This is a genomic window from Pseudidiomarina atlantica, assembly GCF_000753735.1.
Lineage (GTDB): Bacteria > Pseudomonadota > Gammaproteobacteria > Enterobacterales > Alteromonadaceae > Pseudidiomarina > Pseudidiomarina atlantica.
Window position 1 is genome coordinate 401517 of the sequence record NZ_JPIN01000001.1, and the last position, 112804, is coordinate 514320.

Annotated in this window: 122 protein-coding genes (2 of these 122 only partly in view); 59 read left to right on the top strand and 63 right to left on the bottom strand. The window is 49.8% G+C overall.

Translation table 11 applies throughout. The features are described 5' to 3' along the window. On the top strand, positions 1-261 hold the end of the coding sequence (locus IDAT_RS01955) for a TonB-dependent receptor (RefSeq protein WP_034729779.1). 2703 nt of this gene lie to the left of the window's left edge; only the last 261 of its 2964 coding nucleotides appear in the window; its start codon lies off the left edge, out of view; it ends in the stop codon at positions 259-261. A gap of 121 nt (positions 262-382) precedes the next feature. On the opposite strand, the gene IDAT_RS01960 is transcribed toward IDAT_RS01955, so the two are convergent. Then, the gene (locus tag IDAT_RS01960; RefSeq protein ID WP_034729782.1) at positions 383-2917 is read right to left on the bottom strand and encodes a glycoside hydrolase family 3 protein; all 2535 of its coding nucleotides are present in this window, start codon (positions 2915-2917) and stop codon (positions 383-385) included. Positions 2918-2919: 2 nt separating this feature from the next. Further along, a complete protein-coding gene (locus IDAT_RS01965) occupies positions 2920-4152 on the bottom strand; it encodes a sugar MFS transporter (protein ID WP_051986503.1) in 1233 nt (410 codons plus the stop codon). A gap of 95 nt (positions 4153-4247) precedes the next feature. On the opposite strand from IDAT_RS01965, the gene IDAT_RS01970 reads away from it, so the two are divergent. The 4 genes from IDAT_RS01970 to IDAT_RS01985 are packed head-to-tail and all read left to right on the top strand — an operon-like array spanning position 4248 to position 8508. Then, the gene (locus IDAT_RS01970; protein WP_034729785.1) at positions 4248-5633 is read left to right on the top strand and encodes a GH1 family beta-glucosidase; all 1386 of its coding nucleotides are present in this window, start codon (positions 4248-4250) and stop codon (positions 5631-5633) included. After that, positions 5630-6970: a glycoside-pentoside-hexuronide (GPH):cation symporter gene (locus tag IDAT_RS01975; RefSeq protein ID WP_034729787.1), complete on the top strand. Its 1341-nt coding sequence runs from the start codon at positions 5630-5632 to the stop codon at positions 6968-6970. Before IDAT_RS01970 ends, IDAT_RS01975 begins: the two co-directional genes overlap by 4 nt. Positions 6971-6977: 7 nt before the next feature. Beyond that, entirely contained in the window at positions 6978-7979 is a 1002-nt protein-coding gene (locus IDAT_RS01980) for a LacI family DNA-binding transcriptional regulator (RefSeq protein WP_034729790.1), read from the top strand. A gap of 25 nt (positions 7980-8004) precedes the next feature. Continuing rightward, on the top strand, positions 8005-8508 hold the full coding sequence (locus tag IDAT_RS01985) for a DUF2569 domain-containing protein (protein ID WP_051986504.1): 504 nt from the start codon (positions 8005-8007) through the stop codon (positions 8506-8508). Here IDAT_RS01985 and vapC read toward each other — a convergent pair. Both vapC and vapB read right to left on the bottom strand, forming a co-directional pair. Next, complete coding sequence (gene vapC, locus IDAT_RS01990; RefSeq protein WP_034729793.1) at positions 8505-8954, bottom strand: type II toxin-antitoxin system tRNA(fMet)-specific endonuclease VapC; 450 nt, start codon at positions 8952-8954, stop codon at positions 8505-8507. The two genes, IDAT_RS01985 and vapC, sit on opposite strands and share 4 nt — an antisense overlap. Next, a complete protein-coding gene (gene vapB, locus IDAT_RS01995) occupies positions 8951-9181 on the bottom strand; it encodes a type II toxin-antitoxin system VapB family antitoxin (protein ID WP_034729796.1) in 231 nt (76 codons plus the stop codon). The genes vapC and vapB overlap by 4 nt, the downstream gene beginning before the upstream one ends. Before the next feature lie 133 nt (positions 9182-9314). On the opposite strand from vapB, the gene IDAT_RS02000 reads away from it, so the two are divergent. Beyond that, a complete protein-coding gene (locus tag IDAT_RS02000) occupies positions 9315-9563 on the top strand; it encodes a hypothetical protein (protein ID WP_034729800.1) in 249 nt (82 codons plus the stop codon). On the opposite strand, the gene IDAT_RS02005 is transcribed toward IDAT_RS02000, so the two are convergent. From IDAT_RS02005 to IDAT_RS02015, 3 genes are all read right to left on the bottom strand, one after another. Beyond that, positions 9552-9815, bottom strand: coding sequence for a hypothetical protein (locus IDAT_RS02005; RefSeq protein ID WP_034729803.1), 264 nt, complete (start codon positions 9813-9815; stop codon positions 9552-9554). The genes IDAT_RS02000 and IDAT_RS02005 overlap by 12 nt on opposite strands. Before the next feature lie 34 nt (positions 9816-9849). Continuing rightward, positions 9850-10527, bottom strand: coding sequence for a DUF3293 domain-containing protein (locus IDAT_RS02010; RefSeq protein ID WP_034729805.1), 678 nt, complete (start codon positions 10525-10527; stop codon positions 9850-9852). 77 nt (positions 10528-10604) lie between these two features. Next, positions 10605-11597: an AraC family transcriptional regulator gene (locus IDAT_RS02015; protein ID WP_034729808.1), complete on the bottom strand. Its 993-nt coding sequence runs from the start codon at positions 11595-11597 to the stop codon at positions 10605-10607. A 121-nt stretch (positions 11598-11718) separates the two neighbouring features. Between IDAT_RS02015 and IDAT_RS02020 the strand changes: the two genes are divergently transcribed. Genes IDAT_RS02020 through IDAT_RS02035 form a run of 4 tightly spaced genes read left to right on the top strand, consistent with a single transcriptional unit; the run spans position 11719 to position 15640 of the window. Then, on the top strand, positions 11719-13014 hold the full coding sequence (locus IDAT_RS02020; RefSeq protein WP_034729811.1) for a flavin-containing monooxygenase: 1296 nt from the start codon (positions 11719-11721) through the stop codon (positions 13012-13014). Beyond that, on the top strand, positions 13015-13908 hold the full coding sequence (locus tag IDAT_RS02025; protein ID WP_034729813.1) for a bile acid:sodium symporter family protein: 894 nt from the start codon (positions 13015-13017) through the stop codon (positions 13906-13908). It begins immediately after the preceding gene. Further along, entirely contained in the window at positions 13905-14849 is a 945-nt protein-coding gene (locus IDAT_RS02030) for an SDR family oxidoreductase (protein WP_034729820.1), read from the top strand. Before IDAT_RS02025 ends, IDAT_RS02030 begins: the two co-directional genes overlap by 4 nt. Further along, complete coding sequence (locus IDAT_RS02035) at positions 14849-15640, top strand: SDR family NAD(P)-dependent oxidoreductase (RefSeq protein WP_034729822.1); 792 nt, start codon at positions 14849-14851, stop codon at positions 15638-15640. Before IDAT_RS02030 ends, IDAT_RS02035 begins: the two co-directional genes overlap by 1 nt. Here IDAT_RS02035 and IDAT_RS02040 read toward each other — a convergent pair. The 3 genes from IDAT_RS02040 to IDAT_RS02050 form a co-directional block, all read right to left on the bottom strand. Further along, positions 15631-15894 carry a Txe/YoeB family addiction module toxin gene (locus IDAT_RS02040; RefSeq protein ID WP_034729824.1) on the bottom strand — a complete coding sequence of 88 codons (264 nt, stop codon included), beginning with the start codon at positions 15892-15894 and terminating at the stop codon, positions 15631-15633. The two genes, IDAT_RS02035 and IDAT_RS02040, sit on opposite strands and share 10 nt — an antisense overlap. Continuing rightward, the gene (locus tag IDAT_RS02045) at positions 15891-16133 is read right to left on the bottom strand and encodes a type II toxin-antitoxin system Phd/YefM family antitoxin (RefSeq protein WP_034729826.1); all 243 of its coding nucleotides are present in this window, start codon (positions 16131-16133) and stop codon (positions 15891-15893) included. The genes IDAT_RS02040 and IDAT_RS02045 overlap by 4 nt, the downstream gene beginning before the upstream one ends. A gap of 79 nt (positions 16134-16212) precedes the next feature. Then, positions 16213-16638 (bottom strand): gamma-glutamylcyclotransferase family protein, encoded by a 426-nt coding sequence (locus tag IDAT_RS02050; protein WP_051986505.1) that lies wholly within the window; start codon positions 16636-16638, stop codon positions 16213-16215. A 196-nt stretch (positions 16639-16834) separates the two neighbouring features. Between IDAT_RS02050 and IDAT_RS02055 the strand changes: the two genes are divergently transcribed. Then, positions 16835-18031, top strand: coding sequence for an alginate export family protein (locus IDAT_RS02055; protein ID WP_051986506.1), 1197 nt, complete (start codon positions 16835-16837; stop codon positions 18029-18031). Here IDAT_RS02055 and IDAT_RS02060 read toward each other — a convergent pair. Together IDAT_RS02060 and IDAT_RS02065 are read right to left on the bottom strand one after the other, a co-directional pair. Next, on the bottom strand, positions 18028-18255 hold the full coding sequence (locus IDAT_RS02060; protein WP_034729828.1) for a hypothetical protein: 228 nt from the start codon (positions 18253-18255) through the stop codon (positions 18028-18030). The two genes, IDAT_RS02055 and IDAT_RS02060, sit on opposite strands and share 4 nt — an antisense overlap. A 65-nt stretch (positions 18256-18320) precedes the next feature. Beyond that, positions 18321-18620 (bottom strand): addiction module antidote protein, encoded by a 300-nt coding sequence (locus IDAT_RS02065; protein WP_034729830.1) that lies wholly within the window; start codon positions 18618-18620, stop codon positions 18321-18323. 191 nt (positions 18621-18811) lie between these two features. On the opposite strand from IDAT_RS02065, the gene IDAT_RS13270 reads away from it, so the two are divergent. The 17 genes from IDAT_RS13270 (at position 18812) to IDAT_RS02150 (ending at position 37875) form a co-directional block, all read left to right on the top strand. Further along, a complete protein-coding gene (locus IDAT_RS13270) occupies positions 18812-18973 on the top strand; it encodes a transcriptional regulator (RefSeq protein WP_156099464.1) in 162 nt (53 codons plus the stop codon). 327 nt (positions 18974-19300) lie between these two features. Then, positions 19301-19873 (top strand): hypothetical protein, encoded by a 573-nt coding sequence (locus IDAT_RS02070; RefSeq protein WP_034729831.1) that lies wholly within the window; start codon positions 19301-19303, stop codon positions 19871-19873. Next, on the top strand, positions 19863-20621 hold the full coding sequence (locus IDAT_RS02075) for a hypothetical protein (RefSeq protein ID WP_034729832.1): 759 nt from the start codon (positions 19863-19865) through the stop codon (positions 20619-20621). The genes IDAT_RS02070 and IDAT_RS02075 overlap by 11 nt, the downstream gene beginning before the upstream one ends. 83 nt (positions 20622-20704) lie before the next feature. After that, a complete protein-coding gene (locus IDAT_RS02080) occupies positions 20705-21271 on the top strand; it encodes a hypothetical protein (RefSeq protein ID WP_034729834.1) in 567 nt (188 codons plus the stop codon). A gap of 88 nt (positions 21272-21359) precedes the next feature. Further along, positions 21360-22256 (top strand): DUF5677 domain-containing protein, encoded by an 897-nt coding sequence (locus IDAT_RS02085; protein ID WP_034729835.1) that lies wholly within the window; start codon positions 21360-21362, stop codon positions 22254-22256. A 917-nt stretch (positions 22257-23173) separates the two neighbouring features. After that, positions 23174-24235, top strand: a complete 1062-nt coding sequence (locus tag IDAT_RS02095; RefSeq protein WP_034729840.1) for an AbiJ-NTD4 domain-containing protein — start codon at positions 23174-23176, stop codon at positions 24233-24235. A gap of 100 nt (positions 24236-24335) precedes the next feature. Further along, complete coding sequence (locus tag IDAT_RS02100; protein WP_051986507.1) at positions 24336-25487, top strand: HEPN-associated N-terminal domain-containing protein; 1152 nt, start codon at positions 24336-24338, stop codon at positions 25485-25487. 545 nt (positions 25488-26032) lie between these two features. Next, positions 26033-27748 carry a class I SAM-dependent DNA methyltransferase gene (locus tag IDAT_RS02110; RefSeq protein ID WP_034729846.1) on the top strand — a complete coding sequence of 572 codons (1716 nt, stop codon included), beginning with the start codon at positions 26033-26035 and terminating at the stop codon, positions 27746-27748. Continuing rightward, a complete protein-coding gene (locus IDAT_RS02115; RefSeq protein WP_051986508.1) occupies positions 27738-29075 on the top strand; it encodes a restriction endonuclease subunit S in 1338 nt (445 codons plus the stop codon). Before IDAT_RS02110 ends, IDAT_RS02115 begins: the two co-directional genes overlap by 11 nt. Next, on the top strand, positions 29075-30130 hold the full coding sequence (locus tag IDAT_RS02120) for a restriction endonuclease (protein ID WP_034729848.1): 1056 nt from the start codon (positions 29075-29077) through the stop codon (positions 30128-30130). Before IDAT_RS02115 ends, IDAT_RS02120 begins: the two co-directional genes overlap by 1 nt. Beyond that, positions 30123-31181: a DUF4917 family protein gene (locus IDAT_RS02125; protein WP_034729850.1), complete on the top strand. Its 1059-nt coding sequence runs from the start codon at positions 30123-30125 to the stop codon at positions 31179-31181. The genes IDAT_RS02120 and IDAT_RS02125 overlap by 8 nt, the downstream gene beginning before the upstream one ends. Then, a complete protein-coding gene (locus IDAT_RS02130; RefSeq protein ID WP_034729853.1) occupies positions 31181-31771 on the top strand; it encodes a DUF6933 domain-containing protein in 591 nt (196 codons plus the stop codon). Before IDAT_RS02125 ends, IDAT_RS02130 begins: the two co-directional genes overlap by 1 nt. A gap of 12 nt (positions 31772-31783) precedes the next feature. Beyond that, a complete protein-coding gene (locus IDAT_RS02135) occupies positions 31784-32749 on the top strand; it encodes an Abi family protein (RefSeq protein WP_034729859.1) in 966 nt (321 codons plus the stop codon). A 128-nt stretch (positions 32750-32877) separates the two neighbouring features. Further along, on the top strand, positions 32878-36033 hold the full coding sequence (locus IDAT_RS02140) for a type I restriction endonuclease subunit R (protein WP_034729862.1): 3156 nt from the start codon (positions 32878-32880) through the stop codon (positions 36031-36033). A gap of 11 nt (positions 36034-36044) precedes the next feature. After that, complete coding sequence (locus IDAT_RS02145) at positions 36045-36770, top strand: DUF3800 domain-containing protein (RefSeq protein ID WP_034729865.1); 726 nt, start codon at positions 36045-36047, stop codon at positions 36768-36770. A gap of 5 nt (positions 36771-36775) precedes the next feature. Continuing rightward, positions 36776-37153 carry an RES family NAD+ phosphorylase gene (locus IDAT_RS13585; RefSeq protein WP_156099465.1) on the top strand — a complete coding sequence of 126 codons (378 nt, stop codon included), beginning with the start codon at positions 36776-36778 and terminating at the stop codon, positions 37151-37153. A 347-nt stretch (positions 37154-37500) separates the two neighbouring features. Beyond that, positions 37501-37875, top strand: coding sequence for an alpha/beta hydrolase-fold protein (locus tag IDAT_RS02150; protein WP_034729867.1), 375 nt, complete (start codon positions 37501-37503; stop codon positions 37873-37875). A 2-nt stretch (positions 37876-37877) separates the two neighbouring features. Here the strand turns inward: IDAT_RS02150 and IDAT_RS13435 are convergent, their stop codons facing one another. After that, entirely contained in the window at positions 37878-38399 is a 522-nt protein-coding gene (locus IDAT_RS13435; RefSeq protein ID WP_081909727.1) for a type II toxin-antitoxin system RelE/ParE family toxin, read from the bottom strand. A 250-nt stretch (positions 38400-38649) separates the two neighbouring features. Here IDAT_RS13435 and IDAT_RS02165 point away from each other — a divergent pair, with 250 nt between their 5' ends. Then, complete coding sequence (locus tag IDAT_RS02165; RefSeq protein WP_034729869.1) at positions 38650-39963, top strand: DEAD/DEAH box helicase; 1314 nt, start codon at positions 38650-38652, stop codon at positions 39961-39963. A 37-nt stretch (positions 39964-40000) separates the two neighbouring features. Here IDAT_RS02165 and IDAT_RS02170 read toward each other — a convergent pair whose 3' ends face one another. From IDAT_RS02170 to IDAT_RS02190, 5 genes are all read right to left on the bottom strand, one after another. Continuing rightward, the gene (locus IDAT_RS02170) at positions 40001-40366 is read right to left on the bottom strand and encodes a hypothetical protein (protein ID WP_034729873.1); all 366 of its coding nucleotides are present in this window, start codon (positions 40364-40366) and stop codon (positions 40001-40003) included. After that, positions 40366-41070 (bottom strand): GOLPH3/VPS74 family protein, encoded by a 705-nt coding sequence (locus IDAT_RS02175; protein WP_034729875.1) that lies wholly within the window; start codon positions 41068-41070, stop codon positions 40366-40368. The genes IDAT_RS02170 and IDAT_RS02175 overlap by 1 nt, the downstream gene beginning before the upstream one ends. A 2-nt stretch (positions 41071-41072) precedes the next feature. Further along, positions 41073-41441 carry a helix-turn-helix domain-containing protein gene (locus tag IDAT_RS02180; protein WP_034729878.1) on the bottom strand — a complete coding sequence of 123 codons (369 nt, stop codon included), beginning with the start codon at positions 41439-41441 and terminating at the stop codon, positions 41073-41075. Between the two features lie 314 nt (positions 41442-41755). Further along, positions 41756-42319: a DUF924 family protein gene (locus IDAT_RS02185; protein ID WP_034729880.1), complete on the bottom strand. Its 564-nt coding sequence runs from the start codon at positions 42317-42319 to the stop codon at positions 41756-41758. Between the two features lie 69 nt (positions 42320-42388). Continuing rightward, positions 42389-42733: a BON domain-containing protein gene (locus IDAT_RS02190; RefSeq protein WP_034730274.1), complete on the bottom strand. Its 345-nt coding sequence runs from the start codon at positions 42731-42733 to the stop codon at positions 42389-42391. A 148-nt stretch (positions 42734-42881) separates the two neighbouring features. Between IDAT_RS02190 and IDAT_RS02195 the strand changes: the two genes are divergently transcribed. From IDAT_RS02195 to IDAT_RS02205, 3 genes are read left to right on the top strand one after another with little or no spacing between them, the layout of a single operon-like run. Next, positions 42882-43331 carry a hypothetical protein gene (locus IDAT_RS02195; protein ID WP_034729884.1) on the top strand — a complete coding sequence of 150 codons (450 nt, stop codon included), beginning with the start codon at positions 42882-42884 and terminating at the stop codon, positions 43329-43331. 58 nt (positions 43332-43389) lie between these two features. Next, positions 43390-43680: a type II toxin-antitoxin system RelB/DinJ family antitoxin gene (locus IDAT_RS02200; protein WP_034729887.1), complete on the top strand. Its 291-nt coding sequence runs from the start codon at positions 43390-43392 to the stop codon at positions 43678-43680. A gap of 1 nt (position 43681) precedes the next feature. Further along, positions 43682-43996: a type II toxin-antitoxin system RelE/ParE family toxin gene (locus IDAT_RS02205; RefSeq protein WP_034729890.1), complete on the top strand. Its 315-nt coding sequence runs from the start codon at positions 43682-43684 to the stop codon at positions 43994-43996. Positions 43997-44012: 16 nt separating this feature from the next. On the opposite strand, the gene IDAT_RS02210 is transcribed toward IDAT_RS02205, so the two are convergent. Further along, complete coding sequence (locus IDAT_RS02210) at positions 44013-45416, bottom strand: M14 family metallopeptidase (protein WP_034729893.1); 1404 nt, start codon at positions 45414-45416, stop codon at positions 44013-44015. Between the two features lie 131 nt (positions 45417-45547). Between IDAT_RS02210 and IDAT_RS02215 the strand changes: the two genes are divergently transcribed. Beyond that, positions 45548-46627, top strand: a complete 1080-nt coding sequence (locus IDAT_RS02215; RefSeq protein WP_034729896.1) for a S66 peptidase family protein — start codon at positions 45548-45550, stop codon at positions 46625-46627. Here the strand turns inward: IDAT_RS02215 and IDAT_RS02220 are convergent. The 3 genes from IDAT_RS02220 to IDAT_RS02230 are packed head-to-tail and all read right to left on the bottom strand — an operon-like array spanning position 46595 to position 51401. Beyond that, positions 46595-47566 (bottom strand): L-threonylcarbamoyladenylate synthase, encoded by a 972-nt coding sequence (locus tag IDAT_RS02220; protein ID WP_034729899.1) that lies wholly within the window; start codon positions 47564-47566, stop codon positions 46595-46597. The genes IDAT_RS02215 and IDAT_RS02220 overlap by 33 nt on opposite strands. Next, a complete protein-coding gene (locus tag IDAT_RS02225; RefSeq protein WP_051986510.1) occupies positions 47563-49986 on the bottom strand; it encodes a DUF2309 domain-containing protein in 2424 nt (807 codons plus the stop codon). The genes IDAT_RS02220 and IDAT_RS02225 overlap by 4 nt, the downstream gene beginning before the upstream one ends. Beyond that, positions 49983-51401, bottom strand: a complete 1419-nt coding sequence (locus tag IDAT_RS02230) for an NADH-quinone oxidoreductase subunit L (RefSeq protein ID WP_081909714.1) — start codon at positions 51399-51401, stop codon at positions 49983-49985. The genes IDAT_RS02225 and IDAT_RS02230 overlap by 4 nt, the downstream gene beginning before the upstream one ends. 118 nt (positions 51402-51519) lie before the next feature. Between IDAT_RS02230 and IDAT_RS02235 the strand changes: the two genes are divergently transcribed. Continuing rightward, complete coding sequence (locus IDAT_RS02235; RefSeq protein ID WP_034729902.1) at positions 51520-52404, top strand: LysR family transcriptional regulator; 885 nt, start codon at positions 51520-51522, stop codon at positions 52402-52404. A gap of 106 nt (positions 52405-52510) precedes the next feature. Continuing rightward, entirely contained in the window at positions 52511-53950 is a 1440-nt protein-coding gene (locus IDAT_RS02240; protein WP_051986525.1) for a protein adenylyltransferase SelO, read from the top strand. An 87-nt stretch (positions 53951-54037) separates the two neighbouring features. Here the strand turns inward: IDAT_RS02240 and IDAT_RS02245 are convergent, their stop codons facing one another. The 3 genes from IDAT_RS02245 to IDAT_RS02255 form a co-directional block, all read right to left on the bottom strand. After that, on the bottom strand, positions 54038-54400 hold the full coding sequence (locus IDAT_RS02245) for a BON domain-containing protein (RefSeq protein WP_034729905.1): 363 nt from the start codon (positions 54398-54400) through the stop codon (positions 54038-54040). 95 nt (positions 54401-54495) lie between these two features. After that, the gene (locus tag IDAT_RS02250; RefSeq protein WP_034729908.1) at positions 54496-54984 is read right to left on the bottom strand and encodes a TspO/MBR family protein; all 489 of its coding nucleotides are present in this window, start codon (positions 54982-54984) and stop codon (positions 54496-54498) included. A 16-nt stretch (positions 54985-55000) separates the two neighbouring features. Continuing rightward, positions 55001-55264 carry a TIGR03643 family protein gene (locus IDAT_RS02255; RefSeq protein ID WP_034729911.1) on the bottom strand — a complete coding sequence of 88 codons (264 nt, stop codon included), beginning with the start codon at positions 55262-55264 and terminating at the stop codon, positions 55001-55003. Positions 55265-55331: 67 nt separating this feature from the next. Between IDAT_RS02255 and IDAT_RS02260 the strand changes: the two genes are divergently transcribed. Next, on the top strand, positions 55332-57155 hold the full coding sequence (locus tag IDAT_RS02260) for a long-chain-acyl-CoA synthetase (protein WP_034729914.1): 1824 nt from the start codon (positions 55332-55334) through the stop codon (positions 57153-57155). Positions 57156-57183: 28 nt separating this feature from the next. On the opposite strand, the gene IDAT_RS02265 is transcribed toward IDAT_RS02260, so the two are convergent. Continuing rightward, complete coding sequence (locus IDAT_RS02265; protein WP_034729917.1) at positions 57184-57858, bottom strand: DUF6498-containing protein; 675 nt, start codon at positions 57856-57858, stop codon at positions 57184-57186. Between the two features lie 83 nt (positions 57859-57941). On the opposite strand from IDAT_RS02265, the gene IDAT_RS02270 reads away from it, so the two are divergent. Next, on the top strand, positions 57942-59177 hold the full coding sequence (locus IDAT_RS02270; protein ID WP_034729919.1) for a DUF418 domain-containing protein: 1236 nt from the start codon (positions 57942-57944) through the stop codon (positions 59175-59177). A gap of 17 nt (positions 59178-59194) precedes the next feature. Here the strand turns inward: IDAT_RS02270 and IDAT_RS02275 are convergent, their stop codons facing one another. The 8 genes from IDAT_RS02275 to IDAT_RS02310 all read right to left on the bottom strand — a co-directional run bounded on the left by IDAT_RS02275 (position 59195) and on the right by IDAT_RS02310 (position 67419). Then, positions 59195-59608 carry a hypothetical protein gene (locus IDAT_RS02275; protein WP_034729921.1) on the bottom strand — a complete coding sequence of 138 codons (414 nt, stop codon included), beginning with the start codon at positions 59606-59608 and terminating at the stop codon, positions 59195-59197. A gap of 70 nt (positions 59609-59678) precedes the next feature. Next, on the bottom strand, positions 59679-60080 hold the full coding sequence (locus IDAT_RS02280) for a YchJ family protein (RefSeq protein ID WP_034729923.1): 402 nt from the start codon (positions 60078-60080) through the stop codon (positions 59679-59681). Further along, positions 60080-61282 carry a 2-methylaconitate cis-trans isomerase PrpF gene (gene prpF / locus IDAT_RS02285; protein WP_034729925.1) on the bottom strand — a complete coding sequence of 401 codons (1203 nt, stop codon included), beginning with the start codon at positions 61280-61282 and terminating at the stop codon, positions 60080-60082. Before prpF ends, IDAT_RS02280 begins: the two co-directional genes overlap by 1 nt. A 5-nt stretch (positions 61283-61287) precedes the next feature. Next, on the bottom strand, positions 61288-63885 hold the full coding sequence (gene acnD, locus IDAT_RS02290) for a Fe/S-dependent 2-methylisocitrate dehydratase AcnD (RefSeq protein ID WP_034730286.1): 2598 nt from the start codon (positions 63883-63885) through the stop codon (positions 61288-61290). A gap of 15 nt (positions 63886-63900) precedes the next feature. Continuing rightward, complete coding sequence (gene prpC / locus IDAT_RS02295; RefSeq protein ID WP_034729927.1) at positions 63901-65025, bottom strand: bifunctional 2-methylcitrate synthase/citrate synthase; 1125 nt, start codon at positions 65023-65025, stop codon at positions 63901-63903. 93 nt (positions 65026-65118) lie between these two features. Beyond that, complete coding sequence (gene prpB / locus IDAT_RS02300) at positions 65119-65997, bottom strand: methylisocitrate lyase (protein WP_034729929.1); 879 nt, start codon at positions 65995-65997, stop codon at positions 65119-65121. Next, complete coding sequence (locus tag IDAT_RS02305; RefSeq protein ID WP_034729931.1) at positions 65994-66692, bottom strand: GntR family transcriptional regulator; 699 nt, start codon at positions 66690-66692, stop codon at positions 65994-65996. The genes prpB and IDAT_RS02305 overlap by 4 nt, the downstream gene beginning before the upstream one ends. A gap of 214 nt (positions 66693-66906) precedes the next feature. Continuing rightward, entirely contained in the window at positions 66907-67419 is a 513-nt protein-coding gene (locus IDAT_RS02310; protein ID WP_081909717.1) for a fasciclin domain-containing protein, read from the bottom strand. Positions 67420-67711: 292 nt separating this feature from the next. Between IDAT_RS02310 and IDAT_RS02315 the strand changes: the two genes are divergently transcribed. Genes IDAT_RS02315 through IDAT_RS12930 form a run of 3 tightly spaced genes read left to right on the top strand, consistent with a single transcriptional unit; the run spans position 67712 to position 72321 of the window. Next, complete coding sequence (locus tag IDAT_RS02315) at positions 67712-68296, top strand: YceI family protein (protein ID WP_034729933.1); 585 nt, start codon at positions 67712-67714, stop codon at positions 68294-68296. Next, positions 68289-68774 carry a GNAT family N-acetyltransferase gene (locus IDAT_RS02320; protein WP_051986511.1) on the top strand — a complete coding sequence of 162 codons (486 nt, stop codon included), beginning with the start codon at positions 68289-68291 and terminating at the stop codon, positions 68772-68774. The genes IDAT_RS02315 and IDAT_RS02320 overlap by 8 nt, the downstream gene beginning before the upstream one ends. A 43-nt stretch (positions 68775-68817) precedes the next feature. Continuing rightward, complete coding sequence (locus tag IDAT_RS12930; RefSeq protein WP_051986512.1) at positions 68818-72321, top strand: EAL domain-containing protein; 3504 nt, start codon at positions 68818-68820, stop codon at positions 72319-72321. Here the strand turns inward: IDAT_RS12930 and IDAT_RS02330 are convergent. From IDAT_RS02330 to IDAT_RS02350, 5 genes are all read right to left on the bottom strand, one after another. Then, a complete protein-coding gene (locus tag IDAT_RS02330; protein ID WP_034729936.1) occupies positions 72305-74335 on the bottom strand; it encodes a BCCT family transporter in 2031 nt (676 codons plus the stop codon). The two genes, IDAT_RS12930 and IDAT_RS02330, sit on opposite strands and share 17 nt — an antisense overlap. Before the next feature lie 97 nt (positions 74336-74432). Beyond that, positions 74433-75791: an MBL fold metallo-hydrolase RNA specificity domain-containing protein gene (locus tag IDAT_RS02335; protein WP_034729938.1), complete on the bottom strand. Its 1359-nt coding sequence runs from the start codon at positions 75789-75791 to the stop codon at positions 74433-74435. 31 nt (positions 75792-75822) lie between these two features. Further along, positions 75823-77292, bottom strand: a complete 1470-nt coding sequence (locus IDAT_RS02340; protein ID WP_034729941.1) for a phospholipase D family protein — start codon at positions 77290-77292, stop codon at positions 75823-75825. Between the two features lie 20 nt (positions 77293-77312). Next, the gene (hemH, locus tag IDAT_RS02345; RefSeq protein ID WP_034729944.1) at positions 77313-78413 is read right to left on the bottom strand and encodes a ferrochelatase; all 1101 of its coding nucleotides are present in this window, start codon (positions 78411-78413) and stop codon (positions 77313-77315) included. 38 nt (positions 78414-78451) lie between these two features. Continuing rightward, a complete protein-coding gene (locus tag IDAT_RS02350; protein ID WP_034729946.1) occupies positions 78452-79519 on the bottom strand; it encodes a hypothetical protein in 1068 nt (355 codons plus the stop codon). Between the two features lie 158 nt (positions 79520-79677). On the opposite strand from IDAT_RS02350, the gene xthA reads away from it, so the two are divergent. Next, a complete protein-coding gene (xthA, locus tag IDAT_RS02355; RefSeq protein WP_034729949.1) occupies positions 79678-80487 on the top strand; it encodes an exodeoxyribonuclease III in 810 nt (269 codons plus the stop codon). Here xthA and yfbV read toward each other — a convergent pair. Beyond that, positions 80484-80897, bottom strand: coding sequence for a terminus macrodomain insulation protein YfbV (gene yfbV, locus IDAT_RS02360; protein ID WP_034729951.1), 414 nt, complete (start codon positions 80895-80897; stop codon positions 80484-80486). The genes xthA and yfbV overlap by 4 nt on opposite strands. A 220-nt stretch (positions 80898-81117) precedes the next feature. Between yfbV and IDAT_RS02365 the strand changes: the two genes are divergently transcribed. The 4 genes from IDAT_RS02365 to IDAT_RS13100 are packed head-to-tail and all read left to right on the top strand — an operon-like array spanning position 81118 to position 83478. Beyond that, a complete protein-coding gene (locus IDAT_RS02365; protein ID WP_244441584.1) occupies positions 81118-81471 on the top strand; it encodes an arsenate reductase in 354 nt (117 codons plus the stop codon). After that, positions 81468-82613 (top strand): succinyl-diaminopimelate desuccinylase, encoded by a 1146-nt coding sequence (gene dapE / locus IDAT_RS02370; protein ID WP_034729953.1) that lies wholly within the window; start codon positions 81468-81470, stop codon positions 82611-82613. Before IDAT_RS02365 ends, dapE begins: the two co-directional genes overlap by 4 nt. Further along, entirely contained in the window at positions 82607-83329 is a 723-nt protein-coding gene (locus IDAT_RS02375; protein WP_081909719.1) for a M15 family metallopeptidase, read from the top strand. Before dapE ends, IDAT_RS02375 begins: the two co-directional genes overlap by 7 nt. Beyond that, positions 83314-83478 carry a DUF2897 family protein gene (locus IDAT_RS13100; RefSeq protein WP_081909720.1) on the top strand — a complete coding sequence of 55 codons (165 nt, stop codon included), beginning with the start codon at positions 83314-83316 and terminating at the stop codon, positions 83476-83478. Before IDAT_RS02375 ends, IDAT_RS13100 begins: the two co-directional genes overlap by 16 nt. A gap of 1 nt (position 83479) precedes the next feature. Here the strand turns inward: IDAT_RS13100 and purC are convergent, their stop codons facing one another. From purC to dapA, 3 genes are read right to left on the bottom strand one after another with little or no spacing between them, the layout of a single operon-like run. Then, the gene (gene purC / locus IDAT_RS02380) at positions 83480-84193 is read right to left on the bottom strand and encodes a phosphoribosylaminoimidazolesuccinocarboxamide synthase (RefSeq protein ID WP_034729954.1); all 714 of its coding nucleotides are present in this window, start codon (positions 84191-84193) and stop codon (positions 83480-83482) included. 30 nt (positions 84194-84223) lie between these two features. Next, positions 84224-85285, bottom strand: a complete 1062-nt coding sequence (gene bamC, locus IDAT_RS02385) for an outer membrane protein assembly factor BamC (protein ID WP_034729955.1) — start codon at positions 85283-85285, stop codon at positions 84224-84226. Beyond that, the gene (dapA, locus tag IDAT_RS02390; RefSeq protein ID WP_034729956.1) at positions 85282-86172 is read right to left on the bottom strand and encodes a 4-hydroxy-tetrahydrodipicolinate synthase; all 891 of its coding nucleotides are present in this window, start codon (positions 86170-86172) and stop codon (positions 85282-85284) included. The genes bamC and dapA overlap by 4 nt, the downstream gene beginning before the upstream one ends. 114 nt (positions 86173-86286) lie before the next feature. Here dapA and bcp point away from each other — a divergent pair, with 114 nt between their 5' ends. After that, a complete protein-coding gene (gene bcp, locus IDAT_RS02395; RefSeq protein ID WP_034729957.1) occupies positions 86287-86760 on the top strand; it encodes a thioredoxin-dependent thiol peroxidase in 474 nt (157 codons plus the stop codon). A gap of 3 nt (positions 86761-86763) precedes the next feature. On the opposite strand, the gene IDAT_RS02400 is transcribed toward bcp, so the two are convergent. After that, a complete protein-coding gene (locus IDAT_RS02400) occupies positions 86764-87858 on the bottom strand; it encodes an AI-2E family transporter (RefSeq protein WP_034729958.1) in 1095 nt (364 codons plus the stop codon). A gap of 145 nt (positions 87859-88003) precedes the next feature. Here IDAT_RS02400 and bepA point away from each other — a divergent pair, with 145 nt between their 5' ends. Then, positions 88004-89455 (top strand): beta-barrel assembly-enhancing protease, encoded by a 1452-nt coding sequence (gene bepA / locus IDAT_RS02405; protein WP_034729960.1) that lies wholly within the window; start codon positions 88004-88006, stop codon positions 89453-89455. Here the strand turns inward: bepA and IDAT_RS02410 are convergent. Continuing rightward, positions 89452-89901, bottom strand: coding sequence for a TlpA family protein disulfide reductase (locus IDAT_RS02410; protein WP_034729962.1), 450 nt, complete (start codon positions 89899-89901; stop codon positions 89452-89454). The two genes, bepA and IDAT_RS02410, sit on opposite strands and share 4 nt — an antisense overlap. A gap of 50 nt (positions 89902-89951) precedes the next feature. Here IDAT_RS02410 and arsC point away from each other — a divergent pair, with 50 nt between their 5' ends. The 3 genes from arsC to IDAT_RS02425 are packed head-to-tail and all read left to right on the top strand — an operon-like array spanning position 89952 to position 91268. Then, entirely contained in the window at positions 89952-90302 is a 351-nt protein-coding gene (gene arsC, locus IDAT_RS02415) for an arsenate reductase (glutaredoxin) (protein ID WP_034729964.1), read from the top strand. Beyond that, positions 90303-90878: an NAD(P)H:quinone oxidoreductase gene (gene wrbA, locus IDAT_RS02420; protein WP_034729967.1), complete on the top strand. Its 576-nt coding sequence runs from the start codon at positions 90303-90305 to the stop codon at positions 90876-90878. It abuts the gene before it with no gap. Between the two features lie 6 nt (positions 90879-90884). Further along, the gene (locus tag IDAT_RS02425) at positions 90885-91268 is read left to right on the top strand and encodes a DUF2069 domain-containing protein (RefSeq protein ID WP_034729970.1); all 384 of its coding nucleotides are present in this window, start codon (positions 90885-90887) and stop codon (positions 91266-91268) included. Here the strand turns inward: IDAT_RS02425 and hda are convergent. Together hda and IDAT_RS02435 are read right to left on the bottom strand one after the other, a co-directional pair. Next, on the bottom strand, positions 91265-91945 hold the full coding sequence (gene hda, locus IDAT_RS02430) for a DnaA regulatory inactivator Hda (RefSeq protein WP_034729972.1): 681 nt from the start codon (positions 91943-91945) through the stop codon (positions 91265-91267). The two genes, IDAT_RS02425 and hda, sit on opposite strands and share 4 nt — an antisense overlap. Then, the gene (locus tag IDAT_RS02435) at positions 91942-93021 is read right to left on the bottom strand and encodes a DUF2066 domain-containing protein (RefSeq protein WP_081909721.1); all 1080 of its coding nucleotides are present in this window, start codon (positions 93019-93021) and stop codon (positions 91942-91944) included. The genes hda and IDAT_RS02435 overlap by 4 nt, the downstream gene beginning before the upstream one ends. 152 nt (positions 93022-93173) lie before the next feature. Between IDAT_RS02435 and IDAT_RS02440 the strand changes: the two genes are divergently transcribed. Then, positions 93174-94490, top strand: a complete 1317-nt coding sequence (locus IDAT_RS02440) for an MFS transporter (protein WP_081909722.1) — start codon at positions 93174-93176, stop codon at positions 94488-94490. Here the strand turns inward: IDAT_RS02440 and pgm are convergent. Together pgm and seqA are read right to left on the bottom strand one after the other, a co-directional pair. Then, positions 94487-96127 (bottom strand): phosphoglucomutase (alpha-D-glucose-1,6-bisphosphate-dependent), encoded by a 1641-nt coding sequence (gene pgm / locus IDAT_RS02445; protein WP_034729977.1) that lies wholly within the window; start codon positions 96125-96127, stop codon positions 94487-94489. The two genes, IDAT_RS02440 and pgm, sit on opposite strands and share 4 nt — an antisense overlap. Then, a complete protein-coding gene (gene seqA, locus IDAT_RS02450; protein WP_034729980.1) occupies positions 96127-96654 on the bottom strand; it encodes a replication initiation negative regulator SeqA in 528 nt (175 codons plus the stop codon). Before seqA ends, pgm begins: the two co-directional genes overlap by 1 nt. Positions 96655-96734: 80 nt before the next feature. On the opposite strand from seqA, the gene IDAT_RS02455 reads away from it, so the two are divergent. The 4 genes from IDAT_RS02455 (at position 96735) to fur (ending at position 98874) form a co-directional block, all read left to right on the top strand. Beyond that, positions 96735-97529, top strand: coding sequence for an alpha/beta fold hydrolase (locus IDAT_RS02455; protein WP_034729983.1), 795 nt, complete (start codon positions 96735-96737; stop codon positions 97527-97529). A 50-nt stretch (positions 97530-97579) separates the two neighbouring features. Continuing rightward, the gene (locus tag IDAT_RS02460) at positions 97580-97795 is read left to right on the top strand and encodes a DUF2788 domain-containing protein (protein ID WP_034729986.1); all 216 of its coding nucleotides are present in this window, start codon (positions 97580-97582) and stop codon (positions 97793-97795) included. Positions 97796-97834: 39 nt separating this feature from the next. Then, entirely contained in the window at positions 97835-98359 is a 525-nt protein-coding gene (gene fldA, locus IDAT_RS02465; RefSeq protein WP_034729989.1) for a flavodoxin FldA, read from the top strand. 71 nt (positions 98360-98430) lie between these two features. Then, positions 98431-98874, top strand: a complete 444-nt coding sequence (fur, locus tag IDAT_RS02470; RefSeq protein ID WP_034729991.1) for a ferric iron uptake transcriptional regulator — start codon at positions 98431-98433, stop codon at positions 98872-98874. Here fur and IDAT_RS02475 read toward each other — a convergent pair. Together IDAT_RS02475 and IDAT_RS02480 are read right to left on the bottom strand one after the other, a co-directional pair. Further along, entirely contained in the window at positions 98871-99113 is a 243-nt protein-coding gene (locus IDAT_RS02475) for a putative signal transducing protein (RefSeq protein WP_034729994.1), read from the bottom strand. The two genes, fur and IDAT_RS02475, sit on opposite strands and share 4 nt — an antisense overlap. Continuing rightward, positions 99113-99763, bottom strand: a complete 651-nt coding sequence (locus IDAT_RS02480; protein ID WP_034729996.1) for a Fe2+-dependent dioxygenase — start codon at positions 99761-99763, stop codon at positions 99113-99115. Before IDAT_RS02480 ends, IDAT_RS02475 begins: the two co-directional genes overlap by 1 nt. Before the next feature lie 90 nt (positions 99764-99853). Here IDAT_RS02480 and IDAT_RS02485 point away from each other — a divergent pair, with 90 nt between their 5' ends. Continuing rightward, the gene (locus IDAT_RS02485; RefSeq protein ID WP_034729998.1) at positions 99854-100666 is read left to right on the top strand and encodes a hypothetical protein; all 813 of its coding nucleotides are present in this window, start codon (positions 99854-99856) and stop codon (positions 100664-100666) included. Here IDAT_RS02485 and glnS read toward each other — a convergent pair. The 7 genes from glnS to IDAT_RS02520 all read right to left on the bottom strand — a co-directional run bounded on the left by glnS (position 100663) and on the right by IDAT_RS02520 (position 105707). Next, the gene (glnS, locus tag IDAT_RS02490; RefSeq protein ID WP_034730000.1) at positions 100663-102324 is read right to left on the bottom strand and encodes a glutamine--tRNA ligase; all 1662 of its coding nucleotides are present in this window, start codon (positions 102322-102324) and stop codon (positions 100663-100665) included. The genes IDAT_RS02485 and glnS overlap by 4 nt on opposite strands. A gap of 111 nt (positions 102325-102435) precedes the next feature. Further along, positions 102436-103383, bottom strand: coding sequence for a 5-oxoprolinase subunit C family protein (locus tag IDAT_RS02495; RefSeq protein WP_051986514.1), 948 nt, complete (start codon positions 103381-103383; stop codon positions 102436-102438). Then, positions 103380-104078 carry a 5-oxoprolinase subunit PxpB gene (gene pxpB, locus IDAT_RS02500; protein WP_034730002.1) on the bottom strand — a complete coding sequence of 233 codons (699 nt, stop codon included), beginning with the start codon at positions 104076-104078 and terminating at the stop codon, positions 103380-103382. Before pxpB ends, IDAT_RS02495 begins: the two co-directional genes overlap by 4 nt. After that, positions 104072-104821 carry a 5-oxoprolinase subunit PxpA gene (locus tag IDAT_RS02505; RefSeq protein WP_034730005.1) on the bottom strand — a complete coding sequence of 250 codons (750 nt, stop codon included), beginning with the start codon at positions 104819-104821 and terminating at the stop codon, positions 104072-104074. The genes pxpB and IDAT_RS02505 overlap by 7 nt, the downstream gene beginning before the upstream one ends. Before the next feature lie 9 nt (positions 104822-104830). Then, positions 104831-105232 carry a hypothetical protein gene (locus IDAT_RS02510; protein ID WP_034730008.1) on the bottom strand — a complete coding sequence of 134 codons (402 nt, stop codon included), beginning with the start codon at positions 105230-105232 and terminating at the stop codon, positions 104831-104833. 15 nt (positions 105233-105247) lie between these two features. Continuing rightward, positions 105248-105538, bottom strand: a complete 291-nt coding sequence (locus IDAT_RS02515) for a hypothetical protein (protein ID WP_034730011.1) — start codon at positions 105536-105538, stop codon at positions 105248-105250. Beyond that, positions 105528-105707, bottom strand: coding sequence for a hypothetical protein (locus IDAT_RS02520; RefSeq protein ID WP_034730013.1), 180 nt, complete (start codon positions 105705-105707; stop codon positions 105528-105530). The genes IDAT_RS02515 and IDAT_RS02520 overlap by 11 nt, the downstream gene beginning before the upstream one ends. Positions 105708-105839: 132 nt before the next feature. On the opposite strand from IDAT_RS02520, the gene IDAT_RS02525 reads away from it, so the two are divergent. Together IDAT_RS02525 and IDAT_RS02530 are read left to right on the top strand one after the other, a co-directional pair. After that, positions 105840-106805, top strand: a complete 966-nt coding sequence (locus IDAT_RS02525) for a pirin family protein (protein ID WP_034730017.1) — start codon at positions 105840-105842, stop codon at positions 106803-106805. Positions 106806-106807: 2 nt separating this feature from the next. Continuing rightward, complete coding sequence (locus IDAT_RS02530; protein ID WP_034730020.1) at positions 106808-107302, top strand: hypothetical protein; 495 nt, start codon at positions 106808-106810, stop codon at positions 107300-107302. Here the strand turns inward: IDAT_RS02530 and IDAT_RS02535 are convergent. The 4 genes from IDAT_RS02535 to IDAT_RS02550 are packed head-to-tail and all read right to left on the bottom strand — an operon-like array spanning position 107299 to position 111342. Continuing rightward, positions 107299-108051: an SDR family oxidoreductase gene (locus tag IDAT_RS02535; protein ID WP_244441589.1), complete on the bottom strand. Its 753-nt coding sequence runs from the start codon at positions 108049-108051 to the stop codon at positions 107299-107301. The two genes, IDAT_RS02530 and IDAT_RS02535, sit on opposite strands and share 4 nt — an antisense overlap. Before the next feature lie 8 nt (positions 108052-108059). After that, on the bottom strand, positions 108060-109139 hold the full coding sequence (locus tag IDAT_RS02540; RefSeq protein WP_034730024.1) for a phosphotransferase family protein: 1080 nt from the start codon (positions 109137-109139) through the stop codon (positions 108060-108062). Continuing rightward, entirely contained in the window at positions 109136-110365 is a 1230-nt protein-coding gene (locus IDAT_RS02545) for an acyl-CoA dehydrogenase family protein (protein WP_034730026.1), read from the bottom strand. The genes IDAT_RS02540 and IDAT_RS02545 overlap by 4 nt, the downstream gene beginning before the upstream one ends. A 47-nt stretch (positions 110366-110412) precedes the next feature. Then, a complete protein-coding gene (locus tag IDAT_RS02550; protein ID WP_034730029.1) occupies positions 110413-111342 on the bottom strand; it encodes a LysR family transcriptional regulator in 930 nt (309 codons plus the stop codon). Between the two features lie 151 nt (positions 111343-111493). On the opposite strand from IDAT_RS02550, the gene IDAT_RS02555 reads away from it, so the two are divergent. Continuing rightward, entirely contained in the window at positions 111494-112054 is a 561-nt protein-coding gene (locus IDAT_RS02555; RefSeq protein WP_034730031.1) for an FMN-dependent NADH-azoreductase, read from the top strand. A gap of 32 nt (positions 112055-112086) precedes the next feature. On the opposite strand, the gene IDAT_RS02560 is transcribed toward IDAT_RS02555, so the two are convergent. Further along, positions 112087-112804 carry the 3' portion of an MBL fold metallo-hydrolase gene (locus IDAT_RS02560; protein WP_034730034.1) on the bottom strand. Its footprint extends 191 nt past the window's final position, so 718 of the gene's 909 nt are visible here — the last part of the coding sequence; the start codon falls outside the window, past its right edge — the gene reads right to left on this strand; the stop codon is at positions 112087-112089.

The window sequence follows — 112804 nt, forward strand, 5'->3', positions numbered from 1 at the left end:
ACTTACGCTTGGCGTGACAGCTACTTGATCGGTGTCGGTCAAGCGCAAGGTTCAGCCGATGCTCCCCCACAGTTTGCCCGTGAATACGGCCAATGGGACATGAGCGTCAACTATGACATCACTGACCGTTTTACTGTCTTCTTCGAAGGTATCAACCTGAACAACGAGACAGAACAAGGATACGGACGTTACGAAGAACAGTTCCTCTTCGCACGTCAGTATGGTCCGCGTTACTCACTAGGCGCTCGCTATAGCTTCTAGTGGGTGCTTGGACACCTAGGGGCGAGCAAACCCCGCAACAAAAAAGTCAAAAAGGAACTAAAAAGGCCCGCAATTTGCGGGCCTTTTTCTTTGGGTAATTGATGCGTAATAGGCGCTAGCTCTACTGCAAGCAAATCGCCTCAGCATCGCTGTCTGCTACCAAACGTACATCGTTAAAGCTAAAGCTCCACTCAGCCGCGGTACGCACGCCAAAGACGCTCGCTACTGCGCCCAAGTCCAAGCCCGCTTGCTGCAAACATTGCACGTTAAAGCTCAGGGTCTGCCAGCTATTATCGGCCACTGCTTGTAATTGTTCGCTGATGTTGGCATCCACACCACAATCAGCGCCACAGGAAAGCCACAAGGCGACATCTTCTGGTACCTCACCATCGAGCTTAACGGTGACCTGTAACGCCGCGTTAGCGTCGCTGTAGGCGCGCAAATCACGTGGGAATGGCGTGACAAACTGAAAGCTCGCCGTGTCTCCCCCGCCAAACTGAATACGCCGCGCATCTTCTTGTACTTGATCATCAAAAGTACGCGCGGTTAATGTGCCAACACTTTGCACACTACTTTCCATGATTTGCTTTTGTTCACCACTTTGTAACTCGAGCAGCCATGGCGCTTGAGGCGCGCGGTCAAAAATGGCCAAATCAGCAGTTTCAACGGTGGCTTCATAGGTCTCTGGCAAAGCATCGCTGAGCGTAGTTGCATCCCCATAACTCAAACCAAAACCGACCGGTAATAACGGCGGGTTTTGCGCGTCAATTAACATGCGGTTAGCTTGGTTTGGGTCGGCTGGCCACGAGAATGGCAAACGCCCTACAAAGTCATATTGCACCGCACCATTGGCGTCACGCAAAATCACATCGGCAACGCCCTCACCTTCACTACCGGGTAACCAGACCGCGACAAAGGCGTCGGAGGCGTTAAGCTCTGGATTCACCCACATCGGGCGACCACTAATAAATAAAGTCACCACCGGCACGCCAGCAGCTTTTAAACGGCGCAATAGCTCTAGGTCAGTGGCATTACCGCGTTGATAGTCGAGATTATCGATATCACCGTTACCTTCGGCGTAAGGTTGCTCACCAAAGACCACTACCGCGACATCGGGCTGCTCAGTAAAACTACCATCGACGGACAACACGGCTTCACCACCAGCGGCAGCGACTTGCTTGGCGATGCCTTGATAGATCGAGGTGCCACCTGGAAAGTCGTCATTGGTGTTACCAGTGCCCTGCCAGCTAATAGTCCAACCGCCTGATTGCTGGCCAATATTATCAGCACCACTGCCAGCGACCAAAATGCGTTGCTTAGGGTCAAGTGGCAGTAGCTGATCGTGGTTTTTCAATAGCACTAATGACTGACGCACTGCTTCACGTGCCACCGCACGGTGCTCCGCAGAGCCAATAAGTTCAGTGCGACCGGCGAGCGGTCGTTGTGCCGGGCTCGCTTTATCGAATAAACCAGCACGCATTTTAACGCGCAGGATACGACGTACCGCATCATCCACTCGACTTTCCGCAATCACACCATCGCGCACTTGCTGAATCAAGTTTTCGTACAATGGCTTCCATGCTGCGGTCGGCACCATATACATATCGAGTCCAGCGTTCGCTGCTTGCGGACAATTGTCGTTGCGACAACCGTCGATTTGGCCATGACCATTCCAGTCACCAACCACAAAACCATCAAAACCCATTTGCTGTTTCAAGACATCGGTCAACAAGTAGTCATGACCATGGATTTTGACGCCGTTCCAGCTGTTAAAACTGGCCATTACGGTTTGTGCGCCGGCATTCAAGCCGCCGACATAACCTTGTGCATGCAGTTCATACAGCGTCTGTTCATCGATTTCGGCGTTGCCTTGATCGATGCCATCCGTGGTGGCACCGTCACCGACAAAGTGCTTAACCGTGCTAATCACTCGCTGTTCTGACAAAAAGTCTTTACCAACGGTGCCTTGCAACCCTCGTACGATAGAAGCTGAGTAGGCTTTAATAATGTCAGGATCTTCAGAATAACTTTCGTAGGTGCGGCCCCAGCGCAAGTTTTGCGCGTTTGCTACGGTCGGAGCAAATACCCAATCGATACCAGTGACCATGACTTCGCGCGCGGTCACCGTGGCAATATCTTCAATCAAATCCGGATTATTGGCGGCGCCTAGGCCAATGTTGTGCGGGACAATAGTCGCGCCAATCACGTTGTTATGCCCGTGTACCGCATCCGTACCCCACATGGTCGGAATATTAATACCATCAAGGCTGTCGTCGACCGATGCTTGATACATGTCTTCCGCCAGCTGGATCCAGTCTTGCGGCGTGGCGTATTTATCATCGTTCGGGAAAGCACCGCCGCCATTTAAGTACGACCCAAAACCGTAACGACGCATGTCTTCAACAGTGATGTCGCGAATTTCTGGCTGAATCATCTGAGCGATTTTTTGTTCAAGGGTCATTTGCGCCAACATATCCGTAATGCGCTGCTCCATTTCCGCATTTTTGTCGACCGGCGATTGAATCGCCGGCCATAACGGCTGTGCTTGCTGGCCATCGTTAGCGGCTGTTTCTGGCGCCTCGCTGCAACCTGCTAAGGTGATTAATACTGCAGTTGCAATGGCACTTTTACGCCAATGAATTGTTTGCAAAACCATGATTACGCCGCCTCCTGCACTGCTTTAAACGGACGTGGAACGTAACCACGAAGACCATAAAAGGCGATGTACACGTAACAGGCCAATGGAATAATAAACGACATTTGGATGCCCACACGATCCGCTAAGAAACCTTGTGCCAGCGGCACAATCGCACCACCGACAATCGCTAAACATAAGATGCCTGAGCCTTGTCCACGGCTGTGTTTCAGATTCTGTAGTGCCAAACTAAAGATGGTTGGGAACATAATCGAGTTACACAAACCGACAAACAGCAATGCCCACATGGCTAAAGTGCCGGAAGTCGTCATCGTCGTCGCAAGTAACAGCACTGCGGCAATGGCATTGAACGCCAACACGCAATTACCAGAGATTTTCTGCATGATGGCTGCGCCCAAGAAGCGCCCCACCATTGCACCACCGAAGTACCAGGAGATGAAGTGGGCTGCTTTTGACGTGCTCATGTCACCAATTTCCGGTTGGGCAATATACATGGCTAGGAAACTACCGATACCCACTTCAGCACCGACATAAACGAAAATGCCAATAGCCCCCAACACTAAGTGGCGCTGTTTCCATGCCGAGCCCTCAGTTGGAAGTATCTCTGCGGCATCCACTCGACCCATGTCTGGTAATTTTAAGCGCATGAAAATAACTGCTATCAATACCAGTGCGCCAGCTAAGATAAAGTACGGTAGGCTGACGGTGTCTTTGCTAACGCCAGTAACTTCAGGGTCTGCAACGCCGCCGAAAATCAACCACGCACCGAAGAACGGCGCTACCGTTGTCCCCAATGAGTTGAATGCTTGGGTCCAAGTGAGGCGGCTAGATGAGGTTTCCGGATCGCCAAGCACGGTGACGTAAGGATTCGCTGCCACTTGCAAAATGGTGATACCTGACGCCAGTACAAAGAGTGCCAGCAAGAATAAACCGTAGATTTCGGCTTGCGCGGCTGGGTAAAACAGCACACAACCCGCACCAGCAATCATTAAGCCAGTGACAATCCCCATCTTGTAACCAATCTTACCAATTAATAAGCCAGCCGGAATCGACACGATAAAGTACGCGCCAAAGAAGCAGAACTGAATCAGCATCGATTGGGCGTAGTTCAAATCGAACAGCAAGCGCAGGTACGGGATCAAAATATCGTTAAGGCAAGTAATAAAGCCCCACATAAAGAAAAGTGTGGTCAACGCAGTCAGCGCGAACCGATAGTTGTTGTTCTGCTCGGTCATGGAAACCTCAATCGTTATAATTTTTTGACCTTGGGTCAGTTTATAGCCTATGATGAAAGCGCTTTCATTTATAGCATATTGGCACGGGATCGCAAATGACAAAAATTACTTTACCGCCCCATTCGAAGCTGCTCACTCCGGAATTTACCTTCGGTGTCGCTACCTCTTCGTTCCAAATCGAAGGAGCAGCCGATCAGCGTGAAGCAAGTATTTGGGACACCTTTTGCGCTCAACCTGGCCGTATCAAAGACGCTTCTAACGGACTGGTCAGCTGTGAACATATCAAACACTGGCGCGAAGATTTAGCACTCATTAGTGATTTAGGTGTTGATGCCTACCGCTTCTCAATTGCATGGGGCCGTGTCATTAATGCCGATGGTTCGGTAAATAAGCAGGGCTTACAATTCTACATCGACCTAGTTGACGGCTTGTTAGCAAATGGCATTGCGCCGCACGTCACGCTTTATCATTGGGATCTGCCACAGTATCTCGAAGATCAAGGTGGTTGGTTGAGTCGCGACACTGTTGCTCGTTTTGCTCAATACGCCGAGGTCATTGGCCAAGCACTAGGTAATAAAGTTGCCGCATATGCCACTATTAATGAGCCATTCTGTAGTGCCTATTTAAGTTACGAGGCTGGCATTCACGCACCGGGGCATAAGAACCGCAAAGAAGGTCGCCAAGCAGCGCATCATTTATTACTCGCGCACGGGGCGGCAATTCAAGTGTTACGTAAACATGCGCCAAAAGCTGAACACGGGATTGTATTAAACTTTAGTCCCTGCCACGCGTTTAGCGATGCTCCAGCCGACCGAGCCGCAGCCGAACTGGCCCATGCATATCATAATCTCTGGTATCTACAACCCTTGTTAAAAGGCAGCTATCCAGACCTGACCCATGTATTAAAAGCCGATGAACTCCCCGACATTCACCCTGGCGATATGCAAATCATTGCCCAGCCACTCGATTTCTTAGGCGTGAACTATTATACCCGTACCGTGTTTCGTGCCAAAAACGGTTGGTTCTCCGATGTGCCACCGACTGAGCCGCCATTGACTACCATGGGCTGGGAGATCTATCCGCAAGGTTTAACTGAAGTGCTGACCCAGCTAAAACACCAAATGCAGGGCTTGCCGCCGATTTACATCACAGAAAATGGTGCTGCCTTCCCTGACGTTATCGACCACAGTGCTGACCACAACGGTGGAGAAATTACAGTTCACGATCCGGCGCGTATCGATTACTATCAGAAGCATTTGTTGGCAGTTGACGACTGTATCAAAGCAGGACTCGATATGCGCGGCTATTTTGCCTGGAGTCTCCTCGATAACTTTGAATGGGCAGAAGGCTACAGTAAGCGCTTCGGTATCGTGTACGTCGATTACACCACGCAACAACGTATTCCCAAGGCTAGCGCCCTCGCCTTACGCGATTTTTGGCGCGCCCGTAAAGCACAGTGGCAGGTTGCGGAGGCACTATGACAGGTTGGCAGCAAGTAAGTCGGCGCGAGAAAATCGCGTACGGCCTAGGTGATACCGCCAGTAACCTGATCTTCCAAACCGTGATGCTATTTTTAGCATTCTTCTATACCGATATTTTCGGTATCTCGGCCGCCACTGTCGGCACTATGTTCCTTGTTGTTCGTCTGATTGATGCCGTTACCGATCCGCTGATGGGCCTGTTGGCCGACAAGACCCGCACCAGATTTGGTTCATTTCGTCCCTATTTACTATGGTTGGTGATTCCCTTTGCAGTATGCAGTATTTTGGCATTCACCACGCCTGATTTAGCTGAGAGCGGCAAAGTCATTTGGGCGTATGCGACCTACACCCTCCTTATGCTCGCCTATACCGCTATCAACATTCCCTATTCGGCACTCGGCGGCGCACTGACCAAAGATCCAGATGACCGCGTATCGATTCAGTCTTATCGTTTCGTTTTCGGTATGCTCGGTGGCCTCATTGTCAGCCTACTCACCTTGCCGTTGGTGGACTATTTTGGTCAAGGTGACCGAGCCTTAGGTTACCAACTCACCATCGGTGCCATGAGTGTCTTTGGCGTGGTGCTGTTCTTACTCTGCTTTGCCGGGACGCGCGAACGCGTGCAGCCACCTACTGACCAACAACTTAATATTCGTACCGGCATGCGCAGCCTCTGGCAAAACTCAGCCATGCGTACTCTGGCCGCGGTCGCAGTATTTGTGCTGATTGGTATTGCCATCAAAAACACCTTGGCGATTTATTACGTCAAATACTTTCTGCTGCGCGAAGATCTCATTACTGAGTTTGTTTCCCTGGGCATGGTCGGCAATATTCTTGGTTGTGCCGTGGCCAATCGTGTTACCCGACATATCGACAAAGTTACCGCTTATAAAGCCTTACACTTGATTGCCGCAGTGCTCTCTGCTGCCGCTTTCTTTATTGCGCCTGAGCAACTCTTGCTGGCCTTTGCCTTGTACTTTTTGTGGAGCTTTTTCTTACAAATGGCAACACCTATGCTGTGGGCCAAAATTGCTGACGTGGTTGATTATGGTCAGCAGCAAACTGGAATTCGCGCCAATGGCTTGGTGTATGCGTCGGTGGTGTTTTTTATCAAAATAGGCATTGCCCTTGGTGGTGCCATTGCCGGTTGGTGGCTCGCGTTTTATGGCTATCAAGCCGACCAAGTGCAAAGCGCGCACACCCAATACGGGATCTTGCTGGCGTTTACCCTGTTACCTGCAGTTGCGTCAATTGTTGTCGCGTGGCTGATGCGCGGGTACACTCTTAGTCAAACACGCGTGGTGGCAATCGCCCGCGAGCTGACGGAAAAAGCATAATAACAACATGGCAACTATCTACGAAGTCTCGAAACTAGCAGGCGTTTCGCTCGCCACAGTCTCCCGCGTTATCAATAAAACGGCGCCAGTGCGTGAGGCTACGCGCGAAAAAGTCGAAGCCGCGATGAAAGAGCTCGGCTACCGCCCCAATTCAGTTGCCCAATCACTCGCCTCGAATCGTTCGAACAGCATTGGTATTCTGGTGCCAGAGCTCGGTGGTCCGTTTTACGCCGAATTACTAAGTCGTATCGAAAACGAGTTTCGCCGGGTCGGAAAGCACGTCATCATCGCCGCCGGTCACAGTGACGAAGAACTCGAACGCGAGAGTATTGAGTTTTTGCGCAGCCGTAATTGCGATGCGCTGATTCTGCACGTTGAAGCAGTCAGCGACGATTACCTGCGTGGACTCGCCGATGCCGGTTGTGCGTTCGTACTGATGAACCGCTTAGTCGAACAGTTAGCCGATCGCTGCATTAATCTTGACAATTTGCTGGGTGGCTACCTTGCCACCAAGCATTTATTAGAACTAGGCCATCGTGCCATTGCCTATGTTTCAGGTCCGATGTGGAAACGCGATGCACAAGAGCGCTATCAAGGGCATCAACGCGCCCTGCAAGAGTTTGGCGTGCCCTTTGACTCGAACTTAGTGTTTGAGGGCGATTATCAGGAGACCGGCGGGGTCAAAGCACTGCAGTATTTCCGCAGCCTCGACAAGCCCTTTACCGCCCTCGTGTGTGCCAACGATGAAATGGCCTCAGGCGCCATCACAACTGCCCACGATTTGGGTATGGATTTGCCCAGCCAACTGTCCGTGGTTGGTTTCGATAACGTCAACTTCGCCCATTACACTTATCCGAAGTTGACCACTATCGATTATCCACTCGGTGAAATTGGCCACATGGCCGCGCAATGGGTACTGAAAAACGTTTATCAACAACCGATTAAGGACATTCGTGCGGTGTTTGCGCCACAACTAGTGATACGCGACTCGACTTACAGAATCAATTAAACGTCAACAACAAGGAATCATAAAAATGACGGAACTAGCTGAAAACAAGGACACAGCACAAGCAACAGAGCCGCAAGGCATTGGTGGTTGGCTTATTTTAGTCGCCATTGGTATTGTCACGGGCCCGATCGTTCTTTTAGTCACGACACTTCCATTGTTATTCGATTTGTTAGCAATCGAGAACTGGAATGTACTTACTAATCCTAATTCAAAATCCTATATCCCTTATTTTGTCGAGCTGGTCACCGGCGAGATGCTGGCCAATGCTCTCATGTTCATCGCCTCACTTTGGCTGGCGGTACTGTTTTTTACTAAGCATCGGTGGTTTGCTCGGGTTTACATAGTCTACGTGCTGGTCAGTGCTTTGATACTGGTTATCGATACCTATTTGGTATCAATTGTATTGCCAGACATGCCAATCTGGGATGAAGAAACAGTGCGCGGCTTTTTCCGTAGCGCAATTGCTATCTGCATCTGGGTTCCTTACATGTTGGTCTCACGCCGCGTAAAAAACACCTTCGTAAGCTAACTGTAGGCTGGCGATGGTTCGTTGAGCGAAAAATTCGGCACGCGTTCTAACCAATTATCAATGACTAACCCCGGAACGCGCGAGAATTCGCGCTGATTGTTGGTCACCAAGATGAGGTTTTCCGAACGTGCGTGACCGGCGATTTGTAGATCATAAGCGCCTATCGGCATTCCTTTAGTGGCAAGCTGTGCGCGTATGATTCCAGTCTGCCGCGCCGCTGCTAAGTCATAATCAAGCACCGTCAAACGGGCTAAAAAGCTCTCGAGCTTTTCCATATTTGCCGTGACCTGCGCCGACTTTTCAGCGCCATAGATAAGCTCCATCGCAGTCACGGAGCTTATTGCAATTTGACGTGATAGCTGCGAAAACACTGGCGCTAATGAAGCAGGTTTATTTTTCATGACGTAAATGCAGAAGTCGGTGTCAAACAAGTAGCGTAACATCATGAATCATCTCGCTCTTGTGGCTGTGGTTGATGACGCTCTGCAAGATAGTCATCCGTAACGGATTCCGCAGCGAACCAAGAAGCCCAACTCTCTCGCGCCGGGGTAATAATGCGACTCTCGCCCACAGCGTAGACCTCAACCTCCTCTACACCATCAGGAAAGGCAACATCTTTTGGCAAGCGCACCGCCTGGGTGCGGTTATTCATAAATAGTTTAGTTTTCGCCATACAAACCTCTGTATATACACTAGGCATATACAAATAATAGTAGCGATTTTGGTAGTGTCAATGAAAACTCTGTATCCTTTATCTGCAGCCTGTAAAATCCTTACTTAAACACGACTGTTAAACGGAGAGGACCATGAAATTAACCGTAGATATTAGCAAGTACCCACTGGCCGACAACTATATCGAGCCGATCAAAGGGTTTATTGAGCAGTTGCATCGCCATGACGGCTTGCACATCATCACCAACACCCTCAGCACGCAGGTTTTTGGTGACTACGATACAGTGATGGCGGCCTTGCAAGACTGCATCAAATGGTCATTTCAGGAATATGGCAAAGTCGTCTTTGTGTGTAAGTTTTTGCACGGTGACTTACGCCCTTAAATAATCCATCACCGCAGCGACATTATCGTCGGTGACCCAGTCGCCAAAACTATCCTCGAGCGCTTGGCGTACTGCTTGCGCCTCGCTCGAACCCTCGAGTACGTAATGCGTTGCCGCGTCTGCAATGCGCTCATATTCGTCAAAGCATTCGTTTTCTTGGCAGCCGGTGTTCATTGGGTCACTTTTAAAGAAAGCGCGACTGATGCGTAACCACAGGCGCTCATACTGCTCTTCATTTGTTGATTCGGTCATCCAAAACCTCCACTGCGTTTGTGCTCCGAGCACTTTAGGTTGTTACCACTAATTCTGGGATCGCTTGTTGGTCAACAAAAACAAAGGCGTTTTGTTCGTATTTTTTTGCAATCGCATTGGCTTCACGCCGGCTAAGATTAAAAATCAGCAAGCTTTTTTCTGGTGGCCACTCATTGTCTGGATCACCACCATAGCCATAAAAGAATGAATTGCCAATCATCTTTATTTCGTCGACGAAACGTTCGTATCGTTCAAGGTTTTCTTCCTGACCAAGCAACTCGCCGTGCGGATTATATGGGGTAATAAAGACAGCTGTCGTCGCTTGAAAGTCGGCCATCATGTAGGCTAAATCGTCACATTTTTTGCCGATTTTCATTTTCGTGGAGTACTGACCATAACGAAATACGTAATCAGCTTTGCGATAGTTGGCCAACAATGCCTCACTCAACTGGGGCGGTTCTGCTGGCGTTCGGTAAGCTGGATAGGCTGAAGCAGGCTCGCCCAGCGCAAGCTCTGCGCCATCGTCACGGAATAGCGCGATACAGTGCCCAGCGCGAATATGTTCAGCTAAATCCCAGTCGTTATGGCACGCATAAACATTGCGCTCACATTCTGGACAGAAGCGAATCGTATCCGCCTCAGTGCGCTCAAGTGCTTCCCAAAGCGCTTCACATTTATATTTGAAAATACAGTTCTCGATTTGCGACTTCATGAAACTTCCGCTACGGATTACCAATCACTACTTATTAATAGCACATAACAGAGATTTAACACGAAAAGCGTTGTATTTTAACCTTTTCTAAAGTCGGAAAAATTCTTCCCAGTCCAACGTCGAAAGGCTTTAGCGAAAGCTTGTTCGTCGCTGTAGCCAAGAAAATCGGCAAGGCTCGCTTGGGTAACACCGGGGCGTTGCAATTGCTGCAACGCTAGCTCTAACTTTACCTGTTGCGACAGTTTATTGTAGCTCGTATTAGCCGCGGTCAAATGGCGCGCTAGGGTACGCTCGCTAACAGCTAAACTTGCAGCGAGTTGCGTCCGCGTCAGCCACGGTTGTCGCTGCAGCAGCGCTGCTACGCGTTGTATCAACGTTTGCGGCTGTAACTGCGCTAGTTGCTGTTTTGCCAGCTCAAGCATTTGCGTTTGCAGCGCAGGGTTTACCTCGCGTTGACGATAATGCCAATCGGCATCGCTGTAGCTAATCGCATTGCGCAACGCATTAAAACGCACATCTGCACCTGCGAATGCGCGTTGATACTCAGCGAGTGAAGCTTGGCGTGTATGCTTAAATTGCACTTGTAGCGGCGCAATGGCTTTGCCAGCAACCCATCGCGCACCGCTAGCAATACTGGCAAAAATGGCTTCAACGCGAAGCGCCACCGCCACGGTGAAGTGATCGTTGTACTCAATTTGCCAACCGCTAGTAGTTTTGTGCCGACTGAAAGTTCCCCCCTCACCAATCAACGATGAATAGTTGACCAAACTCTCAACCGCAGTACCAAGTGCGGGTGAACTCAACAGCAAAAAACCTATGGTATCGAAGTGTTGCGGCTGTAACGCCATGCCTATGTGTAGCCCTAGCTCTGGGCGTTGCTGTTGCTCAAGGCTCTGCCACAGCGCATCTTGCAAGGCCAATGGCAAGCGCTGTTGGCCATGGTGTTGCGCCAATTGCTGTTGCAAATCAACAGATAAATGCACTCCCAACTGTGCCAGCTGCTGCACAATTGCTTGGGTAAAGCTTTGGGTGACACTCGCCTGATTCGGTAGACGTTTAAAATCTTTCATGGGCATAGAATACTACGCCAGCTGTCCTAAATTAACCAGTTTATTGTCCGATTAAAGCATGGCTTGATCTGGATCAATTGTTATTATCTTGCTATCGAACTTGAAATAGGAATGTCAACTCATGAATCCATGCGTAGTCATAGGTGCTGGCCCAATGGGCCTATGTACAGTGCGGCGTTTGCTTGAGCAGGACCTCGAGGTCATTGGCCTCGAAGCCCATAGCGACGTCGGCGGTTTGTGGGATATCGATAGCCCTACCAGCACCATGTACGACTCGGCGCACCTGATTTCCTCCAAACGCATGACCGAATTCAAAGACTTCCCGATGGCGGATCATGTCGCAACTTACCCCAAACACGATGAAATGCGTCAGTATTTTCGCGACTACGCCAAACATTTTGATCTGAAAAAGCACTATCGTTTTAACAGTTGGGTCGAGCGTGTTGAACCCGAAGCAGATCAGCAATGGCGCGTGGTCTATCGACAACATGACACTACACACGAAATCATCGCCAGTAACGTGCTACTCGCAAATGGCACTCTGCACCACCCCAATGTAGTGAACTTCGACGGCGCATTTAAAGGTGAAATGCTGCATAGCAGCGATTATCGCAACCCTGCGCTATTTGCTGACAAACGCGTGCTGATTATCGGTTGCGGTAACAGCGGTTGCGACATTGCCGTTGACGCAGTGCACCGTGCGAAAAGTGTCGATATGGCGGTGCGTCGTGGCTATTACTTCTTACCCAAATTTGTGGCTGGACGGCCTATTGATACCCTTGGTGGCAAAGTGAAGCTTCCACTGCGGCTCAAACAAAAAGTCGATGGCCTCTTGGTGCGATTACTGTCTGGCAAACCGAGCAGCTATGGCCTCCCCGATCCCGATTACAAAATGTATGAATCGCATCCGGTGATTAATACCTTGTTTTTGCACCATATCGGCCATGGCGACATCACTGTGCGCCCGGACATTAAAAAGCTGGTGCCCAACGGAGTCGAATTTGTCGATGGCAAACGTGCGCAATATGACCTGATTTTGCAAGCCACCGGTTACAAACTGCATTATCCATTTATCGATAGCGAACATTTGAATTGGCAAGGTCATGCACCACAACTGTACTTAAATGTATTCAATCCACGCCAGGAGCATCTATTTGTTATGGGCATGGTCGAGGCGTCTGGGCTGGGTTGGCAAGGGCGTGATGAGCAAGCACAGTTGGTTGCCGAGGTGATTCGTTTACAGCGTGATGAACCGGCACGGGCAACAGCATTTTTCGACAGAGTGCGAGCGCATGCAGACAAACGTATCGACGGCGGGATGAAGTATCTCCAAGTGGAGCGTATGGCTTACTATGTGCATAAAGACACTTACCTGAAAACCCTGGCGCAAGAAAAGCGTCAGCTCAAGGTCTCGTAAATGTCGGCAACCTCGTTACTGGTGCTCAACGCCGTTCTGGCGATGATGATGTTTGGCATTGCGCTAAGCTTAAAAGGCGATGATTTTAAGCGCGTGCTGGCGGAACCGAAAGGGCCGTTGGTTGGCCTGCTTGCACAGTTCTTGCTGCTACCATTGATCACCTTTGCCGCAATTTCACTGGTACCGATGCCCGCGGAAATCGCTTTGGGTCTGCTGCTGGTGAGCTGTTGTCCCGGTGGCAGCTTTTCTAATCTAATGACCTACTTAGCCAACGGCAACGCAGCCATGTCGGTAAGCATGACCGGCATCGCAAGCCTAGCCGCATCGCTCTTAACGCCGTTTAATTTCATGTTTTACGCCAGCTTGAATCCACATACCGATGCCCTGCTGCAGGCCATCGATGTATCGACCTGGGACATGCTGCTGATTGTCTTTTTTGTGCTCGCCATTCCTTTGCTACTGGGACTTTGGTGTGCCCATGTGTTGCCGAGTTTTGCCAAGCGTAGCGAAGATTTTTTCCGTATCGCCTCACTGTTGGCCCTGTTCGGCTTTGTCGGCATTGCGCTAGTGCTTAATTGGGAGCGTTTTGTGCAAGGCGCGAGCATCTTTTTGCTGGCAGTGATTGTGCACAACGCCATTGCCCTTGGCATTGGCTGGGGCTCCGCCCGCGCGTTGGGATTAGCCGCGCCTGAGCGCCGCGCCATTACACTCGAGGTTGGCCTGCAAAACTCCGGCTTAGGTTTAGGGATTATTTTCACCTACTTTTCGGCGCAAACCGAAATGGCGATTATCGCCGCTGCTTGGGGGATATGGCACCTGATTTCTGGTTTAAGTTTGACCCTATTTTGGCAGTGGCGAGATCGCCGTGTAGCTGTTGCAGGAGGCAACGCATGAAAGTCTTGATTACCGGCAGTGAGGGCTATATTGGCCAAGCATTGGTGGGCAAATTGCTGAACTCTTGTGCCGTTGTCGGCGTTGATATTCAGCGCCGCTCCGCAGCCGTCGCAGGCTATCGTTTTGTTAAAATGGACATTCGTGACGCAGCGCTAGCCGAACTCATGCTGCATGAACAGGTGACCCATGTGGTGCATTTGGCCAGTGTGTTGCAGGCGAGTCCTGATCGGGAGCGCGATTACGACATCGATGTCAATGGTACCCGCAATCTTGTACAAGCCTGCTTGCACGCTGGTGTGCGCCATTTAACGGTGACCAGTAGTGGTGCAGCTTATGGCTATCATGCGGATAATCCCACGTGGCTGCGTGAAACCGACCCCTTACGTGGTAATGAGAGTTTCGCTTACAGTCACCATAAGCGCTTGGTTGAAGAGCTCTTGGCCGATTACCGTGAACAACATCCACAATTACAGCAATTGGTGCTGCGTCCCGGCACAGTTCTGGGGCGCTCTACCGACAATCAAATTACCGCTTTATTTAAGCGCAAACGCTTGTTGGCAATTCAAGGCTCGCCCTCACCCTTTGTCTTTATCTGGGACCAGGACGTCATAGAGATTATTTACCAAGGCTTGATGGGCGCAAAAGTCGGTAGTTACAATCTCGCAGGTGATGGCGCCATGACCCTTGCTGAAATTGCCGCAGAGCTCAACAAGCCGTTGTTGGTGTTGCCCGCATGGTTACTTGCCAACGCCCTGCGTGTCGGACATGCTTTAGGCCTGACACAATACAGCGCCGAACAGCTCGATTTCTTGCGTTACCGCCCCGTGCTTGCCAACGACGCGCTGAAACAAGACTTCGGCTATACGCCCATGAAAACCAGCCGCGAGGCCTTTGATTACTTTATTGACCATAACTTGCAACAACAGCAGGATTTGAGCTGATGAGCGCTACGCGAGTTGCCCTCATCACCGGTGCCGCCTCCGGACTTGGTCTGGAGCTGGCTCGTGCCTTGCGTGGTGAGTTTGAATTGGTATTGGTAGATGTCAACGCTGAAGGTTTGCGCGCTTGTGCTGCTGAATTTCCAGATGCCGCAAGGTACCTCTGCGATTTGGCTGACAGTGAAGCGTTGCAGAGTTTAATCGAACAGCTGCACATGCAACTGCCGCGTTTAGATCTCTTGGTCAACAATGCCGGCATTACCCACCGTTCACTGTCGCGCGTCACGGCTGACGAAGTCTTACAACGCGTCATGGCCGTCGACTACTTTGCACCGGTGCAATTAACCCAAGGCTTACTGCCGCTATTGGAGGCGAATGGCGGTGGCGCGATTGTCACCATCGGCTCTATGGCCGGTTGGATGCCGGTAATCGAACGTGCGGGCTATTGCGCAGCAAAATCAGCCTTGCACCAGTACTTCGAGGTATTACGCGCCGAACTCGCCTGCGCCGCGTCGCCGGTTCGCATCTTGCAGGTTTACCCTAGCTTTCTTGATACGCCTATTGAAAACCATGCCTTGGACGGCAGTGGCGGTATTGCTAATCATCCACGCTCGATGGTAGGCAAGATGCGCTCTTCGTCGTGGATGGCACAGCGCATTGTTAATGCTCTGGAGCAAAGCAAAGAACGCCTGTTCCCCGACCGTTTTACCTATTTTGCCAGTGTCTTGTATCGCCTCGCGCCACGGCTGTATCAGCGCCTAATGCAACGCCGCTTTGGAGTATCTCAGTCATAGTGCGACCATAGCCTCAACACTTTTATTTGATGTTCGTCGGGCAACACTTGGTAGACCAAGCGGTGTTGAATATTGATACGACGCGAATAGGCACCCGCCAAGTCACCAATGAGATTTTCAAAGGGTGGCGGACGGCGGAATGGATCATGTTGAATCAAATCTAGCAAGCTCTTCGCACTTGCTTTTAAGCCGCTCGCTGCCAGTTTTTTGGCATCGCGTTGTGCTTGTTTCGTGTAGCGTAACGTCCATGTCACCAGTCAAGCTCCTTGTCGCATTCATCCGCAGATGTCGCCATTCCTTCCACGATAGACTCGCGCATCCCTGGAATGGAGAGTAAATACAGTGTTTCTTGAATCGCTGCCCAATCTTCTTCACCAATCAAGACAGCATTATTACGTTTGCCACTGATGACGATGGGCTCGTGTGATTCGGCTGTTTCATCGATTAAGCGATAGAGATTACTACGCGCTTCGGTCGCAGTTACCGTTGTCATATCAGCACCTTAACAGCTGAGCATATTACGGCATTAGTTTACGCCCTCTAGGGCGTACGTCAATACGTACGATTGATGATTATGCAGTGCGTTTTTCGAGCGGCAGCGCGTAGTCGATTTGCCAATTGTAGGTCGCAGATGCCGCATCGATTTGATGGTCGTCACTTAAAACTTCGAGGTCTTTGAGGAAATAACACCACGCCCAATGCTCGCTGCCGTCAGCACCGACCAGCTCAATCGGCTCGCGTTCGTAAAAATGCGGATGCCCTTCTAGCGCATCGAGTTGCGCCAACGTATCGGGATTCACCGCGTACAACTCGCCATGCACCGGACGCGCTTGGCATTGCGGATGCTCTTGCAATAAAAACGGAAAGCCCGGTCCACGTAACATGACATAGGGTAATTTTGTGGTTGCGTCGCCTACCGCGACACTCTGCGCCAACAATGCATGGTTCTGAAAACCGCGCTTTAAACTACCGTAGACAAATACCGTTTCCAGCTTCATAGGGATTCTCCGTTCAGTCGTGAAACGTGATTTTAGACGTTTAGACGTCCATTTGTCAAGTAGTTCCTCTAAAGGGGTAAGTGACTACCTCTTCTTACAAGGATGCTGAGTTTATCGTGGTAGATCGCTGATTTTGAATGGTTTTCTTGCGTGCAAGACATAGAATAAACGGCAAACACTCAAGTAGGAAAACGCCATGAAAACACCTATTGCCTTAGCCGTTGCTGCCGGTTTATCAGGCGCAGTAGTCACCAGTGTTAGCGCCCAAGCCACCACCTTTGCACAGTTGCAGAATGCCATTGCTGAAGGGGCAACGGCTATCACCTTGCGCTATCGCTACGAGCATGTTGACCAAGATAGCATCATCAAGCAAGCCAATGCCTCGACCTTACTCACGCGTTTGAGCTATAAAAGCGCTGATTTTAATGGTTTTTACACGGTTTTGGAGTTCGATAACGTTAGTGCAATTGGCAATCAAAACTATAACAGTACGGTCAATGGCCATACCCAATATCCAGTGGTGGTCGACCCTACCGGTTCCGATTTCAACCAAGCCCATGTCGGCTATCGCTCCGAGGAGTTAACGGTTACGGCTGGGCGCCAGCGTATCAATCATGGTAATCAGCGATTTGTCGGCGGTGTCGGCTGGCGGCAAAATGAGCAAACCTACGATGGCTATCGCTTACAGTATGCGCTGAGTGCGGATTTAAAAGTCGATTACAGCTACGTATATAACGTCAACCGCATTTTCGGCGATGACAGCCCTAATGCCGACTTGCATGGCAACCTGCATTTACTCAACGGCATTTACAGCCTCAGTGATGATCACCAACTGACAGGCTTTGCTTATGAACTCGATTTCGATTCCGCACACGCGCTTTCCACCAGCACCTATGGCATCAACTACGACGGTAAGCTCAGTGCCTTCAAGGTTCACGCCGCTTACGCGCAGCAAACAGACACCGGCGCTAATCCCATGGGATTTAGCACCGACTATTATGCGCTCGAGGTCAGTACTCTAGTCGCGAAAGTGAATGTGGGTGTTGGCTATGAATCACTCGGCAGCGACAACGGTGTCGGCTTCAGCACACCACTGGCCACCTTGCACAAATTTCAGGGCTTCACCGATAAATTTCTTGGCACTCCCGCACAAGGCGTCAACGACCTCTATGTAAAAGCCTCAGGAACCTATGAAAAATTAGCCTTGAGCGCCGCTTGGCATCGATTCAAGTCTGACGTTGAGAATATCGACTACGGCAACGAAGTGAACCTAGCAGCCAGCTATCCGCTCGCAAGCAACGTCGGCTTACTGGTCAAATATGCGCATTACAGCGCTGATTCGCTGTCAGATGACACCAGCAAACTGTGGGCCATGCTGACTATGAAGTTTTAACCTTTGCAGTGGAGCTGTTTCATCGCCGCCAAGATGTCGTCGAGCAAACTATCATCGGGGCCAGGCATGTTTTCCGCCGTCGCCGTCTGCAGCTCCTCGGCATCGTATTCCCACTGTGCCAGCACCTTGCACTTTTCTTCGTTGGTAAGATTGCTGTCGTCCACCACGTCTTGCGGCTTGTCGTAAACTTCAGCTGGGTCTTGCAGAATATCTTCGAGTTTCATAACGCCTCCTTTACCGCATGCTTACGTATAAAGGCTAGCTGATGTGATGGTGTTTTCCAAATGAACTACTCAGCACTCGTCGTTTTCAGCGTTAACGTTAAGCCCAACGCCGACGCAACTTTAGCAACGGTGGCAAAGGTAGGATTCCCGCTCTGCGAAAAAGCCTTGTACAGCCCCTCACGACTAATGCCAGTGTCACGCGACAGCTGACTCATATTCTTTGCGCGCGCAATTACACCGAGCGCATGAACGATAAATGCAGGGTCACCATCGGCTTCTTCAATGCAGGCATCGAGATAATCCTGAATCGCCTCGTCGGTGTCGAGGTATTCAGAGGAATCCCAGTTAGTTAGTTTTATGGTCATGGTGTTGCCTCGATTTTTTATAACTTGCCAACTATGGTTAACACTTAAAAATATGTCAACCCTGGTTAACACTTAAGTATCGATCACCATTCGTGTCATTTCCTGTCGCTTTGATTAGCCTCTTCCGAGGGATGGAATTTTCACCTAAACCTGTTAAAACTATTATTACAGCCGCTGAGGGAGAGATCTTAATGAACGTAGAAGCGATTAAAACCGAAAGCGAGTACCGTTCAGCGCTCGCACGTATCAAGCAACTTTGGGATACTCAGCCGGATACTCCTGAAGCAAAGGAATTAGTGAACCTTGTTGGACTTGTTGAGGATTATGAAGAAGCGGAATTCCCGATAAGCTAGACAAGTTCAAATACCTGTCGCACAGTAGCAACTGCAAACTTCATTCACTACACTGCACGAGAATATATCTCGGCTGTATAGGTAAGCGGTGGCACCGCTGTGTTCGAACAGAAGACTTAACACCGATGCTTGTTCTTAGGTCCGATTTGAGCGAATTCCGGACATTGGACTTTCTGGCGGTACAAGCTAATGTAGTTTACAAGGAGGGCGACCTTGCGTGGTCGCTAAGATGCTGTGCCGTCTATTTAAGTCTTTTAATGTCAATTACATAACACAATAAAAAAGGTTGAATATTGTGCGCTCAAGTACTCACATTAAGGAGAAATTATGAGTAATTCAGAGGCAAAGTTACATCTTTCTTTAGAAGATGGGGTTTTTGAAATTTCGGGTTCGGAGCTTTTTGTATCTCAGCAAATTGAAAACTTTAAAGAGATTATTTTAGAAGCCCTACAGAATAGAAAGGACGAATCTTTAGATGTCGTAGAATCGACAATATCAAGGACTCCACCAGCAGCACAGCCGATACCTGAAGGGGCCAAATCAGAACATGGCTTTGATAAAAAGTCGTTCCCAAGAGTGCTTCACATAGAAGACAAAGACGTGAAAATTATTAAGAAAATGCCCGGCGCGACCAATGCCAAGAAGTCTGTTAATACTGCTTTGGCATACCTTTGGGGAAAGAGGTCTGTAGGAGTAGAGGGAATTTCTTATCAGGAAATTCGAGACCTGTGCCAGCATCAGGGCTGCTTAGATTCCAGGAATTTCGCCGCTTCCATGAAAAATGCAAGGGAATACATAATAATCGAAGGAAAAAAAGGATCTTCTGCCAAAACTTGTAAGCTAACGCTTCCTGGCGTAGAGCGTGCTGAAGAATTGTTGGAAGACCTAAATGGAGAGTAAGGTAAGGCGTATTATTGAGGCTGCATCCGATAAGGTACTGTCGGATCATATTGTAGACTCCTACAAGGAAGTTGAAAGAAATTATTTCATCAAATCTTGGAAAACAAGCGAGTTGGATGCAGGGCATTTTGTTGAGTCGGTACGCCGGCTAGTAGAATTAAAGCTTTTCGGAAAATACACACCAATTAGTAAGGGGCTTCCTCCTTTTAACGATAATACGATGCTGTCTTATGTTAATTCTTCAGGAGATGATTCATACAGAATTCATATACCTAGGGCGTTGCTAACTGTTTATGGAATTAGAAATAAACGCGGAGTGGGTCATATTTCAAATGTAAGCCCTAATCATTTGGACGCGACGTTTATAGTTTCAAGCGTAAAGTGGGTTCTAGCCGAAATAGTGAGAATTAATTCATCATATCAGCCTGATGAAACATCAAGGATAGTTGATCATATTGTTGATAGGAGTGTGGAGGGCATTTGGGAAAACTCTGATATAACGAGAGTTCTGGTCGAGGGACTCAGCCTCAAAGAACAAATAATGTTTATTCTCTGTGCTACCAATGAAACTTTCGACCAAAAAATCCTGGAAATTATCGAGTATAAAAATCAAGCGTATTTTAAGCGTACTTTAAAGCAATTACATAGCTCTAGATATATTGAATATAGGCCTACAGGAGAGTGCCTGATTTCACCTAAAGGTATTGCCTATGCTGAAGAACTCATACTGACAAAAGTAAATGTTTAATAAGGCACGGCGACGGTTTTTTCGTTACGACTTCGCCTCTACTAAAAAGCCGCGCATGCTGGCGGCGTTATGGGTAAATGACAATGGATTGGAAGAGTTTCATAGCACAAATAATCGACTCTCTTGCTTGGCCAGGGGTAGTGATTATTCTTGTTATTTTGCTGCGTGAAAAGGTCGCTGAATTAATTCCGCGACTCAAGCGATTCAAGCATAAAGAAACCGAAATTGAATTTACGGAAGGCATTACTGAGTTAGTCCAGGAACGTGAAGCTGCCGGAATCGAAGAGCAAGAAATACCGAGATCAGAAGAGTACCAAGACCAGTTCGGTTTCCTGACGCGGCTGGCAGCTATATCGCCTCGTTCAGCCGTCCTTGAATCCTTTCGGGCTGTCGAGTCTGCCGCAGCAAAGAAGGCCGCTCGAATCTACCCTGAGATTGAGAGTAGCCACTCGCGAAGCCCTCTGCAACTGCACAAAATACTCAAGGGCGAAGTCTTGAGCAAGCAGGAATACTATCAGTTTAACCAGCTACGAAAATTGCGGAACGAAGCTGCGCATGCTGAGGACTTCGACATTCGAGGATTGCCGATTGAAGCGTATATTGACATCGCTCTGTCCTTGGCGGCTCGCCTGGAGGCAGATTATCCATAACAATCGCAGGCACACAACAGGGGCTTAGCAATTTCTTCAAAGAGAAGAATCAATAGCTATCGATTGAAACGATTTAGATTTTAAAACTATGAACGGAACAGCGCAGTTACCAGATCCTCCCCAATTTTCTGACGAGGAAATGCAAAAATGCCGAGAAAGCGGTGACTTTATGCCTTTACTTTTTGAGTGGTACAAGTTCGTAGGTCAAATCTGCATTTTCTTTGCGCAATTGCAGAGGGAGTCGCCAGCAGCTAAGGAGATTCCACAAATACACTTTGCTATCCTTACTGGGCTCTTAAATCGTTGTGCAAGGTTGATGCTGTCAAACGTAGCCCTGTCTCATAACGGACGATTTGGCGAGACCACAGCAATTTTGGATAGGTGTATTTTTGAGTCTTCGTTAAAGGTTGAGTGGCTATGCCACAAAGGAACAGACGAAACTTTTCGGCGGTATTTAGCGGGTGGTCTCAAAACGGAAATTGAACTTGAAAAAGAAATAGCTGATAACATCTTTGAACGAGAAGGTGGTGAAGTATTCAACATAGAAAAGCGAATGCTTTCCTCTATTGATCGACATATAAACGCAGCTGGGTTGAGCCGCGAAGAAATTTCTGGAGCTAAAAAATTACCCGATGTGTCAGCGATGTTGCGCGATTTAGGCCATGAACGCCTAATGTACGTAGTTGCCCAACGTCTCGGATCTCATCATGTGCATGGGACATGGCCAAGCTTACTACTGCACTACCTTGAAGTTGATGATGATGATGATGGTAAATTTTCACTTAGAGATCACGATTGCGAAACACACCCCAATCAGTTTGTTATGACTCCGCTACAGGTTTTGGGTGCCGTTAGGGCATTCGTCGTTTATTTAATCGAGGAAGAGGAATCCAGGCCCATTGTGGATTTAGTGGATTCTATTCAAGAAGAAATCATGACAATCAATAACGAAATGATTGGGAGCGATTTTCAGAGTGCTGAATAAATCTAACAAGGGCGCTAACGTCGGCTGTTGGCACGTGGCTGCCAGTCCGTTATGAGCGAAGAGCGGACCTTCGGACTTCTTGTCCTGCTTCAACTAGTGACTAGCCGTCTCGTTATTCGTAAGTGAGGGTGTCGCTAGCGGTGCACGGCACATTCAAGTCGGTAATATTGAGCATTTTGTTGTGTTGTGTATTTGAGTCGTTTACTGTCAGTGACATAATAAAAAATGAAGGTTGGATATTGTGCGCTCGGTAGAGTGTAACTGAACATACTCAAATTGCCTTTGCTAACTCGGGACCTTTCAATTCAGGAATACCCGCTTGATCAGTAAGGTAAAAGCAGAAAAATATCAATTAGACAAGCTTCTAAGTGCGCTCGCACAATATACAAATGTTAGGCATTAAGGAGAGGATATGGATACCTACCGGACTGGAAGGGATAAAAAAAGAATTAAGATACCCGAAGGGTATGCATCCAGAGAAGGCCGTGATGGTCACGTTGTCGCTATCCCGCCGGGCGGCACATCGCGAGAAGGAAGGGATGGCCGAGTAGTAGCAATCAAAAAAGGGTACACCTCTCGTGAAGGAAGAGACGGCAGAGTTGTAGCCATTCCACCAGGCGGCACTTCACGCGAGGGCAGAGATGGTCGCGTAGTGGCAATTCCCAAGGGGTATACTTCACGAGAAGGGCGCGACGGTAGAGTTATCGCAATCCCTCCTGGGCGTACTGCGACAGAAAGCAAAACCGGCCGTCTTAAACTCTTGCCAAAACTAAAATAAGCCTAACAAAAGATTGCTAGGGACTGCATTACGCTGCGCTCCATGTAGCCCCAGAGCCAAGCGTTAGGGTTCTATTGGAGATCCTGCGTGGTTCCGGACAATATCAGACTCGAAAGTTTCGTTTGCAAGTGGACTGTTAATGCTCACTGATATTTTTGCTTATAGATACCTGGATAGCCCCATATGGGATAGCTTCGACGAAAATGCTCGAAGACTGCTGGTGCAGGGATTTCGAATCGTCGCCGAGCAGCTGTTTCCTTACTACGACGCCAATGGCAACGAAAAAAGCGAAGCTAGGGCGATTTGGGGTGGGCTGAACAAAAAACTGGCGATGGAGCTTGGCTTAAAAGATCTGTCTTCTCCGATTTACGGTTACTATTCCGACTGGAACGGAAACAAACACTGGGTTAGCGGGTCATGGCCGAAAATAACCGTGTGCGAAAATTTCGTGCTGGCCGAATACGATGGCTCCGTGACCGCCGACCAATTCGTCAAGGAACGTTTAAGCTTCATAGAACTGGCTTTCCGCCAGCGAGAAGAAAAGCTTTCAGAGCTAAATGCGAGTCTGGATAAACGAGTTCAACAAGCAGAGTTGGAAGCGAAGATGAAACCCGCGCGAGGACTGCGACTGCCTGGGAGCCCGGGCGATGCTCTCCGAGCATGGAATCAAAATCAGAATGAGATGTTTAGGGCGTCATGCAACGAACTTAATGAGCGATTTCGTCGATCTCGGGTAAAGCTGCATTATCACAATGGGTTTATTCAAATCTCGGAGGATGAAGCCGTTTTGCGCCAGATAGAGCAGCCATTTTGGAATTTGGTTGGCGACCCAATGTGGCAAAGTGTCGATCATGACATGAAAGAAGCTATTGATCTCCGAGATAGCGGCGGGCGCGATCCAGCGCTATTCGCTGCAAAGGCTCTCGAAAGTGCCATTAAAATAATTTCTGATGTCAAGGGGTGGACTCGAGGAACCGAAAAAGGGGCAGCCAACTACATTGATAATCTTCGAGCAAAAGCAAACGGTGAGTTTATCAATGGATGGGAGCGGGAGAATTTAGTTGAGTTCTTTTCAAAAGTTCGCAATCCCTTCGGACACGGTGCTGGGAGCGACCCGATCCCCGAGCTCTCCGTCCCCCAAACCGACTGGGCAATTGAGTTTTGCATGATATGGACGAAGAGCTTAATTCGACGACTATAGATTGTGCGCCCCCCGGCACGCTAACAATCGGTTCAAAACCGACGCAAAAAGACTGCGTGGTTTAGCCGCGCGTTAGCTTCTTATGAGCATGGAGATATAGATGGGTCATAATGATCACATGGATGATCGAGGGTTTGACGTAGTTGACACATATGTATGCACTGAATGTATTGTCGATGATGTATTAACTCAACTTGTTAATGAAAATCTTGTTAGCCACTCATGCTCATATTGTGAAAGGTCATCAGAATCTTTTGTTGCAGCTCCATTTGAAATTGTAATGGAGCGTATCTATGAGTCTATTTGCGCCTATTATGCAGATGCACAAGACATAGGTACTCCGTGGGATAGTGGGTGGGTTTTTCCTGAAACTGAACCATATGATGTGCTCGAAGCGGTAAACCCTGGTTGGGAAGACAAGTTTACCAACGACGTCCTTGACTGCTTAGGATGCGATAAGTATTGGGTTCCACATTCACAAGGCGACTGGGGGTTAAGTAATCCCGCCCAGGCTTTGGCATATGGCTGGAGTGAATTTACGGATACCGTACTTTATAAAACACGTTATCTATTTCTTTCAGAGCCACCAGATGAGTTTGATGTTGGGCGGCCGGATTATATACCCGTAAAATATGTTTTAGAGGCGCTCGGGAATCTAGTTAAACGTCTCAATCTCGTTACGGTCCTAGATTCAGGCACGGTATGTTATCGGGTTAGAGTTTCAACAAATGGTCAAGTTTACAGTAAGTTCTCTGAGATAAGCGTACCTCCTAAAGGACTTGCAGGGGCAGGAAGAATGAACCCTGCCGGAATTCCATATATGTACGTTGCACTTGAAAAAGAAACAGCAAAGCTCGAAACCCTATTTAAACAAAAGTGTCCTTATGCAGTCGCTGAACTGAAGACTATAAAACCACTTAAGTTATTAGATCTATCGGTTTTGCCTCAAAGCCCTAGTATTTTTGAGCCTGATAAATACACTGAGCGACATGAGATCCAATTTCTACGAAAGTTTCGAGACGAGATTTCAAAACCGATATCGAAAGATGGAATGGAACATATAGAATACATTCCAACACAAATAATTTCAGAGTATTTCCGTCATCGATTTACAGTCGATGATTCTAGTATTGATGGTGTTGTTTATAAATCGTCAAAAAACCCGAACGGTAAGAATGTAGCTTTATTCGTTTCTGAGCACAAAGGTGTTGAGGAGATGGTCTTATTGTCATCATTGTGCATGGAAAGCTAACAATGCCAAGCACGCGGGAAATTTACTCGCTGTCGCTCTTAAATTTCCGGTGTTGGCAGCGTTAACGTCCGCTCCTGGCACCTAGCAGACATGTCCAGACCAACCAAATTGATAGCGCAGCTTGCACCCCAGTCGCCATCGTCTAAAGTTTAAACAGCAATCCACGCAATAAAAGGAGGCAACAATGGCTGTTCGACACAACCCGCCCAGCGGACCTAGTATTGTCCATAAAGGGCAGAAAGGCGGCAAAACGGGATGCGGTGTAGATACTAGGGTTAATCCGACGCACTGGACCAACACGCACGATAGGATTACGTGTGACAAAAATGGGTGTAAAAACTAACTCAAGCATTTCACCAGCGGTCAATTCTACGGCCGCTGATTCATTTTGAATCAACTGACGCTCAAACCACGAGCGCTCTCGTTCAAGCTCTTTACAGTAGCGCCAAAATACACCACACTTTACGACCATAACACAACAATAACAATCGCAACGCACACGCCCTCTCCCGTTGCGCACAAGTAAGCTAGGAAACGTCGTAGACATGGAAAATACCGAGCAAAAATTCTTAAAAGAGCTTGATGACAAACTTTGGAAAGCCGCAGATAAACTCCGCTCAAATATGGATGCCGCTAACTACAAGCACGTGGTGTTGGGGCTGATATTCTTGAAGTATGTGTCCGATGCGTTTGAGGAGCGACAGGAACAACTCACGGAGCTATTTCAAACCAACAGCGACGACAACATCTACTATTTAGCACCTGAAGACTTCGGCGACACGAATGATTACGAGAATGCCTTACATGAAGAACTCGAGGTGCTCGACTATTATCGCGAAGCAAACGTGTTCTGGGTACCCAAGGCGGCACGCTGGAGCACATTAAAAGAAATGGCTGTGCTCCCCATCGGGAGTGTGCTATGGAAAGACGAGACAGGTAAGGACGTCAAATTACGATCCGTGAGTTGGCTTATCGACAATGCGCTCGACGAGATTGAGAAAAGTAACACCAAACTCAAAGGCATTTTGAACCGCATCAGCCAATACCAACTTGAAAATGACAAGCTGATCGGCCTTATTAACACCTTCTCGGATACCTCATTCACCAAGCCAGTGCTTGGTGGTAAGCCGCTCAGTCTGCACAGCAAAGACATACTCGGCCATGTTTACGAATACTTTTTGGGTCAGTTCGCACTCGCCGAAGGCAAACAAGGCGGCCAATATTACACGCCTAAAAGTATCGTAACTCTTATTGTTGAAATGTTGCAGCCCTACTCTGGGCGCGTCTATGACCCAGCAATGGGATCCGGCGGCTTCTTCGTGTCGAGCGACAAGTTCATCGAAGAACACGCCAGCGAGCAGCATTACGATGCCTCCGAACAGAAAAAGCATATTTCTGTATACGGGCAAGAATCAAATCCCACCACGTGGAAGCTTGCGGCGATGAACATGGCCATTCGCGGTATCGATTTCAATTTCGGCAAAAAGAACGCCGACACGTTTTTGGATGATCAGCATCCTGATCTTCGGGCTGACTTCGTGATGGCCAACCCACCCTTTAACGTGAAAGATTGGTGGGCTGAGTCACTTGCAGATGACACGCGCTGGAAATACGGCACGCCTCCAAAAGGCAACGCCAACTTTGCCTGGGTACAGCATATGCTGCACCATTTGGCACCAACCGGCAGCATGGGTATTTTGCTAGCGAACGGCTCTATGAGTTCGAACACCAACAACGAAGGCGAAATTCGTAAGCGGCTCATTGAAGAGGACTTGGTGGAATGTATGGTTGCCCTGCCCGGCCAACTGTTTACCAATACCCAAATACCGGCGTGTATCTGGTTTTTAACTAAAGACAAAGCCAACGGCATGGTTCGCAACGACAAAAAACGCGACCGCCGCGGCGAGTTTTTGTTTATTGACGCACGCGAACTCGGCTACATGAAAGACCGCGTATTACGTGACTTTACTAACGACGACATTGCCAAAGTTGCCAACACCTTTCATGCGTGGCAGCGAGATGAAGGCTACGAAGACATCGCTGGCTTCTGTAAATCCGTTAATTTAGCCGACATTAAAAATCACGATTTTGTGCTTACCCCAGGCCGCTACGTTGGTGCAAAAGAGCAGGAAGACGACGGCGAACCCTTCAATGAGAAAATGGCACGCCTAACCGCACAGTTGAGCGAGCAGTTTGCTGAAAGTGATCGCCTAGAAGCTGAGATTAAGCGGAATCTTGGGGGGCTTGGGTATGAGCTTTGAAATCGCGTCTTCACAACTTTCTGAGTTCCTTTTATTTAAAAATGGAAAGAGTTCTCCAGAAAGAGATGAAAATGGTAACTTCCCAGTCTTTGGCTCTAATGGATTGATTGGTCACGCCAATAAAAGTAACTCTAACAGCGATACCATTATTATTGGTCGAGTAGGTAGTTATTGTGGGAGTATCCACTATTCACAAAGGCCATGTTGGGTAACTGATAACGCTATGATATGTACCAGTAAAAATCCCGAGGATAGTTTATTTTGGTACTATTACTTGTTGTCTGCTAATTTGAATCAATATCGTTCTGGCTCAGGTCAGCCGCTGCTTAACCAAAGCACTATGAACTCTATTAATTGTAAGGTTCCCAAAACCCTTACTGAGAGAGTTCGCATAGGAAAGTTACTTGCCTCATTCGATCGACTAGTAAGTCAAAATAATAGAATAAACCAAACCCTAGAACAAATCGCCCAAGCCATCTTCAAAAGCTGGTTTGTCGATTTCGAGCCCGTTAAAGCCAAAATAAACGCACTAGAAGCCGGCGGCAGCGATGAAGACGCCCTACTCGCCGCCATGCAAGCCATATCCGGCAAAGACAAAGAGCAACTAACCCAGCTCCAAACCGAAAATCCGGAGCACTACAACCAACTCCGCACTACCGCCGAACTCTTCCCCTCCGCCATGCAAGACAGCGAACTGGGCGAGATTCCGGAGGGGTGGTCTTGTTTGGCATTAGATGAAATAGCAAAATACCAAAACGGTCTTGCTCTTCAGAAGTTTAGACCAACAGCTGATGAGGACTGGCTTCCTGTTGTAAAAATAGCTCAGTTAAAAAAAGGCTTCGCTGACGGCCAAGAGAGAGCTACTGCTACCATAAAACCAGACTGTATTATCGAAAATGGTGATGTTGTATTTTCTTGGTCTGGCTCTTTAATGATTGATACTTGGTGTGGTGGCAGAGCTGCTCTAAACCAGCATTTATTTAAGGTCACATCCCAAGATTACCCAAAGTGGCTGTTTTTCCATTTAACTCGTCATCATTTGGAGGAGTTTCAGAGAATTGCAGCAGATAAAGCTGTCACAATGGGACACATAAAACGTGAACACCTGAAACAAGCCTTATGCGCTGTCCCTGACACCAAACTTCTTGATGCTGTCGGTATTGCCCTAGGTACAATGTTGGAAAAACAAATAACTCTAAGGCTTGAATCTGACTCTTTGAAACAAATACAAGATACTCTCCTTCCAAGGTTATTATCTGGTGACCTTAATTTTTTAGAAGCATCGGAAGAATTCTCTAATGAGCAGTTTCATAAGGAGCTTTCATAATGGAACTGTGGTTAACGCGAGCAGGCTCTCACGGAGAGTATGAGCAAAAGTTTCTCGATGAGGGACGAGTTTTTCTAACCTGGGACGGACTAAATCAAGACCTTTCCACTCTTAAGAGTCGAGAGGTCTTGCTTGATTTACTCGAAAACAATTACCCCAATGAAAAGCTTAAACGGCTTCAAAATCATAGCAGTCAAATTTGGCCTTTTGCAAAGACAATGCAAGTTGGGGACTGGGTAGTTTTGCCCTCGAAAAAACAACCAGTCATATACGTGGGCGAAATTACTAGCGAATACCGACACGATAAAAATGCTGCCAATCCCTTTTATCATTCAAGAAAAGTAAAATGGTTCGGGCAAGAGATACCTCGCTCGAACTTTGGGCAGGATCTTCTATACAGCTTTGGCGCTTTCATGACAATTTGCCGGGTGCGCCGGAATAATGCATTAGAACGTTTAAAATCAATGTCTAAAAATGGGTGGCAGCCGGAAAATGTAAAGTCAGCTGTCCAACATTCAGGGCAAGTAAACGGGACTGACGTAAATGACGTTTCTAACGATGATAGTTTCGAATTTAATTTAGTCGATCTTGCTAAACAGCAAGTAGTTAATCTAATTGAGCAAAAATTTAAAGGTCACGAACTCACACGGCTAGTCGCGGCCGTTTTAAAAGCCAAAGGATATAGTATATGGCAGAGCCCTGAGGGTGCCGATGGAGGTGCTGATATATTAGCATCAAACGGGATGATGGGATTTGGTGGCCAATCTATTTGCGTAGAAGTTAAATCGGGTTCCGGCACCGTTGACAGACCAACTGTCGATAAGCTTTTAGGAGCTATGTCAAAGTTTAATGCAGAGCAAGGCTTATTCGTATCATGGGGCGGTTTTAAACAAAATGTTCAAAAAGATATGGCAAGCAGTTTCTTCAGGTTACGTTTGTGGTCTCAAGATGATTTCCTCGAAGAACTATTTGCTGTTTATGACAAACTGGAAGACGAACTCAAAGCTCAATTACCACTTAAAAGAGTTTGGTCGGTAGTTCTTGCAGATGATTAAGCAAGTCCATAAATGGCGAGAAATTGCTGCTCATTTTGCTGATAACCTAATAGTCGGCAATGGAGGCTCAATAGCGGTTTGTCCTGATCGATTTCGCTACAAAGATTTGCACGCTTATGCTATAAAAAACAACTTGTTAAAAAGTAACGTTATAGAAGTATTTGAAAAGGCGACTCCTAATAACCCTGATTTTGAAAAAGTGCTTTATCAGCTATGGTTAGCTGACTTCATCAATAAAAGGTTTGACGTTGAAAAGTCAGAGCGTGAGCGTGTGCGAGAGGGGTATACGCTCGTACGACGAGCATTAATTAATACCGTGAAGGATATACATCCAATCCAAGCTGAGATTGATTCAAAGCTTAATCAAATCGGTCGCTTCATATGTAACTTTTCTAACGTCCTGTACCTTAACTACGATTTGATTCTTTACTGGGCCAGCCTCAAGGTGAATTCCAAGGAAAAACACCGTTGTAAAGATGGTTTTTCAAGTAAGGAGTCTAAAAAGCGAACAACGTTAAGCCGCTTAAAGTTTTCAGAAGATCTCGAAAAAATTTGGGAACCCTTTAATCACAATTCGGCCTCAACCGCAATTTTCTATCCGCACGGTAGCCTTATGCTATACCAAACTAGAGCAAAGCATGAGGAGCGAAAATTAGGTTTATCGGGCGATGATATGCTGGACATCATTACTGAGTTTTGGGCAAAAAACGACAACCAACCACTTTTCGTTTGTGAGGGTTCGTCTGAGGAAAAACTAGCGGCTATTAGTCGCTCTAACTACCTGACAACGGTTTATCACAAAGTCATTCCTCGTTTTAAAAGTACAGTCGTTATTTATGGTTGGAGTATCGGAGAAGAAGATCAACACATCATTCGTCAACTGAGGAGAGATTCCCTCAGTAAAATTGCAGTATCGATTGTTCTCAGAGGCCGCTCAGAGCAATCAATTTCGAAAGAACAGGAATACATTACCGATAAGTTATCGAACCTCGTCTCAGAAGAGGATATTTACTTCTTTGATGCCGATAGCAAGGGCTGTTGGTGCCATTAATGATAAAACTCCACGCCACCCGAAAGCTCTTCGAAAAACTAAAGCTCACCAGCGACGGCACCCTGCCCGTCACACCAACGAGCGCGTGGCTGCACGAAAAGCCTGCACTCGATATCAATCCATTAAGCGGATGGCATGGTCACCTCGTTACGCTACAACGCAGAAACTGCGTTTTAATGACGCATGACAGTACGCGCTTTCCGTTAGTGCTGCCAGCGTTGACCAAACCTGACTTTGCCGAACTAAACTACCGCTTTGTCGATGCCTTTATGAATACTCTGCTGAAATGCGGTGCTACTGAAATCCACCTTGAAACGGCGGATAAATACCTGCGTCCGTTGCAAGTCGATACTGAATGCAGTCGTTCTGTGCAAGGTACACTCAACCGAATGAAGGACGAATTCGAACATCAGCTTTATTACGATCGCTTGAACATAGCCGAAATAACAGGTTATAACGCCGGCGCTTGGCTCGCGGATACGCCTCGTACAGTGAAAGGACAAAAGAACGCGTTATGGCCCAAAGATGCGATGTTGACGCTGCTGGAGCGTTTAGCCATGCAAACTTCCGATAACCGAGATATTGAGTAAAGGATAACAAATATGCCTCGGCAGCAAAAACCATGGATATCATTGGATCAACAGTTAGAGCTACTTAAGAGCCGAGGTATGACTGTTGATGAGCCACAAATTGCGAGAAGTTATTTGGAAAAGCTTGGTTACTATCGGCTCAGTGGCTACTGGTATCCCTTTCGCCAACTATCCACACACTTCAACCAAGAGCTGGAAATACCTATTCGTCATGATGAGTTCGTTGAAGGAACTCATTTTCGGGATATTGTTGATCTCTACATCTTCGATAAACGACTTCGACTTCATGCGCTAGACGCCTTAGAACGAATTGAGATGGCAGTCCGCGTCGACATTGCTCACTTGCTTGGCGAAATTGACTGTTATGCACATGAAAACCCCAAATGCTTGCATGGCCACTTTAGTAAGCAAGTAAAAAAGAAAGGGCCTGCAAAAGGAAAAACTGAGCATCAACTCTGGTTAGAAAAGTACGAGAAAGCCATATGGCGAGCCCGACGAGAGCCATTTATTGAACACTACAAAAAGAACTATGCAGGGATACCGATTTGGGTCGCTATTGAAGTTTGGGACTTCGGTATGATGTCGATGCTCTACTCAGGGATGAAGCTGCAACATCAAGATAAAATAGCGGAAAAATATGGTGCCCCAAGCGGCCATGACTTTAGCAAATGGCTCCGAAGTTTAAATTTTGTGCGTAATGTTTGCGCTCACCACAGTAGGCTTTGGAATATCAACGTTCTCGAACGCGCGCCCATTCCTGATTACGAACATTGGCGACAAATAAATAATTCTCGCCCATTCTTCTATTTTTGCCTGATGCAAAAATTACTCGCAGTTATCAGTCCTAATTCGACATGGAATAAGCGATTTGATTGTATCGTTGAAAGCTTCCCAGAACCGCAAAATAACGCAATAAATGCTAGCGAGTTTGGGATAGTTGATAACTGGAAGTCTTGGCCTGTGTGGGGCCTGAAATGAGAGCCGACGCGTACACAACAAAGTTGCGAAGAGGCGCCGGGCGTATTGCCGATAAGTATAAACAAGATGTTTTACCTGTCAAACACTTTACGGTACTTTACATAAAGTATACTTAAAGGACTAATGGAATGACCGAAGACCAGTTAGAACAACAATGCTTAGAATGGTTTGCCGAGGATGGCTGGGAAATTACCCACGGCCCTGATATTGCCCATGACGGCCCTACCCCTGAACGTACCGATTATAAGCAAATTCTGTTATTAGCTGATCTTGAAGCCGCGATTCGACGCATCAACCCGCATCTACCTGAAAGCGCCGTCGAGCAAGTTTTGGCTGTGGTTCGCAAACCTGAAAGCCTTGATTGTGTGGTCAGCAACCGTGCCTTTCATCGGCTTCTGCTCAGCGGCGTGACCGTTGACTACAAAAAAGACGACAGAGTCGTTCACGATAATGCTTTCTTGATTGATTTTACCGATATCGATGCCAACCGTTTTCGTGCCATTAACCAATTCACCATTGAAGGCAGCAAACAGCTGCGCCGACCGGATGTTATTTGTTTTATTAACGGCTTGCCGATTGCGGTGTTGGAGCTGAAAAGCCCTAACACCGAGAACGTCGATATTTGGGACGCGTTTAATCAAATCCAGACCTACAAAGACGAAATCCCTGACTTATTTGCCTACAACGAAGCGTTGGTTATCAGTGACGGCTTTAATGCTCGAGTCGGCTCGCTAACGGCTAACCAAGAGCGTTTTATGCCGTGGCGTACCATCAAGCACGAAGATGATAAGCCATTGCTGGATTGGCAACTCGAAACCATGGTACGTGGCTTTTTCAGTCGCGAGTTACTGCTCGACTACATTCGCTATTTTGTGATTTTTGAAACCGACAGCGATAAGTTGATCAAGAAAATTGCCGGTTATCATCAGTTTCATGCTGTGCGCGAGGCAGTAAATGCAACCGTCATCGCTGCTCAGTCACAGCGCCATGATGCAGTGAGTACACGGCGTGCGACCTATGGCACCGATGTCATACCTGGTAGCAAGAAAGCTGGGGTGGTTTGGCATACGCAAGGATCAGGTAAGAGTATTTCTATGTGTTGCTATGCCGGTAAGCTGTTGCAACAATCTGAGATGAACAACCCGACGCTGATAATTGTTACCGACCGTAATGATCTCGATGGTCAATTGTTCGCAACTTTCAGTGCCGCCAAAGAGCTTCTAAAGCAAGATCCCGTGCAGGCCGATAACCGCGATAAGTTACGGCAGTTGCTTGCCGAACGCGAGTCCGGCGGCATTATTTTCACCACCGTGCAAAAGTTCGCATTGCTAGAAGACGAAGACGGCCATCCGATATTGAACGATCGTCACAACATTGTGGTTATTTCTGACGAGGCCCACCGCAGTCAATATGGTCTGAAGGCGACGTTGAAGAAAGACGGAACCTACAAGTTCGGTTACGCCAAACACATGCGTGACGCCCTACCCAACGCGGCCTTCATTGGCTTTACGGGTACCCCCATTTCGAGCGAGGACAAAGACACCCGTGCCGTTTTCGGCGACTACGTTTCGATTTACGACATCCAAGACGCCGTCGACGACGGCGCAACTGTGCCCATTTATTATGAATCCCGCTTGGCCAAACTCGATATTAATCGCGAAGAAATTGAAGCGCTTTCCGCACAAGTCGATGAAGTAGTTGAAGACGATGAAGACGTGTCGTCGCGTGAGAGAACCAAAGGCGAATGGAGCCGGCTAGAGAAGCTTGTCGGCTCTGGCCCCCGCCTTCAGCAAGTCGCGGCTGATTTGGTTGAGCACTTCGAAATGCGCAACGCGAGCATGGACGGTAAAGCCATGATTGTGGCAATGAGTCGCGACATTTGTGTGCAGCTTTATGACGCTATCGTTGCCTTACGTCCTGACTGGCACGATAGTGATCCCGAAAAAGGCGCAATCAAGATCGTCATGACCGGCTCCGCATCGGATCGCGCGGCGCTGCAGCCGCATATTTACAACAAGCAGACGAAAAAACGCCTCGAAAAGCGCTTCAAAGATGTTAGCGACCCGTTAAAGCTGGTGATCGTGCGTGATATGTGGCTTACCGGCTTTGATGCGCCCTGCTGCCACACCATGTACGTCGATAAACCGATGAAGGGCCATAACTTGATGCAGGCCATCGCACGCGTCAACCGAGTGTTCAAGAACAAGCCTGGTGGCTTAGTCGTCGACTACATTGGAATTGCCAACGAGTTGAAACAGGCGCTGAAGACTTACACGGATTCCAAAGGTAAAGGCGAGCCGACACATAGCGCCGAAGAAGCCTTTGCCTTGATGCTTGAAAAACTGGATATTATTCACGGCATGTTTGCCCGCGGGCCCGAGCGCGACGGCTTTGACTATTCAGATTTTGAAACAAACCCTAACCAAGTGTTAATTGGTGCCGCCAACTACGTTTTAGGTCTCCCTGATGGTAAAAAGCGCTTCCTTGATACCGTGCTGGCACTCAATAAAGCCTACTCCCTGTGCAGTACACTTGATCAAGCGCGTTCTTATCATAAAGAAGTCGCTTTCCTGACAGCAGTAAAAGCTGCGATCACCAAACATACCAGCGTGGATAAAAAGCTTTCTGCCGAAGAAAAAAACTCAGCGTTGAAGCAGATACTCGACAACGCCGTAATTGCCGAAGGCGTCACCGATGTCTTTGACTTATGTGGGCTAGACAAGCCCGACATCGGCTTACTCTCACCAGAGTTTTTAGAAGACGTACGGCAAATGCCTTATAAAAATTTGGCCGTTGAGCTCTTGGAGAAATTACTCAAGGACAATATTCGCGCCAAAACCCGCAACAATGTCGTTCAGGAAAAGAAATACGCCGACCGCTTGCAAGAAACCTTGCGCAAATACAACAACCGAGGCATCGAAACCGCGCAAGTGATCGAAGAACTCATTGCCATGGCCAAACAGTTCCAAGCCGAACTTGCCCGTGACGAAGCACTCGGCCTCAGCGCCGACGAAATCGCCTTTTACGACGCCCTCGCCGAAAACGAAAGCGCCGTACGCGAGCTCGGCGACGACACCCTGAAAAAGATCGCCGTCGAAATCACCAACAAACTCCGCGCCTCCACCACCGTCGACTGGCAAGTCCGTGAAAGCGTCCGCGCCAAACTACGCATCCTCGTGCGCCGCACCCTGCAAAAATACAAATATCCGCCCGACCGCGCACCCGCCGCCATCGAGCTCATCATGCAGCAGGCCGAAGCACTCTCGAATAGTTGGACGGTTTAAGGTCTTTTAATATGCGTCTGATTTATTTTGATGAGGTCAAATATCAAAAAGGAGCACAGCCTTTTTATTTTTTGGGCGGTATTATCGTTTCCGCTGATGATGTTTGGCACCTAGAGAACGAGCTTGCCAAGATTTCGGGAAAATACTTTGGAACAAGCATACTCACTCGTCATACTGAATTTCACGCCAGCGATATCTTTCATCGAAAGGCAAACTTCAAAAGTTGGAATAATCCAGAAAAGCGCGCCGATTTAGTAAAGAAACTAGCGAAAATACTGGATAGTCGCCCAAATGTCGCGAAAGCCTTCGTATGTATTCAACCCGAACAGATGCTCGTGAATACAAGCTTCGATGACAAGGCATTCATGTTTTTTACAGAAAAGATTGAAAATTACTTACGAAGTATTAATTCGCCTGGACTTCTGATTGGTGACCGAGAAAATAAAAAAGTTTCAGAACAATTTGCGGTGGACCTCTCACGATATCGTAGAAACGGCACTTTGTATCAGCTTGGAACTGAATTACTACATTTGATAGATACTGTTCATTTTACCGACTCTCACCACAGTCGAATGCTTCAACTCGCAGATCTGTACGTTTGGCTTTTACAACTTCAATTTAATTCCAATGACAACGATAAGAATCAGTTGCGTCAAATGATTCTTGACTACGTTTCGCGAGAGACAAAGATTTTTCAGCCAACTAAATATAAGATTTGGCCGAACCAACCACGGTAAGTATCATGCTCGATTCTAAAATATCGGTGACCCAATTATTAATCGAAAACAGGTCGACGATTTCAGTTGAACATGCCGTTTCATTACTAGAGCCTTTGACGATAGGTTTTAAACAGACATCTCCAATCCTGCCAAAAGATGCGAGGCTCTTCCGAGTGCGCGTACTAAGCGAACTACCTAGGAATATTTCAGACTTAGGGGCGCCTCCTGATAACGTTGCTTTAATGGGACGAGTGAATGATACGGGGAAAAGCGTACTCTATCTGTCTGACTTACCTAGGACAGCAATCGCTGAAACAAGAGTTCAGAAAGGACCTTGTTGCCTAACTGAGTGGCAAACAACTGCAGATAATCTACTTTGTGCTAATGGAGGTATCCTTTAGCCGCTCCGGCTTACCCTAGTATTAGGGATGAACAGCAATATTTAAATTATGCTTTTAATGATAGAGGCAAAACCCACGTAGCGTTGAAGAACATTCAGTGGATTGATATTCACGAAAACGGACACTTTACTAGCTTAAACTTCGCAGACTCTTGGTCAGATAACGGAACTATCGAGTGGCAAGATCGTCCGGCGAAATATCAACTTGGACCCAAGGAAAGTGCCATAATTACGCGTGTTTCAGACGACAACTATTTATTTGAGATGGCTGACGGCAGTTTGCCCTTGTACTGCTAGTACACCTACTAATACACGTTTGCTCGCCACATAACCTTATGGGTGCTAAGAATGACAAGATTCGTTTTATTGACCCTGTGTTGTTTTCTCGGCAGTGCCGTCGCAGAAGAACCAGTAGAAATCCCGCGCAGCACGCAGGTTGAACTGACCGACCCAGCCACGAAGCGTGTTTATCCAATTTACATCAAGGTTCCGCGCTCCTTCGCGTCCAATCCAGACAAAGCGTATCCGGTGATTTATCTCACTGATGGCCTCTATAGCTTTCAGATCGCTTCGGGCGCCACGCAATTGTATGACAAGCTGATGAGCGAAGGTGGCGATAACCTCACCGTCAAATTTATGATCATCGACGAAGCCAAGCATGCCACTGCCTTTCCTACTACGCTCATTCAAGGTTTAGACTGGCTTTATGGACTACCGCGATGACGCTATGCAAGCTCAATCCGCAGGCTCTTTCCTAAAGCGCGCGCCGCATTATCCAAGGTATGTAAGGTCACGGACGTATTCGTGGGATCAAGCAATCGATCAAGAGCCGAACGACTTGTTCTCATTAGCGCAGCCATTTTTGTCTTCGAGAGGTGCTCCGCATTCATCTTCTGCTCAATTTTCCACGCAATAACGCGTTTGAGCGCTACGGCATTTACTTCCGCGAGCTCACCGGTTTCCTTGAGCAAGTCGTCAACCGACGAACCTACATATTGATTTTTGTTAGCCATTGTCCACCTCTTTCTTCCGTTATCTAGCCGTGTTCTTACTTCGTACAGTCCATCTTTCATTGAGCGGCAGACAGGCATTCCAATTGGCCAACCAAACTCTACGGTTTTTATATCTGCGCCAACAAATTTCCGGTCTCGCTTAGATAATCGCAACAACCATTCTCTAACTGGTTCGGTGCCGTTTACCGTACGGTAAAATGTTGCTGAAACTTTTTTCTTTGTCCCAACAGTCATAAAATGTACCACTTTTGGTACAAGCATTCCAGTTCAGTATGACGAGTCATCTTCCTTGATACCTATGCAAAGCAAATTCAAATGATTGAGTTTAGGCTACCTATTTGCCTCTTACATTTTTATCCGAGTTTACTCATTTCAAAGTGGGCTTTTAACACTCCGAGATTTCTTCACAATTAAATTCACTGCAGTGGCGGCGACTCTGCGATACAATACGCGTCCTTATCCTAATTGAGTTGCGCATTTATACATGACTTTTTCTGAACTCCAGCTTTGCCCTGAAATTCTTACCGCCCTGACCCGTCAAGGTTATACCGAACCCACTCCGATTCAAGCGCAGGCGATTCCGCCAGTGCTGGATGGTCGCGATGTGATGGCGGCGGCGCAAACGGGAACCGGTAAAACCGCAGGTTTTACGCTGCCGATTCTGGAAAAGTTGAAAGATGGCGAACGGGCCAAGCCGAATACTGCGCGGGTGCTGATTCTGACACCGACGCGCGAACTTGCTGCACAAGTTGGTGAGAGTGTTGCGACTTATGGTGCTGGCTTGAACCTCAATTACGCTGTGGTGTTTGGTGGCGTGAAGATCAATCCGCAAATGATGAAACTGCGCAAAGGTGTCGACATTTTGGTCGCTACGCCTGGGCGTTTAATGGATTTGTATCAGCAAAATGCGATTCGTTTTCCTAAGCTCGAAGTGTTGGTGCTGGACGAAGCCGATCGCATGCTCGATATGGGCTTTATTCACGATATCCGTAAGATTATCAAGGTACTCCCGGCTAAGCGCCAGACCTTGATGTTCTCGGCGACGTTCTCGAATGAGATTCGCGGATTGGCGAAAACGCTGGTAAACGATCCGGTAGAAGTCTCTGTAGCACCGCCTAACTCAACGGCGGAGCGCATCGAGCAAACCATGTACACGGCGACCAAGAATGAAAAGCCGCGTTTGTTGATGCAGTTGCTGCGTGATTTAAAATTGCCGCAGGTAATTGTCTTCTCGCGCACCAAACATGGCGCCAATAAACTGGTGCGTCAGCTGAACGCCGATGGCTTCTTGTCTGCGGCCATTCATGGCAACAAAAGCCAAGGCGCACGCACTAAAGCGTTGGCTGATTTTAAATCGGGCGAGGTTAACATTTTGGTCGCTACTGATATCGCAGCGCGCGGCCTCGACATTGATAAACTGCCGTACGTGATTAACTTCGATTTACCACAAGTCGCTGAAGATTACGTACACCGTATCGGCCGCACCGGCCGTGCCGGACAAGTCGGTCATGCCGTCTCGTTGGTGATGGACGAAGAATTCAAAACCTTGAAAGCCATCGAAAAACTCATCGGCCAACCGATTGAGCGCCGCCAAATGGAAGGCTTCAGCAACGTCGCCCTCACCGGCACCACGCCACCACCACCACGCGGTGGTCAGCAGCGTCAGCCACGCAAACCGCGCGGAGCCGGCGGCGCGAGCCAAGGCAAAGGTGGTAGTCGCGGCAACGGTGGCAACCGAGGTAACGGCGGAAATCGCGGCAATGCCGGTAGTCGGGGCAACGGCGGCAACCGAGGCTAACACTGGCCTTCAACTACGGCCTATAGCTAAGCGCTGCTCAACCGCGCCTAGCAAACAAACTGGCGATGCCGGCACCGGCGATAGCAACTATCGCTCCAGTGCCGGCGGCAAGAATCAATACTAACGGCCAGAGGTTGTTTGAAGTCGGGTCACTAACCACTTCAACCAAGGTGCGCGCCATAGTGACCGCTGGAATAATAGCGCCAGCAATTAGCCAACTGTGCAAGAAACTGAAATACGCGAGCGCGCGCAAAAACGCCGCGGCCAAGAACACCACCAACACGCCCCAACCAAAGAAAGAGTTAGGTACGGTAACTGTCTCGTAAGGCTCCAACCAGAATGGTATGCCAACCAGCAAAAAGCCGACGCTAAAGGTGCCCCACCCCAGTTGTTTGCTCGTCATTAACAGCCACTCGTACCTGCTGATGTCGTTGACGCTGAGACGGCAGCCATCATCGCCGGCATCATGACGGCAACCATGATCGCAGCCTGCACACCTTCAATCACTTCGGCAGTAATTTGCCCAAGCTCTTCACCCTTCGAAACTTGCTCGATGCGCTTTTTATGTTGTTTAAGCTCGTCTTTGCTGAACACTTGATTGAGCAAGTACGCACTTTTGGCTAGCGCAACCATCAGCGCAATTTTTGGATGAATTTCGAGTGGCTTGTCCAGCACCAAACGGCGCATTTCGCGCTTAAGCTCCTGTTCCGGCTGCGGATTCACCTCCGGATAAATCTTCTGCGTGAAAATCCACAGAATCTTGCGTTCGTCGGCTTTGATAATGCCATCGTCCACTAGCTGCTGAGCAATTTTGTGCTTCAAATTTTTAATAGTGCCAATCGCCATCACCCAGTTCTTCAAGGTGTCGGGCTTCTTCTTGCTAGCAATTTTCTGCAGCGCTTCGTCCATCACCGCATCACCAGTGGGTGCAGCATCCAGAATTTCAACTTTGTCCTTGTTTTCTTTATCTATTTTAATGCGCTGCGACAGCAACAACTCGGCTAAAATAGCGGCCGCGGCGGTGTACTCAATATAATGCCCTTCATTGGTGCCCTTCTCGTCGTTCAACGCCAGCAGCATCAAGCCTTCGTACAACTTAATATCCATTATTATTCCCCACTGTCTCCCAACCAATAACGTTGGAATTCTTGCCATTTTTTTAGTTTTTCAGCACTGCGCGGCCCGCTCACTTTGCGCTGATAAAAGCGCTTACCATCCGCCATACTCTCCACTTCGACCGCCGCGTGCTCGAGCATTTCCAGTTCCGCTAATACCGCCAATACCGTCTCGGAAGCAACGCTTTTGCCACGCTCAATACGCGATATCGTCGAGCGACTGGTCTCCACCAATAGCGCCAAATCCGTTTGATCAAGTCCAGCACTGGCGCGCTTGTGCTGAATCAAATACCCCACATTTATCGCGAAACTCTGCGCAAGCTTGCGGCGCATATAAGGTTGAATCGGTCTGTTGTTGAGCATGCGAACCTCCGTGTTATTAGTTTCAGTTTAGTTCATCAGCTCATGATTCACACAACGTGAAAACGTAACATTTTGTGAGAAAACGGAGTGCCAAAACGTACGTCATTTACTGGCTGCGTCAGGGGTGATGCACGATTTGGTTATTGGCTCAAATTTGCACGGGAAATAGGTCTTTGCGTCATTTATGAGGCTAGTTTTTGCTTATGCGGCTTATCTGGCACAGTTTTTTTGAAATAGTGAATTTAGGGACATGCTATACACACTCAACCTAGCAACCGAATGGGCGTTGGACCCGTACCAGGGTACGGGCTACCTTAGAAGCTGGAGCCCGGTTGGCTTAGGAATTCGAGTTCGGAAGGTGTTGAAGCGCGCCTGAGCATGGCATTGCGATGCGGGTAGCGACCGAAGCGGACGATGATGTCGCGGTGTTTGACTTCGAAGTCGTAGTTGGTTTCAAGACCCGGCTGGTCGAACAGACGCATGGCTTCATCATGCACAACCGGCGACTCGCTGTGCATGTAGGGCATATACAAAAACGCGCGCTGTGATGCCTCCATCGCACGATCAACGCCACGTGCCACCGCTTCCTGTGCCAATGCTAAAGCCATCGGATCCTGCGCAAACGCGCGCGCGTCATCGCGATAGACGTTGCGCGAAAACTGATCGAGCACGAGAATCTCAGCCAGTCGTCCGAGGCCACCAGTGCCTGCTCCGGCCGCATCATCGGCGCGCCAGTGCCAACACTCACCTGCAGCACAGGCAACGAGAACCTCACCAAAGCGCTTGCGAATCGTCTTATCTAACGCATCACTCTTGGCAAACCAATCCGCCGGCGTTAGTTCGTTAAACCAGAAGTTGAGAATGTCTTGGGGGTTCATTTGTCGTTTCCATAATAAAAAACCCCGTGGGCTTCGCAGCCGCACGGGGTTACGGGAGCTTAATTAAGCTTATTCAGCTTCAGCCTTGACCGTCAAGTTGTTACGTACATCTTTTACGCCTTCAACACCGCGCGCTAAGCGTTCAAGCGCCGAAATGTCAGCTTGGGTCGCTACCTCGCCACTTAAGGTGACTACGCCATCGGTGGTTTCGACATTGATTTGCATACCCGCAGCCTGTGCCATCAGCGCACTTTTCACTTTTGCGGTGATAGCTGAATCACTGATGTGGTCAGCTTTTTGTTCCATCTCTTGCTGTTGCTCAGCTGGATCTTGCAAAGTGGTTGCCATCGCGATGGTACCAAAGCTCAATGCCATAACTGATGCGACTGAAGTAAATACATTTGCTAGTTTCATAGTTGCTTCCTCCTGTTTAGGTTCACTTTCACTATAGCTAGCGATTTGCTGACGTGAAGCGGCTTTGCAGGGCTTTTGCTCTATGAAGATTTGGTTAATTTCTGAACACAAGCTATAACTATAGCTAAGCTTTGAAGGAGGCATGGTTATGAAAATCATTCACGGGTTACTTGGTTTGACGTTGGCGCTTGGCATTGGTACTGGCTATGCGCAGGATCAAGCGCAGGACGAAAAGAAAGAGTTACCGGAAGCAGCCGCAGAAGGACAGCAAACAGCTGAAACAGCGCGCGCGGGTAAAGACCGCAACCCGCAAACTGGTAAAGAGCTCAAAGGTATTGGCGAAGCGGCAAGGTTAAAAGGCGGCAAAGCTTTAGCTGAAACTGTGAAAGCGACGGCAGGTCCACCGGATTTCATTGACAACGATGATGACGGTGACGGCATTGGTGATGCGACGGAGCAGTCCGCTGCCCACGAAGCCGCGCATACGGTGCAGCAAAGCTCTGGCGCTGAAGCGACGGAACGCAAAGCGCTCGGTCGCACCAAAACCGCTGACGTCACCTTGAAAAAGTCTGACAAAAAGAAAGGCGACAATCACTAGAAAAGCCCAGCTCCTGTGCTAACATTTGTGTGTACATTTAAGAAGCGCAGGAGCTGCAATGGAAACTCGAATTCAATTTCGCATCGACGAAGAAACCAAACGTCTTGCTCAACAAATGGCAGAAAGTCAGGGTATGACGTTGAGTGAGGCGTGTCGTAAACATACCGAGCTACTAGCCGAGCAGCAACGCATGAAAAGTTTACATGACCAATGGCTTGCTGCGCAGGTTGAGCGCGCGTTCGCGAAAATCGAGCGCGGAGATGCGCAATTTTTCGATAGCGATAAAGCTGATCAGATGCTGCAAGAATTTAAGCAACAACTAGGTAGCAAAACTGACAAGGATAGTTAGGATGATTTTTTGGGAAATGGATGCCCTGCAGGATCGCTTTGAATTTTATCGTTTCATTCATGCTGAGAATCCCATTGCTGCAGAACGCGCAGATGTCCACCTAGTAAAAGCCATCCAGCGCTTAGAACAGTTTCCAGAATTAGGAGTGAAACGCCCCGACTTGCCAGGGCGGTTTTTGGTGATTCCAAGTTTATCGCTGACCGTGCTCTATACACACGAATTAAAAGAAGCTGTGACGACTGTCTACATATTGCGGGCGTGGCATGAGAAGCGCCACTACCCACCGCCTTTCAAACAGCCATCAGCCAATAGCTAACAGCTGCTCTTCGCGCTTAGCGCAATTGTAGAACCACACCCGACAACACCGCGACTGCGACTTCATCCTGCTGCATTAGCAAGAAGGTCGCGTTATCGCGTTGTTGTGGGCGTGACCCAGGGAGATTGCGTGGATTCACCACCACTGGCAAATGCGTGCGCACAGTTAGCGCATCGGCATCACCGATGAAATGGCTATAGCCCTGTTTGACTAAATCGAGATATTCATGGTGCGAGAGCTTTAAGCCTTCGCTTGGTATCGTATACGCTTTGCCTGGGGCGTAAACATAGTTGCTGCCGTCGTAGCGATCGAACGCCGGAAAGGGTTCAAGATCGCCCACTTCACGGATGTAACCTGTGGTTTCGGCAGCACTACCACTGCGATTGAAGCCGATATCAATACGGTAACTGTGCTCGTCGTCTTGTACTTGAACTTGGTCGAAGATCACGTCTTTGAAGCTATTTGAATTGTTCATTGGAATGCTGTGATACGGCTCCAATGTCTGCTTCTCATAGTCTTTGTTGGCAATGCTTTCGAGGGCTTTTACCAACATGGCGACGTTGACTTCGCGCGCCTTTTGCCGATTCGGGTCATTTGGAAACGCACCCGATTCAATCAAAATGGTGCTGATGCCCATTTTCGAAAAATTATCGCCAAACGCCCGTGGTGCAAAAGTATCGTTGTAACGACCCATATGCCCCGGAATCAGTGCGTCTCCGACCTTTTTCATAGCGCCGATCAATTGCATAGCACGGCCACGGCTCTCGTTAATATCTTTAGCCTCGTTAAAAGCCGGCGCAAGCAAGCTGATAGTGGCAGGCTTACCGGTATGGGCGACTTCGTAGTAACGACTTTGATCATGCAGGTTAAAGCCGAAATCTGGCTTTAAGGTTTTGCCCTGCTCCATCAGCACACGACCCTCTGGCGTTTGCAGAGCTCGCGCATCACGATTCACGTCAATGCCCTGCACGTTATAACGCTGGGCGCGTTCCGCCCCATCTGGATTTAGCATTGGCAACATGTAGAGAGTGATAGCGTCAGCCCAGCGTTGACGCCACTTTTCATCAGTTTCAATTTTATGCATTAGGTCAAACAATGCCGGCGTAGCCGTTGATTCATCGCCATGCATTTGTGACCACATGAACACAACGGTATCACCTTGACCTGCTTTAAAGCGGTAAATCGGCCGGCCTTCGTAACTCGTACCCACTTGTTCCGTCGAGATAATGTCGCTGCGTTGCACACGTTTGATCAATGGCTCGATATCAGCAAAGCGAATTTGCTGTTTATCGAGTCCAGGCAGCAGCTCATGGTCGTAGTGGCTGTGATTGTCGTGCGCGATTGCTATGCTGCTGATTGCGCTCGTGCCGCCTAGCGTTAAACCTAGGCTTAAGGCGAATACGGTGACATACTTTTGCATTTTTTATTCGTCTCAGGGTTTAATTAATAATAATTTATTACTAGGATGAAGCCTAATGGTTGCACTCGGTGGGCGTCAACTCGCATACGTTCAACAGGCACAAAACTAAGACTAACAAAGGTGACCTCGTCATGGATCGCAGATCGTTTATTAAGACTCTAGCCGCCGGAGCGGCTGCAACAACTGTTCTTTCTCCGTTAGCAGCGGCAGGTGGCATTTCGGGTATGGCAGGAACAACGGGTTCAGGCTTGGGCGCTGGGCGCTTGCCGCGGGCTTTGAAAGCCGGTGACACGGTACGTATGGTCGCGCCGGCGAGTGCGGTTGAAGATCGTCATCATGTCTTGATCGCCAAAGAGTCGTTTGAAGCTTTAGGTTTCAACGTACAGCTAGGTGAACACGTGTTCGGCCGCCATGGCTATTTGTCTGGCACCGACGCCGAGCGCGCTGCCGATGTCAATAAAGCCTTTGCCGATGACAGTGTCGATGCGGTGATTGCCGTGCGCGGTGGCTGGGGTTGTAACCGCATTTTGCCGCTGTTGGATTACGACATGATCCGTGCCAATAACAAGGTGTTGTTAGGCTACAGTGATATTACGTCGTTAATGAATGCGCTGTATGTAAAAACTGGCATGGTGTCGTTTCACGGGCCAAATGGCTTTTCTTATTGGGCTGATTTTCAAGCGCAGCAATTTCGTGATGTGATCATGGACGGTAAATCCACCACCATGCGCAACTACAAAGAAAAAGAAGAAACCTTGACCATGATGAGCAACCGCACCACTACGGTGAACGGTGGCAAGGCACAGGGTGTGTTAGTTGGCGGTAACCTTACTGTGTTGACTAGCTTATGTGGTACGCCTTATTTCCCTGACTTAAAAGGGAAAATTTTGATGTTGGAAGATGTCGGTGAGAATATTTACCGCATCGACCGCTTCTTATCGCAACTGCAACTGGCTGGGCATTTAGACGGCGTTGCCGGTATCGTCTTTGGCCATTGTACCGAATGCGACCCTGGTGGTGGTTTCGGCAGCTTCACCTTGCATGAAGTCTTTGCGCATTACTTTGAGCCGTTAGGAGTGCCAACCTACACCGGCGCCCAGTTTGGTCACATTCGCGACAACCATATTTTGCCAGTCGGTCATGTGGTTGAACTCGACGCCGATGCGGCGACTTTGACGTTACTCGGCAGCGCGGTGCAAACGGTTTCGTAACGCCTGCCACTCGTGGGTTTCTGGTAAGGGTTCCAACCAAATGGTCGGGACCCTTTTTTGATCGAGCTCATGCAGCGTGTGATACAGCGCGTGGGCAAACTGTTCCGGGGTAGCGCCGAGTGCACGTTGTTGTTGCTGAGGTAGATCATCGCGCAAGCTGCGTACCAGGATGATGCTGTGTGGCTCCGTGATGTTGGCGTTAGCGTTAGCGTTGGTATTGGAATTGAGCCAGCGGAGTTTGGCTTGCGGCTGATAGTGCTTGGCCATATTGCCGGCAACACTCACATCATGTTGTTCTGGCGCTTCCACCTCTTGGTTCAGCACCTTGCTCAGTTGCTGCGCGGTGATTGGACCTGGCCGCAAAATTCTGAGTTTGTCGCTGGTTTCACGTAAATCAAGAATTGTCGATTCGATGCCCACACTGCAGCGGCCACCATCTAAAACCGCGTCGATTTTGCCATCGAGTTGTTCAAGCACATGGGCAGCTGTGGTCGGGCTCAATTGCTTGTGTAAATTTGCCGATGGTGCGATCACGCCAATGTTTTGCTGCTGCAGAATCTTTCTTAGCTGCGCTTGATTAGGCATGCGGATGGCAATGCTATGGCTGCCACCGGTAATTAACGGTGATACTTTCGGGTGCCGGTGCAATAGTAATGTGAGCGGTCCTGGCCAGAATTGCTCAGCTAATAGGTAGGCTTCGTCGGGAATGCCATAGGCCCAATCTTGCAACTGCTCAATTGCGCCAATATGCACAATTGCAGGATGGTTTTGCGGGCGGTTCTTGGCTTGATAAACTTGTTGGATAGCATCGGTATCTGCCGCGTTGGCCGCCAGACCGTAGACGGTTTCTGTTGGGATTGCCACGATACCACCGAGCTTGAGTAAGCGGCCGGCGTGCTGCAACTGTTTGTCGTTATCGGCTTTAAGTATGAGTGTCATGCGCTTACCTCTTGTGGTTGCTTGTGGGCGACCGGCTGCCACCCGTTGGCTTTGCGTTGCGTGAGTTGTCCGGGCTGCTCGGGCTGCCACTGCCAAAGATGGAGCCATTCATTGTCGATCAACTGCTGTACCATCGGCTGCTCACTGATGACCTTATCGATAGCCGCTTGCTCTGCGGCAATCACCACTGTCAACCTGAGCGGCTCGTGATACCAGTCCTTACCGTCGTGAATCGATTGCCGCGCCAATCCTATGCGAATATCACCACCATTCCCTTCGAATACCCCGAGCCCATCGGCGACCACGTTATGCAGCAGTTTATTCCCGCTGCCGAACTGCTGCGGCGCCACCGTCGACGCGTAGTACTGCATATTAATCCAATGTGCCACCACCATCGGCGCCGTCATCAACTGCGTCAACACCTGCTGCGATGGGTCTTTACCGTGATCGTAGTCATGCAAAAACACCCGTGCGTCGAAATTACAGCTTCGTGTACGCTCACGCGGCGCAAAAATGATCGCCGCATTGCGCGCCAAGCCCCACTCCGGCCGCACCTCAGCCCAACTCCCCGCGCGCCGCTGCAGCGCATCGCTGACAAAGGAAGGGCAGCCCACTTTGCCGCTGTGTCGCTGCGAGAAAGGGCTGCCCACTTTAGGGGTGGTTCGCGCGGTGGGTGCGGGCTGCGCGTTGAGTCGGATCAGCTGTTCTTGCTGCGCCAATTGGTTAGCAGCACCTAGCCACTCACACAATTTTTTTGGCTTTTGCGACGTCAATAAACTTACGGTTTGTTGCGTAGTGTCGTGTAAGGCAGCTAAAAATTCGGTGGTCTCAGGAATGTGAATATTGTGCTGCGCAGCAAGCTGCTCGCGCACTTCTTTGTCATTCAGCATTTGCGCTAATACCTGTGCGTTTGCCGCGCCCGATTGTCCGCCACATGCACCACACTCGAGGCTCGCGGCATGTGGATTATTTTGCGTTGACGCGCTGTGGCCTACGATTAACACTTGCCTTGCGAAATCTTGTTTAAGTCCGATACCAGTCAGCGCGTTGGCCGCCAACTGCGCGAGCTCTGATGCCGTTGCAGGTGCGCCGTTTTTTGTGATACGCCAAGGTTGTCCATTCATGGCGCCACCAGCAACGCGTTGCAACGGTTGATGCGACAACGACTTTTTCAGCAATTTCCAAGCTTTGGTAATACCGCCCATCTCGACCCAGCCATAAGCCCCAGCTGGACTTTCATGGGCACGATGCCAACTGGCAGAACGCCACGTATTGCGCAGCTTTTGTTGGCTTTGCGCATCGCATGCTTGACTGACTTGCCATTGTGGCGCAAGCAGTCCGGGTAACTGTGGTTTGCTGTAGCCTTGGCTTATTTGATATTCAATCGGCAACCCAAAAAAGCCCGCGAAACCGAACGTCTGAATCGCCGGTGATTGCGCTTCTAGAGCACGGCGCATTGGTTCTGAACGGACATCAATACAAAATACCGCCTGTAAGTCCTTGCTACCATTGTTATTTTGCACAGCTGCCGCACCACATAGCTGTTCCGCCAGTTGCTGTTGGTAGGCGCGTTCTTTCTCGCGCAATGCTTGCCACATTGGCTGTTGCTGTTCACGCACTTGCGTCTTCAACCGCTCAAAACTTGCCCATTGCACCTGGAATTCGGCGCGTGTTGCGTCACTGACGCTATGCCAGCAGACCAAATCCCACGCTAAGCGAATCGCTAATAGCTGGTTGAGCTCATCGTTGAAACGCGGCTGTTGCTCGAGATCGCGCTGCCAACGACGTTGCGCAAATACACTGGCCCAGCCGTATAGTTCATGCAATAGCACCTGTAAATAGACCGGCCATTGGTCGGCATCAAGTGGCAACACCTGAGCTTGCTGATATAGCTCTCGATAGTCATAAGGCAATTTCTGAAGCTGTTGTTTAACCTTCTTATTATTCAAAAGCAGCTCGATGCCCCGATCGTGACGCGTGATATTCAGCCACTGTTTGTACATGCGCTCGCCGAGGTTTTCGTCCTGCGCCACTTGCTCCGGATAACTCACCCATAGCGCACAAAACTGACTCATTTGTTGCTGAATTTCGGTCAGCCACGGCAGTGACCGACTCGCAGTTTCACGCAACCGCCAGCCCTTTACCGCCGCGACCGAACCCCTTAAAAAGGGCAGCCCTCTTTCGGTGGTTTCGGTGCCGTGTAGCATGGGGATATTGAACCAAGCCTGTTGCTCGGCGGCGATCTCTTCGATGTGACGGTCGCGCTGCTGCCACCAAGGGTTCACGGCAATCGCGCGGTCGAGTGGCCACACTGGCGCAACTTCCGCAGTTGCCGCCGCAACGAGTAGCTCTAAGTCTATCTGGTGCAACTGTTCCGGCGCCGCGGCGAGCGAGGTAGACATGGCAGGTGAGGCAGTCATGAAGATGCTCCTTTGTGTTGAGAATTGCGCAGCGGCCAAAGCGTCAGCGTTAAGCGGGTGGCCCACTCATCGAGATATAAGCCAGCGTTGAGTGCGACAAATAGTTGGCTGCTATGTGCCGATTGCGGACGATAAAGTAACCATAAGTAGACGCTGGTAATGCCAATAAGAACAAGACAAATCCAAACATCGAGTAGCCAAATGTAGGACGCAGTGCTGAATGTTAGATGCGCGCTCAAGGCCCAGTTAGCCACCAGATAAACGCCAAACCAGGCTGCGGCGACGCATATAGCGCGTAATAATTCGCTGATATTAAAGCGCTCAAACATCGTCGAAAGCCATAGTCCGAGCGCTAGGCTCACAGCCAGCCACGGTGCGACATAGCCCAATGATGTGACAGCTGATACGCCCAACAGAACCGCAGTAATGACTACAATTAGGCCACCGATAACGGCTTTAAGCGGAGGTAGACCAAGCTGCACAAAACGCTGCCGCTCGCGTTGCTCCACCGCCGACCCCGAAGTTAAAAATGCATAGGCTTTGTAACAAGAGTGCGCCAATAGATGCAGTGCCGCTAAGGTGTAAAAACCAAGACTAATCTCCACCAACATCAAAGCCATTTGCGCTACCGTTGACCAGGCCAAACGCACCTTTACGCTGATGCGTGTCATGGTGACTGCGGCCGCGACTAACATACTGGTGCCGGCGACGATCGCCAACAACCAACGAGCCACCGCGGCGTCGGCGAGTAACGGCGAAAACTGCAGAAGGAGATAGCCGCCAAGGTTAATGATACCCGCGTGTAATAGCGCTGAGACTGCGGTGGGCGCTTCCACCACCTGCAAGAGCCAGCCATGAACTGGCAATTGTGCGCATTTCAGCATGGCAACACTAACTAACAGTAACATCACCCACTCGCTGACGATGGATGCCGTTGGCGAAAGTTCAGAAATCGAGGTCGCCCCAGTTTGCAGCCAAATGCTTAAAAGTGCGACAGCTAACATGGTTTCAGCTACCCGCGCAAAGATGAACTTTTTGTGCGCAGCAAGCTGTGCTCGTGGGCGCTCGGGATAGAACAATAGCAGTTTATGCAAGCTTAAACTTACGCTCACCCAACCAAGCCAAAAGAGTACGAAGTGGTCACTGATCGCAGTAAAGAGAATCGCGATAAGCACCAAGGTCAGCCAACGGTGAAATCTTACAGACTCAGATTCACCGCGGGTTTGTACCGCAGCGAAGCGCACGACGACCCAGCCGATAAAACTGATCATCGCCGCAAATCCAGCGCTCAAAGGTGTCAGCGCGAAACCCCAAGCTTGGTACATTGAAGAGTGCGTCAATGATAAAGCGATACTTGTGGTGAAAAAACAAATGCTGAGTAACGCCAAAATGCCTGCGGTAATGCGCCAACGCATGCTGCCTCCGAATATTATTTTTTGTTGGCGGCATTGTGCGTGATTGCTATTGATTATAAAAATACATATATTCTATCTATTCGTTCACTTAAACAGAACATTTTGGAAGAATTTTGGCATGTCTCGTTTAAATTATCATCACTTGTATTACTTTTGGCGTGTTGCAAAACAGGGCAACTTGACTGCAACCGCACAGCAGTTGGCGATTTCACAATCGGCTTTATCTGCGCAGATTAATCAGCTAGAGCACACCATAGGTCAACCGCTTTTTGCGCGCGAAGGCCGCAGCTTGGTTCTAACCGAACTTGGCCGCACGGTGCTGAACTACGCCGAAGACATCTTTCAGCGCGGCGAAGAGCTACAGCAATTACTGACAGAGGGTGCGCCAACCGTACCCAGCTTGAGAATTGGCGTACTTTCGAGCATGTCACGTAACTTTATTGATGGCTTCATTCAGCCATTAATTCGACAAAATGACGTTCATTTTCAACTTATTGCGCGCCCGCAAAGTGAATTACTTGAACTGCTCGGTCAGCATCAAATTGATATCATGCTTACCAATCGTGAGTTGCCAAGTAACGATGATATTGCCTGGCAATCACAACTACTGGCCCGCCAACCAGTGAGTGTCATAGCACCACCTGAACTCGCGCATTTGCCCGCAGCAGTTGACGATGCATACCGCGAACAGCGCTGGGTGGTACCTTCATACGCTTCACCGTTACGAGCTGCCTTTGAGTCTTTTTGTACGCAGCATCAGTTAGCGCCGAATATCGTCGCCGAAGCAGACGACATGGCAATGCTCCGATTACTTGCACGGGATAGCGGTGCACTCGCGGTAATGCCCGCCGTCGTCGTGCGCGATGAACTTGTGACTGGCTTGCTGAGCAAGCGCTTTGACCTGCCAAATTCCTATGAGAACTTCTACGCTGTGACACTCGCCCGAAAGTTTCCGCACCCCCTACTTCCCGCAATTCTGCAAGCCAAGCATTACCTGACCTAGCGACGCAAAACCACCCCAGAAAGGGCAGCCCTTTTTTAGGTGTTTGCCGCGCAAAAGTGCTAGGATGTGGGCTGCCCTTTCTTATGGTTTTGGCCAAGGTGAGCTAATGCGAACAGAACAAACTTATGTGCAACTTGATGCGCGCCTGAGTAGTGCGGTAGCACCGACGCCGGTGTTGGATCCGCAGTGGATCGCGTTTAATGATGAGCTGGCGGTGCAGCTACAGCTACCTTTAACGCAGCGCGCAACCCCAGAAGGCCTGCAGATTTTCGCCGGCAACAGCACTCCTGATTGGGCGCAGCCGCATGCACTTGCCTACGCGGGCCATCAATTTGCTAACTATGTTCCACAGCTGGGCGACGGTCGCGCGGTGCTACTCACCGAGGTAGTCGATAAAAACGGACAGCGTTACGATATTCAACTTAAAGGCTCGGGTCGTACACCCTATTCTCGAGGTGGTGATGGGCGTTCTCCGCTCGGCCCGGTTCTCAGAGAGTACTTAGTAAGCGAAGCGATGCATCACTTAAATGTACCAACGACGCGCGCTCTAGCTGCGGTTGCGAGCGGCGAAATGGTAAAGCGCGAAAGTATCGAACCCGGAGCGATTCTGACGCGTGTAGCGAAATCCCACTTGCGCGTAGGCACTGCACAGTATGTTTTAGCACTCCAAGAGCGCAAACTCCTGAAAGCTTTCGCCGATTATGTCATCCAACGTCACTATCCTGATTGCGCCACTGCCGAGCAGCCGTATCTCGCACTGCTGACGCAAGTGCGCGATAAACAAGCCGAGCTGGTTGCGCAGTGGATGAGCCTTGGCTTCATTCATGGCGTGATGAACACCGACAACATGACGCTGTCAGGAGAAACGATCGATTACGGTCCTTGTGCTTTTATGGAAGCCTATGATCCGCAGAAGGTTTTCAGCTCAATCGACCGGCGTGGGCGTTACATGTACCAAAACCAGCCGCCCATCGGCATGTGGAATATTGCCCGCTTTGCTGAGACCCTGTTGCCCTTGCTTGAATTGCCAGAACAACAGGCCATCGAGCACGCAAGTGACATCGTCCATGGCTTTGAACAGGTGTATCAGCAGCATTATCATGCGCGTATGAGCGCCAAATTAGGCCTGGCTCCCGAGCACCCACAAGCAGAGCAATTGCTCGAAGATTACTTACAATTGATGCACCACCACCAAGTCGATTTTACGTTAGGCTTTCGCTATTTATCAGATGCGGATGACCAACGCATCGGCGCGCTGTTTCAACAAAGCCCGACGTGGCAGAAGTGGTATCAACAGTGGCAAACTGCTCACGAAGATCTTAACGCAGCGAAGCAACACATGGCGCAGGTCAATCCGATCTACATTCCGCGTAATCATTTGGTTCAAGAGGTGATAACTGCAGCTACCAACGAGGGCGATTTGACGCCTTTTAATACGCTTCATCGCGTATTGAAAAATCCGTTCACAGAACATGAAGAATACGCTCGGTACAGCAAACCTGCAGTGGCCGAACAGCAAATCACCCGTACCTTTTGTGGCACCTAAATCAATAAAAAAAGCCCCGTAAGCTTTACACTTACGGGGCATTGAATGACAACTTTAAGACAACCGTAGGAGAATTCTATCCCACTTTCATGACGCGTCGGACTTTACCTGAATGTCGTTCTCCACGTCTTTTACGCCTTCAACGTTACGCGCTAAGCGCTCGGCAGTGTCGACATCTTCGGCCTCTTTAACGAAACCACTCAACTGCACCACGCCGTCTTGTGTTTCAACATTGATTTCCAAGACATTCAAAGCATCGCTGCCAAGAATCGTTGATTTCACTTTAGTGGTGATGGCTGCATCATCGATGTAATCACCCGCCTTATCCATGGCTGACTGTTCTTGCGGCTGCTCAGCTTGAGTGTCCTGCACATTTGCAGCAATCACGGCTGGGCCAAAAGTTACGGCAAAAATCCCGGCAATCAAACTGGTTAAACGTAAGTTTTTCATAGTGCACCTCCTGTTGCTGAATCAATTTCGAGTGCACTTTCACTATAGCGAACCCAATTTACATAGTAAGGCGCTTTACATTACTTTTGCTTTGCTTACAGAACGTTAGGATTTAACTGCCAAATCGTGTAGCTCAAAGCCGCAGCAAAACTCACCCAAACCAGGTAGGGAATGAGCAACAATGCTGCAGCTTTATTCAGCCGCCAATAACCCACGATGGTGGCAACAATGGCGACCCATAGCGAAATAATTTCGACGAAGCTGACAGCACCCAAGTACCAAGCGAAGAACAACCAACTCCACAACGTATTCAGCGCGAGTTGGACCAAATTGATTTGGAGTGCGCGCTTCGCCACTCCTTGAAAGCCATACTCACGCCAAACCAGCCATGCAGCAACGGCCATCATGGTATAAAGCGCGGTCCAAACAGGGCCAAAAACCCAGGTAGGCGGAGCCCACTCGGGAATGATCAACTCACGATAAAAGACTGGGGCGTTCATCGAGCCCCAGCCACCTAATGCGGCTACAACAAAACTTAGTGCGAGCCAGCCAATTAAGCCACTCATTTGTTTCCATAACGACATGCGATTCCCTTTCTAATTAGCGTTTGTATTGGGTCGGACAGTATCCACGAGACACTGCCGGATCTCTCAGCTGTAAGTGTTTCGTCTTACGAGCGGTTACTCTCTTGCGCCACAGCTTGAATGAGCTTGGCTTCAATTCAGTACGCATCAGTTCGATAACCTTGCTCTCATTGAGGCCAAATAAGTGCTCAATTGCTTCGAACGGGGTGCGATCCTCCCAGGCCATCTCGATAATGCGTGAGATTTCGTCCACGCTAAAGCTTTGACTTTGATTTTTCATGCGTTACCACTTGTAAGAGTAGTGAATTTGTACGAAATTACGAATGTATCTTCAATTTGGATGAACAATGTCTGATAAAAACAATCATAAAAAGCATTTTTCATTAACTGACATAACGCTCGCATTGTTGCGTTTCGCCCCACGTCTTCCGCGCTTTATATTGACGTTAGCGCAGCTCGCTTGGGCCCGCAAAAACCAACGCGGCAGCGTCGGCTATTTTCTGCAACGCGCTGCAGCCCGGCATGCCGATGCGATTTTTCTAAAATATGAGGATGAAAGCTACACCTACGGTGAATTTAACCAGTGGGTAAATCAGCTTGCCGCTTATCTTCAACAACGTGGTGTTCAACCCGGCGACTGTGTTGCTTTATGGTTTTCGAATAGCCCTGCGCAACTGGCTTGGGCGCTTGCCGTTTGCAAACTAGGTGCTATCGCTGGCATGCTAAACACCAAGCAAACTGCACAACCATTTCTGCATAGTTTAGAAGTTATGCACCCGCGCCTTCTGATCAACGCCGAGCCCTTGCCCACTCTCGATTTCCCCCATCAGAAAGGGCAGCCCACTTTGACGTCACCAACCTCCGAAAGTGGGCTGCCCTTTTTAGGGGTGGTGGCGGCAGCAGAGGTGCCACGTGATGCGACACGGAGCTGGCCCGATCCTAAGGAAACTGAAGCGATCACACTAGGCGCAACGGCATTTTATGTGATGACTTCAGGCACCACAGGCTTACCGAAAGCTGCGGCAATGACGCACTTACGTTGGTACAAAGCTGGCATTGCTTTTGGTCGCATGGCACTGAATCTCAAACAGCGTAAAGATACGATGTACTGCGCACTACCTATGTATCACAACACAGCGCTATCCATTGCGCTGAGCGCAAGCATCATGACCGGTAGCACACTTGCCTTGGCGCCACGCTTTAGCGCGAGCCATTTTTGGCAGGACTGTCAGCGTCACCGCGCAACAACTTTTGTTTATGTCGGCGAACTCTGTCGCTATCTATTACAGCAGCCAGCGCAGGCAAACGAACAAAACAACCGCATTCGTGCCGTGCTAGGGAACGGCTTACGCGCAGAAATTTGGGACGAATTTCAGCACCGCTTTGGTATCAATCGTATCTGTAAACTTTACGGCGCGAGCGAGGGAAACGTTGGCTTTGTGAACGTCTTCAACCTCAAGCGAACTGTCGGTTTTTCACCGATGCGGTACACCATCGTTCGCTTCGATACCGACCACGAAGAACCGCTAAAGGATGCCAACGGCAAACTTGTAAAAGTTGGACGCGGTGAAGTCGGTCTCCTCCTCACTGAAGTTTCAGAAAAAGCACCTTTCGACGGCTACACCAACAACCCAGAAGCGAACCAGCAAAAGCTTTTCAAAAATGTGTTTAAACCCGGTGATTGCTGGTTCAATACTGGCGATCTCGTTCGCCATCAAGGCTACCGGCATATCGCTTTTATCGATCGTGTCGGCGATACCTTCCGTTGGAAGTCAGAAAACGTGGCGACAACCGAAGTTGAATCGCAACTGAGTCGCTGCAAAGAGGTACTTGACGCGGTCGTTTACGGCGTCAAAATACCCAACACCGAAGGTCGCGCCGGTATGGCTTCGTTGGTGTTAAAACAAGGACAACAGTTTAACCCGCAAGCGTTTTATGATTTCGTACGCAAACAGCTACCCGATTATGCCCGCCCGTTATTTATAAGATTACAGCAAGCGCACGAAATGACGACCACCTTCAAAGTCCGCAAACAACAGCTCAAACGCGAAAGCTACGAGCTGCAAAACATCAAAGATCCGCTCTTCGTATTCGTCAACGAGCAACAGGGCTATCAGCCGCTAAACGAGGAAATTCTGCAACGTATACACCACGGCCAGCATCGCTTTTAACCCCAAAGAGGGCTGCCCTTCCTAGTGGTTAGGGGCCGGCGGCAGAGGGGCTGCCCTTTTTAGGGTGGGAAGGCTTGCGCAGCAAGGCTTGCAGGTTGCGCCAAGGGAGAAAATAGGCCGCGTGGATAATGACCAAGATGAGGGCTTGCGTGAGGCCGACGGTGTCGGCGAACGCGAACACGAAAATAAGAATATGCAACCGCACCACCTTGGCGTAGGGCTTCATCAAGTTGACTTTACGTAACGCCTTCGCAGTGTTGCCAGGCTCTTTAGGTAACGGGGCGCGCGGCTCCATGAATGCGGAGCGTTCTGACAACAAAGCAATCAGCAGAAACCACCAATAATGCGAAATTACCCACCAGTAATGGTCGAAACTCAGAAATAATCCGGTACGCTCTCCACTAACAGGAATCGGAAAAAAATCGTTCAAAAAGATCGCATGACCAAAATGAAACATACCGAAATGAAAGGTGAAAAAGCCAAGTAGAAACACTCCGGAAAACACGCCTCCCACAAAGGCACCACCCTTCAGCGCGAACACCCAGCGTCCAATCGACCAGACGATATAGGCATAGCCAAGCACCAGACTGCTGAGCCACATGCCCCACACGACATTGTGTCCGGTGTCGCGACTCCACAATGCGACAGCCAAGGCAGCGGCGAAGAGAAAAATGTCGAAAAGTACCTGTTGCCGTGTTTGCATCGAAGCAAAATCCTCACAAATGGTGGCAAAACCCGAATCCACCCTCTACCATTTACAGCAAAATAACAATAAGAGCAAAAGAAATGACCGCTAACTTAACTACTCCGACCGCCCCTAACGAGCGCATCCATCTTCTTGATTGCATTAGAGGCTTCGCCCTGCTCGGTATTCTGCTGATGAATATCGAGTACTTCCAAAAGCCTCTATTAAGCATGATGAACGGCTTCGACTACAGTCAAACCGGCGCCGACTTCGGTGTCGCCTGGTTTGTTTTTACCTTCGTGCAAGGTAAGTTCTACACCATGTTTTCGCTACTATTCGGCATCGGCTTTATCATTTTCTACGACCGTGCCAAACAAAAAAGTAGCCATCCGCGCTGGTTATTCACCCGCCGTCTGATTGTGCTCGCGGCATTCGGGTTTGCACACCTAGCCTACATCTGGGGTGGCGACATTCTGCTCAACTACGCGATCGCCGGACTATTTCTGCTGTTTTTCGTCAACAAGAGCGCGAAAAGCTTGCTCAGATGGGGCATTGGTATTTTTCTGCTGCCCGTTATTCTCTTTTGGCTCGGTGCGCTAAGCATTGAAGCTGCCAGTGCCACGCCAGAAGGCGCCGCCGCGCTCGCCCAAGACAACCAAGCCGCCATGGCAGAGGTCAACGCTATCATCGCCACCGCCGCCGAAGCCTATAAAAACGGTACCTATGCTGACGTACTGGCCGCAAGGAGCCAAGAAATTGGCTATTTTTATACCACTGGCATCTTTTTCATGACGCCAACAGTGCTGGGTATCTTCTTGATCGGTGCCAGCCTAGCGCGCAGCGGCGTCGCAACCCAACCAGAGCAACACAACAACACTTACAAAAAACTCCTGAAGTACGGCGCCATCCTAGGTCTGCCAGCAGCACTCTATGTCGGTTTTTACGGCACGCAAATGAACTTTTTAGCACCCGACTTCGCCACAGCAATCGCCTACAGTGTTACTCAAATCGCAAACTTTGGCTTAAGTTTTGCCTACATCGCCATACTCGCGCTAGCAATGAAGCGCGCCAGCTTCGTCCAAAAGCTTGCACCTGCAGGTCGCATGGCCCTCACCAATTACCTCATGCACTCGATTGTGTTCACGAGTCTGTTTTACGGCTATGCGTTGGGAATGTACGGTGAAATCGGCCGTGCCACCGCCACGCTGCTAGCCATCGTGCTCTGGCTTGCCCAACTGCCACTCAGCGCATGGTGGCTCAAGCGCTTCCGCTATGGGCCCTGCGAGTGGTTGTGGCGTTCACTCACCTATCTACAACCACAGCCGTTTAAACGCTAGCCAAACTCGCGTCAGTTTTAATCGCGCGCTTGCGTCAGCCGTTGTTGTTGGCGCAAGCGATCAAACTGATAGCGAAACACTCCGCCCTGCACACGCTCTAGCTTTTGATAGCAAGGCGTTTCGAGTAGATGTAATTCACGCGGCGAAACCTCGTAAGCTTCAACGTAGCTCAAGGCTCGACGTTGCCATGCTGCCCATAACAAGGCGCCCAGCGTGCCGCCAGCAAGCATTACCAAGGTGTAAGACACCACGGTGGCGACCAGACCATCAAATAATTCGACCGGCACCAGTAAATAAGCAACCACGATACTGATCAGCAAGAGTTGTAAGGTAAACAGGCACAGTGAGAATTGCCGATGAAAGTATTCAAGTCGACGCTCGTTAAAGCGCACATGATCACGGCGAAGTGGAGTTAAAGGAGAATGTGCCATCGCAGGAAAACCTCGCATTCCTTAGCAAGTCGATGACACATTATTTACAAAAAACCAACCAAATACAAGCCTAATGAGTAGTTTCCAATGGCCGTACATAAAACCAGCGACCATCTTCACGCACAAATTCTGACAATTCTTCGTGTTCCCCAACTTCACCGTCGAACTCGAAGTAAGCACAAAAATGCACCTGTGCCGCAGTGCCTTGCTGCGCCACGCTATAGATATCCAGCTTGAGCCAACGCGGGCTATCGCTCAAATCCAGCTCGGCGGGACGCGTCGAGGCATGCCAAGTGCGCAATAGATACTCAGGCATTGCCAGTGCAAAGGCACTGTAACGCGAGCGCATGAGCTGTTCGGCATCACGCGGCACGGCAGTCGCCTCCCCCGCAAATAGCGGATGAAAGCGACCGCAGCACTTGCGATACAAGCCGTTGCCACAGGGGCATTTTTTCGGAGCTTTAAAACTCATTAAAAACAATCACCTGGCACACGTACCCAACCTTCCATCAAGACCCGCGCACTGCGACTCATGATGGCTTTGGTGACCGTCCATTCACCATTCACCTGACGCGCTTCGGCACCGACTTGCAAGGTGCCCGACGGATGACCAAAACGCACCGAAGTACGGTCGCCGCCGCCAGCCGCGAGGTTCACCACAGTACCAGGCACTGCCGCCGCAGCCGCAATGGCGACAGCTGCGGTGCCCATCATGGCATGGTGTAGCTTGCCCATCGACATCGCTCGCACCAACACATCGATATCGGTGGCGTGGATGTGCTTGCCACTTGAAGCGAGATAATCCTGTGGGGGTGCCACGAAAGCAATTTTGGGCGTATGCTGACGGTTTGCGGCTTCCGCCACATCGTTGATCAGCCCCATGCGCACGGCGCCGTGAGCACGCAAGCTTTCAAACTTTTGCAACGCTTGCGGGTCTTCGTTAATTGCGCCCTGTAATTCGGTGCCGTTGTAACCAATCGCGTCAGCATTGACAAAAATCGTCGGAATACCGGCGTTGATAAAGGTCGCTTGCAGCTTCCCAAGGCCCGGCACTTCGAAGTCGTCGACCACGTTTCCAGTCGGGAACATGGCACCTGTGCCCTCGCCGTCGTCGGCTGCTGGGTCCATAAATTCGACCTGCACTTCAGCCGCTGGAAAGGTCACGCCATCAAGCTCGAAATCACCGGTTTCTTGCACTTCTCCATTACGCATAGGAACCCGCGCAACTATGGTCTTTTCGATGTTGCATTGCCAAATGCGTACCGTGCAAATACCATCGGTAGGCACTTGCGCAGGATCTATCAAACCATTGCTAATCGCAAACGAGCCCACCGCGGCGGTTAAGTTGCCACAGTTACCACTCCAATCAATAAAGGGTTTATCGATGGATACCTGACCAAACAAATAGTCGACGTCGTGATCAGAGCGCGCAGAGCGCGACAAAATCACCGTTTTACTGGTCGACGAAGTCGCGCCGCCCATACCATCAGTATGTTTACCGTAGGGGTCCGGACTGCCAATGACGCGCAACAACAGCTTGTCGCGCGCTTCTCCGGGTTGTTGCGCGGCCTCTGGTAGATCATCTAAGCGGAAAAATACACCTTTAGAAGTTCCGCCACGCATGTAGGTGGCGGGAATTTTGATTTGCGGTGCGAAAACCTGTTGAGTACTCATAACGCTTAGCCCACTTCAGCTTCAAGAAAGTCTTGGGCGAAGCGCTGGAGCACGCCACCGGCCGAGTAAATCGACACTTCCTCGAAGGTATCTAAACGACACTTCACCGGCACTTCAACGCTGTCACCGTTGGCACGATGGACAATCAAGGTCATCGCTGCGCCAGGCGCTATCTCACCTTTCACGTCGTAGGTTTCGGTACCGTCCAGTAACAAGGTCTTGCGCGTCGTGCCAGGTTCGAATTCCAATGGCAACACGCCCATCCCAATCAGGTTGGTGCGGTGAATACGCTCGAAGCCTTCGGCCACAATGCATTCAACACCAGCTAAGCGGACGCCTTTCGCAGCCCAGTCACGCGAGGAACCCTGACCGTAGTCAGCGCCGGCCACAATAATCAGCGGCTGTTTGCGCTCCATGTAGGTTTCGATAGCTTCCCACATCCGCATGACTTTACCCTCTGGCTCGACCCGTGCCAGTGATCCTTGAATCACCTCACCGTTTTCGTCACGCACCATCTCGTTGAACAGTTTCGGGTTCGCGAAGGTCGCACGCTGCGCGGTTAAGTGGTCGCCACGGTGCGTTGCGTAAGAGTTAAAGTCTTCCTCGGGCACACCCATTATGGCAAGGTATTCACCCGCAGCACTGTCGGCCAAAATCGCATTCGATGGTGACAAATGGTCCGTGGTGATGTTGTCACCGAGTAGCGCCAACGGGCGCAAGCCCTTGAGCGTGTTCGCAGCGGCCATTTTGCCTTCCCAATACGGCGGACGGCGTATGTAGGTACTCATCGGACGCCAGTCATACAACGGATTGTTCTGCTCACCGTAATCCACCGACAAGCTAAACATTGGGTCATAGACTTTGCGGAACTGCTCCGGTTTTACCGAGGCTTTGACAATTGCATCGATTTCTTCGTCGTTGGGCCAAATGTCTTTCAACGTAATTGGCTTACCTTCGGCGTCAAAACCCAGCGGGTCTTTCTCGATATCAAAGCGAATGGTGCCCGCAATCGCATATGCAACGACTAACGGCGGCGATGCTAAGAACGCCTGCTTGGCGTACGGATGAATCCGTCCGTCAAAGTTACGGTTGCCCGATAACACAGCGGTCGAATACAGATCGCGGTCGATAATTTCTTGCTGGATTTTCGGATCTAAAGCGCCGCTCATACCATTACAGGTGGTACAGGCAAAAGCTACGACGCCAAAGCCTAGCTGCTCTAGCTCTGGCAATAGATTCGCTTCTTCTAAATACATTTTGACGGTTTTCGAACCCGGTGCCAGTGAACTTTTCACCCAAGGCTTACGCGTCAAGCCAAGCTTGTTGGCGTTACGGGCAATCAAGCCGGCAGCAATCATGTTGCGTGGGTTACTGGTGTTAGTACAGCTGGTGATGGCAGCAATAATACAAGCACCGTCAGGCATCAGCCCGTCTTCCGGAGCATCCATATGCTTGGCAATGCCGCGCTGCGCAAGTTCGTTGGCTGGCAATAACGCATGCGGGTTCGATGGCCCCGCCAAGTTGCGCTCGACTTTGCTCAAGTCAAAGCTCAACACACGTTCATATTCAGCCGTGCGCAAGGCGTCACTCCACAAGCCTGTTTCTTTGGCAAAGTGTTCGACCAACTTCACCTGCTCGTCGTCACGACCAGTCAGCTTCAAGTAATCAATGGTCTGTCCATCGATGTAGAACATTGCCGCAGTGGCGCCATATTCAGGGGTCATGTTGGAAATGGTTGCACGGTCGCCGACGGTGAGCGCATCAGCACCTTCACCGTAGAATTCGAGGTAGGCACCGACCACACGTTCTTTACGTAAGAACTCCGTCAACGCGAGCACCAAGTCTGTACCGGTAATACCTGGCTTCAACTTGCCTTTCAGTTCAACCCCAATAATGTCCGGCAAACGCATGTAAGAGGCACGACCGAGCATCACGCTTTCGGCTTCCAGACCGCCAACACCCACTGAGATAACGCCTAGCGCATCGACCATAGGTGTGTGGCTATCGGTCCCCACGCAAGTATCAGCAAAAGCAACACCATCGCGTACTTGCACCACCGGAGACATTTTCTCCAAGTTAATTTGGTGCATGATGCCATTGCCCGGTGGAATGACATCAACGTTCTTAAACGCTGTCTTGGTCCAGTTGATAAAGTGAAAACGGTCATCATTGCGACGGTCTTCTATCGCCCGGTTTTTCTCAAAAGCGTCTTTTTCAAAACCGGCGTGCTCCACCGCTAACGAGTGGTCAACGATCAGCTGCGTTGGCACAACAGGATTGACCTTCGCTGGGTCTCCACCTTTCTCGGCAATAGCATCACGCAAACCGGCCAAGTCAACTAACGCTGTTTGACCGAGGATATCGTGACACACCACGCGCGCTGGGAACCAAGGAAAATCGAGGTCACGCTTGCGATAAATAAGCTGACTTAAAGCATCCGTCAGCTCTGCTGGTGCGCAGCGACGCACCAGATTTTCGGCAAATATACGCGAACTGTACGGCAGTTTGTCGTAAGCACCTGGCTCGATGTCATTGACCGCTTGCCGCGCGTCATAATACATCAACGAGGTGCCGGGCAACTGCTTACGGTACTTTTCATTCAACATAAAGCGGGCTCCTTAGCGCTCGTTCAGTTTAGGTACTGGACGTGGCTCTGGACCAATGTAATCAGCGCTTGGACGAATAATGCGGTTATTGGCACGCTGCTCTTTCACGTGTGCAGTCCAACCGGTCACCCGTGACATCACGAAAATCGGCGTAAACAACTTCGTTGGAATACCCATGAAGTGATAAGCCGAAGCGTGGAAAAAGTCTGCATTCGGGAACAGTTTCTTCTCGCGCCACATGACTTCTTCACAACGCACTGAAACATCATACAAACGCGTGTCGCCGTTTTCTTTAGCGAGCTTCTCAGACCATGCTTTAATGATGTCGTTGCGTGGATCGAATTCACGATAAACCGCATGGCCAAAGCCCATGATCTTTTCTTTGCGCTCAAGCATGCCCATCAGCGTTTGCTCCGCATCATCGGCATCTTTCATGTCTTCAATCAATTCCATTGCAGCTTCGTTGGCACCGCCATGCAATGGACCGCGCAATGAACCGATGGCACCGGTGACGCACGAGAAAATGTCTGACAAAGTTGACGCACAAACACGTGCAGTAAAGGTTGAGGCATTGAATTCATGCTCTGCATACAAGATCAGGCTGGTGTTCATCACATCAGCATGCAATTGCGACGGCTTTTTACCATGCAGTAGCTCTAAGAAATGGGCACCAATCGAATCCGCATCCGTTTCGGTTTCGATACGCTTGCCGTTGTGACTAAAGTGGTACCAATACAACAGCATACTTGGGAAGGCTGCCAACAAACGTTCAATTTTGTCATCCGCTTGGCTGAAATCTGCTTCAGGCTCAATGTTACCCAAGAACGAACAACCGGTGCGCATCACGTCCATTGGGTGGGCATCGGCAGGAATACGCTCAAGTACATCTTTCAATGACTGCGGTAAACCACGTAATTTCGCTAAGCGACCTTTGTAAGCAGCTAAATCATCAGCTTTTGGCAACTCGCCATGCGCCAACAAATATGCGACTTCTTCAAAGCTGACTTTTTCTGCCAATTCTTTGATGTCATAACCGTAATAGGTTAAGCCTGAACCGCTTTTACCAACAGTACAGAGTTTAGTTTCCCCTGCCACTTGTCCGCGCAAACCTGCGCCACCTAATTTTTTATCAACCATCATTAACTCCTTAAATTCGTTACTCGTTACTCGTTCGTCGTTATTCGTGGTTCGCTTTGATTAACGAATGACGAATAACGATTAACGCTCTTATTATTTTTTAAACAATTCGTCGAGCTTTTGCTCGAATGTGTGATAATTCAGAAAATCGTACAACTCCGCCCGCGTTTGCATGCTATCCACCACAGCTTTTTGATCGCCATTAGCCAAAATACTTTCGTAAACAGTTAGCGCCGCTTTGTTCATGGCACGGAATGCACTTAATGGATACAACACCATTTCTACACCAACGTCAGCAAGTTCTTGTTTGTTGAATAATGGCGTGGCGCCGAATTCGGTAATGTTAGCAAGAACAGGCACGTTCAGCGCGCTAGTGAATGCTTGATACTGTTCAAGAGTATGTACAGCTTCGGCAAAAATCGCATCTGCACCGGCATCTACACAGGCCAGCGCGCGCTCAATGGCAGCTTCCAAGCCTTCTTGTTGCAGCGCATCGGTGCGCGCCATAATCAAAAACTGATCGTCGGTTCGCGCATCTACCGCAGCTTTAACGCGATCTACCATTTCAGCTTGGCTGACAATTTCTTTATTTGGACGGTGTCCGCAACGTTTCTGAGCAACTTGGTCTTCGATGTGAAAACCAGCGGCGCCGGCGCGGGTCATTTCTTTCACCGTGCGAGCAATGTTAAAAGCGCCACCCCATCCGGTGTCCGCATCGACCAGCAGCGGCACATCAGTGGCTCCGGTAATGCGACGAATATCTTCACAGACATCATTTAGCGAGGTCATGCCAAGATCTGGCAGGCCAAACGACGCGTTGGCAACACCAGCGCCCGATAAGTAAAGCGCTTTATGGCCGACCCGTTCTGCCATCATTGCGGTGTAGGCGTTGATGGTGCCGACAATCTGTAGTGGACTTTCATCTTTAATTGCTTGGCGTAACTTGGCGCCTGCACTCTGTACCTTGCTCATGCGGAGTCCTTCTTCTGTTGCTGTTCGTTCAATTGATTTTCGATGTTGCGACGGGAAGCCGCGATATGCCGACGCATTAATAAATCGGCAAGTTCACCATCGCGATTGGCAATGGCGGTTAAAATGGCTTTGTGCTCGTCAAATGCGCGCGATACCCGTGGGCCATTCATGCCCAGTTGGACGCGATACATGCGAACGAGATAGTAGAGCTCGTGACAGAGCATGTTGATCAAGTAGGGATTCTTGCTGCCTAAGATGACACGGTAATGAAAGTCGAGATCACCAGCCTCTTGATAGTAACTCTCGCCTTCACGCACCCGCTGGGTGCTTAAATGTTGGTCCAGCAGCGCCGCCAATTCTTGAATTTCCGCTTCAGGCATTTGCTCGGCCGCTAATCTGCAGGCGAGACCCTCGAGCTCTTCGCGAATCTGATAAAGTGCCGCTAACCCCTGTGGCGTCAATGTTACCACCCGTGCACCAGCATTGGGGGTGCGCTCAATCAGATGGCAACGCTCCAAACGCGCTAACGCTTCGCGCAACGGTGCCCGACTAATGTCAAAACGTCGTGCGAGTTCAGGCTCACTGATTTTGCTGCCAGCGGGTATGGTACCGTCAACAATAGCTTGTTGAATATCCAACAGCACGCGGTCAGCGGCAGTGATAGCTTGGCGAGCGATGCTAGGATGTGCGGTCATAAGAAGAAAGCCTGCCCTTTTTGCGAAGGATGTCGACACTTTTGACGAAGTGCATGCAGTTTAATGTCAAATTGAGGGTATTTCAAGGGGGGCAACAGACGGATTGTCGACATCTTGCGATGGATCAAAAAAAAGCCCCGTGGCTCACGGGGCTTTACTTTCAGGGAACTACTACTCGTAATGTATAAGCAAGTAGACTTTTTAAGCTTACTTCTTATTGCATTGAAGGCGGTAAAATCACCGCGTCAATCACATGAATCACGCCATTTGACGCTTCGATGTCCGCTTTAATCACGTTCGCGCCACCAACTTTTACGCCGTCAGTTGCGTCGATCGCTACTTCTTCACCTTGCACAGTCGCTGTCGACAATTCTTTGCCAGCGATGGCAGAACTCGGAACTTTGTCACCTAAAACGTGGTAGGTCAGTACCGCGACTAGCTGATCTTTATTTTCTGGCTTCAGCAGGTTTTCAACTGTACCTGCTGGCAATGCCGCAAACGCGTCGTTGGTTGGCGCGAACACAGTGAATGGACCATCGCCTTTCAAAGTATCGACCAAGCCAGCTGCTTTTACCGCAGTGACCAAAGTTGAAAATTGCTCATCGCCTGCCGCGATATCAACGATGTCTTTTTTGCCGCCATGATTGTGCGCCAAAGCTGCCGTTGACATTGCTGCTACGATAACTGCACCAGCAAACCATTTTACTACTGAAGTTACATTCAACATATTAATCTCCTCGTCGTTTACGTTCTGTACTCTAGTTTTCCTAAAGCCGACTGGTTATACGCAGGCTTGTCTAAAAAAGGTTCAAAATATTTTTTTCCAACAACGCCAACCCCACGTCTTTTACGCAAACTTAACCTAAAAAGGGCAGCCCTCCCTGCGGTTGGGCACGACCGCAAGGGAGGGCTGCCCTTTCTTGGGGTTTTGTGGGCGGAATACGGTGATCGATCAAGGGGATATGCTAGTATAGGCATTGTGAAAGTTGGCAAAATGGTCAGCAACAGCAGGAGGATTTATGAAATTGTATACTTTGATGAGTAGTGTTTTGGTCGCTGCAGCTTTAGCTGTTCCGGCGCAGGCAGATGACTGGACGCTAGATGCAAACAGTTCAAGTTTGCATTTTGTTTCGGTTAAAAATGATGTGGTCGCAGAAACCCATCGGTTCACCGAACTGCAAGGTCAACTCAACGATGGCGCACTGGAGATCTCGATTCCTGTGAGTAGCATCGATACCGCCATTCCGATCCGCAACGAGCGCATGTTGAAGCATTTATTCAATGCTGCCGAGTTTGAGCTGGTGACTGCTACGGCGCAAGTGCCGAGCGAATTGTACGAGACGGACACCGCTACGGGGACGTTTCCGGCCATTATTCCACTTACAGTGTTCATCGCTGGTGAAACCGTTGAATTAGAAGCCGCTGTGCAAATCACCAAAATCGGTCCAGACCGTGTGTTAGCGACAACGTCGCAGCCGCTGCTGATTAACGCCCAGCAGTTCAAGCTGATTGACGGCATCAACCAACTGCAGGAAATCGCCGGTTTGAAAGCTATCGACCACGTAGTTCCTGTCACTTTTAGTGTGCAGTTCGAACGTGATTAAGCAAAACTTATACCCTGAGTTTCGACCAGCGACGGCGGCAGATATTGCCGCCGTTACTGCGTTAGAAGCATCATTTTATCCTGACGATGGTTATCCTGAGCCACTCTTCTATCAAGGGTTGCACCAATGGCCGCAATTGTTTCAAGTGGCGGCAACAGAACAACAAGTAGCAGCCTACATTCTCGGAGCTCCTGCCGAACAAGCCCAACATTTGTGGCTAATGTCATTGCTCGTAAGCAGCGCACATCGTGGTAAAGGCTTAGGTGCTCAGCTCCTGGAATACTGGCTCAATACAGCGGAACGACTCGGCTATCACTCGATATGGCTGACCGTAGCGCCCCATAATAGTGCGGCGATAAAACTCTACGAGCGCTTTGGCTTTAGCAGTCAACAACTTGAGCATGATTATTTGGGGCAAGGTCAGGATCGATTGGTGATGTTACGTAACAGCCAAACATTGACGAAAACATCGATTTAGCAGATATTGGTCAACAAGGAATAAGAAAAATCTAACAACTTTTATGCTCAATCGTCGTAGTCTGGCTGCCGCCTTCGTCAACGTCACTCTATTTGTGACCATTAGCGCCACGTTTCTGTTCGGCGTCATAGGACTATTTGTCAATGCCCTCACCCAACCAGACAGCCCGTTTGAGCGTGTCATCTCGACCACTTCTGGGGTCGTGGCTGTGGCGGTGGCCATTGCCTTAACCGGACTTGCGCTAAAACGCAGAGGCATACAACTCCTCGGCGGCAGCATTGTGACCCTTGCCGCCTTGCACAGTCTTATCGTCAACCTGTCAATGGCCTCGATTTTCTATCTGGATTTTCTTGAATCCATCGATGCCTACTTTTATCCACCGGTGGCGTTTACTTTTGTGACCCTAGGCCTAACCCTAATGCTGAACCCAAGAGAGCGGATTCAGCGCCGTTGGATGCAGGTATTCGCCAGTATTCTCATCGTGCTGGCCGTCGCCTCTTTTGTGTTGCACTTTACGCCCAATGGGTTCGCCCTGCTCGGCCCGCATCCACCAGTCACTTCGTTAGCCACCATCACGCTATTCTTGATTGGTATTTCGTTGGTACTTGCCAGCAACAAACGTAAATTGCACTTTAATATGCGGCTGACACCCGCAACCAGCACGACGTTTGCGTTGGTAGCCACCATTTGCACCACTTGGTTTGTGCTCAGTCTCAATCAAATCAACGCCACCCGTACCGAAGCTGAAAGTATCATTGCTAAGGTCGCGACAGTGCGGCAACAAACCATTCAAGTGAATATTCAGGTACTCAATCGCCTGCGCGAGCGCTGGCAGCAATTAGACGTGCCACCGACATCTGAATTCGCCCGCTTCGACACGGCCACTTATTTACGCGACATACCGCACTATTTAGGCATTCACCTGATCGATAATCGTGGCCGCACGGTGTGGCAACAACACCGAAATGACGATACCAGCTATTTGGAATCGCTCAATTACACGTCAATACAGCAATGGCTGAGTTCAGCGCCACCTGATATTTCGATGCTGATCCCTGCCGAACACTTTCGCGGTGACCGCAGCCCGTTGGGTTTTTTGATGATGCCCGTCGGCTACCAGGCAGACGTGCGCTTCTATTTGCTCGTCACCTTTGATTTAATGCAATTGATCAGTCCCGATACGCGGTTAATGCCGGAATCCCTCAAAATTTACGCGTCACTCGATGAAGACCGCGTCATCAGCCTTGACCAAGACAAACCGACCCAGCGTAGCGAACTCACTGTCGCCAATGCCGAACTCATTATTCCCTACGGCCAACCGCTAAAGCTGTCCGTTAGCCTGTATACGTTTGAAGAGCTCGAATCTGCTTCGAACCTTCGCATGATCGTCGCGTTGCTTGGGCTATTGTCGTGTATCGCTTTTCTCGCACTCACCCAACAAAACGAATTGCTGAGCAGTCACAGCTTACGTTTACGCCAAGCCAAAAGCCGACTGTACCTCCAAACCCGACGGCTGAAGTTAAGTGAGCAGCAATTTCGCTCACTGTTCGCGTTCCACCCCGATGCTGTTTTTGCGCTCGATAAAGAAGGTATGGTGGTGCAAGCCAACGAATCGGTGCATCAAATTTCCGGTGCCAGCCGAGAGCAGATTATTGGCGCCCACTTTAGTGTCTTTATCGTGCCACACGAACGCGCCTTAGCTGAGGCATTTTTCCAGCGCGCTCTGCGCGGCGAAGTGTGTCGCTATGAGTTAAATGTGCTCACCACCAACGGTGAACAAAAACAAATCAATGTCACCAACCTACCGGTCAAAATAGGCGATGAAATTACCGGTGTTTTTGGCATTGCGAAAGACGTTACCGCGCAAAATGAACAAGATAAACAGCTCCGCATTCTCGAACGTGGTATCAATTCAAGTACCAACGGCATCATCATTTCAGGCGCGCAAGACCCGAGTAGCCCGATCATTTATGCCAACGACGCTTTTTTAGAAATGACCGGCTACGAGCACCATGAAATTGTCGGTAAGTCCTGCGATTTCCTCATTGGACCGAAAACCAACGCTGAGAACATCGACAAAGTACGCACCGCATTGCGTGATAAAACCGACTGTAACGTGCAAGTGCTGCATTACCGTAAAAACGGTGAATGGTTCTGGGACGAACTGCAACTGGCGCCTGTGGCTGATGCGCACGGCACTATTACCCACTTTATCGGCATTCATGAAGACGTTACCGAACGAGTCGAAAGTGAACAGCTGATGGCGTTCCAAGCCCAGCATGACGACCTGACCAACTTGCTGAACCGCAGTACCTTTGAACAGCGCTTGAGCGATGTGATTCGCACCCATGGCTTGAACGAAAAGCACAGCCAATGGGCGACCTACTTTATTGACTTGGACGGCTTTAAACCGATTAATGAAGCGATGGGGCTCAGCGCCGGCGACGAAGTGCTGAAGCAAGTGGCATTGCGCCTACACAAATTCACGCAGCGCAATGGCTTTACCGCGCGTTTCGGCGGCGATGAGTTCGTGCTTGCCGTGCAGGGGCAAAACCTATCGGCCCTCGACGCCATTGGTCATGAGCTACTTGAGATCATCGCCGAGCCTTACACGGTGCACCAACAGCGAGTCTACCTAACCGCAAGCATTGGCGTTGCCTGCTACTGTTCCGCGAGTCAACAGGCGGTGGATCTGATCCAACAGGCCGATAACGCCATGACCATGGCGAAACGCCAAGGTCGCAATCATCTGTACTTTTACAAGTCAGAGTTAGCACAGAACATCAGGCTCGATGTCAATCTGCGCAACCAGTTCCAGCAGGCCATCGATGAAGGCAAGCTGCAATTGTTTTATCAACCCATTGTGGATCTCAAATCCGGCAAAATTGTATCAGTTGAAGCCCTTATGCGTTGGCAACTCGATAGTGGCCAATGGATTGCTCCCGATCGCTTTATTCCAATGGCTGAAGCGACGGGTCAAATCATTCCTGCGAGCGAATGGGCCTTGGACCAAGCCTGCCAAGACCTGGTGAAGTTGCGCGAACAGCAGCCAGATCTAGCTATGTCCGTTAATCTCTCAGCAGTGCAATTCTCGCGGGCACAATTTTTGACGAGCACACTCGCGACCGTGCAACGTTATCAGTTACCCCCTGAAACGTTAGAATTAGAAATCACCGAAAGTGTGTTGATGGAGGATAGTAAGCAAGCCATCAAAGTGATGCAGAAGCTACGAGATGCGGGTTTGCCCATCGCGTTAGATGATTTCGGTACCGGTTTCTCAAGCTTAAGTTATCTAAAAACACTGCCGATTGATTACCTTAAGATTGACCGAGCTTTCATTCAAGACATCGACAACGGAGCTGGCGATGAAGCTATCGTGCGCGGTATTCTAGCCATGGCACGGCAGTTTGATATTGAAGTTGTCGCCGAGGGTGTCGAGACTGCAGAGCAGGCGGTGAAACTACAGAAACTCGGCTGCGACTATGGGCAAGGCTACTACTTCGCCAAGCCCATGCCGCTGGCCGAATTACTTAGCTTGATGACTTAAGATCATCGTCGTGTTCAGCCAAATCCCAGGGTAAGCTTCCGGGTGAGATGTGCATGAACTGCAAATAGTTCTCAAACTGATTAATCACATCGTTGATAATATCACCTGGTTCATAACCATAGAGGTCATAGGCTTGACCACCTTGGCGCAAGAATACTTCGGCGCGATAGTATTGCTTATCGTCACGCTTTGCATTCACGATCGCAAAGTCAGGTCGCTGATAGGCGCGCATACGCACTTCATAATTGAACTCGACATCTTTGCCATTACGCACCGTCAGCACCGAACGAATATGCTCTTCATCGAACTCGGCTGAAGTTTCCCAGTCATGCTCACGCAGTTCCTTTGCAACATCGTTGAGACAGTCTTTTACGGTATGCTCGATAAATTCACGCACGGCATCCTGTTGTGGAAAATCGACCACACCCGCAAGGCGTTTCTTCCAATAGCCTGGACCTTGATGGACACCACGGCGATGGGTGCGCATCGCGCTTTTTAGACTCGCGTATTGATGCCCTTCTATCACCAGCGCACGCCACATCCCGAAGGCCGCTATCAGAATGATCACTGCGAACGGCAAGGCACTGGTTATTGAGGCGGTTTGTAACGCACCTAAGCCACCAGCAATCAACAAAACACCGGCGACCACCCCTTCAGCACTGGCCCAGAAGATACGCTGCCAAACGGGGGTATCAGTCCGACCACCTGACGCTAAAGAGTCAATCACCAATGAGCCGGAGTCCGACGAGGTTACGAAGAAAGTAACAATCAGCACCACGGTTGCGAACGACAAAATACTAGTGAGAGGCAAGCGTTCGTACAATTTAAATAATGCGATGGCCTCGTCGTTTTGCACCTCCGCAATGAGCGCAGTGTAACCTTCATTCATAATCATGTTTAATGCTGTATCACCGAACACACTGAACCAGAAGAAAGTGAACATTGTTGGCACGAACATGACCCCAAACACAAATTGACGAATCGTCCGACCGCGTGAAATTTTCGCGATAAACAAGCCGACAAAAGGCGCCCAAGCAATGGTCCAACCGAAAATAAATAACGTCCAGTTGCCAATCCAATCACTGCGTGAATAGGCTTGCAGATTAAAGGTTCGCTCGACGATGTTATTTAAATAAGAGCCCGTGTTTTGCAGGTAGGTCTCAAGAATATGCACCGTTGGCCCAGCAAAGAATACGAACAACAAGATAAACAGCACCAGCACCATGTTGACGTAAGATAAGCGTTTGATGCCTTTATCTAGGCCGGCCACCACCGACATAATCGCAAACACGGTGATCACGCCAATGGCGATAACTTGTACCGTTGTGCCAACTGGAATTGACGGCCACAGATAATTTAAACCGGCGTTGATTTGAATGACCGATAGTCCCAGTGTCGTCGCAATACCAAACATAGTGCCGAGAATTGCAAAGGTATCTACTGCATGCCCCGCAGGACCGTGAATCTTCTCGCCGATTAACGGATAGAGCGTTGAACGCATTGATAACGGTAAACCATGACGAAACGAGAAATAAGCGAGCACGAGACCCACTAGACCGTAAATCGCCCAGATGTGAAAGCCCCAGTGAAAGTACGCAATCTGCATTGCTTGTTTGGCGGAATCTACTGTTTCAGCCGCACCCACCGGCGGACTCGAATAGTGCAAAACGGGTTCAGCGACCCCGAAAAACAACAAGGCAATACCGTAGCCAGCGGAAAATAACATGGCAAACCAGGCAGGAAAACTATACTCGGGCTCCGCATGGTCGGGACCTAACTTGATCTTGCCCCATTTTGAAACGGCGACCCCCACAATGAAGACAAGAAAAATTGCTACGGCAAGCATATAGAACCAACCAAAATCGGCAGTAATCCACGCCAGCACATCGCTAAATACCTCACCGGCTAACTCCGGATTGGCCAAGGTACCAATTACCAATAACGCTATGACTGCCACCGCCGGTAAAAATACCGGCACTAGGATGGCGTCGTTCCACTTCCTGCGCGTCGTCATCACCTACTCCTTTTTTGTTGTTTGCTGCTTTTCACCCTAAGCGGTATAGCCTCAAATTTCAAATAAGACAATAATTTGCAGCCCAACTTAGGCCGACTTAGTCAAAATGCAGCACTTGCCGATAGCCGGCAACATTCACATCGTAACTGGTGGTTTGTTTGAGGTAATCGGCTTGTGCCTCGAGCGCATCAGGCTCACCATGAACCAAAAATAACTTGGCATCGGCGGGCAATGCTGATTGTTTGAGCCAGTCACCAATCTCGACATAATCGGCATGCCCAGACAAGCCATCGAGTACTCGAACCCTTGCTTTAACTGGCAGCCACTGGCCATGCAACTTGATGCGTTCCATGCCCTGCACCATTTTCGCACCACGGGTACCGCCCGCCTGATGCCCGCTGAACAGCACTGTACTGCGGTGATCGCCTAACCAACGTTTGAAATGATGTAAGATGCGCCCACCAGTTGCCATGCCACTGCCGGCAATAATGATGTGCGGCGCGCCTTGGCTTGCGATAGCCTTCGACTCTTCGACGCTGTGGGTGTAGATGATGCCCTGCTCGGCAGCATGACATTGCGCAGCACTGAGCCTGTGGTACTCGTGATGTTCACTGTAGAGCTCTGAAACGCTGATGGCCATGGGACTGTCGAGAAAGATTGGCAGACGTGGGATCCGGTCCTCTTGCATCAAAGTAATCAACATGTGCTGCAGCAGTTGCGCGCGACCAACGGCAAAACTTGGGATCATCAGCACACCACCACTGGCCGCGGTCTCATTCACCACATCAGCGAGTTGTTGCCAGGGATCTTCCTCACTATGCCGCCGATCACCATAGGTTGACTCAAGTAGCAAATAATCGACCTCGGGCAAAGGCCGCGGCGGTTGCATCAAAATATCATGGGGGCGCCCTACGTCACCGCTAAAGCCAATCCGCACACCATCGTGTTCGGCAATCACTGAGGCGGCACCAAGAATGTGTCCGGCAGGTTGCAAATAAAAGTGAATATCACCGACACTAAAGCGCTTGTCATATTCAATCCCATGCAACAAGGTAAGTGCCTGTTCAGCAGTCGCTTCGTCATACAATGCACGTGGGTTGTCATGTTTACTCAGCTGGTGTTTTTTATAAAACTTAGCATCCTCTTCTTGGATGCGCCCGCTGTCTGGCCATAAGATTTGGCATAAGCCAACGGTGCCATAGTGGGCATAGACGCGACCACGAAAGCCCTGTGAATAAAGCACGGGGACAAAGCCTGAATGGTCTAAATGAGCATGTGTAAGTACTATCGCATCCACTTCGTTAATGCCTAGCGGTACCGGCTCCCAATTGCGGCGCCGCAACCATTTGTAACCTTGAAACAGTCCGCAGTCGATGAGTACCCGAGTGGTCTCAGTTTCAAGCAAATACTTCGATCCGGTAACCGTCTCACTACCGCCTAAAAAGGTTAATCGCATCACTGTCTCCTTCTGGTTCACTTGCTGATAACTACAACAATCGCTCAATGGGTAGGCGCTCAAGAATACGTACTGCGAGTCTTCGCCAAATGCTCGCGTCAGGTTCACTGTAATACAGAGTTCGTCTGCTACTACCTAAACGTTCCACCCAAATCACCCGATTCTTGATTAAACGCAACTGGTAAGCATATTGCGGCAAGGTGGTAATGATTGCAGTTTCAAGCCGCGCTGCCAGCTCACGACTGTGCATCACAAAACCCAGTTCAGTATTAATCGCTGCAGAACGCGGATCAAAGTTAAGTGAGCCGATAAAGACGCGTGCTAAATCCACCATAAAAGTTTTCGCATGCAGACTTGATGCCGACGAACCAAAGCGCTCTTTACCTTTCAGCCGCTGGCGTCGCTCGCGGCGTTGTTGCCGTCGCGCTTTGGCCGACAAGCGCTGTAATTCAAATAACTGAATACCGTGCTGTAACAGGCGCTTGCGCCACTTGGCATAGCCGGCGTGCACCACAGCGACGTCGGTTGCCGCCAACGAGTTGGTGAGCACAATAATTTGTACGCCGCGCTTTGCCATCGCTACCAATTCATCGACCCCAGCTTTGGTGGGAACAAAGTACGGTGATACCAACGTCACATGCGACTGCGGCTCGCCAATCGCTTGTTGTAATTGATGGGTAACGAGCTGCTGCGGTTGAGCACGACCGAGCGCTTTCGCAGGGCTGTCACTGACGAGTTGGGTTTCGGCCCAATAAATATCGATTTGTTGCTGCTGTAGTTGCTGGATAAACGGCAAAGATTCGATAGCTTGCACGTAATCCTGCGCCCTTGGGTCTTGCTCATAACGCTTGGCAATCGCCTGTAGCGTCGATAAATCTTGTGGTTTGGTAAGGGTAAACAGTCGCTCCAGTGGCACCGCCGACTCGCTCTGCCAATAACGCTCAAAATCATTGACCACATGCGCGACTACTGAACCAATCAGCAGCGCATCTAAATCTGCAAATAACACATCTGAGGTGGCTCCGAAGTATTCATCGCCAATGTTACGGCCACCGCTGATGACTACCTGCTCATCTACAATAAAGGCTTTGTTGTGCATGCGTCGGTTGACCCGACGAAAATCAAATAAATAATTGAGAAAACGGGGCCGGCGCACTCGTAACGGATTAAACAGCCGCACTTCGATGTTGGGATGCTGATGCAAGCCAATCAACGTGACATCTAGACCAGCTGTGTTGTGGTCATCAAGCAACAACCGCACTTTGACTCCACGCTCGGCGGCCGCATGCAGTTCTTCAAACAACAAAGTGCCCGTAATGTCATGGCGCCAAATATAATATTGCACATCGAGCCGAACTTCAGCTTGCCGCGCCAACAACACCCGCGCGGCAAATGCTTCACGCGCATCGACCAAGGGTATCACGCCACTCTTACCGGGATGCTCGGTAAGCAGCGGCGAGATGACCTGAGCTAATCTTCCTTGCCCTACGTCAGCGGTCACTGCACTCGATGCTCCTGTGCTTAATCTGGATTACTCAATTTGCCATAAAGGGCTTCGCGTTGTTTAGCGCGCTCGGCGCGATGGTGCTGATCGGTAACCACACTCCACCCTTGCAATTCGCGTTTCACTATAGCAGTCAATGCGGCAATATGATCGGGGTTATCATTCAACGCAGGAATATAAGCGTACTGCTCACCGCCCGCTTCGATAAAGTACTCACGATTCTCTTCGCCGATTTCTTCGATGGTCTCAAGACAATCTGCACTGAAGCCAGGACAGAACACTTGTACGTTTTTGACACCTAAACCAGGCAATGATTTCAACGTTTCGTCGGTATAGGGCTTAAGCCATTCTTCACGGCCAAAGCGTGATTGAAAGGTCGTCAGGTACTGATCTTTACTTAAACCGAGTTTTTCAGCAATGAGGCGCGATGTTTTATGGCACTCACAGTGATAGGGATCACCTTTTTGTAAGTACTTCAAAGGCACACCATGGTACGAGAAGATCAATTTCTCAGCTTGCCCATGGGTTTGCCAATACGCTTTGATCTGCGCTACACAGGCGTCGATATACCCAGCATCATCGTGGTAATGACTGATAAAACGTAAGTCTGGTAGCCAACGACGCTTGACGAAATCCTGTGCTAGCGCATCAAAAGTCGAACCTGAGGTAGCAGCCGAGTATTGTGGATACAACGGCAGCAGCACCAGCTTGCGTACACCATGCTGGAGCATTTCATCGATCACCTCACGCATGTTCGGCGAACCATAGCGCATGGCATAACGCACGATAACTTGGTCGCCATAGTCCTCACTCAGCGCAACTTGTAGCTTTTCGGCTTGTGCAACGGTGTGGAATAGCAACGGTGAGCCGCGCTCAGTCCATACCGTTTGATAGGCCTCAGCAGAGCGCTTTGGACGAATTCGCAGAATCACCCCGTTGAGAATCAACCACCATAGCGCACGTGGCACTTCGACGACCCGTGGGTCGGATAAAAACTCTTTCAAGTAACGCCGCAACGAGGGCGTATCGGGTGCATCTGGGGTGCCCAAGTTGGTTACCAAAACGCCAATTTTGTCTGCTTGAGCGTGAGAAAAATCTGCATAACCGCGATACTTCATTTGTTTACCTCGTGTTCTAGCAAGTGAACTTGCGTCGCTTAACGCCAGAGTTGCACTTTATTGCGAATTTCACCAGTAGCAATCCATTCTTTTAACTGATCAGCCATCCACCGACCCTGTTCCACAGCTTGCTGCCAATACTTGATTCGCTCTTCTACGTCGATATCCGCAAAATCGGTTCTATCGGGGATTTTGCCGTACGGTAATTGCGCGACAAATTCTGCGCTTGGCGTCAACATAATCACGTTCGGCCAATGTGCCCCAGTAGTACGGCGCTTTTTATTGCGCTTATCAAACCAGCCCGGAATTACTTCATGATGAAAATGAGGATAGAGCACCAGACCATCGATGGCACTGAAGTCGAGGTCAAAATGATAATCTGTCACCCCGCCATCGCGATAAATACCTGCAGGTGCACCAGGAATGTCACGCACCCCTTCGAGCACCAACGGAATTGAGCCTGTTGCTAGTAGTGCCTGCTTAAAGTTGTCTTCGCTTAACAAGGCATGACGCGTCGGTAAGTCGTGCCAAAGTTCAGTGAAGGTTGCGGGCGATGCGGGATGATGAAAAATTACCCGTTCGTAAAATTTACCCAGCCACTGACGCTTCATTGAATTCGCAAGTGCTGAAGTCAACAAACCAAACAGTTGCTTTTTACCTTCAACCGCCGTCAAACCGCGACAGCGCACCACTATCCAATGGTGGCGAAATTTGTCTTGGTTGAGGATATCGTGCACCGCATCATCGGGAATATAGGTATGCAGTAGCTTGCGGGCTTCTTCGGTAATTTCTTGTACATCTGGTTTAGCACTGTAGGTTTGCGTGCTATACAGCTTGGCAAACAAGTCACTGGCAGCAACCGGATCGCGTTGGCCCAGTGAGGCAAAACGCCAAGCACCCGCCGAAGTACCGAGTAAATCGAGCGGCCGTTCACGCTCGGCAAAAAACTCGCCGAACAAAAAGCGATCAAGCCCTTGTAGAACAAACCATTTAGGCCCACCGGAAGCGCCGACCAACAAGTCGATGGCATCTTGGTCGAGTCCATGCTCCTGAATATGCTGATACGCGCGTTTACCGGCGCGGATCTGCAACCAATCGGTTGCCATACTGCTCTCCCTTTTTACTCTTTTTGTTGTTATTTGCTCTTGGCAGTATACCGAAAATCCTTGGCTAACACAGCCTTATGGTCGCGCCTTTTCCGGCCTTCTGGTATGCTTGCTAGCACCTTATCGATGAACAAAAAGACCAAAGGAACGCGCGCAAAATGAAGGTTATTTCATTTAACATTAATGGCATTCGGGCACGTTTGCATCAGCTCCAAGCTTTAATTGACAAGCATCAGCCAGACGTCATCGGCTTGCAGGAAACCAAAGTGCACGACGAGCAATTTCCACTAGCTGATGTGGAAGCCATGGGTTACCACGTGATTTTTCATGGGCAAAAAGGCCATTACGGTGTGGCATTGCTAAGCAAACAGCCGCTCGAGAATCCACAGTTTGGCTTTCCGACCGACGGCGAGGATGCTCAGCGCCGTATGATCATGGGCGATTTTGTGCAAGCTGATGGTAGCCGTGTGCGCATTCTTAACGGTTACTTTCCGCAGGGCGAAAGCCGCGACCATCCGCTGAAGTTTCCAGCCAAAGAAAAATTCTACGCTGACTTAATGCATTACTTGCGTAGCGAGCTGGATCCGGAGCAACAAGTAGTCGTGATGGGTGATGTCAACATTTCGCATCAGGATTGCGATATCGGTATCGGTGAAGAAAACGCCAAACGCTGGTTACGCACTGGCAAGTGTAGCTTCCTACCTGAAGAGCGGGAGTGGCTCAATACCCTGCTCGATTGGGGGTTGCACGATACCTACCGCCTGCAACATCAAACGGTCACCGATCAATTTAGCTGGTTTGATTATCGCTCCCGAGGCTTCGATGACAATCGCGGGCTGCGCATTGATTTAATTCTTGCCACCGCCAGTTTGGCTGATAAGTTAGTCGACAGTGGTATTGATTATGAATTGCGCGGTATCGAAAAACCGTCAGACCACGCTCCTATTTGGAGTGAATTCAAACTCTAATGCTCATCGGGCGGTAATTCATCTAACGCCCGCCTTAGCACCCGAGCGAGATCCATGCGAATGGGTTTCGCTTGTGGTTGCATTTTCAACTTTTTTGTCAGCTCTAAATACCAATGCTTGAGCCGCGGATCGAGTGGACTCAATGCCCGGCGCCCTAACCAATACCAGCCTTGCAATGGCAACGACAACAAAAATAGTGAAGTGACGATCGCCTGCGGTAACAGTGCCCCGTCTTGCCATTGCCATTGCACCAGAAAATTAATCACCGCCAACGCAGGCATAAACTTGGCGGCAAATTTTACTGCCGGTACCACCCGAGTCTCGGTCATTGCCGCCACTACCGAATGATGCGGCCAAAGTGCTGCATACTTCTGACCGCTTTGTAAAACCTGCCACAATGAATGGGCCATTTAAATTTCTCCGTTTGTCAGCAAAAATTCACTTGACAGATCAGCTTTCGAACAACCTGATTAAAACTCAAACAAACCATTTTTATTATATTTTTCAGTTATTTAATTAGTTCGCAGCAGCTAACTCACAGACTTATCCACACAAACTGTGGAGAATCTACCGCGCTTTTGCCAAAATGCTAGCTCAATCCTTCCATTCCGTTAAGAACAAGCAAAAACAATGATGAAACTGACAGTTTTTGGTATTCCGAATTGCGACACTGTGCGCAAAGCGCGTAAATTTCTCGAACAACAGGGTGTTGATTATGACTTTCATGATGTGCGTGAGCAACCACTGTCGAGTGCCACGCTCAGCGCGTGGCTCGAACAGGTTTCGCGCGAACAGCTGGTAAATAAGCGCAGCACCACTTGGCGGCAGCTGTCTGCCAGCGAGCAAGCCCTAGCTGACGATACCCAAGCGATTGCCTTGTTACAGGCACATCCGACCCTGATGAAACGTCCAGTGTTGCAACAAGGTTCACAACTGCAGGTAGGTTTTGATCAAGCCAAGTGGCAACAGGTCATCGGTCTATGAGCCAAGCGGATCTGAGTAACCCAACCCTAGCACTTGCTGCTGAACTAATTGCGCGACCGTCGGTAACGCCTGATGACGCAGGCTGTCAGCAACTGCTCGGCGAGCGTTTAGCAGCACTAGGTTTTACTTTGGAAACCATGGTGTTCGAAGACACCACCAACTTGTGGGCACGACGTGGTAGCGACGGCCCGTTATTTTGTTTTGCCGGACACACCGATGTGGTGCCAGTAGGCGTCGAGCACGCGTGGCGCTTTCCACCTTTTGCCCCTACCCTACACGAGGGCATGTTGTATGGTCGTGGCGCTGCTGATATGAAAGGTAGCCTAGCGGCAATGGTGGTTGCGCTAGAACGCTTTCTCGCACGTCACCCTAACCCCCAAGGCAGCATTGCACTGTTATTGACCAGTGACGAAGAAGGGCCCTTTATCAATGGCACCACTCGTGTCATTGACACCTTAGAAGCACGTAACGAGAAAATTACCTGGTGTATCGTCGGTGAACCCTCCAGTACCGAACAAGTAGGTGATGTCGTCAAAAACGGTCGCCGTGGCTCACTCTCGGGTGAACTTAAAGTGTTCGGTGTGCAAGGCCACGTGGCTTATCCGCATCTAGCTGATAATCCAGTGCACCGTGCTGCCCCTGCACTCGCCACCTTGACAAGCACCGAATGGGACCACGGCAACGCCTTTTTCCCCGCGACTAGCTTTCAGATCTCAAACGCCCATGCCGGTACGGGTGCCGGCAACGTCATCCCAGGTGAATTTCACGTCAGCTTTAATTTTCGCTTCAGCACTGAAACCACCGCAGAGGATCTTCAACAGCGGGTACGCGCCATTCTTGATGCCCATCAACTCGACTACGCCATCGACTGGAAACTCAACGGTCAGCCTTTTCTGACCGCTGAGGGGCCATTATTAAGCGCGACCCAAGCGGCGATCCGCCACCATCGAGGGCTACTTCCAGTATTGTCGACTGCAGGTGGCACTTCTGATGGTCGGTTTATCGCACCCACTGGTGCTGAAGTTATCGAACTCGGTCCAGTCAATGCGACTATTCACAAGGTCAATGAGTGCGTCGCTGCCGAAGATCTGCTACTACTTACGGACATCTACGAAACTATCTTGGAGCAATTGTTGTGCTGAGCGTAGCAGAGCTAACTGGACAAGTAGACAGCCATGTCGTCAGCGATCCTTGCTGTCGTCCAACGGTGCGACTGCAACCCGCGGTCTTCGGAGCTTATCAAGCAATGGCTGCGGCCGCAGCAGAGGCAGGCCTAGCAATGGACATTGCCTCGGGCTTTCGTGATTTCGCCCGCCAACAAAGCATTTGGAATCGCAAATTCAGCGGTGCCGCGCCACTCTACAATGTGCAGGGGCAGCTGCTCGACACCGCGAGTTTGACTATGGGCGATAAAATTGAAGCTATTATGACGTGGTCGGCGCTACCCGGCGCCAGTCGCCACCATTGGGGCACCGACTTGGATGTTTTTGACCCACGTCCGTTTGCCTCAGGAACGCGCCAGTTGGAGCTGATACCGGCAGAGTATGACGAAGGCGGCCCATGCCATTCACTCGCGCTGTGGCTGTCTCAGCACGCCGCTGACTTTGGTTTTTTCTTTCCTTACCGGCAATACCGTGGTGGCGTTGCTGCTGAGCCATGGCATCTCAGTTACCGGAGTCTTGCTGCCGAGGCCCAGCAACTCCTTACCGTCGAAATCTTGTGTGAAGTTATCGGCGACAGCGACATTGCAGGTAAAGATTACGTCATCGCCTGTTTACCGGAACTCAAAGCACGCTATATTGATACTATCTGCGATGCTGCAGATGCGCATGGAGACGATACATGGATTTTTGGCTGATCGTAGGCTTAGTGCTGGTCTTTGGTGTGGTGATTGGCAACATTATGCTGTTGCGTCATACCGCAAATATGAAAATGCCGTCGCTCAAGCAACGGCATTCAGAGCGTCATCCTCACGATGAAGATGACGACGATTGGGATAAAAAGTAACTTACAGCGGCACACCTAAGCGTTGTGCCACCTCTTCGTACGCCTCGACGACGCCACCTAAACCTTGGCGGAAGCGATCCTTATCAAGCTTCTTACGGGTCTCTTTGTCCCACAGACGACAACCGTCAGGGCTAAATTCGTCGCCCAGCACTATGTTGCCCGCGCTGTCGAGACCAAACTCAAGTTTGAAGTCTACCAATAGCATGCCCGCATCTTCGAACAATTGCTTAAGCACATCGTTGATTTGGAACGTCAGTGCTTTCATAGTCGCCAACTGCTCTGCAGTTGCCCAACCGAAAGTGACCGCGTGGCTCTCGTTAATCATCGGGTCGTGCAACGCATCGTTCTTCAAAAACAGTTCAAAAGTTGCAGGCGTTAACGCTTGACCTTCTTCCACACCCAAGCGACGCACGAGGCTACCGGCTGCATAGTTACGCACGACGCACTCCACCGGAATCATGTGTAGCTTTTTCACCACGGTTTCCGTATCGCTGACCACGTCAACGATCTGCGTAGCGATACCCGCTGCTTCGAGTTTGCCCATGATAAAGTTATTGAACTTATTATTCACCATCCCCTTACGCTCAAGCTGCTCAACTTTTTCGCCGTCAAACGCAGAGGTATCATTGCGAAAATGCAAAATCAGCTTGTCTGGGTCATCGGTGGTATACACAGTTTTTGCTTTACCACGATAAAGTTCAGTACGTTTTTCCATGAGCAACAAGGTCTCCAGCGTGTTTACAAGTTACAGGGCGCTTTGACGGCGAATCTCCGCCGCAAAAGGACCATAAATGCGATCGATATCAGCCGCAGTTAACGGCTCTTCACCACGGAAGATGGTGATCGTCGAGGTGTTGTTATCACCGGTGACGTTGATTCGATAATTGCCGTCTGGCAGATCGACTTTACCATCGTTACGGCTGTCCCAGAACGCCAGACTAAAGCCAGCGTCGCGCAGGTAATTCACGTAGTACATACCGGTCGATTGATTCAAATCATCCACTTCAAAACCAAGTGCTTCAAGCACTTCTTCGGTCAATGGCCATGCCACATCAAAGCCGATATCAACTTGAAATGCCGGCATACCGTCGGCATTAAAGGTTGGCTCAACATTGACGACCGCATTGGCCTCAGCCTCGGCAAAAATTTCTTGTTGGCGAATCGCAATTTCGTTAATTACGCCATTCAGTAATGCTGCTTCAGCATTACTATCGCTCACGCCACCTGGTGCCATACCTGCACCCGGTCCGCTTTGCTTCTTATCGATCATTTCGACACTCAAGGTGGCAATTCGGCGGTGATCGGGAACTTCCATAGTCACTTTGAAGCGCCGCTCGACCGTCACTTCTAATTCATCTTCGGTGACCAACACGTTTTCACTGATCCAGCCCGTCGTCAGGCTCTGCTCCGCCACTTCATCGCGCACTTCAATATTACGCTCTGCCAGCTCATCATAAAGACTCTCCCAAACGAACGCCGGCAAATTCTCCATACCATCGAGCTCAGAGAAATCGACCGCGGTCACATCAGGGTTTTCACTTGGACGACTACCTGCAGCAGTCGCGCGCACCAAAACCGGTGACAAGACGTTCACGTCTTTCCCCACTTCACCTTTCACATTTACTTGCGGTATTTCGTAGCGATTGCTTGGCGTCGGCAGTTGCTTCCCGGCAGCTGGGCGTAATGATTCTCGCAGCTCGACGTTAGTATATTCAAAATCACCCTCAGCTTGCTCGCGGGGGGTGAAACTACAAGCACTCAAGACAACTGTCGAGAGTCCCAAAATTGCTAAATAAGATACTTTCATGCGTGCTCCGCGCTTACTAAACCAGCTTGTTTTAATGTTTGTTCGATGTGTTGTTGCTGCGGAAGTTCCGGCGCAGTCATCGGTAACCGATAATTCGCCTCGATTTTACCCATTTGTGCCAGTGCCCATTTTACCGGAATCGGGTTTGCTTGCACAAACATGGCTTCGTGTAAGTCTTGCATTTGTGCATCCAGTGCGCGTGCTTGCTCGGTTTCACCTCGACACGCGGCGGTCACCATTTGTTTCATCAATCCAGGGACAACATTGGCAGTGACACTAATCACCCCTTGACCACCGGCTAACAGAAAATCGCAGCCAGTAGGGTCATCACCACTGAGTAAAATGAAATCATTGCCACAGCGTTTGCGCAGCTCTGCGACGCGCGCAACGTCACCGGTTGCTTCTTTAATGCCAACAATGTGCTGAATCTCGGCAAGTTCCGCAACTTGCTCAGGGGTCAAATCTGCGCCCGTACGCCCTGGCACATTGTAGAGTAATTGCGGTAAGTCGCTGGCGGCACAACAGGCCCGATAATGCTCAATGAGACCACGTTGCGAAGGCTTGTTGTAGTATGGGTTGACGTTCAAAAAACCGGCTAACGGTAGATTTGCCATGCGCTCGGTCAGATGAACCGCTTCGGCGGTCGCATTGGAACCGTTGCCAGCAATCACGTGAATACGCCCTGCAGCGAGTTCACATACGGCACTAACCACCATGACATGTTCATCGTGACTCATGGTTGGTGATTCACCCGTGGTGCCCATAGCAACGATGGCATCTGTACCTTCAGCGACATGCCAGTCGACTAACTCTGCGAGCGCGGTGTAATCAACGTTGCCCTGCTCGGTAAAAGGCGTCACTAAGGCGACAATACTACCTGTTAACATTGCTGCTCCTGATCTTTTTTAAGGCGACAATGGTACTTTTGAACGTAAGCAAACACAAGGGTAAGATAGTGACCACTATCGCAGTTCTACTCTATACGAAACGAGAGGAAAGTTATGCAAACACTTAAAGTTGGCGACGACGCGCCACAGTTCACGTTATTAGATGCCAATGAGCAGTCGGTGGCACTTGCTGATTTGTTAAAGCAAGGCAAAGTTTTAGTGTATTTCTACCCCAAAGCGATGACTCCGGGCTGTACTGTGCAAGCGCAGCAGTTGCGCGACCATCAAGACGATTTAGCGAAATTCAACGTCACCACAGTTGGCATCAGCCCCGATGCGCCGAAACGACTGGCTAAATTCACCGAGCGCGACGCACTCAACTTCACGCTGCTCAGTGATGAAGATCACCAAGTTGCTGAAGCCTTCGGGGTGTGGGGACCGAAAAAATTCATGGGCCGTGAGTTCGACGGAATTCACCGTATCAGCTTCTTAATCGATCAAAACGGAAAAGTTGCTGAAGTTTTTGATAGCTTTAAAACCAAAGATCACCATCAAGTTGTACTCGACGCCCTAGCGAGCGCCGAATAAAGTTTAATCCTCTGAAGCCTTTGGCTGGTGCGTTAGTTCAGCAGCCAGAGGCTCACTCGACGAGAGCGCGGTAAGCACTGCTTTGACCAAGCTTGCTAGCGGAATCGCAAAGAAAACACCCCAAAAACCCCATAATCCACCAAAGACAAGCACGGCAGCGATGATATATACAGGATTCAAACTCACCGCTTCAGAGAATAACAGCGGCACTAGCACGTTGCCATCGAGCGCTTGGATAATTAAATAAGCAATCATCACGTAAGCAAACATCGGACTCCAACCAAACTGGAACAACGCGACCAAGGCAACTGGAATGGTCACTACCGCGGCTCCAATGTACGGGATCAATACCGATAAACCCACCAACACCGCCAACAATGCCGCATAGCGCAAATCGAACAACGTGAAGCAAATAAAGGTAAAGCCACCGACGATAATAACCTCAAGCGCTTTACCGCGAATGTAGTTCATGATCTGTAAATTCATTTCTTCGCTGACTTGTGAGATCAAGCGACGGTTGCTTGGTAAGGTTCGATTAATGTGTCCAAGTAACTCACGTTTATCTTTCAGCATGAAGAACATGAGCAAAGGCACAATGATCAGATAAATTAGTAGCGCCATAATGCCAATCAGACTGCTAAGCGACTGGCTAATGATAGTTTCACCCAGATTGATGGCACGTTGGTTGAAGTTCGCCACGACCCGGTCAATGTAACTTTCGTTGATATAACCGGGAAATAGCTCCGGTAAGCGATCTAAAAACTCACGGGTACGTAACACCATTTGCGGCAATTCGGTAATCAGCGCAACGCCCTGCTGCCAGATAACCGGCACCAAGAAGAAAATCAATAACACGTTAATGGCTACGAACACTACAAAGACAATGACCACCGCCAAGGTGCGGGTCAAACCAGCGGCTTGCAGGCGCTGGATCGGCCAATCCAATAGATAAGCTAAGGCTAGCGCTACCAAAATAGGGGCAATCAAATGACCGAAGAAGACAATTAGCAGGAATAGAACAACCAGCAATAAAGCCAAGGTAATTGCGTCAGGATCGGAAAACTTCCGTTGATACCAAGCCTTTAGGTAATCCCACATAGCCAACGTATCTCCATCTTAGAAAGGGCAGCCCTCATGATAGCCGCGAATCTGTTAAATATACAGTTTAAACTATTCAAAAATGGGAACCTTTTACCTATGATGGACTCTATTAAACAAGCTGTAATGATTAGGTTGCTCACATATGCTGTCTGCCCTTAAAACCAAACTCGCGACTGTTAGCTTAGCGGCTCTGTTAGCGTTGAGTGTGTCTGCGAGCGCACAGCAACAGCGGCTACCAGATATTGGCACCGCCGGTGGCGGCACCATGTCGATAGAACGTGAGCAACTGATTGGCGATTTTTATATGCGCCAGATCCGCGCCTCGGCGCCGATTGTCGGCGACCCAGTGCTCAACTCTTATCTACATAATGTCGGCTCAAAGTTGGTACTTCGCGCCGATGATGTCCGTTTTCCGTTCAAATTCTTCTGGGTCCAACAAGATCAAATCAATGCTTTCGCCTTCTTCGGTGGCCATGTTGGCGTCAACACAGGCCTGATTGCCGAAACCCGCAATGAATCGGAACTGGCATCGGTACTCGCGCACGAAATTGCCCACGTATCGCAACGTCATATTGTGCGTAACATGGAAGCCATGGAGCGCAGTGGTCCAGCGTCCATCGCTGCAATGTTGGGCTCGGTGTTACTCGGCATTGTCAATCCAGAACTGGGAATGGCGGCGGTACAAGCGAGTATGGCGGGCATGCAACAACGCAGCATCAACTACACGCGTTTATTTGAGCAAGAAGCTGACCGCATTGGCCTGACTATTTTAGCTGAAAGTGGCTACGACCCGATGGGTGCACCTGATTTTTTCGGACGTTTAGCAGCAAAGTACCGCTACACCGCAAAGCCGCCCGAAATGCTGCTCACCCATCCGTTAAGTGAATCGCGCATCAGTGATACCCGTTTACGTGCCGAACAATTGCGCCAGAGCTATCGGCAAACCAACGATGAACAAGATTTTCTGTTAGCCAAATACCGCGTCTTGGTGCGCCATGTGAAGCGTTATGATGCTGAAGCTGTGCGCCGTGAAATGAACAGCAACGACCCCCAAGTTGCAACCGCAGCGCGCTATGGCTATGCCATTGCCCTACTTGATGACGACCAAGCTGAAGCTGCTGAAGAAGCATTGGCTCCGCTTTATCAAGCACAACCCTACAACACCTTCTATCTTGACGTGCAAACTGATATTTTGCTGGCCCAACAACGCTACGATGAAGTATTGGCTATGCTTGAGCAAGCTTATCAGCGCATGCCAAACGAACGCACCATCACCATGAATTATGCCAACGCTGCCAACCAAGCTGGGCGCCCCGCGTTGGCGGTGAAACTGGTTCGCGACTATCTGCTGCGCGAACCGTCAAACACCATCGCTTATTCATTATTGATAGATGCACATCGCGCACTAGGCGATAGCCAAGGTATGCATGAGGCGAATGCAGAACTTATGGCCTTGTATGGGCAGTTTGACCGCGCCATTGACCATTTGCACAACGCCCACCGCGCCAGCGATAACCGCCTTGAGCAACGCCGTATTCAGGCGCGTATCGAGCAGTTAATGGCGCAACGCGATACCCTCCAACAACTCGGTTAGTCTGCGCTAATAGCGCGTAGCAGCGAAGCCTCGGTTTGCTCGCCTAACAAAGGCCCTTTGACTTCGCCGCTTGGCGTAATGACATAAGTCGCAGGCAACATTTGTGGCGTGGCGAAGGGTAATTGCGGTACCGGTTGATTGAGTATCAGTGGAAACTGAATGTCGTATTCTTGCTGTAACGCCGCGAGCTCTTGGTTATTTAAACCATCGAAGCTAACACCAAATAACTGTGCTTTATCACTGTGCGCGTGATGAAATTCATTGAGTTCCGGAAGCTCACGTAAACAGGGAGCACACCATTCGGCGAAGTAATTGACGATGACATACTCGCCCTGCAAATCTTGCCAACGCAATTGTTGTTCTTGATTGGTATGAAAATCGGCGGCGGGGCTGCAACTCGCAAGCCCTAAGACCAACACTGCAACTGACAAAAATCGACAATACATAGGCTTTCCCGTAAGCTATAAACAGATACTTATTAGCAGAAGGTAGTAGCATGTCTGAAGTTCACATTTATCACAACCCTCGCTGTTCAAAAAGTCGTCAAACCCTTGCACTGCTTGAAGAACAAGGCATTCAGCCAAGCATCATAGAGTACTTGAAAGAACCGCTCACGGCTGCTGATATTAGTGATTTACTGCGCAAGCTAGGCTTTGTGTCAGCGCGCGAGCTCATTCGCTCTAAAGAAGACGCTTATAAAGAATTAAATTTGAAAGATGTCGACGATGAAGCGCAACTGATCAATGCCATGGTTGAACATCCTAAGCTCATCGAGCGACCGATTGTCGTAAAGGGAGATCAAGCACGCCTAGGCCGCCCACCAGAAGCAGTACTGGAGATTCTTTAAATGACCAAGGCAGCCAAGGTCATTGTCCTCTATTACAGTCGCAGCGGCGCAACTCAGCAGCTTGCCGATGCTATCGCCAACGGTATCGTACAGGCTGGTGCTGAACCGCTGCTGCGCACCGTTGCTTGCGACGACCAGGCCGCTTGTGCGCGTGACCTAGTGGTCGAAGCAGAGGAACTGCGCGATTGTGCCGGTTTAGCACTTGGTAGCCCGACACGCTTTGGTCACATGTACAGTGGCTTACAGAAATTCTGGGAAACCACGTCGGCTGAATGGCTGCGGGGCGCCTTAGTCGACAAACCAGCGGCGGTATTTACCTCAAGTAGCTCAATGCATGGCGGCCAAGAATCAACGCTGCTGTCGATGCTAGTGCCACTGTTACACCACGGCATGATGGTGCTTGGTATTCCCTATACTGAACCAGGGCTGCAGCAAACCACGGCTGGAGGCACCCCATACGGAGCCTCCCACGTTGAACACGCGGCGGGGAGCAAGCTCAGTAAACAGGAGCTTACGCTCGCCACGCAGCTTGGCTTACGGTTGGGACAAGCCGCAGTTAAATTACAACAAGAGTAGTAAACTATGACGCCTTACATTAAACGCCTTCGTTGGCTTGCCTTAGTCAGTTACATCGCGCTCTTGGCGTGGGTCATTGTGTGGCAATTTGGGACTGGCTATAGCGAGCAGTCTGTCTTGTTTCGCAGCCTGTTCTACGTGCTCCCACTCTTGTTCCCACTGTATGGCATCATCAGCGGCAACCCGTACACTCATGCCTGGGCCAACTTTATTCTGATGTGGTACTTCTTGCATAGTTTGACCATGCTTTATATCGCACCGGAGCAACTTTGGTGGGCGGTAGGTGAATTGTTATTGACCAGTCTCGCGTTTGTCGGTTGTACTTGGTTTGCACGGCATCAAGGACGCGCATTAGGATTGGGTCTAAAAAAACTGAAAGATCAGGATTAAATTGCCAGAACTGCTTTGATAAAAGGAATGGTGAGTTTACGTTGCGCCGCGATTGAAGCTCGGTCAAGGCGCTTCAAACTGCCGATCAGACTCCCCATATCGCGCCCTAAACGTTGCAACATAAACTGCGCTGTATCATGTCGTAACTCCAAGCCCATCGCTTGCGCACGCAATTGCAGCGCATCAATTTTTTGCGCGTCATCCAGCTCATGCAACTGCATCACGACGCCCCAACTGAGACGCGATTGCACATCTTGATAAGCGGCTTTGACTTGCGCAGGCGAAACGCTTGCAGTGACCAGCAAACGGCCACTTTCTGCGTCGCGCACGCGGTTGAACAAGGTAAACAATTCATAGCACCAATTGGCGTCGTCAAGAACCGCATCTACATCGTCAAGACAAATCAACGGATAGCGTTCAAGACCTTTAAGCACGCCGGCTTGGGTCGCACCTTGAAGCTCTGCTAACGGTAAATACATGACTGGCGTAGGTGCTGCCGCGCACAGTGCATGCAACACATGGCTTTTACCTACTCCGGCGCGACCCCACAAATAAGTGATGCTCTGCGCGCCTTGTTGCGCCACCGCGATGGCCTCGCTATTAGGGCCAAGCACTAGCGTCGCAAAAGTCTCATTGCTCGGTAACTGCACATTCAGCGGCAACTGCTGTAGCGTCATCGTTCAGCGATCCAACGGAATAAATTGCTCTCGGTCGGATCCTCGCCTTCAACCGCAACAGCTTGTAACTCTTGACTCAAGTCAAGCGCTTGCCGAATACGTGCCGGATCTGTCGTCAAGCTCAAACTAAATGCGGCGCGACGCTGACCATAAGCCACCAATTGCACATCGTTCACTGCAGGAATATTCGCAAGTAATTGTTCCGCCGCTATGGTAGTGGTTAGATCAGGTAAATTATCGATTTGCACCGTCCATTGCTGACTCACATCACTCTCGCTGCTAATTCGATAGCGTGCTGCCAGTTGCGCCGTTACGTCGGCAATCACAGCTGCCCCAAGCTCACCTGGATCCATGGCAGTTGCCTCACCTCGCCACCGCAACTCACCCAAGTTTAAGGTCCAATCTACCTGCCATTTATCAGTCACCAGATCCAGGTTCGCTGGGTCTGGTATGGTTTGATAAATGCGGGCGATGATCACGCCGTCCGGGCTGTAGCGTTGGCTGGCAAAATCAATGGTATCCATGAACCGCGCCCATACATCAATGACCGAAACTGTCATGGTATCGTTCAAATCTAACAAGGGTAATTGAATCGGTAAACCACGCCTTTGTGCGGCATTGCGCAGCTGCTGCACCACAATAGCTTCGCTGTCAGCAGCATAGATGCGCCGCTGCAGGTCTTCGTTTTCTTGCACTAACCAAACCAATAATTTAGGACGCAGACTACTCCAAATACCACCGCCCGCATCGAGGATTAAACGCTCCACTTGTGCTGGATCGAATTGCGCCCACAAATACAAAGCTTCGGTGTCTTGTTGATAGCCGTACTGCACCACGTAATCACGGACGTTGCGCAACGCATTATCGACGATGGGGCTGGCCAATACTTCATCATCGCCACTTAGTTTCAGCAGTGTTGCTTGCAGCGCCTCACGTAGCGCATTGGTACGCTCGGTGGCGGCTTGGCTATTGACCTCAACCCGATGTTGATAAAGATCACCTACTTCTTCTGCTGCTTGCGCAGCACAGAAGAACCCTACCAACAGTAAAATGATCGGCGCTAATCGTTGCATCATGATCCTTTTTATCCTCTTCTATGCGCATCATAAACAGCCCGCCAACCCTCGGCAAGTAACAAGCTGTGGATAACCTCTTGACGTTTCCGAAAAATTTGATCCGTGCTACAATTCGCGACACATTCACTCGCCAACGCCAAGGATCGTTGCTCATGCTTAAACAACAACTGCGAGCGATCAGTTCCCTTCTCACTAGTATCACCCTGATCGGCATTTGTACCGGCATGACCAGCACGCTTTTAAGCTTGCGTGCAACCATCGAAAACTTTGGCACTTTGACCACCGGCATTATTATGTCGGCATATTTTATTGGCTTTCTTTTTGGTACCACCCGCGCCCCTAAAGATATTCGTCGCGTAGGCTACATTCGCGCTTTTGGTGGGCTGGCCGCACTCGCTGCGGCGTCAATACTAATTCAGGCGATTTGGATTGAACCCACCGTATGGTTCATTATGCGCTTTTTAACCGGTTTTGCGATCTCGGCGATTTTCGTGATCGTCGAAAGTTGGTTAAATACCATGGCCGACAACAAAAACCGAGGCGCTTTACTGTCCATTTACTTAGTGCTGATATACGGCGGCTTGGTTGCCGGACAGTTAATCCTTGGCATTGCTGACCCAGCAGGCTTCCTCGCCTTCGCCCTGGTTGCGCTGCTTATCAACCTGTCACTGATCCCAATACTTATCAGTGTGACTGTTGAGCCGACCACCCACGAACCGAAAAAAGTGCCGATCCGCAGCCTCTTAAAACTGGTACCTTTGGGAATGGTCAACGCCTTTATTATGCAGGCGTGTTACGCCATGTTTTACGGTATTGGCCCCATGTACGCGACCTATATTGGCCTGAGCGTCGGTCAAGTCTCACTGTTTATGGCAGCGTTTATTCTCGGCGGCATGTTGGCACAAGCACCTATCGGCTTGCTCTCTGATCGTTTTGATCGACGCATTATTATGGCAGTTTGCGCTGGTGCAGGTGCGGTGATGGCTTTTGTATTGGCACAACTCGACGCCTCGGTGGCGTGGCTGATCTTCCTCTGTGTCGGCTTGTTCGGCGCCTGTGTCCTGCCGATGTACTCCTTGGGTATGGCACACACCAACGATTACCTTGACAAAGATCAAATGGTCGGCGCTACAGGTGCCATCATTAAAGTGGGTGGTATCGGCTCGATTATCGGTGCACCAGCAGTTGCTGCCCTGATGCAGTTTGGTGCGGTTGATTTCTTTTTCTTGTTGATTATGGCGTTGACCGCAATTGTCAGCTTGTATTCACTCTACCGAGTGACGCGCCGTGCCAAAGCTGACGACCAGCTCACGGGTAGTTATGCATTATTGACGCCGTCCCAAACTTCAGATGAGTTGCTCACTTCATTGGTCGATGAGCATCAATATCAGGTCGAACTGGCGGAACAACAGGCCGAGCAAGAGGCCGAGCAAGAGGCCGAAGAAACAGCTCCGGCCGCGAAGTCTTAATCAGCTAACCAAGTTGTCACGAGTTGTTGAGCTTCAGCGGCTAAGGTCGCTAGATGCTCAGCACTGACGAAACTCTCACAATAAATTTTATAAATCGGTTCGGTACCTGATGGGCGTGCAGCAAACCAGCCATTGGCGGTGGTGACCTTTACCCCACCGATCAGCGCATCGTTGCCCGGTGCTTTGCTCATTACTGCCGTTACCGCATCGCCAGCGAGCTCATTCAGTTGCAATTTGTAGGCACGAATACTGGCCAACGCCTTGTTCATTGCTGGTGTCGACGGTGCATCTGTGCGCTGATAATAGCTAGTGCCGTGTTGGACACATAAGTCAGTGTAGTAATCACCGAGGTCCTTGCCTGTCACCGCAACGATTTCGGCGGCTAACAAAGCCAGAATGATGCCGTCCTTATCGGTGGTCCACACCTGTCCATGACGGTCGGCAAAAGTTGCGCCGGCGCTTTCTTCACCAGCAAAAGCTAAATTGCCATCAGCGAGACCTTGCGCAAACCATTTAAAACCTACCGGTACTTCTAACAGCTCACGCTCATTGGCGGCAACGACCTTATCAATCAATGCGCTTGATACCAAAGTTTTGCCAATCTTCATAGACGCTGGCCAGCTACGATGCTGACACAAGTAATCGATGGCAATCGCAAGATAGTGGTTTGGGTTTAACAAACCCTGCTTAGGCGTAACAATGCCATGACGGTCGTAATCAGGATCATTACCAAAGGCAATCGCATAGTCATCTTTGAGCTTCAACAACGAGGCCATCGCATAAGGCGATGAACAATCCATACGAATTTTGCCGTCTTTATCAAGGGTCATAAACCGAAAACTCGGGTCAACTTCGGCATTGAAGACATCAATGGTTAAGCCATAACGTTCCGCTATGAGCGCCCAATAACTAGCCCCTGCTCCGCCCATGGCATCGACGCCAATGCGCAAGTTCGCAGCACGAATGGCTGCCATGTCAATCACTTGTTCAAGCTCGTCAACATATTGACTACGCCAGTCCACTGTTTTTAATAGCGGACTTGCCAGTGCTTCGGCATAACTTACTGCATTAACGCCAAGCAAATCTGACGATAACAACGCATTGGCATATTTTTCGATAACTTTGGTGGCATCAGCATCGGCTGGTCCGCCATGCGGGGGATTGTACTTGAAGCCGCCATCGGCCGGCGGATTGTGGGAGGGTGTGATCACCACGCCATCAGCTAAATCTTTGCTGCGTCCTTTGTTATAACGCAGCACCGCACGGCTAAGTACTGGCGTTGGGGTATAGCCGTCGTCACTTTGCACGTGCACTTCTACGCCATTGCCAATAAAAACTTCAAGTGCAGTCATGTAAGCCGCTTCTGACAACGCATGGGTATCACGCGCCAGCAATAAAGGCCCAGTAATGCCCTGCTCTTCACGGTAGGCCACCAACGCTTGGCTGATCGCTAAAATATGTGCCTCGTTAAAAGAGTTGTCGAGTGCACAGCCGCGGTGCCCAGAAGTACCAAACTGCACTTGTTGAGCCCGTTGGCGTGGATCCACTTCATTGACGAAATAAGCACTGACCAATTTCGCGATATTGGTCAAATCCTGTGCTTGAGCGGGTTGTCCCGCGCGTTCATGCAACGCCATTATAAAAAATCCCTAATTTTTTCTGCTTGCGCTTCGTCATAACCGAGTTCAAGTGCCACTTGGGTGAGCATCGATTTCTTGCGCGTCGTGTTGTTATTGGTTACCACATAAAAGTCCGAGTCAGGTATCTGTTTAGGATTAGTGCTGGTGCCACTTGCCTCTAACTCAGCCGCGCTACGCGAAAAGTATTGGCGGTCACGACCACTGATTTGCAGTACCTTGGCAAACATATGCGGGTGACATTTGTGCAACATGCTCAGAATGTATAAGAAGCGCGCAACCACACTACGTTGCCCAGCAAGGTCAGCACTGGTCATGCTGTCAAAAATGGTGCGGTTGTGCACGCGCGTGCCCACTTCAGGTTCCGCCGCGGCGCTATTCAGAGGTGGTTCTGCGGCGGCGTCAGCAACAGACGTTTCTAACTGCAACAAGCGGCGAAGAATCGACGACGCACTCTCTCCGATATGCTGGGTATGGCTGGCGATATAACGGTACAACTCATCATCAATCTCAATACGTTTGCTCATGCGCTCACTTCTTTTCGGTTTATGGCAGACATTATGCAGGTTATTATACCCATCCGACCACGTGGGTACAGGAATTCGCAATGACAAAAACAACTTCGGCGTTACTTAATTACGAAACCATGGGCAAGCAAGGTCCGCACGTACTGCTGATTCATGGTTTATTCGGTGATTTAGATAACCTCAAAAGTTTAGCGCGCGACCTTGAAAACGACTATCAACTGGTGCTGATCGATGTCCGTAATCATGGCGATTCATTTCACAGTGAACACATGAATTACAGCGCTATGGCAGAAGATATTGAAGCGCTCCGCGAAGAATTAGCCATCGAGCAATGGGCGCTTGTGGGTCACTCTATGGGCGGTAAGTTGGCTATGGAATACGCACTCACCTATCAAGACCATGTCGCTGCACTGGTTGTCGCCGATGTTGCACCGGTTGCCTACGATGCACGTCATCATCACATTCTCGATGCCCTTGCCAGTCTTGATTTAAGCAAAGTCAGCAAGCGCCAAGATGCCGATCAACAGCTTGCACAACACATTGAAACACGTGGGGTGCGGCAGTTTCTACTAAAAAACCTGCAGCGCGATGACGACGGTTATCACTGGCGACTCAACCTTGACACCCTCGCCAGTTGTTACGAGGAAATTTCCGGCGCAGTGCGAGAAGGCTCCTTTGCTGGCCCCGTGTTATTCATCAAAGGCGCTGATTCCGATTATCTTACCGAAGCGCATCGCGATGCAGTGACTTCGCGTTTTACCGATGTCGATATCAAAATCATCGAAGGAACCGGGCATTGGTTGCACGCCGAAAAGCCAAGAATCTTTAACCGTTTGGTTCGCAGCTTTCTCGAGCAACATTGTCGCACCGCTTAGTCTAGCGTGTTATAATCGGCATCCTTATTCGCAGCACGGGTGGGTCTGTTATGTTGTCAGAGCACTTTGAAACCATTGAGATTTTAGGCACCAATTTTGCCATCGCTATTCTCTTTGTACTGATCGGCTTGGCGATTCAAGACGTTCTTAAAAAAGGCGATGTACCCAAATTTGGTCGTTGGTTTGTCTGGCTAGTGCTATTTTTAGGCTGTGCCGGCTTTATTGCGAAAGGTATTATTCAAGTTATTTGGGAAGCTGGTCTGTAACCGGCGCTCCGTTAAACAAACGAAGGTAGTAACAAAACTATGGCAAGTGTTGGCATTTTCTTCGGTAGCGACACCGGTAACACCGAAGCTGTTGCTCAGATGATCCAAAAAGAACTCGGCAAGAACTTAATCGACGTGTTTGATATTGCGAAATCAAGCAAAGAAGATATCGCTGGGTACGACTTACTGCTGTTTGGTATTCCTACTTGGTACTACGGCGAAGCGCAATGTGATTGGGACGACTTCTTCCCTGAACTCGAAGAAATCGACTTCAATAACAAGTTGATCGCGATTTTCGGTTGCGGTGACCAAGAAGACTACGCTGAGTACTTCCTCGATGCCATGGGCACAGTACGTGATATCGTTGAGGCTCGCGGCGGTATCATCATTGGTCATTGGCCAACCGAAGGCTATCACTTTGAAGCGTCGCGTGCATTGGTCGACGACAATCACTTCGTCGGTTTAGGTATCGACGAAGATCGCCAACCAGAATTAACGAAAGAGCGTGTCCAAAAATGGTGCGCACAAATTCGTGAGGAAATGGCCCTCGATCAATTAGCTTAACGGGCAATTCCCTTTCTCTGCGATGTTTGCCTATAATGGCGACACGCTAAAACTGAAAAAAGTGAATTCAAATGAGTAGCAACGGCGAACAACAACTGAAAAAAGCAGGTTTGAAGGTCACATCTCCACGCGTCAAGATTCTCGAGATTTTGAAAAAGCCGGAGAACCAGCACATCAGCGCCGAAGATGTGTACAAGATCTTACTCGAGAACAATGAAGAAATTGGTTTGGCCACGGTGTATCGCGTACTTAACCAGTTCGATGATGCCGGTATCGTTACGCGTCATCACTTTGAGGGTGGCCGCTCGGTATTTGAACTGAGCGCTAAACATCACCACGACCACTTGGTGTGCCTCACTTGCGGTCACGTGTTCGAGTTTGAAGATCAAGTAATTGAAGATCGCCAATTACAGGTCGCAGAAGCCAACAACATTACCCTCACCAACCACAGTTTGTATTTGTACGGTGAGTGTAATAACGCTGCCAACTGTGAGCACAACGAAGACGCAAATTAATCTGCGTCTTCATCTTCGCTTAAGCCAAATTCGCCTTGCTCGTAGCGTTTGAGCAAGGCGCGTGCAGCCTCTACATCATCGTCGCCAACCCAAACATTGGCAAAACCAGATGCGGCTAAGTCGCCTACCGCACCTTGCAAGAAAAAACCACCGGTATGACAAGCAATACCATGCGCTGCTAAAAGTCCTTTTAATAATTCAGCTTCAACTACATTATCTGCTTGATAGACGACTTGCATTAGCGTTTCACCCAGCGGCGTAAAAGATTGTTGTAAGTTTTACTCAAGACATCAAATTGCGCTGACTTACCATGCGTCGCAAATTCATGCTGCATCGCCTGTTGCAAATCGAAGCAAATCTCGCGTTGTTGCGGTTCACGCAGCAAACTCTCAATCCAGCCTACAAGTGCAATTCGCGAGCCTTTGGTGACCGCCTCAACACGATGCAGATATTGCGTTGGGTACAACAACATATCGCCTGCTGCCAGTCGCCAACTGCGTTCACCAGTCGCATCCTCAATGACTAATTCACCACCATCATAGGCTTGCGTATCCGTCAAACTAAGCGTAAAAGATAAATCAGTGCGCACCTGGCCCATTAACGCGTCATCCATGTGGGTGCCGTAACACTGCCCCACATCATAACGGTTGATCATGGTGTTGACGAATTGCGCTGGACGCGCCGCTTGCTGCACCAATGAATGTTGTTTCACTCGGTTTAACAGCAACTCTATGACGGGATGAGGCGCGCGTAATTGCTGATTATTTTTGACTTGTTTAGCTGCCCAACCGGCGCTTTCACGACCGTCAGCAAAATTGACTGCCGCCAGTTTGTCAGCGATCGCTGACAAAGTGCCCGGATCAATAACCTGTTGAATATGTAGAATCATAACGCCCGTTATTGAGAATAACTCTCATTCGTGTAGGATAGTCGAATGTCTAACAACAACACAAGACACTGCAACTAAAGGTTACCTTATATGTACGAGAAAAGAAAAGTATGGTTGGCGGTCAGCGCTGCGAGCGCAACCTTGCTCGGCAGCACCGCGGTGCAAGCTGATGCGGCGCAAGATTTGCTGCAAGCTGAGCAACATTACAGCATGGTCGCGCCATTCGCCGGTGCTGGCGAAGGTGAAGGTGAGGGGGAAGGCTCAGGAGCGGTCGATCTGCGCGTTAATGATGCTGCCTATTTGGCGCAACTCGGCTTGATTCGTGGTCATTTATATGTCGGTAAAAAGCTCTATGACCAGGGTCACTTAGGCATGGCTAAAACCCACATGAAACACCCCGAAGATGAACTCTACGCAGCACTAGTGCCAGCATTCGAAGCGCGCGGAGTTGATGGCTTCGCCGAGCAGCTGAGCGCACTGGCTAATGCAGTCAACAATGCGCAAGGGGATGACGCGGTTAACCAAGCCTATACCGACCTAGTAGCAGCTATTGACGCTGCCGAACAAGTGCAACAGAAATCGGTCAAAAGCGTGTTGATGAGCCTCAGTAGCATGCTGTTAACTGCCGGCGAAGAGTACGATATCGGCGTGCAACAAGGCAGTATAGTCAACGTACATGAGTTTCAAGATGCTTACGGCTTTACCGCAATTGCCAAAGCACGCATCAACCAATTGAGCGCGCAGCAAGCCGAAGCGAATGCGGCAGCGCTGGATGAAGTTGCCGAGATTTTGGCGCAGCTGCCCGAATTGTGGCCGACTATTACGCCTGAGGGAGTAATTGAGGGCGACTCAAGCACCTTGTACGGTGCAGCCGCCCGCATTGAATTGGCGACGCTTAACTAAGCGTCGTCATTCCAGGTATCACGTAAACCGACTGTTTGGTTAAATACCAAATGGTCGGCACTACTGTCTTTACTATCGGCACAGAAGTATCCGATACGTTCAAATTGATAGCGCTCTTCTGCTGCCGCTGTCGCTAGGCTTGGTTCAACATAACCGTGCTTCACCACTAATGAGGCTGGATTCAGCGTACTAAAGAAGTCTTCTTCTGCACCTGGATTTGGCACTTGGAACAAACGATCGTACAAACGGAATTCAGCTTGTTGCGCATGCTCTGCAGCAACCCAGTGGATGACCCCTTTCACTTTGCGACCATCGGCTGGATCTTTGCCTAGCGTATCGGCGTCATAGCTGCAGAAAATCGTGGTGATGTTACCGTCAGCGTCTTTCTCTACACGCTCGGCTTTAATCACATAAGCGTTCCGCAGGCGAACTTCTTTACCAAGGACCAGACGTTTGTACTTTTTATTCGCTTCTTCACGGAAGTCTTCTGCTTCAATAAAGATTTCCCGTGCAAACGGCACTTCACGATTGCCTAAGCTCTCGTCATTTGGATGATTCGGTGCAATGAGGCGTTCAACCTGGTCAGCTGGGTAGTTCTCAATCACCACGCGCACTGGGTCTAGCACCGCCATTGCTCGTGGTGCCTGCTGATTTAGCTCATCGCGAATACAAGCTTCGAGCATACTCATCTCGACCTGGTTATCCATTTTCGTCACGCCAATACGGTGACAAAACTCACGAATAGAACTTGGCGTATAACCGCGACGGCGCATACCAGCAATCGTTGGCATCCGAGGGTCATCCCAGCCGTTGACCTTGCCCTCTTCGACCAACAGATTCAGTTTACGCTTGCTCATCACTGTGTATTGCAAATTCAGCCGCGAAAATTCGATCTGTTGCGGGTGACAATCGATGCTGATGTTATCCAGCACCCAGTCATACAACCGACGGTTGTCTTGGAATTCCAGGGTGCACAAGGAATGAGTGATGTTTTCTAACGCATCCGAGATACAGTGGGTAAAATCGTACATCGGGTACACGCACCACTTATCACCGGTTTGGTGATGATGGGCAAAACGCACACGATAGATCACTGGATCACGCAGCACCATAAACGGTGAACTCATATCGATTTTTGCCCGCAGTGCAGCTTCGCCTTCTTGATATTTACCCGCCGTCATATCGGCAAAATGCTTGAGGTTTTCCTCGACCGAGGTATCGCGATACGGGCTGTTTACGCCAGGCTCTTTCAAGGTGCCACGCATTTCACGCATTTGTTCTTGGGTCGAGAAATCAACGTACGCTAGCCCCTTTTCAATCAGCTCTACCGCATAGGCATGCAGTTGATCAAAGTAATTTGATGAATAGCGCGGCTCGCCATTCCATTGGTAACCTAACCATGCCACGTCTTCTTTGATTGAGTTGACATAATCAACTTTCTCTTTCAGTGGATTGGTATCGTCAAAACGCAAGTTACAGGTACCTTGATAGTCTTCAGCAATGCCAAAGTTGAGCACGATCGACTTCGCATGACCAATGTGCAAAAAGCCATTCGGCTCGGGCGGGAAGCGCGTGTGCACTTCGCTGTGCTTGCCACTGGCGAGGTCTTTGTCGATGATTTGACGAATAAAGTTACTACGGGGCGCGTCTGCTGCCATGGATGTTTAATCTCCGAACTCATGCCTATTAAAAGGGACGAATAAAAATGACCGTTATGATCGCAGGTTATGGGGCGACTGACAAGGCTTGCAGTACGATTGACGTGCGCTTTAGCGAGTCACATTAAAAAAGCGTAAGGCTTGGCGTAATTGTCGTTGTGCTTCGCTCAGTTCAAGCCAGCGAAATTGCACGCGCCGACCTGCCGGTAGCTGCGCCAGCAGACTCCGAGCCTGCCAACTCAAGACCCCGATCTTGGGGTATCCGCCCAAGGTTTGATGGTCGTTGAGCATTACAATCGGTTGGCCATCCGTGGGAATTTGCACACTGCCTAAAGGTAAGGGTTCAGAAATCATCTGCCCGGGCAGATCTGATAGTGCGCTCTCACCTTCAATTCGCACGCCCATACGATCTTGACGCGCCGTTACTTGATAACTTTGATTAGTAAATAATTCGCGCGCAGTAGCGCTAAAATCACTCACTTGCGCTGCGGGAATCACATCTAGCGTGACACGCGAAGGCAGTGTTAAATGTAATTTACTACTCGGGCGTCGACTCACCAAGCTGTGCGCATGCAGCAGCGGCGCATTAAGCCGGTCTCCACTGCGCAAGGGTCGTCCGTCCTGCGTTAAGCCTCCTAATGCATCACGCATGACGGTCGCTACGCTACCCAAATGGGGAGTCGCCTGAAAGCCTCCCGCCACCGCTAAATAACATCTCAACCCCTGGTCACCGGTGCCGATCTGTAGTTGGTCACCAGCACGCGCTTGTGCGACGCGCCAAACCTTCAGCGGTTGGTCGTTGAGTGTCAGTGGAAACTCGGCACCAGTCACCACAAATAAAGTATCTCGGGTAAAAGTTGCAGAAAAACCACCAAGCGTAATTTCAATTTGTGCCGCGTTAAAGCTATTTCCTAATAAGCGATTGGCCCACAAAAACGCGCGCTCATCAATCGGCCCACCCTGAGTAATCCCCTGCGCTTGGTAACCGAAGCGACCATAATCTTGTAAGGTCGCCAGCAACCCCGGTCGGCCAATTTCTAACACTGTAGCCAGTTTCATGATTGCGACTCCTGCAACTGCGCGAACTCATTCGCAGAAACCGCAATAAAACGCACGCGATCACCGGCTTTTAATTCAGGTAGGTGCGCCGCACGTCCGAGAATTTGCCAACCACCTGGCGACACACTTGGGTAGATGGCCGTTTGTTGACCGGCAATGGCGACACTGCCTGCCGGCACCTTTTGCCGCGGGGTTGCATGACGCGGCAACCGCAGCCGTTCATCGACATCTCCCAAGTAAGCGAAGCGCGGAGCAAAACCTAAGGTATAAACGTGGTATTCAGGTGCGGTATGTAATTTGATTACATCTTCAATGGTGCCACCTAGAGCATCAGCCACGGCCACGATATCGAGGCCAAATTCAGCGTCATAGCAGACCTGTATTTGGTGCAAAGTGCCACTGTTTTGGAATTGCTGTAGCGCTCCGCTTTCACGCTCGTCGAGCACTTGACTAACCCAAGGTGCAAGGCTATTTCGCACTTGCGCTTCAGAGTGGTTGAGCACGTCGTAGTATACCAATACGCTGCGATAGCTCGGCACCACTTCGATAATACCTGCGCCATCGTGGGTTTGAATCAATTGCACTAGACGGTGCACTTGCGCGTTAATGGTCAAGTCTATTTGCGCCGCAAACTCAATCATTAAGGCGTCAGCTGCGGCGGTAACAAAGCGCCACTCTTGCTCGGCGATTAACATACTTCGCTCAGTGCTTGGCGAATGGCCTTAAGCGCCGCCAAAGCTTGTGGATTGTCACCGTGGACACACAAAGTATCGGCCTCTAGTTGCAAGCTATTACCTTCGTAAGTGCTAATACTTTCACCGCGGGCGAACGCCAATGCTTGCTGCACAATCGCCTGCTGCTCATGCAGCACGGCGCCGTCAAATTGGCGCGAGCGCAGATGTCCGTTATCTTCGTAGCAACGATCGGCAAATGCTTCAAACAACAAAGGTACTTCATACTCTGCGGCAATTTCACGTTCTGTCGCGGTTTGTAACTTCGCGAGTGTCATTAACTGCAGCGGACGTGGCTTGCCACGGTTGAATTCGGCGATAGTTTTAACCACCGCGCGAAATAATTCGTGATCTACCTGCATGGCGTTATACAAGGCACCATGGGGTTTGACGTAACGTAAAGCGACTTGCTCGGCATGACAAACCGCCGCAATTGCACCGATTTGGTACAACAACATGGCGCGAATTTCATCGCTGTCAAATTGCAAAGCGCGACGACCAAAGCCGTGCAGATCTGGGTAACTGGGATGCGCGCCTATACAAACGCCGTGCTCTTTAGCGAGACGCACGGTACGCTGTAAAATCAAATAATCGCCGGCATGAAAACCACAGGCGATATTGGCGCGATCGATGTAAGGCATGACCGCCGCATCATCGCCCATACGCCAAGCGCCAAAGCCTTCACCTAAATCACAATTGAGATCCATCGCCGTCCGTTACTCCTTGGTTGCATCCTCATCGGCTTTGCCATGTGCCGCAAAGCGCACGTAGCTGTATACCAGCAGGTACAAACCGAGACCAATTGCACTAATGGCAAGGGGCGCGATGATCAATCCACCAATCTGATGCGCACCATAAACGGCAGCAGCACCGGTAAGCCCCATGGTCAGCAAAGATACCGCAATCAAGGTGAGCGGCTCGAGCCATTTATGCAGACTACGTAAACCTAGCAAGTTCAGCAAGGCACCGAGGATGAGGCCCCACGCTAAAGGTACGCCAAGTTTGTACCAATTCAGGTCATAATCAACAATCACTGCCCAGAGTTGATCAACGCTGGCATTATAAAACATCAAGCCCACCAGGCCTGCCAAAATCACCAATCGTGTGGTTAAATTCATGCTGCTGGCTCCGCTTTAAAGAATTAACGACAGCACAGCAATAATCACTGCTGCTACTGGCACCCACAAAATCGGTGATTGATACCATTGCAGTGGCGGTGTTTCGTTACGCTCACTGGCAGCTTGCTGGCGTTGCTCAGCCGTGGTCGTTTGACCCAGTAAGAAGTACACCCCTAACACCAATAAAAACAAACCAAACCAACGCCAGCTTGCGGTATTGCCACCCGCAGGTGCCAACACGGCGGCAAGTAAGCCGGCAACGATGACTGCTAAAGCGCCAATGCGCTTGATTACGCTACTTTTCATTGTTATCTAAGTTTCCTTTTTGTTTCGCGCTGCGCCATTTTACGACAAAAATAATCCAGCCACCTGCTTCGATAAACAGGCCGAGGATGATGGTGAATAAGTTCTCTTCCCAAATACCGCTAAAAAACACTGCTATGCCGATAACGATCAGAATCAAAGCATTAATCATAGCTAGCTCCTTGTGGTTAGCTTCACCTTAACTAATCTTAATACAATAAGGAAGTCGGCGAATAGTCGCATATCGACCCTTTGTCTAAGAACTGGCATACTGACGACAACATTGTTAACTGGGAGCGCCCTGATGACACGCATAAGCGAAGACGTTGAAAGCCAACCTACCAGCTGTAGCTCTGAGCATCTCCGCCGCGACGCGCAGGTTTTACCTGCACTCACTCGGCAGTTGACGCCGAAGTTGCGCGTGCATCGCAGTTTACCGCAACGCGACTTACGCATGATTGGCCCTTGGTGTTTCTTAGACCACTTCGGTCCTGTCGCTGCCGCAGATTACGCGCAGTTTGACGTCGCTCCGCACCCACATATTGGCTTGCAAACCATTACCTGGTTGTTTTCTGGCCAGCTACTGCATCAAGACAGTCTCGGTTATGAGCAACCCTTGCGCGCCGAACAACTGAACTTAATGACCGCGGGCAACGGTATTTCCCATGCCGAAGTAGCCGATGCACAAGTATCCGACCCACTGCATGGCCTGCAATTGTGGGCAGCGCTGCCGCAGGCCGATGAACAAACCTCACCTCGTTTCGATCATTACCAGCAATTACCCCAATTTGCGCTGGGTGAAGCCAGTGCCACCCTGATCATGGGCGATTATCAATCGGAACAGCGTAGCTATCACTCACCGGCGTTACAGTTTCAGCCGATTTTTGCTCTACAACTGCGCACGCCCCGTGTGGCAGTGAGTCGTCTACGCCTGCAACGGGAATTTGAATACGGTATTTACGTGGTCGATGGCCGGCTCGATTGCGCCGGTAAAACCGTGCGCGCCCACGAACTCATTAACCTAGGCGGTGACCGCGATGAGTTGGTTTTAGAGTTAGCTGCTGACACCACGCTGCTGGTCTTGGGCGGGGAGCCCTATGAAAGTCCGGTACAAATGTGGTGGAACTTCGTCAGTAGCGATAAACAACGCATTGTTCGCGCCCAGCAGGAGTGGAACGCTGGGCATGCACGGTTTGGCAAGGTCAGTGCTTATCGCGGCGAGCGCTTACTCGCACCAGAACTTCACTTGCGCAACGAGGATAAGGATTAACCATGGGTTTAATCAATCGCTTAAGTGCTATCAGCCGTCGCCTCGGCCTTTGGTTACTGGCGGCGGGCATTACCCTAGCTGTGTTATTTGTCGCGGTACTCATCTATCAGCTCTCGGTTTACCAACCGGAACCACCAACAGTTGCTAACTGTCAGGCGATTCAAACTGAAATCACCAGTGATAACGGCGCACAAGTCTATGTGTATCAGTGTCAACGCGGTGATAACGCCGAATGGCAAGGTTACGAAGTGTGGCTGCAAAAACTGTTAGACGAGGAGTGGCAACGGCTAGCGACCTCGCCGCTCGCGAATGGTTGCATTGGTATTGAGTTAGACGAGCGCGAGCTAGTTATTCAATACAGTCAATCGCGTAGCGATATCAGTGTTGCCAGTAGTTCCTTTGTTTATGATCTCGCTGACGGTGGCGCCGCGACGCGCAGCGTAGCCACGCGTCAGCTCGATCGCTGTACCCTAGAAGCTGCTGGCAATAACGATTAACCCAGCTTCATTACTAGTTTGAGTGGCAGTCGCTTCATGAGGAAGCCAATCAGCGCCCATGGCCAGCCAGGTACATAGGCTTGTACGGGCTCTTTCTCGATTGCTTTGACGAGTAATTTACAACCGGTCTCGTTATCAATCATAAAGGGCGTGTTTTTTACCTTTTCATTGATTTCTGAACGAATGTAACCCGGTAAAATACAGCTGGTTTTAATCGCTGAACGCGACTTGATTAAATCCGCCCGAATACCCTCGGTCAGCGACAATAAGCCAGCTTTCGTTGCCGCATAAACCGTCATCGCCCGCGGCATGCCGCGCAACGCACTAATTGAACTGATAGTCACCAAGTGACCACTGTTTTGCTCACGAAAGATTTCCAGTGCGGCTTCGCACTGCGCGATGGCAGCGACAAAGTTGGTCTGCGCCGTTTGTACGTTGGCGTAAAAGTAGCCGGTCCCCAATGACGCCCCCTTACCCATGCCGGCGTTGACAATAACGCGATCGAGCGTGCCAAATTCAGCTTTAAATTCTTTGAAAACGGTAAACACGGCATCATGGTCATTGACATCTAGCGCTTTGATGCTGACCTTGCTCGCAGGATACTTCGCTTCGAGTTCAGTTTTCAGTTGTTCAAGGCGATCCGTACGTCGCGCGCACAATGCGAGATTACGGCCCCGAGCGGCAAACTCACGTGCCATGCCCTCGCCTAAGCCCGAACTTGCGCCTGTTATTAGAATTGTTTTACGCATTGATTGGCTCATGCTTTCCTCTGTTGTTTGATCAGTTTGCGACAGCGCCAGTGCAAGTAATGCACCAAGAACCAAAAGTTCTTGAAGGCTGGATTTCGCGTTTGCTTGTGGTGATAACGATAATAGATCTGCTGCGCAATAACGCTCAGCCGAAACAAGCCAAAGACTTCGTAAAAGGTGAAATCTTTCACATCGACGCCCATGCGTTCGCAATAATAAGCAATCACCTGTTCACGGCTTAACATGCCGGGCAAATGGGTCGGCTGACGGCGGGTCGAACGCGCAATCGCATCATCATCAGCTTGGATCCAATAGGCCAGACTGTTACCAAGATCCATCAGCGGATTACCAATGGTCGCCAATTCCCAATCCAGCACACCAATGATGTTACTCGGCTCAGCAGGATCCAGCACTAAGTTATCAAAGCGAAAATCGTTGTGGGTCATGCACAAGCGTTCATTTTGCGGCATGTGTTGCTCGAGCCAAGCCATGATCTTAGTACTTTTCGGTACGTTCCAGGTTTTCGCTTGGCGATAACGCTTGTTCCAGCCAAGCACTTGGCGTTCGGTATAACCTTCGCCTTTAGCAAGCCCCGCTAGGTCATGTTGATGAATGTCGATGCGGTGTAATTCAATCAGACAGTCTAAAGCGTTCTGGCAAAGCTGCCGCGTTTGCTGTTCGCTGAGCTCAAGCTCACGCGGCATGTTCTTGCGCGGAATTATGCCGGCCACCCGTTCCATCACATAAAATTCGGCACCAATGATGCTCTCATCATCGGTGTAATGCAGCATTTTAGGCACATAGGGATAGACTGGCGCCAGCGCCTTTTGCAAGCGGTACTCACGGCCCATGTCATGAGCTGACTTAGCTTTGGTTCCAGCCGGTGGACGACGTAAGATCCAATCTGCATTGGCAAACTGCAGACGATAGGTCCAGTTAGAGGCGCCCCCAGCATATTGCGTAACCTTGAGTTCGCCCTGCAATTCAGGAAAATGCTCACGCAAATAGCGACTTAGTTCGGCTACGGGTAACTCTTCGCCGCTACGAACCGTACCCGCTTTGTCTTCGAGTTTGCTTAAATCACTCACGCTGGATCCCGGTATTTCGCTAATTCAACTTTGGCAATGGTGGCACGATGCACCGCATCTGGACCATCGGCGATACGTAACGCGCGTGCGACGGCAAAGAGTTGGGTCAAAGGCACATCGTGACTCATACCGGCACCGCCGTATAACTGAATCGCCTCGTCGACCACCTGCTGCAGCACATTCGGTGCCGCAACTTTGATCGCGGAAATCTCGGTGAGTGCTTTCATGGCTCCTACTTGATCAATCTTCCATGCCGCATAAAAGGTTAATAAACGTGCTTGGTCGATAGCGATACGCATGTCCGCAACACGTTCCATGTTGCCGCCAAGTTGCAATAGCGGACGACCAAAGGCAATGCGTTCTTGGCCACGACGCATATAGAGCTGCAAAGCTTTTTCCGCCGCGCCGAGTGCCCGCATGCAATGGTGAATTCGGCCCGGCCCCAAGCGCCCTTGCGCGATTTTAAAACCGGCGCCCAGCCCCCCTATAACATTACTTTTCGGCACTCTCACTTGGTCAAAGCGCACTTCGCCATGGCCGTAAGGCGCATCATACTCGCCAAATGCCGGCAGCATCCGCTCAATATTCACCCCGGGCGTATCTAAAGGCACCAGTACCATCGAATGACGTTGGTGTTTCGCCGCATCGGGGTCGGTTAAACCCATAACAATGGCAAATTTAGCGTCCGGGTGCCCAAGCCCTGTCGACCACCATTTACGCCCATCGATCACCACCTCATCACCATCGGCAACGATCGAGGTTTGCATATTGGTGGCATCCGACGAAGCAACATCGGGTTCGGTCATACAAAACACCGAGCGAATGTCGCCATTTAACAAAGGTTCAAGCCACTGCTGTTTTTGCGCAGCCGAGCCGAAGTGATACAGCACTTCCATATTGCCGGTGTCTGGCGCGTTACAGTTAAAGATTTCTGGCGCTAACAGACTATGCCCCATGACTTCAGCAAGCGGTGCATATTCTAAGGTGGTTAAACCAGCACCCAGCTCGGCATCAGGTAAAAACAGGTTCCATAAGCCTTGCTCACGCGCAAGTTGCTTAAGCTCAGCAACCACCGGCGGCACTTCCCATGTACGCCACTTATCGTCGGGATTCAAACGCCGATTTTCTTTATGATAATTAGCTTCAATCGGCTCGATGTGTTCTTGCATGAATTGGATCAGACGCTTGCGATAATCGAGCGTCTTGGCACTAGGGGTAAAATCCATGTTCTTTCGCCTTCTTTTCAAACGAACGTTTGAATGAGTGTATTGAACTACGCGTCGGCAATCAATAACGAACGTTGCGCTACCGCAGGAATATGTTCGACCATATAGTCGATAAATACCCGCACCGCAGGTAATAAGCCGCGCCGATGCGGATAGACCAGATGCATGATATGCACCGGCAAGCGCCAATTAGGTAGCACTTCTTGTAACTGTCCAGCACGCACCGCATCCACGCAAAGGTAACTCGGCAGAGAAACCAGTCCTTGCCCCTGAATAGCGGCTTCCCGTAACACTATCATGTCGTCGGTGATCAGCTTTGGTTGCATGCTAATCGTTAGTTGTTCACCGTCATCGGCAGTTAACTGATAGCCGTAACGGCCACTGGTGTAATGCAACGATAAATGCGGAAAATCAATCAGATCAAGTGGGTGCTTTGGCTCGCCACGCTCAGCAACTAAGCTGGGGGCACCATAAAGGGTATGTTGGGAATCGGCCAAGGGCCGCGCCACTAGCGACGAGTCCTCGATGTTTGCCCGTACTCGCAAGGCCACATCAATTCCCTCGTCAATCAGGCTCACCGGTCGATTGGTCACCATCAGTTCAACATTCACTTCACTGTAGTCGCGCATAAATGCAGGTAGCAATTCCGTCAGCAAACTTTGACTCAGCGCATAGGGAGCGCTGACATGGACGGTGCCGCGGGGGGTCTCACGCAATAGCTGAGTGACTTGCTGCGCCGCTTCGGCCGCATTGACCAGCGCCTCACAATGAATCAAAAAAGCTTGGCCAACGTCGGTGAGCTTTAACCCTTTGCTAGTGCGATGCACCAAACGAATCCCCTGCTCTTCTTCGAGCTCGGTCAAACGACGGCTGAGGGTCGACTTCGGCATGCCAAGCTCACGTGCCCCAGCGCTAATACTGCCGGCGGCAACGACGCGCGCAAAGATTAAATAGTTGGTTAAGTCGGGTAAAGACATCAGACGGCCTCCTCGGCAAGCGTTGACTCAACATTCCGTTCCACTTTTGGAACGATAGATTCCATAATAGCCATCTACCACCATTTTTGGAACCCATGTAAGCTTACTGACATTGAAAACACAGCGCATTTATCTATTTTGGAGAACGAATATGAGTATTTTACATTTAGACTCGGGGTTATTTATTGAACAATCAGTGAGCCGTAAACTCAGCAAGCAAATCGTCGAGCGCATCGCCAAAGCTGATGACACTGTTGTTTACCGCGACCTCGTCAGCAATCCAGTGCCACATCTTGACGCTGAAACTTTGCTGGCAGAAAACAACGAGCTGACGCAAACCTTATTAGACGAAGTTTTTGCTGCTGACACGCTAGTGATTGGTGCCCCAATGTATAACTTCACGATTCCAACGCAATTGAAAGCCTGGTTAGACCGTATTTTGAAAGCGGGCGTGACTTTTAAGTACACCGAACAGGGCCCGGAAGGTTTGCTGAAGGGTAAGAAAGTCTATATTGCTTCAGGTCGTGGTGGTATCTATAGCGAAGGCGCGGCAGCAGCCATGGACCATCAAGAAAGCTATCTGCGTAATGCATTAGGTTTCGTTGGCATCACTGACATCACCGTGATTCGTGCAGAAGGTGTCAACCTTGGTGAAGAGCCTCGTCAACAAGCACTTGCTGCCGCCGACGAGGCCATCGCAGAACTCGCTTAACCGCTAGTCAGAACGCACTTGTACGAAGCAGCCTATTGGGCTGCTTCGACACGCGTGGTGTAGTTTGCCGGAACCCAGCGATAACCGTCACCGTCAGCCTTCATGCGACCAATGCCCGGAAAGGCAATATGCGCGCCCGCCACCCAGTATTCATTCTCAGCAATCGTTTTAAATAGCGCTAAGCGCTGTGCACGCGCCGCTGCTGGATCGCTGTCATACTGAATGGTCACTTCTGGATGGGCAAACTGAACGCCCGCGACATGTAAGGTATCGCCCCACACCACCATAGTTTGACCGCCACTCTCAACATGGTAAACGCTGTGACCTGGGGTGTGTCCTGAGGTTGGGTTGATCTTAATACCCTCATGAATTTGCTCGCCGTCGGCAAAGGTCTTAAATTTATCTGCGGCTTGATACGGTGCGTACTTAGCAGCTGCACTCTCCGCTGTAGCGTCGCGCTCATGCACATAAACAGTTGCATTTGGGAAGCTTCGCTTACCGTCGTTGACTAAGCCACTCACATGGTCGCCATGGAAATGCGTGATGTACACCGCATCAATATCGTCGACGCTATAGCCTGCAGCGGCTAAGTGGGTGGTCAATTTGCCTAAAGCTGGACTGACGCCCGCCCCCATGCCGGTATCGATAAGTATCTGATACTCACCGGTGTCGACTAAGAATCCGTTGATTGAGCCTTCGACAGGAGACTCCATAAAATGCTCCGCCATGGCCTCACGAATTTTATCTTCG

Coding starts and splice junctions, on each gene's coding strand:
- IDAT_RS01960 (WP_034729782.1), bottom strand. CDS start 2,917: ATGGTTTTGCAAACAATTCATTGGCGTAAAAGTGCCATTGCAACTGCA.
- IDAT_RS01965 (WP_051986503.1), bottom strand. CDS start 4,152: ATGACCGAGCAGAACAACAACTATCGGTTCGCGCTGACTGCGTTGACC.
- IDAT_RS01970 (WP_034729785.1), top strand. CDS start 4,248: ATGACAAAAATTACTTTACCGCCCCATTCGAAGCTGCTCACTCCGGAA.
- IDAT_RS01975 (WP_034729787.1), top strand. CDS start 5,630: ATGACAGGTTGGCAGCAAGTAAGTCGGCGCGAGAAAATCGCGTACGGC.
- IDAT_RS01980 (WP_034729790.1), top strand. CDS start 6,978: ATGGCAACTATCTACGAAGTCTCGAAACTAGCAGGCGTTTCGCTCGCC.
- IDAT_RS01985 (WP_051986504.1), top strand. CDS start 8,005: ATGACGGAACTAGCTGAAAACAAGGACACAGCACAAGCAACAGAGCCG.
- vapC (WP_034729793.1), bottom strand. CDS start 8,954: ATGATGTTACGCTACTTGTTTGACACCGACTTCTGCATTTACGTCATG.
- vapB (WP_034729796.1), bottom strand. CDS start 9,181: ATGGCGAAAACTAAACTATTTATGAATAACCGCACCCAGGCGGTGCGC.
- IDAT_RS02000 (WP_034729800.1), top strand. CDS start 9,315: ATGAAATTAACCGTAGATATTAGCAAGTACCCACTGGCCGACAACTAT.
- IDAT_RS02005 (WP_034729803.1), bottom strand. CDS start 9,815: ATGACCGAATCAACAAATGAAGAGCAGTATGAGCGCCTGTGGTTACGC.
- IDAT_RS02010 (WP_034729805.1), bottom strand. CDS start 10,527: ATGAAGTCGCAAATCGAGAACTGTATTTTCAAATATAAATGTGAAGCG.
- IDAT_RS02015 (WP_034729808.1), bottom strand. CDS start 11,597: ATGAAAGATTTTAAACGTCTACCGAATCAGGCGAGTGTCACCCAAAGC.
- IDAT_RS02020 (WP_034729811.1), top strand. CDS start 11,719: ATGAATCCATGCGTAGTCATAGGTGCTGGCCCAATGGGCCTATGTACA.
- IDAT_RS02025 (WP_034729813.1), top strand. CDS start 13,015: ATGTCGGCAACCTCGTTACTGGTGCTCAACGCCGTTCTGGCGATGATG.
- IDAT_RS02030 (WP_034729820.1), top strand. CDS start 13,905: ATGAAAGTCTTGATTACCGGCAGTGAGGGCTATATTGGCCAAGCATTG.
- IDAT_RS02035 (WP_034729822.1), top strand. CDS start 14,849: ATGAGCGCTACGCGAGTTGCCCTCATCACCGGTGCCGCCTCCGGACTT.
- IDAT_RS02045 (WP_034729826.1), bottom strand. CDS start 16,133: ATGACAACGGTAACTGCGACCGAAGCGCGTAGTAATCTCTATCGCTTA.
- IDAT_RS02050 (WP_051986505.1), bottom strand. CDS start 16,638: ATGAAGCTGGAAACGGTATTTGTCTACGGTAGTTTAAAGCGCGGTTTT.
- IDAT_RS02055 (WP_051986506.1), top strand. CDS start 16,835: ATGAAAACACCTATTGCCTTAGCCGTTGCTGCCGGTTTATCAGGCGCA.
- IDAT_RS02060 (WP_034729828.1), bottom strand. CDS start 18,255: ATGAAACTCGAAGATATTCTGCAAGACCCAGCTGAAGTTTACGACAAG.
- IDAT_RS02065 (WP_034729830.1), bottom strand. CDS start 18,620: ATGACCATAAAACTAACTAACTGGGATTCCTCTGAATACCTCGACACC.
- IDAT_RS13270 (WP_156099464.1), top strand. CDS start 18,812: ATGAACGTAGAAGCGATTAAAACCGAAAGCGAGTACCGTTCAGCGCTC.
- IDAT_RS02070 (WP_034729831.1), top strand. CDS start 19,301: ATGAGTAATTCAGAGGCAAAGTTACATCTTTCTTTAGAAGATGGGGTT.
- IDAT_RS02075 (WP_034729832.1), top strand. CDS start 19,863: ATGGAGAGTAAGGTAAGGCGTATTATTGAGGCTGCATCCGATAAGGTA.
- IDAT_RS02080 (WP_034729834.1), top strand. CDS start 20,705: ATGGATTGGAAGAGTTTCATAGCACAAATAATCGACTCTCTTGCTTGG.
- IDAT_RS02085 (WP_034729835.1), top strand. CDS start 21,360: ATGAACGGAACAGCGCAGTTACCAGATCCTCCCCAATTTTCTGACGAG.
- IDAT_RS02095 (WP_034729840.1), top strand. CDS start 23,174: ATGCTCACTGATATTTTTGCTTATAGATACCTGGATAGCCCCATATGG.
- IDAT_RS02100 (WP_051986507.1), top strand. CDS start 24,336: ATGGGTCATAATGATCACATGGATGATCGAGGGTTTGACGTAGTTGAC.
- IDAT_RS02110 (WP_034729846.1), top strand. CDS start 26,033: ATGGAAAATACCGAGCAAAAATTCTTAAAAGAGCTTGATGACAAACTT.
- IDAT_RS02115 (WP_051986508.1), top strand. CDS start 27,738: ATGAGCTTTGAAATCGCGTCTTCACAACTTTCTGAGTTCCTTTTATTT.
- IDAT_RS02120 (WP_034729848.1), top strand. CDS start 29,075: ATGGAACTGTGGTTAACGCGAGCAGGCTCTCACGGAGAGTATGAGCAA.
- IDAT_RS02125 (WP_034729850.1), top strand. CDS start 30,123: ATGATTAAGCAAGTCCATAAATGGCGAGAAATTGCTGCTCATTTTGCT.
- IDAT_RS02130 (WP_034729853.1), top strand. CDS start 31,181: ATGATAAAACTCCACGCCACCCGAAAGCTCTTCGAAAAACTAAAGCTC.
- IDAT_RS02135 (WP_034729859.1), top strand. CDS start 31,784: ATGCCTCGGCAGCAAAAACCATGGATATCATTGGATCAACAGTTAGAG.
- IDAT_RS02140 (WP_034729862.1), top strand. CDS start 32,878: ATGACCGAAGACCAGTTAGAACAACAATGCTTAGAATGGTTTGCCGAG.
- IDAT_RS02145 (WP_034729865.1), top strand. CDS start 36,045: ATGCGTCTGATTTATTTTGATGAGGTCAAATATCAAAAAGGAGCACAG.
- IDAT_RS13585 (WP_156099465.1), top strand. CDS start 36,776: ATGCTCGATTCTAAAATATCGGTGACCCAATTATTAATCGAAAACAGG.
- IDAT_RS02150 (WP_034729867.1), top strand. CDS start 37,501: ATGACAAGATTCGTTTTATTGACCCTGTGTTGTTTTCTCGGCAGTGCC.
- IDAT_RS13435 (WP_081909727.1), bottom strand. CDS start 38,399: ATGACTGTTGGGACAAAGAAAAAAGTTTCAGCAACATTTTACCGTACG.
- IDAT_RS02165 (WP_034729869.1), top strand. CDS start 38,650: ATGACTTTTTCTGAACTCCAGCTTTGCCCTGAAATTCTTACCGCCCTG.
- IDAT_RS02170 (WP_034729873.1), bottom strand. CDS start 40,366: ATGACGAGCAAACAACTGGGGTGGGGCACCTTTAGCGTCGGCTTTTTG.
- IDAT_RS02175 (WP_034729875.1), bottom strand. CDS start 41,070: ATGGATATTAAGTTGTACGAAGGCTTGATGCTGCTGGCGTTGAACGAC.
- IDAT_RS02180 (WP_034729878.1), bottom strand. CDS start 41,441: ATGCTCAACAACAGACCGATTCAACCTTATATGCGCCGCAAGCTTGCG.
- IDAT_RS02185 (WP_034729880.1), bottom strand. CDS start 42,319: ATGAACCCCCAAGACATTCTCAACTTCTGGTTTAACGAACTAACGCCG.
- IDAT_RS02190 (WP_034730274.1), bottom strand. CDS start 42,733: ATGAAACTAGCAAATGTATTTACTTCAGTCGCATCAGTTATGGCATTG.
- IDAT_RS02195 (WP_034729884.1), top strand. CDS start 42,882: ATGAAAATCATTCACGGGTTACTTGGTTTGACGTTGGCGCTTGGCATT.
- IDAT_RS02200 (WP_034729887.1), top strand. CDS start 43,390: ATGGAAACTCGAATTCAATTTCGCATCGACGAAGAAACCAAACGTCTT.
- IDAT_RS02205 (WP_034729890.1), top strand. CDS start 43,682: ATGATTTTTTGGGAAATGGATGCCCTGCAGGATCGCTTTGAATTTTAT.
- IDAT_RS02210 (WP_034729893.1), bottom strand. CDS start 45,416: ATGCAAAAGTATGTCACCGTATTCGCCTTAAGCCTAGGTTTAACGCTA.
- IDAT_RS02215 (WP_034729896.1), top strand. CDS start 45,548: ATGGATCGCAGATCGTTTATTAAGACTCTAGCCGCCGGAGCGGCTGCA.
- IDAT_RS02220 (WP_034729899.1), bottom strand. CDS start 47,566: ATGACACTCATACTTAAAGCCGATAACGACAAACAGTTGCAGCACGCC.
- IDAT_RS02225 (WP_051986510.1), bottom strand. CDS start 49,986: ATGACTGCCTCACCTGCCATGTCTACCTCGCTCGCCGCGGCGCCGGAA.
- IDAT_RS02230 (WP_081909714.1), bottom strand. CDS start 51,401: ATGCGTTGGCGCATTACCGCAGGCATTTTGGCGTTACTCAGCATTTGT.
- IDAT_RS02235 (WP_034729902.1), top strand. CDS start 51,520: ATGTCTCGTTTAAATTATCATCACTTGTATTACTTTTGGCGTGTTGCA.
- IDAT_RS02240 (WP_051986525.1), top strand. CDS start 52,511: ATGCGAACAGAACAAACTTATGTGCAACTTGATGCGCGCCTGAGTAGT.
- IDAT_RS02245 (WP_034729905.1), bottom strand. CDS start 54,400: ATGAAAAACTTACGTTTAACCAGTTTGATTGCCGGGATTTTTGCCGTA.
- IDAT_RS02250 (WP_034729908.1), bottom strand. CDS start 54,984: ATGTCGTTATGGAAACAAATGAGTGGCTTAATTGGCTGGCTCGCACTA.
- IDAT_RS02255 (WP_034729911.1), bottom strand. CDS start 55,264: ATGAAAAATCAAAGTCAAAGCTTTAGCGTGGACGAAATCTCACGCATT.
- IDAT_RS02260 (WP_034729914.1), top strand. CDS start 55,332: ATGTCTGATAAAAACAATCATAAAAAGCATTTTTCATTAACTGACATA.
- IDAT_RS02265 (WP_034729917.1), bottom strand. CDS start 57,858: ATGCAAACACGGCAACAGGTACTTTTCGACATTTTTCTCTTCGCCGCT.
- IDAT_RS02270 (WP_034729919.1), top strand. CDS start 57,942: ATGACCGCTAACTTAACTACTCCGACCGCCCCTAACGAGCGCATCCAT.
- IDAT_RS02275 (WP_034729921.1), bottom strand. CDS start 59,608: ATGGCACATTCTCCTTTAACTCCACTTCGCCGTGATCATGTGCGCTTT.
- IDAT_RS02280 (WP_034729923.1), bottom strand. CDS start 60,080: ATGAGTTTTAAAGCTCCGAAAAAATGCCCCTGTGGCAACGGCTTGTAT.
- prpF (WP_034729925.1), bottom strand. CDS start 61,282: ATGAGTACTCAACAGGTTTTCGCACCGCAAATCAAAATTCCCGCCACC.
- prpC (WP_034729927.1), bottom strand. CDS start 65,025: ATGGTTGATAAAAAATTAGGTGGCGCAGGTTTGCGCGGACAAGTGGCA.
- prpB (WP_034729929.1), bottom strand. CDS start 65,997: ATGAGCAAGGTACAGAGTGCAGGCGCCAAGTTACGCCAAGCAATTAAA.
- IDAT_RS02305 (WP_034729931.1), bottom strand. CDS start 66,692: ATGACCGCACATCCTAGCATCGCTCGCCAAGCTATCACTGCCGCTGAC.
- IDAT_RS02310 (WP_081909717.1), bottom strand. CDS start 67,419: ATGTTGAATGTAACTTCAGTAGTAAAATGGTTTGCTGGTGCAGTTATC.
- IDAT_RS02315 (WP_034729933.1), top strand. CDS start 67,712: ATGAAATTGTATACTTTGATGAGTAGTGTTTTGGTCGCTGCAGCTTTA.
- IDAT_RS12930 (WP_051986512.1), top strand. CDS start 68,818: ATGCTCAATCGTCGTAGTCTGGCTGCCGCCTTCGTCAACGTCACTCTA.
- IDAT_RS02330 (WP_034729936.1), bottom strand. CDS start 74,335: ATGACGACGCGCAGGAAGTGGAACGACGCCATCCTAGTGCCGGTATTT.
- IDAT_RS02335 (WP_034729938.1), bottom strand. CDS start 75,791: ATGCGATTAACCTTTTTAGGCGGTAGTGAGACGGTTACCGGATCGAAG.
- hemH (WP_034729944.1), bottom strand. CDS start 78,413: ATGAAGTATCGCGGTTATGCAGATTTTTCTCACGCTCAAGCAGACAAA.
- IDAT_RS02350 (WP_034729946.1), bottom strand. CDS start 79,519: ATGGCAACCGATTGGTTGCAGATCCGCGCCGGTAAACGCGCGTATCAG.
- xthA (WP_034729949.1), top strand. CDS start 79,678: ATGAAGGTTATTTCATTTAACATTAATGGCATTCGGGCACGTTTGCAT.
- yfbV (WP_034729951.1), bottom strand. CDS start 80,897: ATGGCCCATTCATTGTGGCAGGTTTTACAAAGCGGTCAGAAGTATGCA.
- IDAT_RS02365 (WP_244441584.1), top strand. CDS start 81,118: ATGATGAAACTGACAGTTTTTGGTATTCCGAATTGCGACACTGTGCGC.
- dapE (WP_034729953.1), top strand. CDS start 81,468: ATGAGCCAAGCGGATCTGAGTAACCCAACCCTAGCACTTGCTGCTGAA.
- IDAT_RS13100 (WP_081909720.1), top strand. CDS start 83,314: ATGGATTTTTGGCTGATCGTAGGCTTAGTGCTGGTCTTTGGTGTGGTG.
- purC (WP_034729954.1), bottom strand. CDS start 84,193: ATGGAAAAACGTACTGAACTTTATCGTGGTAAAGCAAAAACTGTGTAT.
- bamC (WP_034729955.1), bottom strand. CDS start 85,285: ATGAAAGTATCTTATTTAGCAATTTTGGGACTCTCGACAGTTGTCTTG.
- dapA (WP_034729956.1), bottom strand. CDS start 86,172: ATGTTAACAGGTAGTATTGTCGCCTTAGTGACGCCTTTTACCGAGCAG.
- bcp (WP_034729957.1), top strand. CDS start 86,287: ATGCAAACACTTAAAGTTGGCGACGACGCGCCACAGTTCACGTTATTA.
- IDAT_RS02400 (WP_034729958.1), bottom strand. CDS start 87,858: ATGTGGGATTACCTAAAGGCTTGGTATCAACGGAAGTTTTCCGATCCT.
- bepA (WP_034729960.1), top strand. CDS start 88,004: ATGCTGTCTGCCCTTAAAACCAAACTCGCGACTGTTAGCTTAGCGGCT.
- IDAT_RS02410 (WP_034729962.1), bottom strand. CDS start 89,901: ATGTATTGTCGATTTTTGTCAGTTGCAGTGTTGGTCTTAGGGCTTGCG.
- arsC (WP_034729964.1), top strand. CDS start 89,952: ATGTCTGAAGTTCACATTTATCACAACCCTCGCTGTTCAAAAAGTCGT.
- wrbA (WP_034729967.1), top strand. CDS start 90,303: ATGACCAAGGCAGCCAAGGTCATTGTCCTCTATTACAGTCGCAGCGGC.
- IDAT_RS02425 (WP_034729970.1), top strand. CDS start 90,885: ATGACGCCTTACATTAAACGCCTTCGTTGGCTTGCCTTAGTCAGTTAC.
- hda (WP_034729972.1), bottom strand. CDS start 91,945: ATGACGCTACAGCAGTTGCCGCTGAATGTGCAGTTACCGAGCAATGAG.
- IDAT_RS02435 (WP_081909721.1), bottom strand. CDS start 93,021: ATGATGCAACGATTAGCGCCGATCATTTTACTGTTGGTAGGGTTCTTC.
- IDAT_RS02440 (WP_081909722.1), top strand. CDS start 93,174: ATGCTTAAACAACAACTGCGAGCGATCAGTTCCCTTCTCACTAGTATC.
- pgm (WP_034729977.1), bottom strand. CDS start 96,127: ATGGCGTTGCATGAACGCGCGGGACAACCCGCTCAAGCACAGGATTTG.
- seqA (WP_034729980.1), bottom strand. CDS start 96,654: ATGAGCAAACGTATTGAGATTGATGATGAGTTGTACCGTTATATCGCC.
- IDAT_RS02455 (WP_034729983.1), top strand. CDS start 96,735: ATGACAAAAACAACTTCGGCGTTACTTAATTACGAAACCATGGGCAAG.
- IDAT_RS02460 (WP_034729986.1), top strand. CDS start 97,580: ATGTTGTCAGAGCACTTTGAAACCATTGAGATTTTAGGCACCAATTTT.
- fldA (WP_034729989.1), top strand. CDS start 97,835: ATGGCAAGTGTTGGCATTTTCTTCGGTAGCGACACCGGTAACACCGAA.
- fur (WP_034729991.1), top strand. CDS start 98,431: ATGAGTAGCAACGGCGAACAACAACTGAAAAAAGCAGGTTTGAAGGTC.
- IDAT_RS02475 (WP_034729994.1), bottom strand. CDS start 99,113: ATGCAAGTCGTCTATCAAGCAGATAATGTAGTTGAAGCTGAATTATTA.
- IDAT_RS02480 (WP_034729996.1), bottom strand. CDS start 99,763: ATGATTCTACATATTCAACAGGTTATTGATCCGGGCACTTTGTCAGCG.
- IDAT_RS02485 (WP_034729998.1), top strand. CDS start 99,854: ATGTACGAGAAAAGAAAAGTATGGTTGGCGGTCAGCGCTGCGAGCGCA.
- glnS (WP_034730000.1), bottom strand. CDS start 102,324: ATGGCAGCAGACGCGCCCCGTAGTAACTTTATTCGTCAAATCATCGAC.
- IDAT_RS02495 (WP_051986514.1), bottom strand. CDS start 103,383: ATGAAACTGGCTACAGTGTTAGAAATTGGCCGACCGGGGTTGCTGGCG.
- pxpB (WP_034730002.1), bottom strand. CDS start 104,078: ATGTTAATCGCCGAGCAAGAGTGGCGCTTTGTTACCGCCGCAGCTGAC.
- IDAT_RS02505 (WP_034730005.1), bottom strand. CDS start 104,821: ATGGATCTCAATTGTGATTTAGGTGAAGGCTTTGGCGCTTGGCGTATG.
- IDAT_RS02510 (WP_034730008.1), bottom strand. CDS start 105,232: ATGAATTTAACCACACGATTGGTGATTTTGGCAGGCCTGGTGGGCTTG.
- IDAT_RS02515 (WP_034730011.1), bottom strand. CDS start 105,538: ATGAAAAGTAGCGTAATCAAGCGCATTGGCGCTTTAGCAGTCATCGTT.
- IDAT_RS02520 (WP_034730013.1), bottom strand. CDS start 105,707: ATGATTAATGCTTTGATTCTGATCGTTATCGGCATAGCAGTGTTTTTT.
- IDAT_RS02525 (WP_034730017.1), top strand. CDS start 105,840: ATGACACGCATAAGCGAAGACGTTGAAAGCCAACCTACCAGCTGTAGC.
- IDAT_RS02530 (WP_034730020.1), top strand. CDS start 106,808: ATGGGTTTAATCAATCGCTTAAGTGCTATCAGCCGTCGCCTCGGCCTT.
- IDAT_RS02535 (WP_244441589.1), bottom strand. CDS start 108,051: ATGCGTAAAACAATTCTAATAACAGGCGCAAGTTCGGGCTTAGGCGAG.
- IDAT_RS02545 (WP_034730026.1), bottom strand. CDS start 110,365: ATGGATTTTACCCCTAGTGCCAAGACGCTCGATTATCGCAAGCGTCTG.
- IDAT_RS02550 (WP_034730029.1), bottom strand. CDS start 111,342: ATGTCTTTACCCGACTTAACCAACTATTTAATCTTTGCGCGCGTCGTT.
- IDAT_RS02555 (WP_034730031.1), top strand. CDS start 111,494: ATGAGTATTTTACATTTAGACTCGGGGTTATTTATTGAACAATCAGTG.